The sequence below is a fragment of the Clavibacter davisi genome (assembly GCF_052751415.1).
This window is the reverse complement of sequence record NZ_CP199882.1, coordinates 611224-719810: the sequence shown is the minus strand read 5'-3', so window position 1 is coordinate 719810 and position 108587 is coordinate 611224. Positions and strand designations below refer to the sequence as shown.

Below are 108587 nucleotides of genomic sequence, written 5' to 3'. Positions count from 1 at the left end.
CTCCTGCTTCAGGATCTCGATGCCCTGCTGCGTCTTGAAGTGGTACTTCACCCAGAAGCGCTCGCCGGCCGCGTTGATCCACTGGTAGGTGTGGGAGCCGAAGCCGTCCATGTGGCGCCACGAGCTCGGCAGGCCGCGGTCGCCCATGAGCCAGGTGACCTGGTGGGCGGTCTCGGGCGAGAGCGTCCAGAAGTCCCACTGCATGTCGTGGTCGCGGAGGTGCGAGCCCGGCAGGCGCTTCTGCGAGCGGATGAAGTCGGGGAACTTGATCCCGTCGCGGATGAAGAAGACGGGCGTGTTGTTGCCGACGAGGTCGTAGTTGCCCTCGTCCGTGTAGAACTTCAGCGCGAAGCCGCGGGGGTCGCGCCACGTGTCGGGGCTGCCCTGCTCGCCGGCGACGGTGGAGAAGCGCGCGAGCATCTCGACCTCGGCGCCGGGCTGGAAGAGGGAGGCGCGGGTGTAGGCGCTGACGTCGCCCGTGGTGCGGAAGATGCCGAACGCGCCGCCGCCCTTGGCGTGCACGACGCGCTCCGGGATGCGCTCCCGGTTGAACTGCGCGAGCTTCTCGACGAGGTAGTGGTCGTGGAGGGGGATGGCGCCGTCGGGGCCGACGGACAGCGAGTGCTCGTCGCTGGCGACCGGGGCGCCGGAGTCGGTGGTCGTGTACTTCTGGTCGGTCATGGTGTTTCTCCTGTCAGCGGTGGAACGGGGCGGTGCTGGCTCGGGCAGTCGGCCGTGGGGCGGGCCGGTGGCGACCGCTAGGTCGCGACGGTGGCACCGGGATCCGCGGATGCGGTCCGGCAGGCGGGGCACAGGCCCCAGTAGGTGACCTCGGCGCTCGCCACGAGGAACCCCGCCGAGTCGGACGGCGCGAGGCAGGGGGACTCCCCCACCGCGCAGTCCACGTCGACGATCTTCCGGCATGACGTGCACACGAGGTGATGGTGATTGTCGCCCGTACGACGCTCGTAGCGCGCGGACGATCCCGCGGGCTCGATGCGGCGCACGAGACCCGCGGCCGCGAGCGCGCCGAGCACGCCGTAGACCGCCTGGATGCTCGTGCTCGGGAGATCGCCCTTGACCGCGCGGAGCACCTCGTCGGCGTCCGAGTGGGGCTGCGCGTCGACCGCCGTGAGGACGGCGACGCGCGGCCGGGTCACCCGGAGACCCGCCTCCCGGAGCGCGGCGCGCAGGGCGTCGGCGTCGAGGGGCGGCGCGTGGTGGTGCGCGAGGTCGGTGGGCATCGCCGCAGTCAAGCACACTTCCCTTGAGCCATTCAAAAGAAGCGGGACGACGGCGCGTCGCCGTCCCGGGACGTGCCTAGGCTCGACGGGCGGCCCATCCGGCCGCGGGAGATCGGAGCACCGCATGAAGCACATCCACACCGGCACGGGCCTCGACGTCGGCCGCATCGGCCTCGGCTGCATGGGCATGAGCGCCTTCTACGACGGCCACGGGCAGGACGAGGCGGAATCGATCCGCACCCTCCACCGCGCCGTCGACCAGGGCGTCACGCTGTTCGACACGGCCGAGGCGTACGGGCCGTTCACGAACGAGCGCCTGGTCGGATCCGCGCTGGCCGGCCGCCGCGACGACATCGTCATCGCCACCAAGTTCGGCCTGCTGAAGCACGCGCCGGGCAAGGACGCCGAGGACTACGAGCGCGGCATGGACAGCTCGCCCACGAGCATCCGCATCGCCGTCGAGGCCTCGCTGCAGCGCCTCGGCACCGACCGCATCGACGTCCTGTACCAGCACCGCGTCGACCCGGCCGTGCCGATCGAGGAGACCGTCGGCGCGATGAAGGAGCTCGTCGACGAGGGCAAGGTCCTGCACCTGGGGCTCTCGGAGGCCGGGCCCGACACGATCCGGCGCGCGCATGCCGTGCACCCCATCGCGGTGCTGCAGAGCGAGTACTCCATCTGGACGCGCGACCCCGAGGGTCCGGTGCTCGAGGTGCTGCGCGAGCTCGGCATCGGCCTGGTGGCGTACTCGCCGCTCGGCCGCGGCTTCCTCACCGGCGCGATCTCGAGCGCCGCCGACCTGTCCGAGGCCGACTACCGCTCCTCCTCGCCGCGCTTCGCGGAGGAGGCCTTCGCGCAGAACATGCGCATCGTCGACGCCGTGAAGGACGTCGCGGGCGAGCTCGACGCGACGCCGGCCCAGGTGGCGCTCGCGTGGATCCTCGCGCAGGGCGACGACATCGCCGTGATCCCCGGCACGAAGCGCGTCAGCCGCCTCGACGAGAACGTGGCGGCCGACGCCGTGACGCTCTCCGCCGACCAGCTCGCGCGCCTCTCGTCGCTGCCCACCCCGGTCGGCGACCGCTACGCGGACATGGGTCCCGTCGGGCGCTGATCCGCTCGCATGCCCGCGGGCCCGGTCGCCCAGGCGGCCGGGCCCGCGTCGTGTCGCCGGCGGGAGACGCGGAGTCAGGCGTCGCGCTCGAGCCCCCGCCGCCGGTTCGCGAGCACGGGCAGCGTGCCGCGCGCGGCCTCGACCGCCGACGGATCCACGTCCACGACGAGCAGCTCCTCCTCGCCGCCGAGGCGGTGCAGCACCTCGCCGAGCGGGGAGACGACAGCGCTCCGGCCGATGCCCGTGGGCGCGCCGGACGCGGGGTCATGGCCGCGGGATCCGGCCGGCAGCGTCGCGGGATCGCCCTGGCCGACCGCGACCACGAAGGTCGTGGAGTCGAGCGCGCGAGCCCGGAGCAGCAGGTCCCACTGGTCGGCCTTGCCGGGGCCGGCGCCCCAGCTCGCGCACACGATGCTGACGGCGGCGCCGCGTTCGGCGCCCGCGAGGAAGAGGGCCGGGAAGCGCACGTCGTAGCAGGTGGCGAGGGACGCGCGGGTGCCGCCGACCTCGATCACCGCGACCGCATCGCCCGGGTCGACGGCGTCGGACTCGCGGAACCCGAAGGCGTCGAAGAGGTGGATCTTGTCGTACGAGGAGGCGCCCTCGGCCTGCGCTCCCGTGGGCCGCGCGACCAGGAGCGTGTTCCGCACCCGGCCGTCGGCGCCCGGCGTGAACATGCCCGCGACGATCACGACCCCGAGCCGGTCGGCGATCGCCCGCACCCCGGACGCCCACGGCCCGTCGAGCGGCTCCGCGACCTCCGGCAGCGGGTTGCCGAACGCGCGCTGCGCCGCCTCGGGGAACACCATGAGCTCGGCGCCCTGCCGGGCCGCATCCTCCGCGAACCGCTCGATCCGTGCGAGGTTGTCCGCGGGATCCGGCGAGCTGATGATCTGTGCGAGCGCGATCTTCATGGTCCTCCTCGTGATGTATACATAGCGTATGCGAGAACGCGCGGGCGATCCAGGCACCTCGGCGAGCACCCTCTCCGGCCGCGCGCGGGCCTACGAGTTCCTGCACGCGCACGTCCTCACCGACCCCGACCAGCAGGGCGCGTTCCTCAACGAGCAGGAGCTCGCGGAGCGCATCGGCGTCTCGCGCACGCCCGTCCGCGAGGCCCTGCTGCTGCTCGCCGCCGACGACCTGGTGGAGATGATCCCCAAGCGCGGTGCCCGGATCCCCGTCATCACCGGCCGCGAGATCGCCGAGCTGATGGAGCTGCGTAGCGTGCTCGAGCGGCACGCCGCGACGAGCGCCGTCGAGCACGACCGCACCCCGCTCGACGCCATGCGCGAGGTGCTCGAGCAGCAGCGCGCCATGGTCCAGAGCCCGCCGCGCGAGAGCGGCCGGGAGTTCATCGAGCACGACCGGCGCTTCCACCAGCTGCTCGTCGACGCCGCGGGCAGCGAGCTGATGAGCCGCACCTACGCGAAGCTCCGCGCCCGGCAGATCCTCGTGGGCGTCGAGGCGCTCTACCGCGCGGTGGACCGGCAGGACCGGGTCTGCGAGGAGCACGCCGGCATCGTCGACGCGCTCGCGGCGGGCGACGCCGAGGCGGCCCGCGACGCGATCGACCGGCACCTCGCCGTCACGCTCGACGTGCTGCTGCGCGCCTGACGCGGCGGCCCGAACCGCACACGGCGACGCCCGGACCCCGACGGGATCCGGGCGTCGCCGCGTGCGGGGAGCGTCAGACGCGCGGCGCGGCCACGCCCTCGGCGCCGGTCCGCACGTACTCCTCGTCCTCGGCCACGTCGGAGTCGCGGCCCATCGCGAGGCCCACGAGCGTGAGCACGACCGCGGCGGTGAGGTACAGCGCGATGCCGACCCAGCTGCCGGTCTCCTCGTAGATGATCGTGAACATCAGCGGCGCGATGGCCCCGCCGATCACGCCGGCGATCGTGTACGCGAGCGAGGCGCCCGTGTAGCGGAGCCGGGGCGAGAACTGCTCGATGATGTACGCCGCCTGCGGCCCGTACATGAAGGAGTGGAAGAACAGGCCGAGGACGATGCCCACGCCGAGCACGAAGGTCGACGAGCCGTCCGTGATCGCGAAGAACACGTACGCCCACACGGCCGCTCCCACCGCCGCGGTCGCGTAGAGCGCCCGGCGGTTGATCCGGTCGCTCACGGCCCCCGCGAACGGGATCGTGAACAGCTGCACGGCGGATCCGACGAGCACCGCCACGAGCACCTGGCTGCGCTCGAAGCCGAGCGAGTTCACGCCGTAGGTGAGCGTGAAGACGGTGAAGAGCGCGTAGAGCACGTCGGGCCCGACGCGGCTGAGGATCGCGGCCACGAGCGGGCGGGCTTGCGTGCGGAAGATCTCCGAGATGGGCGCGCTCGGCCGGTCGCCGCGCTCCTGCAGCGCGCGGAACACAGGGGTGTCCTCGAGCTTCAGGCGGATCCAGAGGCCGAACGCCACGAGCAGCGCGGAGAGGAGGAAGGCCACGCGCCAGCCCCAGTCGAGGAAGTCGTCCTCGGTGAGCAGCACGGTGAGCAGCGCGAGCGCGCCGTTGGCGAGCAGGTTGCCGGCGGGCGGGCCGACCTGCGCGGCCGACGACCAGAAGCCGCGCCTCCGCGGATCCCCGAACTCGCTGGAGAGCAGCACCGCGCCGCCCCACTCGCCGCCGACGCCCACGCCCTGCGCGAAGCGGAGGAGCACGAGGATGATCGGCGCCGCGAGCCCGATGGTCGCGTACCCCGGGAGCACGCCGATGAGGAACGTCGCGATGCCGATGAGCAGCAGCGTGAGCACGAGGACGGGCTTCCGGCCGATCTTGTCGCCCAGCCGCCCGAACACGAACCCGCCGACGGGGCGCGACACGTAGCCGACCGCGTAGGTGGAGAAGGCGAGGATCGTCGCCGTGTACGGATCGGAGGCGGGGAAGAACACGATCGGGAACACGACGGCGCTGGCCGCCGAGTAGACGGCGAAGTCGTACCACTCGAGCGAGGTGCCGGTGAGGCTCGCGGTGAAGGCCTTCACGAGCTCGCGGCGCGACGGCTTCGAGGTGTCGTGGGGCGCGCCGGATGCGGGCGCGTAGGCGGCAGATGCGGTGGTCGCCGCAGCGGCGGTGGGGTCGTCGGCCATGGGTCTCCTCGGGTGCGGGACCGGGTGGGGAGCCGCCGCGGATCCGGCTGGCGGACCCCGCCGGGCGTCCGGTCGGTGTGCTGTATACAGTAGGCATACCGGACGCCGATGACCATGGCCGGGGCGACCGGATCCGCATCTCTTCACACGCTCGAAACACCACCGGAGGACCGATGACCACCCTGCGCTTCCAGCTGCCCGACGGATCCACCACGAGCGTCGAGGTCGTGAGTCTCCTCAACGCCGGCTACGCGGGCCGCGACCAGGCCGAGGTGCAGGCGCACATCGCGGAGCTCGCCGAGCTCGGCGTCCCCGGCCCCGAGGTCACGCCCGCGCTCTACCCGGTGGCGCCCTACCTCGCGTCGCAGGCGGACGCCGTCCCCGCGCAGCACGGCCGCACCTCCGGCGAGGCCGAGTGGGCGCTCGTGATCACCCACGACGACGTGCTCCTCACGGTCGCGTGCGACCACACCGACCGCGCGCTCGAGGTGCACGGCGTCGCGTGGAGCAAGAACGCCGGACCCGACGTGCTCGGCCGGAAGGCGTGGCGCCTCGCCGACGTGCGCGACCGGCTCGACGCGATCCGCCTGCGCGGCTGGGTCGGCGAGGAGGGCGCCGAGGAGCTCATCCAAGACGCCACGCTCGCCGCGCTCCTCACGCCCGACCACTGGCTCGACGTGCTCGCCGAGCGCGGCCTCCGGGTGCCCGGCACGGTGCTCATCTCGGGCACGGTCGCGATGGTCCCGGGCGTCGACCAGTTCGCGTCGCGCTGGCGCGTGCAGCTCGAGGACCCCGCCACGGGCGAGACCATCGACGCCGCCTACCGCGTGGAGCTGCTGCCCGAGGCGATCGGCTGACGCTGCCCGCGACCGCCCCGTCGGTCCAGCCCGGCGGGACGCGGCCGTCCGGTACGCTGAGCGCATCCACCCGCCTCCAGGAATCCGGAGTCCCATCGTGCCAACGATCGTCGTCGAAGTGATGCCCAAGGCCGAGCTGCTCGACCCCCAGGGGAAGGCCGTGGCCGGCGCCCTCGCCCGCCTCGGCAAGGACCGCTTCACCGGCGTCCGCATCGGCAAGCGCTTCGAGCTCACCGTCGAGGGCGAGGTGGACGACGCGCTGCTCGCCGACATCCAGTCGCTCGCCGCCGACATGCTCTCCAACTCCGTCATCGAGGACGTCATCAGCGTCCACGTCGCCGGGCTCGACGGGTTCGGCCTCACCGCCGAGGCGGACATGTCCACCGGCAACGTCACCGACGAGCACACGGTCGCCGACGGCGGCACGGCCGACACCGACGTCGCCGCGCACCCGCTCCCCCACGGCTCGGCCGCGGCGGAGCAGCGCTGATGCGCGTCGGGGTCATCACCTTCCCGGGATCCCTCGACGACCGCGACGCCCAGCGCGCCGTCCGCCTCGCGGGCGCCACGCCCGTCGCGCTCTGGCACGGCGACCACGACCTCCAGGGCGTCGACGCGGTCGTGCTCCCCGGCGGATTCAGCTACGGCGACTACATGCGCGCCGGCGCCATCGCGGCGTTCGCGCCGATCATGCGCGAGGTGGTGGACGCGGCCGAGCGCGGCGTCCCCGTCCTCGGCATCTGCAACGGCTTCCAGATGCTCACCGAGGCGCACCTGCTGCCCGGCGGGCTGATCCGCAACGAGGCCGGGAACTTCGTCTGCCGCGACCAGCGCCTCCGCGTCGAGGCCACCGGCACCGCGTGGACGAACGCGTTCACCGCGGGCGAGGAGATCACCATCCCGCTCAAGAACGGCGAGGGCGGCTTCATCGCCGACGCCGACACGCTCGACCGCCTCGAGGGCGAGGGCCTCGTGGCCTTCCGCTACCTCGGCGGCAACCCGAACGGATCCCTGCGCGACATCGCCGGGATCACCAACGCCCGCGGCAACGTCGTCGGCCTCATGCCCCACCCCGAGCACGCCGTCGAGGAGGGCTTCGGACCGGACACCCCGGCCGCCATGCGCTCCGGTGTCGACGGCCTCCGTCTCTTCACGTCCGTCCTCGAAGGAGTCCTCGCGCAGTGAGCGTCCACCCCGATCCCGCCTCCGTCCCCACCGACCCCGCGGGAGAGGGACGCAGCGCCCGCCGCCACGTCGCCGACACCGTCGAGATGGCTGAGAACACCCCCGAGAAGGAGCAGCCGTACGCGGCGCTCGGGCTCACCGAGGGCGAGTACCTGAGGATCCGCGAGATCCTCGGCCGCCGCCCCACGAGCGGCGAGCTCGCCATGTACTCGGTCATGTGGAGCGAGCACTGCTCCTACAAGTCCTCGAAGAAGTACCTGCGCCAGTTCGGGCAGAAGGTGTCCGAGTCCATGAAGAAGGACCTCATGGTCGGCATGGGCGAGAACGCCGGCGTCGTCGACGTGGGCGAGGGCTGGGCCGTCACCTTCAAGATCGAGAGCCACAACCACCCCTCCTACATCGAGCCGTTCCAGGGCGCGGCCACCGGCGTCGGCGGCATCGTCCGCGACATCATCTCGATGGGCGCCCGCCCGGTCGCCGTGATGGACGCGCTCCGCTTCGGCGACATCGACGACCCGGACACCGCGCGCGTCGTGCACGGCGTGGTCTCCGGCATCAGCTTCTACGGCAACTGCCTCGGCCTCCCGAACATCGGCGGCGAGACCTACTTCGACCGCGTGTACCAGGGCAACCCGCTCGTCAACGCGCTCGCGGTGGGCGTGCTCCGCCACGAGGACCTCCACCTCGCCAACGCGCGCGGCGTGGGCAACAAGGTCGTGCTGTTCGGCGCCCGCACGGGCGGCGACGGCATCGGCGGCGCATCCATCCTCGCGAGCGACACCTTCGCCGACGGCGGCCCGACCAAGCGCCCCGCGGTGCAGGTGGGCGACCCGTTCGCGGAGAAGGTGCTCATCGAGTGCTGCCTCGAGCTGTTCCGGGAGGATCTCGTCGAGGGCATCCAGGACCTCGGCGCCGCGGGCATCTCCTGCGCCACGAGCGAGCTCGCCTCCAACGGCGACGGCGGCATGCACATCCGGCTCGAGGAGGTGCTGCTGCGCGACCCGTCGCTCACCGCCGAGGAGATCCTCATGTCGGAGAGCCAGGAGCGCATGATGGCGGTCGTGAAGCCGGAGAAGCTCGACGGCTTCCTCGCGGTCGTCGCGAAGTGGGACGTCGAGACGAGCGTGCTCGGCGAGGTCACTGACACCGGCCGCCTCGTCATCGACCACCACGGCGAGCGCATCGTCGACGTCGAGCCGCGCACGGTCGCGGTCGACGGCCCCGTCTACGACCGGCCCGTCTCCTACCCCACGTGGATCGACGCCCTCCAGGCCGACTCCGCCTCGCGCCTCGCGCGCCCCACCGCGCCCGACGACATCCGCGACCAGTTCCTCCAGCTGCTCGGCAGCCCGAACCTGGCCGACGCGTCGTGGATCACCGACCAGTACGACCGCTACGTCATGGGCAACACCGCCCTGTCGTTCCCCGACGACGCGGGCATGGTCCGCGTCGACGAGCAGAGCGGCCTCGGCTTCTCGGTCGCGACCGACGCGAACGGGCGCTTCTGCCAGCTCGACCCGTACCGCGGCGCGCAGCTCGCCCTCGCGGAGGCGTACCGCAACGTCGCCGCATCCGGCGCCACGCCCGTCGCCGTGAGCGACTGCCTCAACTTCGGCAGCCCCGAGGACCCCGAGGTCATGTGGCAGTTCAGCCGCACGGTCGAGGGCCTCGCGGACGGCTGCCTCGAGCTCGAGATCCCCGTCACGGGCGGCAACGTCTCCCTCTACAACCAGACGGGCACGCAGGCCATCCACCCCACGCCCGTCGTGGGCGTGCTCGGCGTGATCGACGACGTCGCGCGCCGCATCCCGTCCGGCTGGCAGGACGAGGGCGACAACATCTACCTCCTCGGCGTCACGCGCGAGGAGCTCGACGGATCCGCGTGGGCCGGCACCGTGCACGACCACCTCGGCGGCGTCCCGCCCGTGGTCGACCTCACCGCGGAGAAGGAGCTCGCCTCCCTCATCGCCGCCGGCGCCACGCAGTCGCTCGTCGCGAGCGCGCACGACCTCTCGGACGGCGGCCTCGGCCAGGCGCTCGCGGAGTCCGTGATGCGCTTCGGCGTCGGCGCGCGCGTCTGGCTCGACGGCATCGTCCAGCGCGACGGCGTCGACCAGGCCACCGCCCTCTTCTCCGAGTCCACCGGCCGGATGCTCGTCACGGTCCCCCGCGAGGACGACGTCAAGTTCCAGGGCCTCTGCGAGGGGCGCGGCTACCCCGTGCTCCGCATCGGGGTGACGGACGCGCAGGCGCCCGGCCTCGAGCTGCAGGGCCTGTTCACCCTGTCGGTCGAGGAGCTGCGCGGGATCCACCGCGCCACGCTGCCCGCCCGCTTCGGCACGGCCGTGGAGGCCTGAGCATGACCGATCCCGCAGCGCCCCCCGTCTGGTCGCCGTCCCTCGCCGAGCTCACCGAGCGCGTGCCCCTGCCCGCGGGCGCCGACATCCAGATGGGCCCGGTGCTGTACGAGCACGAGGGCACCGAGCTCGAGGGCCTGCTCGCCCGCGACGCGTCGCAGGGTGGCCGCCGCCCGGCCGTGCTCGTGATCCACGACTGGTTCGGCGTGGGCGGGCACGTGGCCGCGCGCATCCAGATGCTCGCCCGCCTCGGCTACGTCGCGTTCGCCGCCGACGTGTACGGCCGCGACGTGCGGCCCGGCCCCGAGGAGGCGGCAGACGTGGCTGGCGCCTACTACGCCGACCTGCCGCTCATGCGCGCCCGCGTGCAGGCCGGCATCGACCGGCTCGCCGCCGAGCCCGACGTCGACCCGTCGCGCATCGCCGTCATGGGCTACTGCTTCGGCGGCAGCGCCTCCCTCGAGGTCGCCCGCGCGGGCGCCGAGATCAAGGCCGCCATCTCGCTGCACGGCAGCCTCGTGGTGCACGAGCCGGCCGACGTCGCGGACGTGAAGGCCGCGATCCTCGTCCTCACCGGCGCGGACGACCCGATGGTCCCGGACGAGAAGGTGGCCGCGTTCCAGGACGAGATGCGCACGCGTCCCGCGATCGACTGGCAGGTCGTCACCTACAGCGGCGCGATGCACGCGTTCTCCGTGCCCGGCGTCGACTCGCCCGAGCACGGCGCGCAGTACCAGGACCGCGCCGAGCGCCGCTCCTGGCGCGCGCTCACGGACTTCCTCGCGGAGCACGTGGGCTGACCCGCTCCCCGCACCGATCCGCGCGCCGCCGGAACTCGCCGGCGGCGCGCGCGTCTGTCCGGGGGCCTGGCATCGCCTGGCGGATCCCTCCGCGACGGGCCGACACGCCGCCCCCGGGTTGCCATCCCCGCACCCCTCGCGTAGACCTGTCCGTGCAGTTCACGCATCCGCCATGCGCCGTTGGTGCCCCGCAGGGGCACGCACGCGCAGGCTGATCATGCGAGACACGTGCGACCCGAGGAGATCTCCATGATGGCGAGCGGCGGATCCAGCCGACGCGACCTGTTCGACGGCGCCGGATCCTCGGATCCGGGCATCGGACGCCCCACCCGCGGTTCCGGCACGGCGCTCCTCGAGCGGCCGCGCGCGGACGAGACGACCACCACGACCGACGGCCCGGACGGCACCGCGGAGGCCGACCCCCCTCCGTCTCGCCCGGCGGCAGCGGCTCCCGTCGCTCCCGCCCCGCCCCAGCAGGCGACCATCGGCTCGGCCGAGGGCGACCTCGTGCACGTCATGACCTGCAACATCCGCCTGGCCCGCCCCTCCACCGAGCCCGGCGACCCCGACCACTGGGCCGACCGCGAGCCCGTGCTCGCCCGCTTCCTCCAGCTCGAGCAGCCCACCGTGCTCGGCGTGCAGGAGGCCCTCTCGGCCCAGCTGCCCGCCATCGCGCGCGCGCTCCCCCACCACCGCATGCTCGGCTACGGCCGTGACGGCGGGTCCGGCGGCGAGTACAGCGCGATCTTCTACGACGAGCGCCGCCTCGACGTCGTCGCGTGGGACCAGTTCTGGCTGTCCGACCTGCCCGAGCTCATCGGCTCGCGCTCGTGGGGCTGCAGCACCACCCGCATCGCGACGTGGGCGCGCTTCCGCGACCGCCGCAGCGGCGCCGAGTTCGTGCACCTCAACACGCACCTCGACCACGAGTCGGAGCTCGCCCGCGTGAAGAGCGCCGACCTCATCACCGAGCGCCTGCAGGAGGTCGCCTCGGGCGCCCCGGTCGTCGTCACGGGCGACTTCAACGCGCCGGCCGAGGAGTCGGCGGCGTACGACATCCTCACGCGCGACGCCGGCCTCGCCGACACCTGGACCACGGCCGCGCACCACGCGACGCCCGGCATCGGCACCTTCACCGCGTACGGCGACCCGGTGCCCGAGGGCGAGCGCATCGACTGGATCCTCGCGGGTCGCGGCGTCGAGGTGGTCGACTCGGCCATCAACCCGTACACGTGGCAGGGTCGCTCCCCCTCGGACCACGCCGCCGTGCAGGCGCTGGTCCGCCTCGCGCGCACCGCCTGACCCGCACGCCCCGGGCCCGCAGGCGGACGGCCAGGGCCACTACGGCTACAGTTGCGGGTACACCGAGGGCGAGGAAGGTCGGAAGACCGAGGCGCCCATCGAGAAGATCAAGGCACATCTCCCCTCCATGTCGGAACTCCCCCCCACGAGCCGCAGGGCCGCACGCGCAGCCCTCGGCGCCGCATCCACCGCGGGCGTCGACGACGGCCCGTTCCGCGTGCTGTTCGTCTGCTCCGGCAACATCTGCCGCTCGCCCCTCGCAGAGCAGGTGCTCCGAGCGAGGGTCCGCGCGATCTTCGGCGGCGACGCCTCCGAAGCCGACTCGGTCGTGCGCTTCTCCAGCGCCGGCACGATCGCGGCCGACGGGCAGCGCATGCCGGAGCAGGCGGCCGAGCTGTCCGTCCGCTACGGCGGCGACCCGAGCGAGCACCAGGCCCGGTTCCTCACGCCCGACATCATCCGGGGCACGGACCTCGTGCTCACGATGGCCCGCGAGCACCGCAGCGCCGTCGTGCGCCAGGTGCCGCGTGCCAACCGCTCCACCTTCACCCTCCGCGAGTTCGCGGCGCTCTCCGCGCACCTCGTCGAGGTGAGCGGGAAGGAGAAGCACATCACGTGCGACGGCGACGTCCCGGCGCAGCTGCGCGCGCTCATCCCGCTCATCGCGGCGCAGCGGGGCGTCACCCTGCCGCCCGCGCAGGAGGACGACTACGACGTGGTCGACCCGTACCGCCGCTCGCAGAGCACGTACGACGCCTCCGGGGAGCAGGCCGGACGTGCGATCGATTCAGTGCTCGAGTCGGTGCGGGCCGTGACCCGCACGGGCGCGTCCCGCCTCCGGGGCTGACCCGAGCGCCGTCGAGCCCTCTCGCATCGCGCGCACGCCGGTGGCGTCCGACCGCTGCTTCGACGACGACCCCGTGGTCGTCATCGCGCTCGGGTGCTCATCCGTTCGCCGCGCCGCGGCCCGGCGATCAGGCGGGCGGGGTTGAATGGTGGGCATGACCCCCGCGATCGGCCCGACGACCGGCGACGACATCCACCTGATCTCGCTCAACGTGCGGATGCCGTGGCACGGCACCCGCCCCGGCGAGGCCGACCACTGGCCCGAGCGCCAGGAGCCGCTGATCCGGTTCCTGCAGCAGGAGCGCCCCACGGTGCTCGGCGTGCAGGAGGCGGTGTGGCCGCAGATCCAGGTGATCGACAAGGCGCTGCCGCCGTCGTACCGCATGGTCGGGCAGGGCCGCGAGGGCGGCAGCCACGGCGAGCACGGCGCGATCTTCTACCAGGCGTCCCGCCTCACCCTCCTCGAGCACGACGTGATGTGGCTCTCGGACACCCCGGACGTGATCGGCAGCATGACGTGGGGCAACCCCATGCCGCGGATCCTCACCTGGGCCCGCTTCCAGGACGAGGCGACCGGCCTCCCGCTCGTGGTGCTCGACACGCACCTCGACCACGACGTCGCCGAGGCCCGCGACCGCGCGGCCGAGGCCATCGCGGAACTCGTCCGCACGCGCTTCGCCGGGCTCCCGCTCGTGCTCATGGGCGACTTCAACGCGCCCGTCGACTCCACGCCCTACGACGCGCTCACCCGCCGCGGCGGCCTCCGCGACTCCTGGCTCGACACCGCGCGCCAGGCCACCCCGGCGTTCGGCACGTTCCCCGACTACCGGCCGCCGGTGGTGGGGGCGCCGCGCATCGACTGGATCCTCGTGAGCGAGCGCGTGGACGTGCGCGCCGCCGCCGTCAACGACTTCGCCTGGCAGGGCCGCATGATGAGCGACCACCTGCCCGTGCAGGCGCTCGTGCGCCTGCGCTGACGTCGCGCGTCACGCCTCGCGCGTCACGCGTTGGGCGCGGCCTCCCCGGCCTCGTAGCCTGGGTGGATGACCACCGCACCGAAGGTATTCGCCATCCACGAGAACCCCGAGTGGTTCGGGCCGTTCGCCGCCGCCCTCGACGCGCGCGGCGTGCCGTACGAGGAGTGGCTCCTCACCGACGGCGTGCTGGAGATCGACGAGGCGCCGCCCGAGGGGATCTTCTGGTCGAGGATCAGCGCCTCCGCCCACACGCGCGACCACGCGCTGTCCAAGGACTACACGCGCTCGCTCATGAGCTGGCTGGAGTCGCACGGCCGCCGCACGGTCAACGGCCGCCGCACGATCGAGCTCGAGGTGAGCAAGGTCGACCAGCTCACGGCCCTCCGCGCCGCCGGGATCGAGGTGCCGCGGACGCGCGCCGTGATCGGCAGCCACCGGATCGTCGAGGCGGCGCGAGGACTCCCGACGCCGTTCATCACCAAGCACAACCAGGGCGGCAAGGGCCTCGGCGTCCGGAGGTTCGACAGCGTCGAGGAGCTGGCCGCGTACGTGGAGGGGCCCGACTTCGAGGAGCCGCAGGACGGGATCACGCTGCTGCAGGAGTTCCTGGAGGCGGCGACGCCGCGGGTGACGCGCGTGGAGATCGTGGGCGGGCGGTTCGTCTACGCGATCCAGGCGGACACGGCGCGCGGCGGGTACCAGCTGTGCCCGGCGGACGCCTGCGCGATCGACCCGGCGACGGGCGCGCTCGTGATGCCGCCCGGCGCGACCATCGCGCAGCAGCCGGGCGACACGATCTTCTCGCTGCGGGAGGACATCACCGCGGAGCACCCGCTCGTGCAGCGCTACGTCGCATTCCTCGCGGGGCTGGGGATCGAGGTGGCCGGGATCGAGTTCATCGAGACCGCCGACGGCCGGCTCGTGACCTACGACGTGAACACGAACACCAACTACAACGCGGGCGTCGAGGCGGTCGCTCCCGCCTCGGGCCCGGGCGCGGTAGCTGCGTTGCTGGAGCGCGTGCTGCGGGAGGAGTACCCGGAGGGCTGAGGCCTCGCGGCCGTACCCGCGGATCCCATCCGGCGCTTGACGAGGTGACGCGGCACGGGGATGCTGGGCACGTCGTCGGGATGCCCCCGGATGGGGGCACCTCGGCTCTGCGCACCGAGCGTCGGCGCGAGGACGCGGCGATGGGAGGAAAGCGACGGATGGATCACGCGGCGATCTTGAACGACCTCATCCGGAACTGGGTGTCACTGGGCCTCGAGTATGCGGACGGCGCCCCCGATCTGACGAAGATATTCGTATATGGTGCGTCTGAGCGAGACAGCGCTTACGCGAACATGTTCTTCGAGCCGAGGGGATCCGTCGTGTATGCGAACGAGCTCGAAGGCGTGGACGCCAGTCGGGATCGGGCCGTGACAGTGCAGCGATTCATGCTCCGCGACCTCAAGGCGGCCGAGACACAGCTTCAAGAACTGGGCGCACCAATTCCGACACAATATCGAGTGACGTATGACACCGTCATACGTCAGCTCGATATGCAGCTATCATACGAACCCGTGTACGCGAACCGCCCCACGAAGATCATGGAAGAAGGCGCCGAGGACTGGCTCGACGGGCGCTTGAGGAAGATATTCGGTGACGATGACGCCCCTGCGCCGAGCGGAGGCTGAGATCGGCCACGCCCACGCCTTCGAGGACTCCCGGTGAAGTACATCTACTGCGAAAGATGGGACGGCGAATTCAACGAGCCCATCAATCCATTGTCGGAGGCCGACGCACGGAACCGTTTCGACGGCCTGGTCCCCGAGCCCGACCATTGGTTCTCCGTCGCGGCACTCAAGGATGACGCCCGAGATCGCACGGTGCCTGAATTCCTGCTCGAAGTCATCCCTCATGCCGACTTCGTCAATGTCTCATTTCTCGACGAACTCGGCCGCCAGCGCTTTCGATACGGGTTCACGAACCTGCAGGGCCGGCTCTTCATGTCCAACGTGACGGAGCACCGCTATCCCGCCGATCGGTCCTTCCATCGGATCAACGAGGCCAACGCCGTAGAGGAGTTCGTCTTCAAGCCCGAAGGCTACGCCAAGCACGTCGTCATGGATGACGCAGATCCACTCACTCACGTCTCAGAGTACCGAGAGGTGAAGATGGATCGCCATTGGGAACGAGTGCCCCAGTTCGGCGACTGGGAGCATCTGGGCAAGTTCGATCGATGATCTCCGCTGCAATGGCGAGTGGATGATCATCGCTTCCCATTGAGAGAGAAAAGGCGACGGATGGATCAAGAGCAGGTCTTGGCGGAACTCATCGAGAGCTGGGTATCCCTGGCCCTCGAGTACTCCGACGGCGCTCCGGACCTGACCCGGATATTCGTCTACGCCGCCTCCGAGCGAGATAGGACGTACGCGAACGTCTTCTTCGAGCAGGATGGCTCCGTCATCTACGCCAGCGAGCTACGCGGCGTGGACGCCGACCCGGACCGGACCGTGGCCGTGCAGCGCTTCCTGCTCAAGGACCTCAAGGCGGCCGAGACGCGGCTCCGCGAGCTCGGCGCCCCCGTGCCGACGCAATACCGCGTGGCGTACGACACCGTCATACGACAGCTTGACATGCAGCTATCACACGAACCCATGTACGCCAACCACCCCGCGAAGATCATGGAAGAAGGCGCCGAGGACTGGCTCGACGGACGCTTGAGGAAGATATTCGGCGACGATGACGCCCCTGCGCCGAACGGAAACTGACCGAGGACAGCCATGGCGAGGACAGAATACGAAATCCTGCAAGAACTCACATCCAAGTGGGTGCCCCTGGCCCTCGAATACAGCGGGGGCGCCCCGGGCCTGACCAGGACATACATCTACGCGGGTTCTGAGATCGGGCACGTCTACGCCAACGTTTTCTTCGAGCAAGAAGGGGCCGTCCTCTACGCAAATCAGCTGCGCGGTGTGGACGCGAGCGACGAGCGCGTAGTCGCAGTACAGCGATTCTTGCGCAACGACCTCAGAACCGCAGAGGCCCAGTTCGACGAGGCCGGCGTCCCGCGCCCGACGCAATACCGCATCACCTACGACCTCGTCTCGCGCCAACTCGACATGCAGATGTCCCACGAACTCCTCTACTCCAATCACCCAACCAAGATATTGGAAGAGGGCTCGGAGGACTGGTTGGATGGGAGGCTTGAGAAGGTCTTTGGACGGACCCCCAGGGATTCCGCGGAGTAATCCGCACGCGTCCGGGTGAGGCCTTGATTCACGCAGACGAGCGCCGATTCGAGCTCCGAGGGGCAACGCGGCGGGTTCTGATGCAACGACTGGCGGAAGAGAAGACTCGGTGATCTGCTCGCATTCGGCCATAGCCGCGCGTGAGTCCGGATTGATCGAGAACGCGGCGCCGCAGGCGCCGCCTCAGGCCGCCGGCCCGCCGTCCTCGGGCGCGACCGCGGAGGTGGCGGCGCCCTGGTCCTCGGCGATCTGCGTGTGGTGGTGGATGACCTCGGCGACGATGAAGTTCAGGAACTTCTCCGCGAAGGCCGGGTCGAGCTTCGACTCCTCGGCCAGGGCGCGGAGGCGGAGGATCTGGCGGCGCTCGCGCTCGGGATCCGCCGCGGGCAGCCCGTGCGCGGCCTTCAACCGGCCGACCGACTGGGTGAACTTGAAGCGCTCGGCGAGCAGGTGCACGAGGGCGGCGTCGATGTTGTCGATGCTCCCGCGGATCTCCCCCAGCTCCTCGAGGGCGGCACGGGCGTCGTCGTCGAGGGGAGCCCCTGCGGGGCCGGTGTTCTCAGGCATGGCACGACCCTACCCATCCGCCCCTGGACGACGGAGGCGGGCGTCCCCATCGGGACGCCCGCCTCGCGGGTCGAGCGGTGACGGTCAGTCGACGATGGTGACCTTCACGTCGATGTTGCCGCGCGTGGCGTTGGAGTACGGGCAGACCTGGTGGGCCGCGTCCGCGATCTCCTGGCGGCGCTCGGCCGGCACGTTCGGGAGGTAGACGTCGAGCTCGACCGCGAGGCCGAATCCGCCCTGGCCGTTGTCGCCGATGGACACGCTGGCGGAGACGCCCGCGTCCTTCGTGTCGACGCCGGCGTTCTTGCCGACGAGGTGGGTGGCGCCCAGGAAGCAGGCGCTGTACCCGGCGGCGAAGAGCTGCTCCGGGTTCGTGCCCTCGCCCGAGCCGCCCATCTCCTTGGGGGGACGGGTGTCGAAGTCGATCTGGTCGTCCTCGCTGCGGACGTGTCCGTCGCGTCCTCCGCCGGAGGCGTGCGCGATAGCGGTGTAGATGGGTTCCATGGATCCATCAGACCACGACCGGGCTGGGAGCGTGCGCCGCTCTCCATGCACGTTCGCGGCACGGACGGTGGATCGCGGGCGAACGCGGAGGACGATCCGCGCGACCGCCAGCGGCGTCCCGGGCGCGTCGCGCCGAGCCGGATCCGGTCAGGGCAGGAGGCCCGAGCGGTAGCCCCAGACGACGGTCTGCAGGCGGTCGCGCGTGGCGAGCTTCGTCATGATCCGGGTGAGGTGCGACTTCACGGTGCTGGTCTCGATCACGAGCCGCGCGCCGATCTCGTCGTTCGAGAGGCCGTCGCCGAGGAGCCGCACGATGTCCTGCTCCCGGGGCGTGAGCACGTCGGCGCCCGGATGCACGGCCGAGGCGGCCCGGCGGCGCGTGAACTCGGCCATGACGCGGCGCGTGGTGACGCCGTCGAGCGCGGACTGCCCGACGGCGAGCGCGCGGACGGCCTGGATGAACTCCTCGGGCTCGGCGTCCTTGAGCACGAAGCCGCGGGCGCCGGCCTCGAGCGCGCCGAAGACGTACTCGTCGAGGTCGAAGGTGGTGGCGACCAAGACGGCGGGGGCGGGGTCGTCGGCGACGTCCGCGGCGTCGACGTCCGCCCCCGTGATCGCGCGGGTGGCCTCGATGCCGTCGCCGCCGGGCATCCGCACGTCCATCACGACGACGTCCGGCGCGAGCCGGCCGACGAGCGCGACGGCCTCACGGCCGCCGGACGCCTCGCCGACCACCTCGATCCCGCCGGCCGTCTCGAGCACGACGCGGAAGCCGGCGCGGACGATGGACTGGTCGTCGACCAGCACCACGCGGATCACGCGGCGCCCGCCCGGTCGGCGGCGACGGGCTCGACCGGCAGCTCGAGGCGCACGCGCCACGTGCCGGTCGCGGTGGGTCCGGCCTCGAGGCGTCCGCCGACGAGCGCGGCCCGCTCGCGCATCCCGACCAGGCCGTAGCCGGGCGCGGTCGCGGGGCGGGCGGCGGGCAGGGCGTTCTCGACCGTGAGCGCGATGCGCGTCGGCTCGGCCTGCACGGTCAGCGTCACCTCGGACCCCGGCGCGTGCCGGCGCGCGTTGGCGAGGGACTCCTGCACCGTCCGGTACGCGGTGACGTCGGCGAGCGGCCCGAGCGGCGGGGCGTCGCCCGTCACGCGCTCCTCGACCTCCGTGCCCGCCGCACGGGCCGCCGCCACGAGGCCGGGCAGGTCGGCGAGGCCGGGCACGGGGACGGTGCCGACCCCGTCGGCGCCCTCGGCATCGGAGGTCTGGCGGAGGATCCCGACGATGGAGCGCAGCGCGTCGAGGGTCTCCCTGCCCTGCAGGCGGATGCCGCGGAGGGAGTCTTTGGCGCGCTCCGGATCGAGGTCCACGAGCCGCTCGGCGGCGCCCGCCTGCACCACGAGCGCGGTGAGGTGGTGCGCGGCCACGTCGTGCAGCTCGCGCGCCATCCGGGTGCGCTCGGCGGCGACCGCGGCCCGGCCGAGCGCCGCCTGGTGCTCGAGGGTCTCGGCGGCCCGCGCGAGCACGTCGCCGTCGTGGCGGCGGCGGAGCGCGACCCAGGATCCGACGGCGGCGCTCGCGGCGGCGATGAGCAGCCCGCTGACGAGGATCGACGCGGCCGAGACGACCGTGTCGATGCCGTACCGCGCGTCCACCGCCGTGGGCACGAGCAGCGCGCGCACCTGCCCGGTGGCGGCGAGGGACGCGCCCACCGCCTCGATGGCGATGGCCGCGACCACGATGCGGACGGCGGACGCCGGCGGCAGGAGTGCCCCGACCGTGTAGGCCGCGACGACGGGCGCGGCGGCCCAGAACCCGAACTGCGGCGGGAGCACCGCGACGAGCGCCGCCTGGAGGAGCGAGACGGCCAGGAGGGTCGACCGCGGATGCCGGCGCCGCCACGCGAGGGGCGCGCACTGCACGACGGCGAGGACCGCGATGACCGCGCCCTGCGCCGGCGACATGCTGCGGGCGGTGCCGTCCGCCCAGACGAGCGCGCCGAGCACGCCGAGCAGCGGGATGGTGAGGAGCGCCCATGCGGCCGCGGCGGCCGCGTCGCGCCGGGCGGCGGTGCGGATGCCGACGCGGGCGAGCGCCTGGCGGATGCGGTCGGCGAGCGCGCCCCGCGGCCGGACGGGGGCGGGGGCGACCGCGGGAGCCGCGTCCGCGCGGGCCGCGTCCGCGCGGGCCGCGTCCGCGCGGTCGGGTGTCGGGTCGGTCACCTCCCGAGCATGCCAGGCGTCGCGCCCGTCCCCGCCGCGCATCAGTAGCTCACGCTCGGCGCGAGGAGCCGGAAGCCGATCGCGAAGGCCGCGATGCCGACCAGGGCGACGACCACGAGGATCCGGCCCGTCACGATCCCGACGCCGCGACGGGTGCGGATCGCCTGCCACGCGGCGAGCGCCGCGGGGATCACCGCGAGCGCCCCGACGACCTGCAGCACCTGGAGCGTGCGGAGCTGCCCGGCCGGGACGTCGACGAGGGAGAGCGCCTGCACGGCGGCCGCCGCCCAGCCGAGGAGCGCGACGAGCGTCACCGCCTGGCCGATGCGCGACAGCAGCAGCGCGCGGCTGCGGCGGGTTCGCGGCACGGCGACCGCGTCGGCACCGGAGGCGCGGGCCCGTCGGCGGCGCCCGATGCCGGCGATGGCCGCGGCCGGCCAGGCGACCACCGACACCGCGAGCACGGCGACCGCGGCGAGGAGGCCGGGGATCGCCACCGACGCGGCCTGCCACGGCTCGGCCCGGAGCATCGTGAAGGACGCGCCCCACGCGATCGCGTCGACCGGTCCGCCGTCGGCGGAAGCGCGGGTCGCGAGCAGGGCGTCGCCGCCGACCTCGCGCCACAGGTGGTCGCCGGCCTTCTCGTAGACGCCCGTGGTGATCCCGAGCGGCTTCGGCGTGACGGCGATGGTGCCGTCGGCGCGCGGCACGATCTCGGTCTGGCCGCTGAGGTTCAGCAGCGCGCCCGGGTTCGAGAACGGGGAGCGGGAGGAGAGCCACGTGCCGGCGAGCTCGGCGGCGGCCGCGGGGTCGCCCGTCGGCGCGACGGTCGCGGCGGCGGATCCGGCGGATCCGGCGGCGTCGTCCACGCGCAGGTAGCGGTCGGCGAAGCCCTGCAGCACGGCGGTGCGGAGCTCGAGCGTGTCGACGGCGTCGCGGCCGTTGCCGTTGAACGTGATGAAGACGCCGGCGTCGCTGTCCGGGAACATGCGCATGGCGGTGTGGAAGACGTTGGTGTCGCCGTCGTGGCCGAACGCGCGGATCCCCGGCGTGCTGTCGTCGAAGAAGCCGAGGTCCATGCGTTGGCCGGCCGCGAACGTGCCGAGCTGGTCGGCGCCGAGGGCGGGGCGGTGCATCTCGTCGAGGGTCGCGGGATCCAGCAGGGCCTGATCCTCGGGCAGGTCGCCCAGGTGGGCGAGCATGAAGCGGGCCATGTCGTCGGCGGTCGCGGAGAGCGCGCCGGCGGGCGCCGCGTTGACGACCTCCGTCGGGTACGCGGGCTGGGAGTCGTCGGGGTAGCCCTTCGCGAGGCGGGCGTCGAGGTCGGCCGGCAGCGGCTGCGCGAACGACGACGAGGTCATCCCGGCGCGGTCGAGCACCTCCTGCTGCACGAGGTCGACGAACGGCTTCCCGGCCACGCGCTCGGCGACGTAGCCGGCGAGGCTCGCGCCGTGGTTCGAGTAGGCGGGGGTGGTGCCGGGGACGAAGACCTGCTCGGGCGGATCCGTCCTCATCACGTCGCCGAGGGCGCGCTCCGAGCCGGGCACGCCGATGAGGCCCGTGATGACCTCCTCGAACCCGGCCGTGTGGGTGAGCAGGTGCCGGAGGGTCACGGTGCCCTTCGGGGTGTCGAGGTCGAAGTCGAGGTACTGCTGCACGTCGGCGTCGAGTTCGAGGCGGCCCTCCTCCACGAGCTGCATCACGGCCGTGGCGGAGACCACCTTGGAGACGGAGCCGACGCGGAAGAGGGTGTCGGCGGGATCCACCGGGCGGGCGGATCCGCTCTCGGTGCCGGTGTCGGCGAGGCCGTAGCCGCGGGAGGTGAGCACCTTCCCGTCGGCGACGACCGAGACGGCCGCGCCGGGGATGCCCGTGGTCGGCAGCGCGGCGCCGACCACGCCGTCGAGCCACGCGTCGACGTCGTCCTTCTGGAGGTCGTGCCCGCCCGGCTGGTGCTGCGGCGGGGCGGGCGGCGGCGGATCCGCGGGGCCGGCGGACGTGGCGGCGCCCATCGCGAGCGGCAGCGCCAGGACGAGGGCGACGGTGCCGACGACGGGCGCGAGGCGCCGGGATCGGACCCCGGAGGTGGATGGGTGCGGTGTCGTGTGCATGCCTCCACGCTCCCGGGTGCGCGGCGCGCGCACAGGGTGCCGGAGTCGTCATCCGGGTTGCGACTCGAGTCGCAGGATGCTCACTCCGGGTCGGGCGCGTGCGCGCGGAGGAGGGCAGGGAGCTCAGCCATGTCGGTGAACACGATCGCGCCCTCCTGCTCCAGCCACGCGGCCGGCGTGAGGCCGCCCGCGTAACCGAACGCGCGCATCCCCGCGGCGCGTGCGGCGCGGACCCCGTACTTGCTGTCCTCGATGACGACCGCGCGCTCGGGCGCCGCTCCCATCCGCGCGGCCGCGTGCAGGAAGATGTCGGGTGCGGGCTTGCCGTGGGCGACCTCCGACGAGCTGTGGATGCGCCCCTCGAACCGGCCGAGCAGGCCGGTGAGCCCGAGCGTCGTCCGGATCTTCTCGTGGCTCCCGCTCGATGCGACGCAGGTGGGGACCGTGATCGCGTCGAGCGCGTCCTCGATCCCCGGCACCGCCCGCAGCTCCGCCTCGAAGGCCTCGACGAACCAAGGCCGGTACCTCTCTTCCCAGTCGGGCGCCATCGTGATGCCCAGGTGCGCCTCCACCTGGGCCTGGAAGCTGCGCGCGGACGTGCCGAGGAAGCGGTCGACGATCTCCGCCGTGCTGAGGTGCCAGCCCAGCTCCGCGAGGATCCGCTTGTCCACCTCCACGGCGAGGACCTCGCTGTCCACCAGCACCCCGTCGCAGTCGAAGATGACGAGGTCGAGGTAGTCGTTCATGGGCGTCCTTCCTGAGGTGGGGCGTGGGTGGATGGCAGGATCATGCGGCGGTGCTCGCGACGACGGCGTCCGCGAGGTCCTCCAGCGAGGCGGTGACCGTGCCGGGCCAGGTCACCCGGGAGTGGACCTCGATGCGCACCGGATGCATCCCCGCCACGAGCGCCCCGACCAGCTCCGCGTCCGACCCATCGCCCACGAAGAGCGTCGCGTCCGGCTCCGCGTGGAGGGCCGCCATCGCGGCGCGGAACGCCCGGGGGTCGGGCTTCATCACCCCCGTCTCGGCGGACAGCGCGACCGCGTCGAACGCCGAGGTGAGACCGGATGCGTCGAGCATGTCCCGCACGTCGGAGCTGCAGTTCGACACGAGGCCGAGGCCCATGCCGCTGTCCCGGATGCGCCCGAGCTGCCGGACGATCCGGGGCGCGGCGAGCTCGAATTCGCGGCCGTGGATGGCGCGCCGCGCCGCGAGCGCCTCGCGTCGGCGGGTGGACGACCAGCTGCGGTCGAGGAGGCTCGCGAGCTCGTCGAGGTAGCTGCTGACGTCTCCCGTCTCGCGCGCGAACCGGGTCGCCTGCCACGGGGTGCGGAGCAGGCGCGGATCCTCCCCCAGGCTCTCGCACAGCGCGGCGAACGCGTGGTCCTTGGTGCTGCGCGGCAGGTCCACCAGCGTCTCCCAGAGATCGAACACGATCCACCGGATGTCGGACCGGGCGAGCACCGCGCGTGGATGGGGGGCGTGCGGCACGAGCAGGGGCCGCTCCCACAGCGTGTTGTCCACGATGACGTCGGCGTGCTCCCGGGGCGGGTGGGCGCGCAGGTGCTCCTGCTGGCCGGGTATGTACTTCTCGTGGTACTTCCGCATCACGTCGGGCCCCTGCTCGGGGACGTCGCGCCGGAAGCCGCGGTCGAGCATCTCCTGCGGATCCACGTGGAGGTGGACGACGCGGTCGAGGTGGGCTCGGAGCTCGTCCCGCAGCAGGAAGATCCCCTCCACGATCACGATGTCGCCGGGCCGCACGCGGTACTCGCGTTCGATCGAGTAGGTGTCCGTCGCGAGATCGAGATGGCGGAGGCGCGTCTCGAGCGATCCGGCCTGCCGCAACGGGGCGAGGACCTCGGCGACGAGCCGCCGGGTGTCGATGCTGCGCGTCAGGTACGCGTCGCGCTCCGACAGGCTGCTGTCGTACCGGACGCTGCGGGGGTTGTGGAAGTCGTCGACGTGCACCACGGTGCAGCGTCGGCCCGCCCGCACGACCTCGGCGCGGACGGCCTCTGCCAGGCGGCTCTTCCCCGATGTGTCCGGACCGGTGATCCCGAGGAGGAAGGGCCTGTCGGTGGCGGCGCGCGCCACCGCATCGGCGGCGATGGCCTCGGCGGACGCGGCCTCGGCGGACGCGCCCTCGGCGGTGGGGCGGGGCAGCGCGCTCACGACGTGCCCGCCCTGGCCGGGTCGAGCAGCCCGCGCAGGCGATCCGACAGGTGCGCGTAGAGGTCTTGGCCGTACTGGGCGTTGTCGCGGTGCCCGGGGGGCGTCGGATCCAGGCGCAGGGCGGTCACGTCATCACGCCGCCGCCCCTCCACCAGGAGTCGACCCCGGACGTCCGCGTCCACGCGTCGCCGGGAGTCGGCGGCCCGGAGGACCCCCTGCCCGCGCATGGTCAGCACGGGCGCGCGACCCACGTATCCGAGGGCCTGGACGATGAGCGCCGCCTCGCCGAGCCGGTCGGCCTCGTGCTCCACGTCGGTGTCCCGCACGAGCTGCACGTCGGGCACGGCGCCGTCCCACAGCCTCGTGTAGAGGAGCTTCGACTCGTGTCGGAGACCGGTGTCCCGGAACACCGCGCCCGTGACGCCGCAGACCGCCTCGGGCGTCGCGAGGATCTCCCGCTCGGGCACCTGGGACCGGCGCGCCTCCTCCAGGGACCCGTAGAACAGACGCGCGGGAGAGCGCTCGAGGACCTCGATGCGGTGCCCGGCGAACGTCCTCGGGTCGGCGGCGCGCATGTCGAGGAGCACGCGGAGCGCGGACATGGCGGAGTGGGAGGATCCCGCCACCACGATCGGCGCACCGGGTCGCGCGCGCACGAGCTCCAGGATCCGGGGCCTGGTCCGCGGATCGAGCACGCGACCGGAGAGCAGCGTGGTGTCGGGCCACGGCGCGAGCGCCGGATGCGGCGGCTCCCGCCGTCCGGTCGCCAGCACGACGTGCCGGGCGCGGAGCGTCTCGCCGGAGGTCAGGCTCACCGAGGGGTGCGATCCCCCGATCTCCACCTCCGACGCGTGCCGGCCGGACAGGACGGCACCGTCGGGCAGCGCGGACGTGACCGCCTGCCCGATCCGGTCGAGCGCGGCCGCGAGCTCGCGCAGGTCCACGGGTCCCTCCGCCGTGGCGACCTCGCGCACGACCGGGGAGCGCCACAGCTCCGGCCAGTCCCCCGCCAGGTCCACGTCCTTGAGGAAGCGCGCGCCGACGGACGTGCTGAGGATCCCGTAGTCGTGGTAGTCGCCGCCGCCGAGGCTCGGGCGGCGCTCGACGATGCCGAGGCGCGTGCCGAGCAGCCACGGCGCCGACGCGAGGAACGACGTCGTCCGGAAGCCGCCGCCGACGAACAGGATGTCGAGATCCGGCTCCTCAGCCCGCATGGGTGGCCAGCAGGGCGTCGAAGCGGTCGCAGATGAGGTCGGCCTGCTCCATGGTGAGGATGAGCGGGGGCCGGATCTTGAGCACGTTGCCCCGCCCGTAGCGCGACGTGCGCAGGATCAGGCCGAAGTCCATGGCCCGACGAGCGAGCTCGTTCGTGAGCGCGACGTTGGGGCTGCCGTCCGCATCCGCGATCTCCACGCCGATCATGAGACCGAGGCCGCGCACGTCGTCCATGAACGGGTACCTCTTCTTCATCTCGTGCAGGCGCGCCAGGATGCGCGCGCCCGTCGCCCGGACGTTCGCGAGGAACGCCTCGTCGTCGATGATGTCGAGCGTCGCGTTCGCCGCGGCGGCGGCCATGATGTTCGAGCCGTACGTGAAGGAGTGCTGGTCGCTGGGCAGGTCCGCGAGCTCGTCGCTGGCGAGGATCGCCGCGACCTGCGCTCCGGAGCCGCCGAGTCCCTTGGCGACGGTGATCGCATCGGGCTCGACACCGAAGTGCTCGGCGGCGAACATCCGCCCGGTGCGCCCGATGCCCGTCTGGATCTCGTCGAGGATGAGCTTGATGCCCATGTCGTCGCAGAACTGCCGGAGCTTCTGGAAATACCCCATCGGGGGGATGATGTTCCCTCCGTTACCCGATATCGGCTCGACCAGGAAAGCCGCGACGCTGCCGCTGCTCGCGTATTCCATGAAGTCGTAGAGGCGCTCCGTGCAGAGCGACCCGCATGATGCGGCGTCCTGCGCGTAGAAGCACCGGTGGCAGTAGGGGTCGGGCACCTGGAGGGAGTTGTGGAAGAGCGTCTGGAACGGTTCGCGTCGGAAGGCGTTGCCGGACATGCTCGTCATCATCATGGTCTGTCCGACATGCGCGCGGAAGAGCGTGATGACGTCGCGCTTGCCCGTGGCGCGCTGGGCCATCTTGATCGCGCCCTCGTTCGCCTCCGAGCCTCCGGAGACCTTCAGGTGGGCGCGGGTGATGGAGGACGGCGCCAGATCCACCAGGCGGCGGGAGAGATGGTTGATCTGATCGGTCTGGAAGCTGCTGGTCACGTGCACCAGCCGCTCCGCCTGATCCTTGATGGCGGACACCACGGCGGGGTGCGAGTACCCCAGGCTGAGGTTGAAGGTGGCGGATGCGCAGTCGAGGAAGGCGTTCCCCTCCTCGTCGAAGAGGTACACCCCCTCGCCGCGGACCATCTTCTGCTCGGAGACCGGGTAGTACACGGCGCCAGGATCCGTGCCATGCATTTCCTGAAGGGACACGTGCGCACCTGCAATCGATTCAGTGAGGACTCGGGAGCCGCAGCGGAAAGGCGCCACCCGACGGCCGGCGCGACGGGGACACGACTCGTCCCGCATTCGCGTCACCGTGGAAGCGCGCTGCGACCCATCGAGTAAAACATCATCCTCGAAGGGTGCGAACCCCCCAAGGAAGGGTATTCCCGGTATTTCGAAAACGCACCGCGGGCCGGCGCTCGCGGTATCGTGCGGGCCGCCGTGGAATGGATTCCCGGCTGGCGGCGGCGGCCGCCGGTGGAGGGAGCCGGGCAGCGGGATCGTCGGCGGCGACGAGCTCCACCTTGAAGCGCTCGGCGTCCTCGAGGAACGCGGCGCGGTGGTCCGGTCCGCCGGCGAACGGGTGACGGTCGGCGTAGAGGCGCGCCCAGCCGTGGTCGGGCGCCGCGTCCCAGAGCCGGTCGACGTCGGCCGCGGATCCGGCGTGGAAGGCGAGGTGGCTGAGGCCCGCGCCGCGGCGGTCGTGCGCGGCGTCGCGGGGTGCGCGGGCGATCACGACGTACGCGTCGCCGAGGCGGAGGCTCGCGCCGTCGGACCAGCGGGCGTCCTCCCGGTAGCCGAGCTCGCCGAGGATCCAGCCCCACGCCGCCAGCGCCCGGTCGAGGTCGCGCACCTGCAGCTCCACGTGGTGGAGCGATCCCCGGGCCGGACGTCGGGCCCCGACCCCGGAGTCGTGGTCGCGCGTCGGCTGCGTGCCTCCGTCGCCCATCACTCCCCCTGCCGTCCTCCCGAGGGTACGCGGCGGGCGCGTCCGCCCGCCGACCTCGACGCGCGGGCCCGCGACGCCCGCCGACGCCGTAGGGTGAGGCCGTCGCCCTGCATCACCGGGGCCGAACGACGTGCCGACCGGACACCCGAGTCCCGTGCGCGGTCCCGCCCCGATGCCCGCGCCGACCACCCACCGGCCGCGACGCTCCGCTGCTCCTCGCAGCATCGGGTGTCCGCATCCTCCGACCGGCGACGACGCCGGACGGATCGCGCGGACGTCCCCCCTATGCGCACCACGGAGGCATGGAATCGTCCACGTCCGCTGCTACCCCGCCGTCGACGCCGCCCGCGTCCACGCGAGCCCACCCCCGCCCGACGCCGCCGAACCCGGCAGCCGCAGCTACCTCGACTTCGCCGTCACGACCGAGGAGGCGGGGGTGCACTCCGTCACGGTGACCTACGACCACGCCGCCGAGGTCCCGCTCGCGCTCGGCTTCGCGCTGGACCGCGCGCAGACGCGCACCGTCCGCTACCCGCCGCTGGAGCCCGGGGCCGCGCGCCGCTCCACCACGCTCGACCTGCGCATGGAGCGGGGGCCCGCGGTGATCCGCGTGGCCGAGGGGACCGCGGGGACGCCGCTGCGGGTGCACTCCATCCGCATCACCGGGAGCGACGCCGGGCCCGGGCCTGCGCCCGCGGGCATGGCGCTCCTGACCGCCCACCGGGACGGCGCCGTCCGCGTCCCGACGGCGGCGCGGCGCCCCCGGACCGGACCGCATCCGCGCCCCCGTCCGGCCCCCGGCACGCCGCGCCGGCCTCCCGCGGGATAGCTCCGCCGGAGTCCCGAGCGTGCGCGCGCATGCAGGTCTCGGGCCGGATGCCCGGCGCATCCGGATCGCCGGACGCCATGCGGATCGCCGGACGGCGCCCGCCCGCCGACGTCGTCAGGCGCCGGACATGCCCGTGACGAGGATCCGGCTCATGCGGGCGGCGTGCGGAACAGCACCGGGCGGTCCTCGTGGGCGGCGATGCGCGCGTCGAGGCCGGCGCGGACGGTCGGCCACTCGTCGACGAGGATCGAGTGGACCGCGGCGTCTCGCCAGGTGCCGTCGGCGCGGCGCTGGTCGCGGCGGCGCACGCCCTCGAGCGTGGCGCCGAGCTTCCGGATCGCGGCGCGCGAGCGGTCGTTGCGCGCGTCGGCCTGGAGCTCGACGCGGCCGAACCCGGAGTCGAACGCGAGGCCGAGGAGGAGGCGCTTGGCCTCGGCGTTGACGACGGTGCCCCAGACGCGCGGGTCGTACGCGGTCCAGCCGAGGTGGATCCGCTCGCGCCGCACGTCGAGGTCGGTGAGGGTGCTCGTGCCGACGAGCGTCCCGTCGTGGGGGCCGCCCACGAGGATCACGGCGTACGGCAGGTCGTCCCAGCGGAAGTAGCCGCGGGCCCACTCGGCGAAGGCGTCGGGATCCGCGCGGAGGCCCGCCGCGCCGCCGCCGAAGCCGCCCGCGAAGACCGCGGGGTGCGCGATGGCGGCATGGAGGGCGGGCACGTGCTCGGGCGTGAGCGGATCGAGGCGGACGTGGGTGCCGACGAGCGGCACGGGCGCGGGGATGCTGGCGGTCACGCGGCCAGCCTGGCAGAGGTCCGGCCGGGACCCGCGGGTGTCGCGGGCCCCGGCCGGACGGTGGATCCGGTCAGCTGCCGGTCGTGGGCGCCGGCGTCGTGGCCGAGCCGCCGCCGGACTGCTGCGGGGCGGCCGGGGCGGCCGGCGCGGTGGCGCCGCCGGTCGTCCCCGGGGCCGCGGGAGCGGCGGGCGGGGTGGGTGCCGTGCCGTCCTTGCCGACCGGCGGGGCGGGCGGCGCGCAGCCGTCGGCGGGCGGGGCCGGCACGGTCGCCGTGGATCCGTCCGCGTTGGTCGGAGGCGTGGGCGGGGTGGGCGGCGTGGCCGGCGTGCCGTCCGCGTTCGTCGGCGGCGCGGGCACGGTGGCGGTGGATCCGTCGGCGTTCTTCGACGGCGTGGGCGGCGTCGGCGGGGCGGGCGGCGTCGCCGGCGTCCCGTCCGCGTTCGTCGGCGGCGCGGGCACGGTGGCGGTGGATCCGTCGGCGTTCTTCGACGGCGTCGGGAGCGCGGGCGGCGTGGATCCGTCCGGCAGCGCGGGCGGCGCCGGGCAGGTGGCGGTCGTGCCGCTCCCGGATCCGGTGGCGCCGCTGGTGTCGCCGCCGTTCCCGTCGGCGAACGCCGCCGAGGAGAGGAGCGCGACGAGGCCGAGGGAGGCGCCGGCGATGCCGACGGCCATGCCCGCGCGGCGCTTCCGCGGCGCTGGCTTCTGCGTGCCGCGGCCCTTCTCGAAGACCGTGATGGTGTCGTCCATGGTGTTCCTTCCGTGTCCGCCGCGGCGCGGGATGCGCCGGGTCGGTACTGCCAGGCTCGGCAGCGGATCTGAAGTCCTGCTTAAGTTCCGCGTCCCGGGCGGACATGCGGCCGGGATCGCCCATCCGGGCCTCCTAGGGTCGCCTCATGCTCCCTCCCGCACGCGTCCTCGTGGTGGAGGACGACGAGGCCATCCGCGCCGCCGTCGTCTCCACCCTCACCGCCGAGCGCTTCGTCGTCCGCGGCCTCGCCTCGGGCGTCGAGCTCGAGGAGGAGGTCAAGGGCTTCCTGCCCGACCTCGTGGTGCTCGACTGGATGCTCCCCGGGCCGAGCGGCATCCAGCTGGCCGAGCGGATCCGCCGCTGGAGCGACGCGAGCGTCATCATGCTCACCGCGCGCGACGCCGTCGAGGATCGCCTGCGCGGCTTCGGCCAGGGCGTCGACGACTACATCGTGAAGCCGTTCGCGCTCGCGGAGCTCGTGGCCCGCGTCGGCGCGGTGCTGCGGCGGCGCGGCCGGCTCGCGAGCGTGGTGGAGATCGGCGACCTGCTGGTGGATCCCGACTCCGGCCTCGCGCGCCGCGGCGGCGAGGTGCTCGACCTCACCTCCATCGAGTTCCAGCTGCTCGCCTACCTCGCCGCGCACCGCGGCCGCACGCTCTCCAAGACGCAGCTGCTCACGCAGGTGTGGGGGTACGACCACGCGGATCCGAACCTCGTCGAGGTCCACATCAGCGCGCTCCGCAAGAAGATGGAGGCGCGTGGGCCGCGGCTCCTGCACACCGTCCGCGGGCTCGGCTACCGGGTGGAGGCGTGAGCGCGGTCGCCCGCGCGCGGCGCCTGGCGCACCGCCGCGCTCCCGCGCGCACGCCGGACGCTCCGCTCCGCACGGGCTCGCTCCGCACCCGCACTGTCCTCGCCGTGCTCGCGCTCCTCGCGGTGCTGCTCGTGGCGCTCTCGCTCACGGTGCAGACGATCCTCGGGGCGCAGCTGCGGCAGCAGATCCAGGACCGGCTGGCCGACCGCGCGTCCGCGGCCGCGGCGCTCGTGGGCGTGCTCGACGACGACGCGCTCGCCGAGCGGCTGAGCGCGCAGGGCGTGGCCGTGCAGATCACGACCCCCGACGGCGGGGCCGTCTCCGTGCGGCCCGGCCGGGATCCGCTCGGGGCCACGCTGCCCGGGCCGGATCCGCTGGGCGACGCGCGCGGATCCGTCACCGCCCCGGCCACGCCGCGCGCCGACGCGGTCTCCGTCTCCGCGAGCTCGGTGCGCTCCACCGCCGACGGCATCACCCTCCGCTCCGACCTCAGCGACGGGACGGTGCTCGAGCTGTCGGCGGGCACCGGATCCGTGGACGACACGCTCGCCTCCCTCCGCGGGATCCTCGCCGTCACCTCGCTCGTATTCCTCGCGCTCGCGGCGGTGGCGCTCGTCGTCGTGGTCCGCGGCACGCTCCGCCCGCTCGAGGTCATGACGGGCGTCGCCCGCTCCATCGGCCGCGGCGACCGCGGCCGCCGCCTCCGCCCCACCCGCCCGACCACCGAGCTCGGCCGCACGGCCGTCGCCTTCGACGAGATGCTCGACGACATCGAGCACGCCGAGCGCCAGGCCCTCGCGGCCGAGGCCCGCATGCGCGCCTTCGTCGCCGACGCCGCCCACGAGCTGCGGACGCCCGTCGCCGGGATCCGCGCCTCCGCCGACGCCCTCGTGCGCACCGACCCGAGCGCCGAGGAGCGCGAGCGCCTGTCGGTGCACGTCGTGCGCGAGGCGATCCGCGCGGGCCGCCTGGTCGAGGACATGCTGATGATGGCGCGCCTCGACGAGGGCCTCTCCGTCGAGGGACGCCCGGTGCGCGTCCCGCCCGTGCTGGAGGCCGCGGTCGCGCAGCAGCGGGCGCGGACCCCGGGCATCCGGATCGACGCCGACGTGCGCGGCGCTCCCCCGGCCGTGCGGGCGGATCCCGACCGGCTCGCCCAGATCCTCGACAACCTCCTGCAGAACGCGGCCCGCTACGCCGCGGCCGAGGTGCGCGTGGCGGCGGAGGCGGCCGACGACGGATCCGTGCACGTCACGGTGTCCGACGACGGCCCCGGCGTCCCCGACGCCGACCGCGAGCGCGTCTTCGACCGCCTCGTCCGCCTCGACGACGGCCGCGACCGCCAGCACGGCGGCGCCGGCCTCGGCCTCTCCATCGCCCGCGCGCTCGCCCGTGCCCAGGGCGGCGACCTCGTCTGCCTGCCCGCCGTCCCGGGCGCGGGCGCCCGCTTCCGGCTGACGCTGCCGGTGGTGGATGCGGCCTGACGACCGCGCCGCCGCCGCACCCCCGGCCTACGCTGACGACATGAGCACCGACGCCCACGCCCCGCGCACCCTGTCCGAGCACCGGCCGAAGGACGCGGAGGACCTCGTGATCGAGGTCCCGGCGGCGCGGCTGTCGGCCGTGCGCGTGCCCGCCCGCACGGGGGATCCGGCGACCGCGCCCGTCGCGCTGCTCGTGCCGGGCTTCACCGGGTCGAAGGAGGACTTCTTCCCGCTGCTCGGCCCGCTCGCCGACCGCGGCTTCACGGTGGTGGCGTTCTCGCAGCGCGGGCAGTGGGGATCCACCGGCCCCGGCCAGGCCGAGCCGCCCGTGGACGCGTCGGGCTACGAGCTCGAGACCCTCGGCCAGGACGTGCACCACGTGGTCGACGCGCTCGCGGGCGTCGGTGGATCCGGCGGCCGTCACGTCGCGACCGATGCCGCCCCCGCCGCGCCGCTCGGCCCCGTGCACCTCCTCGGCCACAGCTTCGGCGGCGTCGTCGGCCTCCAGGCCGTGATCCGCGATCCCGGCCGCTTCGCCAGCTACACGCACTGGAACTCGGGCCCCCGCAGCCGCGGCGAGCGGTCCGAGCAGATCGCGGCGGTCCGCGCGTCGGGCAGCGCCGGCCTCTGGCCGCTGTGGTTCCTGCCCGAGCAGCTCGACGGCGCCGACCCCGAGGTGGAGTGGTTCCGCACCCGCCTGTTCGGCACCGCGTCGGCGCAGCTGCTTGGCGCGCTGGAGATCATGCAGGCGCAGAGCGACCGTGCCGACGAGCTCCGCGCCACCGGCCTCCCCGTGCTCGTGTCGCACGGCGACGCCGACGACGCGTGGCCCCAGGACTGGCAGCGCGACATGGCCGAGCGCACGGGCGCCCGCTACGAGGTGGTCGCCGACGCGGGCCACTCCGCCCAGGTCGACCAGCCGGAGGCGAGCGCGGAGCTCCTCGCGGGATTCTGGCGGGGCGCGACGCCCGCCAGCTGAGGAGAACGAGCCCGAGCCGGTGGGCGGCTGACTACCGTGACGCGGACGTCCGCGCGCGAAGACCGCCGGGCGGCGTCCGGCACGCGCTCCTCGTGGGTCGCGTCACCCCACCCCAGGAGGACCCGCATGTCCGAGATCCAGACCCTGGCCGTGCTGGGGATCGGCACGCTCGGCTCGCAGATCGCCTTCCACGCCGCGTTCCGCGGTCGGCGCGTCACGGCCTACGACATCAGCGAGACGGCGCTCGACGCCTCCCGACGGCGCCTGGCCGGGCTGCCCGCGGCGTACGTCGAGGATGCGGTGGTCGGCGCCACGCCGAGCAGCACGGCGGCCGCGCTCGCCTCCCTCCGCATCACGACGGACCTGGCCGAGGCCGTGCGGGACGCGGATCTCGTCATCGAGGCGGCGCCGGAAGTGCTCTCCGTGAAGAGGGAGCTCCATCACGCGGTCTCCCGTCTCGCGCGGGACGACGCGATCATCGCCACGAACTCGTCGTACATGGTGCCGAGCGATCTCGTCGACGTGGTGCACCTGCCCGGCCGGTTCCTGGCCCTGCACTTCGCGAACCGCATCTGGCGCTACGGCACCGCGGAGATCATGCCCTCCCCCTCGACCGATGCGGCCGCCGTGGAGGCCGTGCGTCGGTACGCAGCGGACACCGGGATGACGCCGGTCGTGATGACGAAGGAGAAGCCCGGGTACGTGCTCAACACCATGCTGGCGCCGTTCATGCGCGCCGCCGCCGAGCTCCTCGTGGGCGGGTACGCCGACGTCGAGACCATCGACGCGACCTGGCGCACCGCGACCGGCTCCCCGTACGGCCCGTTCCAGATCTACGACGTCATCGGCCTCCGCAACTCCTACGCCACCGCGCGCATGTCGGACGATCCGACGGTGCGGGCCTGGGCCGAGTACCTCCACGAGAACTACGTGCGGCACGGCAAGACGGGCGTCGAGACGGGCGAGGGGTTCTACCGGTACCCGGGCGGGTGAGGCCGGCGTCGGGCCCCGCCCCTCAGGACAGCCGGCCGGTGTCCTCCTGGAACCTGCGGATCAGCTCGCGGAGCGCGGGCCGGATGGCGTCGTCCGGGCGCTCGCCCTCGAGGTTGTCGAAGGTGTCGCGGTAGCCGGGGATCCGCTCGGCCACGCGGGCGTCGTACTTCGCCATGCCCATCGTCCAGTCGGGGAACTGACGCTCGGTGATCCGCTCCTCCATGAGCGTGGCGATCCGGCCGTGGCGGTCGTCGGCGAGGATCGCGGCCATGCGCTCGCGCACGTCGTCCTCCTCGCCCTCGATCAGCTGGAGGAAGCGCCCCTGGCGGTGGACGAGGAGGCCGGTGAGCCCGTGCGCCGCGTTGGTCGCGCGGCTCTGGGCCAGGAGCTGCGCGAGGTCGACGTCGTCGAAGGACCGCTCGGCGGTGCTGGAGTAGACGATCGAGAGCATGGGGTCCTTCCGCGTGCGCGGGGAAGCGCGTCGTGGGACGGGGCCGGATCCCGCCGCCCCTCCAGCCTGGTCCTCCGGCACGCCGGCGGCCAGGGCGGACCGGGATACGTCGCCGGACGGATGCCGTCGGCGCCACGCCGCCGATAGCCTCCGGCCATGATCATCTGGCTGAACGGCACCCACGGCGTGGGCAAGACGACGACCTCGCGGCTCGTGCAGGAGCGGATCCCCGACAGCCGCGTGCTCGACGCCGAGAAGGTCGGCGAGGTGCTCATGGACATCCGGCCGCCCCTCCCGCAGCTGGACGACTTCCAGCACTGGACGCCGTGGCGCCCGCTCGTGGTCGAGACGGCGCGGCGCGTGCTCGACTACGCGGGCGGCACGCTCGTCATGCCCATGACAGTGCTCGTCGAGGCCTACTGGCGCGAGATCAGCGCCGGCCTCGCCGCGCACGGCATCCCCATCCGCCACTTCGTGCTGCACGCGGACACGGCGACGCTCCGCGACCGGATCCAGCACGATGCGGACCTCGGCCCGTCGGCCTTCCGCTTCTCCCGCGTGGAGCCCTACGAGGAGGCGGCCCGCACCTGGCTGCACGCGGAGGCGGAGGTCGTCGACACGTCGCGGATCACCCCGGCCGAGGCGGCCGACCGGATCGCGGGCGCGGTCCTCGTCGGGGCGTCCGGCGCCTGATCCGCCGGCGGGCCCGCGCGTCAGCCCCGCGACCTCCGTCGCCACACCGTGCGCGGCTCGAGCCCGAGGCCCCGGGCCTCCAGAGACTGCGCGACGCGGGCCGACCGGCGGATGCACGACACCAGCAGCGCGAACGCCGCCGCCGCGAAGGGTCCCCGCCGCGGACGACCGCGCCGGTCGAGGGGCGCGCGCACGGCCTGCGCCGCGCGGATCGTCGCCCACTCCGCGGGGAGCCGCTGGAGCATCCGCTGACCGGCGAGCACCGCGAAGGTCACGCGCGCGGGCAGCCGCAGGTCGAGGTGCAGGCTGATCATGAGGTCGACCGGATCCACGGCCGCCAGGAACGCGACCGACAGCGTGCCGAGCGCGAGCGTCCGCAGGGCGAGCGCGGCGCCCATGTCGAGGCCCTCCTCGGTGATCCGGAACGCCCCCGCCCGCGCGAGCACCGCGCCCGGCCGGCTCATCGCGTTCACCAGCAGGATCCCGAGGGCGAAGCCGCCGAATGCGAGCTGCGCGCGGAGGACGGCGCCGACGCCGACGCGCGCGCCGACGAGCGCCAGCGCCACGGCGAGCACGAGCACGCCGAGGGCGACGGCCGGATCCCGCACGGCGATGAGCGCGGCCGACACCGCGAACAGCCCGGCGAGCACCGCCGACGGGTTGCGCCGGGCGAGCCAGCTCGCGCGCGGCCCGCTCACGCGTGGCCCGCTCGCGCCGAGGCCGCTGACGACCGGGCCGCTCACGCGATCCCGCCCGCGACGAGGAGGGCCGGCGACGCGACGAGCGCGTCCACCCCGCCGTCGTGGATCACCGTGCCGCGCCCGAGCACCACGGCCCGCGTGGCGTGACGCCCGATGAGCGCGAGGTCGTGGCTGGAGAACACGACCGCGCGCGTGCGCGACGCATCGGCGAGCGCCCCCATGGCCGCCTCGGCATCGCGGCGGTCGAGCCCGAAGGTGGGCTCGTCCGCGAGGAGCACCGGCCGGTCGTGCACGAGCATCGCGGCGAGGCTCAGCCGCCGCTTCTCCCCGCCCGACAGCCGGTGCGGCGACGCGTCCCGCACGTGCTCGAGGCGGTGGCGGCGGAGCGCGTCGTCGATGCGCGGGTCGTCGTCCGCGAGGCCGACGGCGATCTCGTCGCGCACGCTGGCGGCCACGAACTGGTGCGCCGGATCCTGGAACACCATGCCGGGCCGCGCCCCCGCGACACTCCCGGCGACCGGGGGAACGAGCCCGGCGAGGGTCCGCAGCAGGGTCGACTTGCCGGATCCGTTCGCCCCGATGAGCGCCACCAGCTCGCCCGGCCGGAGCGCCAGGTCGACGCCCGCGAGCACGGGCGGGAGCGGATCCGGCGCGCGGCGGAAGCGACGCGGCCGCACGGCCGCCGGGTGCACGGCGAGCCCGACGGCACGCAGCACCGGCTCCGCCGCGGGGGCCGCGAACGCGCGCGGGACCGGCGTGTGCGCGTCCGCCGCCCACCCCGGCACCCAGCAGCCGGACTCGGCGAGCGCCGCCGCGTGCTCCCGCAGCACCTCGTGGGTGGGGCCGTCGGCGAGGAGCCGGCCGGCGGGATCCAGCGCGATGGTCCGCGCCGGCAGCCCCTCCGGCCCGAGCGCGTCGAGCCGGTGCTCCACCATCAGCACGGCGACCTCCGCCGGCAGCCGCGCGATCGCGTCCCGCACGGCGCGCACGCCCGCGGCGTCGAGCATCGCGGTCGGCTCGTCGAGCACGAGGAGCGCGGGCCGGGCGGCGAGCGCGGCCGCGATGGCGACGCGCTGCGCTTCTCCCCCGCTCAGCCGGTCCGTCTCCCGGTGCCGGAGGTGGCCGGCGCCCACGGCCTCGAGCGCCTCGTCGATGCGGGCGTCGACCTCCGCCGGATCCACGCCGTGGTTCTCGAGCACGAGCGCCACGTCCTGCTCGACCGTGGGCAGCACGACGGCGGCCGACGGATCCTGCGCCACGAAGCCCACGTGCCGCACCCGGTCGAGCACGGGCGCGTCCACGAGCCCCGCGACGGTCGCGCTCCCCGTCATGGTCGCGTGCACGGAGTGCGGCACCACGCCGGTGACGACGTGCAGCAGGGTCGACTTGCCGGATCCGGACGGGCCGATCACGAGGATCCGCTCCCCCGCCCCGATCCGGCAGGTCACGTCCCGCAGCACCTCCCGCGAGCGGAACGCGACGCCCACCCCGTCGAGCGCGACGACGGGGCCTCGCGCGTCCGTCACCCCTACGTCCGGCCGACGGCGAAGTCGTCGACCGCGCCCGTGCGGACCAGCGCGTCGACGATCACCTTCGCCAGCAGGCCGCCGAGCACGACGCCGGAAGCCACCTGGATCACGAGCCGCACCCAGAACAGTTCGGTGCCGTACCAGTCGGAGCGGAACGCCGAGAAGAAGAAGACGAGCAGCGCGCCGAGACCGCCCGAGACCGCGTAGTGCAGCCAGCCGTAGCGGCGGTAGCGTCCGGCCGCGAACGGGATCTCGCTGCCCGCGCCCTGGATCGCCGCCGACACGAAGAGGATCGGCCCCACGGCCGACCCGAGGAACACGACCTCGATGACCGACGCGATCACCTCCGCCGCGACGCCCGCGAACGGCCGCCGGATGACGGCGATCGCGATGGGCGCGACGAGCAGCCAGCCGCCGAGCAGCACGTGCTGGGTCAGGTCGCCGAGCGGCCCGGCCGCGACCGACAGCGCGGTCCAGCCCTGCACGAGCACCCAGTAGAGGAAGCCGAAGACCACGCCCAGCGTGACGAGCAGCACGATGTCGCGGAGGTCCCAGCGCGCGCGGCGCGGGGCGGTGGGACGCGGATCCCGCGCCTCGACGGGCGCGCTCATGCGCCGGCCGTCCGGCTCGGGCTGTTCAACGAGACGGTGAGGTGGCTGGTGACGTGCGCCACCGAGCGGCCCACGAGCACCCAGCCGGCGGCGGCCGTGGTGATCACGTCGGCGAGGTCGCCGCGGAGCGCCGTCACGAAGTGCTGCGACCCGGCGAAGGTGCCGACCGTGCGGGCGTGGTCGATGGCCGCGTGGATGTCCTTCATGTGATCCGCCGAGGCCGCGTCGGACAGCGGGTACAGCGCCCACTGCGCGGACGCGGCGATCCCGGTGGCGTCCGCCGCCGGCACCTCGCCGACGCGCACGACGCCCGTGCCGCACGCGACCTCGCCCGGGCAGCCCCGCGAGAACGCGATGGTCGCCTGCACGTGCGCGCCGGATCCGGCGGCGTGCGCGAGCAGGGCGACGAGCCAGCGGACGATGTCCTGCTCGGACCCGCCGACGAACGTGCTCACGTCGTCGGTCTCGACGACGAGGCCGTCGGCGGGCGTCGCGGCGAGCGCGCCGAGGATCACGTCGACGAAGTCGTCGCGCATGACGGCGAGGCTGAGCCGGGCGCCGACGCCGAACTCCTCGGGGGTGGGCGCCGCCTCGAGGCGGGTGGTGGGGGATGCGGTGCTGGTCACGCGCGTGCCTTCCGTGGTCGCGGATGCACGGGTGGGACGCGCGCGGATGCGCGGTCCCTCAAGAGATGCCTCCCTGCGCTGGCATGATCCAGATCAGGTTCTTACGGTCGAAGACTGGTGGTCTTCCTCTCAGCCCGGCCTACCGGACTCCCGTGTTCGGGATGACCATACCGCCGCCGCGACGGAGTCGGCGCGACGCCGGGCCTGGCCGTGGAGGACGGTGGGACCTACGCCTCCGCCGCCGCCGCGACCGCGCGCCGATAGAGGATCCCCTGCCGCACCGCCGTCACGAGCATCACGACGCACCCGACCACGAGGAGCAGCGGCAGTCCCACCCGCATCGCCACGAACACCGACTCGAACAGGAACGCGCCGGCGAACCGCCACCCCTCCATCTCCCAGAGGCCGGGCGTCAGGTACCACTCGTCCGGGCGCAGGATCGCGCGGACGCCGGATCCCTCCGTCGCGGCGAGGACGAACACCACCACCAGCAGCGGCAGGAGCACCGCCGCGTTCACGTCGAGCGCGCGCTTGTACCGCTCGGCCCGCGACCGGGCGTCGGAGAAGATCTCGGCGTCCGCATCCGCCGTCGTGGACGCGAAGTGCTGCGTGCCGCTCCTGCGGCTGCCGCTGATGTGCCTCCAGCCCGCGTCGGCGAAGAGCTGCACGTAGTCGGCGAAGTCGGCCGCCGTCATGCTCGGCCGGTAGTCGATCCGCACGACGGCGGATCCGGGCTCGATGTCCGTCGACGTGTAGACGAACCCGCGCCTCCGCATCAGCCGCCCCTCGGCCGCCATCCGGTCGAGCCAGCGCTCCTCCTCGTCGAAGTCGACGAAGAACCTGATCACCATGGTCATCCCTCCCTGCTCCCCCGGCCGCGGTCGTGCAGCCGCACGAGGTGGGCCATGCGCTCGGCGTCCTGCGCGAGCACCTCGGATCCCCGGTCGGTGATGAGGTACACCTTGCGCCGCGGATCCTCGCTCGCCACCCGGGTGATGAGCCGCTGCTTCACGAGCGTGTCGAGGGCGCCGTAGAGCGTCCCCGGCGCGAGGCGCACCGCGCCCTCGCTCATCTCCTCGACGCGCGCCATGATCGCGTACCCGTGCGCCGGCTCGCGCAGGGCGAGCAGGATGCAGGCCACCGTCTCGGTGAGCGGCAGCAGCGGGTCCCTCGTCATCGCGCCCTCCTCATATCGTCCGACTGTACAGTCGGACGATATACAGCGCAACGGAATAGCCCGATCGGGGGCGTCCTACCGCTCGACGACCAGCCGCCGTGACACCACCTGCTGCGCGAGCCGCGAGCCGCGAGTCGTGCAGCGCTATCCAGCCACCACCGCGGACGCGATCTCCAGCAGCGCCTCGTGTGCGCGACGCGCCCTGGCCACGTCGTCCGAGGAGACGGGGCGATGCGCGTAGCCCGCCTTGGTCTTCAGAGCGAGCAGCCTCTCGAGGTGCTTGGCCGCATCCGGGTCCGCCCGGCGGAGCATCGCCACCGACTCCTGGTGGTTGCCCGTCGGGGAGTACTCACCGCTCGCGACGATCGAGATGACGTCCCCGGAGGCGATGCCGGAATGCACCGCGAGGGTGACGTAGGCGTCGCCGAACTCGTCGGCGTCGTCGGAGGCCGCGTCCGCGAACAGCTCCGCGGCGTCCGCGAACTGCCTCGCCTTGCGGAATCGACCGTCCGCTTCGGTCCGCCCTGCTTCGCGAGCCGGTGTCATGCCGCTCCGACCTCCTTGCGGAAGCCCGCCGCGCTTCCCGTCAACACGATCCCCTCGTCGGCGATCGACCTGAGCAGCGGCTCCTCCGCGGCCGCCCCGCGGATGTCGTCGCGACCGTACTCGATGATCCGTGGATCGTTTCCCGTCCACCGATGGATCCGGCGTGCGAGCTCCGAGACGTCGTCGGACCATTCGTCGGAGGCGGGCCGATCCCGGACGAGCAGCAGGTCGAGGTCGCTGTCGAGCCGCATGGAGAGCCGCGCCCCCGAGCCGAAGAGGACGGCGAACAGGGGTGCGACGCGGAAGGCCGCGAGGGAGGCCCGGATGCGGTCGTGGAGCTCCCGATCGAGACGCGCGAGCTCCAGGATCGCCGGAGCTGCGAGATGGTCCCGGTTCAGCTTGTGCAGCACGGCCTTCCCGGCCGACTGGGTGTCGACCACGCCTTGCTCCGCCAGCCGGCGCAGGACCCGGCGGATGCCCTCGGGCGATCCCGAGCCCGCGAGGCTGCGGATCCGCGCGACCGTGAACCACGAGTCCGACCGGGCGAGCACGCGGAGGACGTCTCCATCGATCGTGGGAGTGATCGTGCGGAACGGATGCTGCAGTTGCATGCCCAGGATCGTAGTCGATCGCCAACTATCCTGGTCGATCGATCGGGTCTGACCTGATGCGCGCGCGAGCCTCGGGGCGTCCTACCGCTCGACGACCAGCCGCCGCAGCTCCGCCGACGACACGTAGCCGAAGCGGTGCAGCTCGCGCCACGCCGCCACGTACTGCTCCTGGCCCATGTCGAGATCCGCCTGGAGTCGCTCGCGGTTCATGGTGCGCGCGTCGGCCCGGCTGAGGAAGCGCGCGAGGTCGGCGGCGTCCGTGCCGAGGCGGGCGTCGTCGGCCCAGCCGTCGTGGATCAGGGTCAGGCCTCGAGGAGGTCGTGCAGCACGACGACCTGCTCGCGCTCCGGGCCCACGCCGACGGCCGAGATGCGGGCGCCGCTCATGCGCTCGATGGCCATCACGTAGTCCTGCGCGTTCTTCGGCAGGTCGGCGAAGGTGCGGCAGCCCGTGATGTCCTCCTGCCAGCCCGGCAGCTCCTCGTAGACGGGCGTGGCGTGGTGGAAGTCGGACTGCGAGACGGGCACCTCGTCGTGGCGCACGCCGTCGACGTCGTAGGCGACGCAGACCGGGATGGTCGCGAGGCCCGAGAGCACGTCGAGCTTGGTGAGCACGAAGTCGGTGACGCCGTTGATGCGCGCCGTGTAGCGCGCGATGGGCGCGTCGTACCAGCCGCAGCGGCGCGGGCGGCCGGTGGTGGTGCCGAACTCGAAGCCCTTGGCGCGCAGGTACTCGCCCGACGCGTCGTGCAGCTCGGTGGGGAACGGGCCGGCGCCGACGCGGGTCGTGTACGCCTTGACGACCGCGATGATCCGCTCGAGCCGATTCGGCGCGACCCCCGAGCCCGTGGCCGCGCCGCCGGACGTGGCGCTGGAGGACGTGACGAACGGGTACGTGCCGTGGTCGATGTCGAGCATGGTGGCCTGGCCGGCCTCGAAGAGCACGGTCTTGCCCTCGTCCAGCGCGGCGTTCAGCTCGAGCGACGCGTCGCCGACCATGGGCCGCAGGCGCTCGACGTAGGAGAGCAGGCTCTCCACGATCTCGTCGGCCGAGATGGCGCGGCGGTTGTAGATCTTGACGAGCATGTGGTTCTTGGCGTCGAGGGCCGCCTCCACCTTCTGGCGCAGGATGTTCTCGTCGAAGAGGTCCTGGATCCGGATGCCGACGCGGTTGATCTTGTCGGCGTACGTAGGCCCGATGCCGCGGCCGGTGGTGCCGATCTGGCGCTTGCCGAGGAAGCGCTCCGTGACCTTGTCGATGGTGCGGTGGTAGTGCGTGATGACGTGCGCGTTCGCGCTGACGCGGAGGCGCGAGACGTCCACGCCGCGGGCGGCGAGTGCGTCGAGCTCGTGGAACAGCACCTCGATGTCGACGACGACGCCGTTGCCGATGACGGGCACGACGCCCGGCGTGAGGATGCCCGACGGCAGCAGGTGCAGCGCGTACTTCTCGTCGCCGACGACGACCGTGTGGCCGGCGTTGTTGCCGCCGTTGAACTTCACGACGTAGTCGACGCGGCTGCCGAGGAGGTCGGTCGCGCGTCCCTTGCCCTCGTCCCCCCACTGGGCTCCGATGATCACTACTGCGGGCATGGCTCACTCCTCGTCGGGGCGGGTCGGTCGGGGTGGATCGGGTGGCGTGCGGTGGTGCGGGCGGAGCTGCGGTGCGGGGTGCTGCGCGGAGCGGGCGGGTCAGTCCTGGCCGCGGATGACGATGGCCTCCGTGGGCGGGAGCGCCCCGGCGGTCGCGGCCTCGATGTGGCCGGCGGCCGTGGGATCCGCGTCGCGCAGGAAGGCGCTGAGGCGCGAGACCTCGTCCTCCTCGCCGATGGCGGCGGCCGCGCGACGCAGCGCGTAGAGGGAGCGGAGGACGCCGCGGTTCGGCTCGTGGCTCCACGGCACGGGGCCCTGGCCCTTCCAGCCGGACTTGCGCAGCGAGTCGAGCCCGCGGTGGTAGCCGACGCGCGCGAACGCGTAGGAGGCGATGCGGTCGCCCTGCACGTACGCGGAGTCGGCGAGCAGCGCCCAGACGAGCGACGACTGCGGGTGGTCGGCCGCGATGGCGCCGAGCGTGTCGTGATCGCCGTCGGCGTTCGCGATGCGGGCGGCGACCTCGGGCTCGTCGGCCAGGCGCGTCTCGGGGACGCCGAGCAGGTTCTCTCCAGTCACACTCGATCCTACCAAGGCGGTCCGGCCGGTCCTCCTGCGGCAGCCGCCCGGGCGGCCCGGCCGTGTCGGCGCCCTCCGGTAGCGTGACGGGCACCGCCGGCAGCCCCACGGAAGGACCCGCGTGCGCATCCTCCACACGAGCGACTGGCACCTCGGGCGCACCCTCCACGGCGAGGACCTGCACGCGCATCACGCCGCGTTCCTCGACCACCTGGTCTCACTCGTGGAGGAGCGGCCGGTGGACGTGGTGCTCGTCGCCGGCGACGTCTACGACCGCGCGGTGCCGGGCGTGCCGAGCGTCACGCTGCTCGGCGACGCGCTCGCGCGGCTGAGCGCGCACGCCACCGTCATCGTCACGCCCGGCAACCACGACTCGGCCGCGCGCCTCGGGTTCGCGTCGGGGCTGCTGCGCGACGGCCTGCACATCCTGGCCTCGGTCGAGACGCTGGATCGGCCCGTCGTGGTGGAGGACGCCGACGGGCCGGTGGCGTTCTACGGGGTGCCGTACCTGGATCCGGATGCCGTGCGCGCGTCGCTCGCCGCCGCCGGCGCCCCTCCCCTGCCGCGCTCGCACGAGGCCGTGCTGGGCGCGGCGATGGACCGGGTGCGCGCCGACGCCGCCGGACGACCGGAGGCGCGCGTGGTCGTGGTCGCGCACGCCTTCGTCACGGGCGCGGCGCCCAGCGAGAGCGAGCGGGACATCCGCGTGGCCGGGTTCGACCAGGTGCCGGCGTCGGTGTTCCGGGGCGCGGACTACGTGGCGCTCGGGCACCTGCACGGGGCGCAGGAGGTGCGGGCGGCGGGATCGGCACGGCCCGTCATCCGATACTCCGGCTCGCCGCTCGCCTTCTCCTTCGGGGAGCGGATGCAGCGCAAGTCGAGCGCGCTCGTCGAGCTGCGGGCCGACGGGTCCACGACGGTCGAGCTGATCGACGCCCCCGTGCCGCGGCGGCTCGACGAGGTCACGGGCACGCTCGCGGAGATCACGGACGGCAGGCACGCCGACCTCGCCGACGCGTGGCTGCGGGTGCACGTGACGGATCCGGTGCATCCGGCCCACCTCGTGGCGCGTGTGCGGGAGGCGCTGCCGCACGCGCTCGTGGTGCTGCACGAGCCGGAGGGGCGCGTCGAGGGCGTGCGGTCGCGGGTGGTGGACGCCACGACGGATCCGCTCGAGGTCGCCGCCGACTTCGTGGAGCACGCGACGGGCGCGCCGCCCACCGACGCCGAGGCGCTCGTCCTCCGCCAAGCGTACGAGCAGGCCCTCGCCGCGGACCGGAGCGCCTGATGGACCTGCACCGCCTCACCCTGCGCGCCATCGGTCCGTTCGCCGGCGAGCACGTCATCGACGTGGCCGAGCTCGGGAGGTCGGGGCTGTTCCTCCTGGAGGGGCCCACCGGATCCGGCAAGTCGACGCTCATCGACGCGATCGTGTTCGCGCTCTACGGGTCGCTCGCGAGCGAGGGGTCGAGCCGCGACCGCCTGCACAGCCACCACGCGGCGCCGGGCGTGGAGCCGTACGTGGAGCTCGTGTTCGAGACGGCCGCGGGCATCCACCGGGTGCGCCGGAGCCCGCAGCACCAGCGCCCGAAGGCGCGCGGCACGGGGACCACGAACCAGAACGCGACCGCGAAGCTGTTCCGGCTGTCGTCGCCCGAGGCCGACGCGGGCGAGGTGCTCGGCACCAGCACGCAGGAGGTGGGCACGGAGATCGCGCGCATCGTGGGGCTCACGCGCGCGCAGTTCGTGCAGACCGTCGTGCTGCCGCAGGGCGAGTTCGCGGAGTTCCTGCGCTCGACGGGCGAGCAGCGGCGGCTGGTGCTGCAGTCGCTGTTCGGCACGGCCGTCTACGACGTCACCGCGAAGCAGCTCGCCGAGATGCGGACGGCCGCGAAGGCGCGCACCGACGCGGCGGACGCGAAGGTGGCGGAGGCGCTCACGGGCCTCCGCGAGGCGACGCGCGTGGAGGCGCTCGCGGTCGACGACGCGGCCGACACCGTGCGGCTCCTGGCCGAGCTGGCAGATGCGGCGGACGCGGCGCGCGAGGAGGACGAGGCCGCGCGGCGCCGGACGGCGGCGGCGCTCGCGGAGGCGGAGCGGATCACCCGGGCGCTCGAGCGGCGCCGCTCGCTCATGGCGCGCGCGGAGGCGCTGCGCACCGAGGCCGACGAGGTCGCGCGGCTCGCGGCGCGGCTGGAGGAGGCGCGGCGGGCGGAGGCGGTCGTCGGGCCGCTGGCCGCGCGCGACCGCGCCGAGGCGGCCGGGGAGCGGGCGCGCACCGCCGAGGACGCGGCGCGGACGGCGTGCCGGGAGGCGCGGCCGACGCTCGCGGACGCTCCCGCGACCGACCTCTCCGCGCGACGTGACGCCCTGGTCGCGGAGCTCGCGACCCTCGCCGACGCCGAGGCGCGCGAGCGCGGCCTGCCCGGTCGACGGTCCGAGGTGCGCGCCGCCGAGGCCGCCGTCGCCGCGCGCGAGGCGGAGGCCGCCGCGGCCGAGGAGACGCTCGAGGAGCGGCCGGCCGCGCGGATCCCGCTGGTCGAGGCGCGCGATGCCGCGGCCGGAGCGGCGGGCGGCATCGAGGCGGCGCGCGCTGCGGTCGCCGACGCGGAGGCCACCCGACGGAAGGCCGCGGCGCTCGTCGCGCAGGACGCGCGGATCACGGCGGCCCGGGCCGCGCTGGACACGAGCTCGGCCGCCGCGGGCGATGCCGTGCGGCACGAGGCGGAGCTGCGCCAGCGCAAGGTCCGCGGGCTCGCGGGCGAGCTGGCGCGCGAGCTGGTGGCGGGCGCGCCGTGCCCGGTGTGCGGATCCACGGAGCACCCGCTCCCCGCCCCGAGCGCCCCCGGGCACCCGGACGACGACGAGATCGACGCCGCCGCCGACGCGCGCGAGCGGGCCGGGCGCGCGCAGGCCGAGGCCGCGGCGGCGCTGGCCGCGGAGACGGCGCGGCGCGAGGCCATGGCCGCCGAGCTGGACGGCGTCACGCGCGAGGAGGCGGAGCACGAGGTCGCCGACCGCACCGCGCGCCTCGCCGAGGCGGAGGCCGCGGGCGGCGCGCTGCGGGAGGCCGAGGCGCGGCTCGCGGCCCACGACGCCGACACGGAGCGGATCCGCGTCCGCCGAGAGGACGCGCGCGCCGCGCTCTCGGGTCTCCGCGAGCGCGTGAGCCGGGCGCGCGAGCGGCTCGCGGAGGACACGGAGGCGGTGCGCGCGGCGCTGCGCGCGGCCGGCGTCGACCCCGGGATCGCACCCGCCGACGCCGCCCGCACCGCCGACGCCGACGGGCCCGGCGACGGCGACGCCGACGCCGACGCCTCCGCCACCCCGCGCGTCGCCGCCCTCGTCGCCGACCGCGCCGACGAGCGCGCCCTCGTCGAACGGCTCCTCGCGCTCGCGGCCGACCGCGCGCGCACGGCCGCCGACGCGGAGGCACGCGCCGCGGAGCTCGCCGACGCCCTCGCCGCCCGGTCGTTCGCGTCGGAGGACGACGCCCGCGCCGCCGCCCTGCCGCCGGCCGAGCTCCCGGCGCTCGCGCAGCGGGTCGCCGCGCACGAGCGGGAGCAGGCGGTGGTCGCGGCGGGCCTGGTGGATCCGGAGGTCGCGACGCTCACGGGCGCCGAGGACGCGGATCCGGCCGCCGCCCGCACCGCCGCGGACGCCGCCGAGGCCGCCGCCCGCGCCACCGCCGAGCGCGCCGCCCGCGCCCGCGATCGCGCCGACCGGAGCGCCGCCGCCCTCGCCCGGCACGACGTCGCGCGCCGCGCGAGCGCGCAGGCGGGCGAGGAGGCGCGCGCCGCCATCCGCATGTCCGAGGTCGCGAACGCCACCACACCCGAGAACACCCGCGGCCTCACGCTCGGCACGTACGTGCTGCTCCGCCGCTTCGAGGACGTGGTGCAGGCGGCGAACGCGCGCCTGCGGATCATGTCGAGCGGCCGCTACGAGCTGGAGGTGAGCGAGGAGCGGGAGGCGACGAGCAGATCGCGGAAGACGGGCCTGGCACTGCAGATCCGCGACCACGTCACCGACCGCGTGCGCGAGCCCGCGAGCTTCTCCGGCGGCGAGACCTTCTACGCGTCGCTCAGCCTCGCGCTCGGCCTCGCCGACGTCGTGCAGGCCGAGGCGGGCGGGCTCCAGCTCGGGACGCTGTTCGTCGACGAGGGATTCGGCACGCTGGATCCGGAGACGCTCGACGCCGTCATGTCCGAGCTCGGGCGCCTCTCCTCCGACGGCCGCACGGTCGGCATCGTCAGCCACGTGGAGGAGCTCAAGCAGCGCGTCGCCGACCGGATCGAGGTGCGACGCCTCCCGGACGGCTCCTCGACGCTCACGTCCACGGTCAGCTGAACGGGTCGCGCCGCTTCGCCGCGAGGTGCCGCCGCCAGTAGAAGGTCGCCCCGCCGCCGAGGCCCGCGGCCAGCACGAAGGCCACGACGCCCACCACCCCGAGGCCGCCGCCGGTCTGCACGGTGACGACGCCGAGCGCCACCATCACGAGGCACGAGCGCAGCAGGATGAAGGCCAGGGACCGGTCGCTCGTCATGCGGCGCCTCTCGGGAGTCGGGGCGCAGGGGTCGCGCGCGGGACGAGCCTACGGGCCGGCGCCGTGCGGATCCCGCGCACGCGGGTCCACGGCATGACCACCGTCCGGGGGACACGCGTTCGCTCAGCGGATAGCCGCGGAGCGCGCACCCGCTCTCCCATGGGCCCGTGCCGAACCACAGGACGCCTCCCGAGCCGCGGAGGCCCCTCCCCGCAGGAGCGCCATGCAAGATGAGCGGGAGGGTGGAGACGAACGACACCCAGAGACATCGGGGACCATGACGACCACGCTGACACCCACCGGAACGAGGGATCCCTCGCGCCGCCCGCGCACGCCGCAGACCGCTACGGTCGATGACGCCCTCGCGACGCCGGTGGCGACGGACGCCGTCGACGCCGCTGCGGTCGTCGCCGCGGCCACCGCGATGATCGACTCCGCAGCCGACGACGCCGCCGCAGCCGCCCCCGTCGACCTCCGCGAGGCCCCCGACCGCTCCCCCGCCGACGCCGAGCCGGACCCGTTCGTCCGCGCCGTCATGGCGGGCGCCGACATCGACGAGGCCACCGCGAGCTTCGGGCCCGTTCTCGAGGGGATCCGGTTCGCCCGCGACCGCCGCACGAACTCCTTCTCCTACCGCTACGCCGTCCTCGGCAGCGAGCGCGTGACCCTCCGCACCTCGCGCATCGCGGGCACGCAGTGGGCCGAGAGCCCGCAGCGGCCCGAACACGTGGTCACCTGGTTCCTCGAGGGGCAGATCACCGTCGACCGCGGATCCCGCGCCGTCTCCTCCCAGGGCCAGCTCCCGTTCCTCTTCCCCACCGGCCGCCCGTTCCAGTACCAGGCGAGCTCGACCCGCCAGAACTGCGTGCACCTGGACGCGGCGTTCCTCGAGGAGACCGCGACCGAGTTCCACCACGGCCCCGCCCGTCCGCTCCTCTTCGAGCACCGCAGCGTGCCGACCGCCGAGACGGCCGCCGTCTGGCGCCGTGCCGTGGCCGCCGCCGCCCCCGTCATCACGGATCCCGACGCGTCCCCGCTGATGCGCCTCGAGGCCGACCTGGCGATGGCGCGCGCGACCCTCCGCCTCTTCCCGTGGGACGACGTGGAGCTCCCGTCCGAGCTGCGCGCACCGCGCATGGCGCACATCCGCGTCGCCGTGGAGTACCTGCACCACAACGCGCACCTGCCGATCACGCCCGCCGAGGCCGCGGCCGCTGCCGGCATCTCGACGCGCGTCCTCCAGCTCGCGCTCCGCCGCCACCACGGCCAGACGCCCACGGAGTACCTGCGCGGGATCCGCCTCCGCCGGGTGCGCGCCGAGCTCCTGGACGCGACGCCCGCCACCACGACCGTCCGCAGCGTCGCCGAGCAGTGGGGCTTCGCGCACCTCGGCAGGTTCGCGGCGTCGTACGCCTCGGCCTTCGGCGAGCTCCCCAGCGAGACCCTCCGGAGCTGACGCCGGCACGGGAGGCGCGGGCGTCGACTCCCGAGACCGTGAGTGCGCTCAGCAACTTGCACACGACTGTGCAAGATAGCTAGCCTGGTCGCATGACCTCCCTCGCCTCCGCCCGCGCGCCCCGCAAGGACGCCGCGACGAACCGCCAGGCCCTCGTGGACGCGGCCGTCGTCGCGCTCGACCGCGACCCGGACGCCTCCCTCGAGACCATCGCCACCACCGCCGGTCTGAGCCGCCGCGCCGTCTACGGGCACTTCGCCACCCGCGACGACCTCGTCCGAGAGGTGGTGCAGCGCGGCGCCCGGCGCATCGTCGAGGCGCTGGCCGGCATCACGCACGACGACAGCCGGATCCACGTCGCCCTCATCGGCGCGCGCCTCTGGGCCGAGGTCGAGCAGGTGCGCGTGATGGCGCGGGTCGCCGTGCGCGGGCCGCTCGCCCGCGAGGTGGGCGGCGAGCTGGCGCCGCTGCGCGCCGAGCTGCTGCGGGTCGTCGAGCGCGGCATCGCCGCGGACGAGCTGCGCGGCGACATCCCCGCGCCGACGCTCGCGCGCCTGATCGAGGGCGGCGCGCTCGCGGTGCTCGACGAGGCGACGCGCAGCGACATCGGCCGCGCGGAGGGCCACACCCTCGTGATCCTCACCTCGCTCGCGCTGTGCGGACTCGACTGGCGGGCGGCGGGCGAGCTGATCGCCGCGACGCCCGAGCTGCGCGAGGTCGCGCCGCGCGCCGCCGAGGCGCCCGCGCCCATCGCCCCCGCAGCAGCCGCCCCCGTGCCCGTCGCCCCCGCGCCCACCGCGGGAGCCGCCTCGTGATCGTCACCCTGACCGACGCGCGCGTCGGAGACGGCCCCGCACCCGCCCTGCCCGCGATCTCCCTCTCCTACGGCGGCCCGGAGCCCGTGGTCGCCGTCGCCGAGACCGAGCTGCGGCCCACCGTGCTGTCGCTCGTCGCGTCCGGCCGGATGCGGATCGACGGCGGCGCGCTCGCGCTGGACGGCGACGGCACCGCCGGCACCGACGCCGGCGCCGACGCCAAGGACGTGGCCGCGCGGATCGCCGAGCGGGTCGCGCTCGTCGACACCCCGCGGATCAACGAGCCCGCCGACGACGTGTCGCTCCGCGCGGTCGTCGCCGAGGAGCTCGCCCTCGCCGGGCACCGCTCCGGCCGGCACGAGGTGGGCGTCATCCTCGACGATCAAGGCCTCGCCGACCTCGCCCGCGCCCCCTTCTCCGCGGTCCCCGCGGTCGCCCGCATCCGCCTCCTCACGACGCTCGCCGCCAGCCGCGCGGGCGTCGAGGCCGTCGTCGTCACCTCGCCCGAGCGGCACGGCGGCGCGGTCGGCGAGTGGATGCGCGTCCTCCGCGACCTCGCCCGCTCCGGCACCGGCGTCCTCGTCGTCACGAGCGAGGCCGCCGCCGAGGCGATCGCCGCGCTCCCCGCCGACGACGCGAGCGCCGCGCCCGCCACCCCCGAACCCACCCCCTCGATCGACGGAACGCAGACCCGATGAGACTCCTCCCCCTGGTGCGCGCCGAGCTGACGCGCCTCACCGCCACCACCATGTCCAAGATCGCGCTCGTCGCGCTCGTGCTGGTGCCCGTGCTCTACGGCGGCCTGTACCTCTGGGCGAACCAGGATCCGTACAGCAGCCTCGACAGGGTCCCCGCCGCGCTCGTCGTGGCCGACCAGGGCGCCACGGTCGACGGGAAGCCGGTCGACTACGGATCCGACGTCGCGAAGGACGTGCTCGACGACGCGTCCTTCGACTGGCACGAGGTCTCCTCCGCCGAGGCGCGCACCGGGCTCGAGGACGGCACGTACGACTTCACGCTGACGATCCCGTCCGGCTTCTCCGCCGCGCTGAGCTCGGCGTCGGGCACGGACCCGCAGCAGGCCCGCGTGGTCATGGCCACCGACGACGCCAACAGCTACCTCGCCACCACGATCGCGCAGCAGGCCGGCGCGCGGATCACGAAGTCGGTCGCCTCGCGCGTCGGCACCGAGGCCGCGGGCAAGCTCCTCCTCGGTCTCGCGGACGTGCGCTCCAGCCTCGGAGACGCGGCGTCCGGCGCGCAGCAGCTCGTCGACGGATCCGCGTCCGCGCGCTCCGGCGCCGATTCGCTGGCGGACGGCAACGCGAAGCTCGCGACCGGTGCCGACACGCTCTCCTCCGGCCTCGGCCAGCTCCGCACGGGGACGGCGCAGCTCCCCGCGCAGACCCAGAAGCTCGCGACGGGTGCCGACCAGGTCGCGTCGGGTGCGGCCACGCTCTCCTCCGGCGCGACCGAGCTGTCGACCGGCGCGGCGGCGCTCACGCCGGGCGCGCAGCAGACGGCGGCGGGCGCGCGCCAGGTGGCCGACGGCAACGCGCAGATCGCGACCCTCGGATCCACCGCCACCACGAGCGTGGACCAGCTCGCCGGAAGGGTGCCGGCGCTCCGGACGGCCATCCAGGACCGCATGGCCAAGGCGGGCATCCCGCAGGCCGACATCGACGCGGCCCTGGCGAAGCTCGACGTGCTGGGCACCGACATCACGGGCGCCGCCGCGAAGGCCGACGGCCTCAACACCCGGCTCCAGACCCTCGCCGCCGGCAGCGAGCAGGTCGCCCAGGGCAGCGCCCAGGTGGCCGATGGCGCGGCCAAGCTGCAGACCGGATCCGCCTCCCTCGCGACCGGCGCCGGCACGCTCGCGTCCGGCAGCTCGCAGGTCGCGACGGGCGCGGATGCGCTCGCGAAGGCCTCCCCCGCGCTCGCGTCGGGCATCGCGAAGGCCGCCGACGGCAGCGCGACCCTCGCGACCGGCGCGCACTCCGCGTCCGACGGCGCGACCTCGCTCGCGTCCGGGCTCGGCACGCTGCAGGACGGCACCGTGAAGCTGCGCGACGGCCTCGACTCCGGGCTCGACCAGATCCCCGCCTCCACCGAGGCCCAGCGCGACGCGCAGGCCGACACGATCGGCGACCCGGTCGCCCTCCGCCAGGACGCCGTGACCCAGGCCGGCGAGTACGGCGCCGGGCTCGCGCCGTTCTTCATCAGCCTCGCCGCGTGGATCGGCATCTACGCCCTGTTCCTCATCGTGAAGCCGCTGTCGCGCCGGGCGATCACGGCCCGCAAGGCGCCGCTGCGGATCACGCTCGCCGGCTGGCTGACGCCCGCGCTCCTCGGCGTCGTGCAGATGGCCGGCCTCTACGCGATCGTCGCCGGGGCGCTCGGCTTCCACATCGCCCACCCCCTCGCCATGTACGGGACGATGGTGCTCGCCTCCATCACGTTCGCGGCGATCATCCTCGCGCTCAACGTGCTGCTCGGCAGCGTCGGCCAGTTCCTCGGCCTCGTGCTCATGGTCGTGCAGCTCGTCACCGCGGGCGGCACGTTCCCCTGGCAGACCCTGCCCGGCCCGCTCGCCGCGCTGCACCACGTGCTGCCCATGAGCTTCGCGGTGGATGCCCTCCGCCAGCTCATGTACGGCGGCGACCTCGGGCACGCCGCCCAGGACGCCGGCGTGCTCGCGCTCTGGCTGGTCGCGGGACTCGCGGTGGCGCTGGCCGGCGCGATCCGCATCACGTCGCACCGCACGCTGCGCGACCTGCGGCCGTCGCTGATCGGGTGATCCGTCCGGCGCGCGCGGGGACGGTCCCCGCGCGCGCCGCGCCGCCGCCCTACCATCGGCGGGTGCCACTCGATACGCGCCCACTGACCGAGCGGGTCGATCGTCGCGCGGTGCGGGAGTACCGGCGCACCCTGCCGGAGGGCGCCATCCCGCTCCTCAGCGACACCGTGCTCGACTTCCTCCGGCTCGCCGGGTGGCCCCTCTTGTTGGTCGTGACGATGCTCCTGGGGATCGACGCCGGCAATTGGACGCGGGCGCTCCCGATCGTCGGCATCCCGCTCCTCCCCGTCCTCATCGGAGCGACGATCGCGGCGCGTGCGCTGCGCAAGCGCTCCGGGGTGCGGCAGTACCGGTTGCACCGCTTCGCGGAGGCGAACGGGCTCACCTACTGGCCCGTGTCGCGGCCACCGCGCTACCCGGGGATGGTGCTGGCGCGACCCTTCCCCTACGAGCACCGCGTCCACGACCGGTTCCTCCGTCGGGACGGACGCCCGTTCGACCTCGGCGACTACTCCTGGAAGAGGAGCAACCAGCGCATCGAGCCGACGCACCGCTGGGGATACGTGATGATCCCCCTGCCCACGCGACTCCCCCACATCGTGCTCGACTCGCGCAGCAACGACTCGCTCTGGCACCCCGGGCTGCCCGACGCTCTGGACCGTGACCAGCGCGTCTCCCTCGAGGGTGACTTCGATCGCCACTTCACCCTCTACTGCCCGCGCGGCTACGAGCGGGACGCGCTGTACCTCTTCACGCCGGACGTCATGGCGCGCTTCATCGACACCGCGTCCGGGCTCGACGTGGAGATCATCGACGAGTACCTGCTGATGTACTCCCCCGGCGGCCTCGTCACCACGGATCCCGCCGCATGGGAGGCGCTCATGGTCACCGTGGACGCGGTGCAGGAGAAAGTGGCGCGATGGAGCCGTTGGCGCGATGCGACCCCGGCCGAGGAGACGGCCGCCGCGGGCGTCGCGAGCGGTGCGCGTCACTCACCTCGCCATGTGGCGACGCGGGGGCGCCTCACGACGCACCTGCACTGGTGGCAGATCGCGATCATCGCGATCGCCATCATCGTCGTCGTCCTGCGCCTCACGTAGGGCTCGCCTCCCCCATGGGCGCGATCCTGAGATGCCGGGTGCGGGGCGCGTGCAGCCGGGACACCTCGATCGGCGACAGGCCCCACCGCCCTACCATCATCGGATGCGACTCGACACGCGGCCCCTGACCGCCCGCGTCGACAGGCAGGCTCGCGAGCAGCTCCGGCGGCGGTACCCCGAGAGGAAGCGCCTGCCCGACCTGCGCAGCCTCTACTACGCCGTGCTCCCGGTGCTGTGGATCGCGTCGGTCATGTCGATCACCGCAAGCGAGGGGTCCCACGCGAAGGCCCCGCCGGCGTGGATCCTCGGGTCGCTCTTCATCGGCCTGCACCTGAAGCGCGTGCTGCCCTTCTTCCGCACCTCGGACCGGCGCCGCTGCCGGCTCAAGGGCTTCGCCGACGCGAACGGCTTCTGGTACGACATCACCCGGCACAGCCCGGACTACCCGGGCATGATCTTCGCGCGCTCGTCCTGGGGCGAGTCGGAGATCCGCGACCGGTTCGAGCGGCGCTCGGGCCCGACCCTCGACATCGGCGACCACCAGCGGCGGAAGCTGCCGTTCCTCGCCGCCCGCGTGCACCGCTGGGGGTACGTGATGATGCGCCTCCCGGTGCCGCTGCCCCACATCGTGCTCGACTCCCGCCGCAACAACTCGCTGTTCCACTCCGATCTGCCGGAGGCGGTGGGCCGGCATCAGCGGGTCTCCCTGGAGGGCGACTTCGACCGCCACTTCACGCTCTACTGCCCGGTCGGCGCGGAACGGGACGCGCTCTACCTCTTCACCCCCGACGTGATGGCCCGCTTCATCGACACGGCCGCGGGGCTCGATGTCGAGATCGTCGACGACCACCTCTTCCTGTACTCCCCCGGCGGGATCATCACGACCGACCCGGCGGCCTGGGAGCGCCTGATGGAGACGGTCGAGGCCGTGGAGGAGAAGGTCGCCCGCTGGGGACGCTGGCGCGGGTCGCCGATGCGCGAGACCGCGGACGCCGAGGACGGGGTCGGGAGCCCTCGCGCGGCGATCACCGCCCCGCGCCTGCGGACGCATCCGCACGTCTGGTACCAGGCCACGTGGCTCGTGGTCATCGTCACGTGCGTGGTCTGGTTCCTGTCCGCGCCGAGGTGATGCGCGCGAGCGGTCGCCGCTCGGCCGTCGCGGATCGGGGAGAGGGCGCACGGCGGGTCGCGTGGCGCCCCTACTCTTCCCGCGACCCGCACATCCGGGAGGACGCACGCCGTGCGCCGAGCGGGTCTGCCCTCGAGAGGAACCACGTGCCATCACGCACCGCTGCCCGCACACTCACCCTCACCGCCGTCGTGGCCGGCACGCTCGCGGCGGTGACGCTCGCCGGGCCCGCCGCCCTGGCCGCCCATCCGAAGGCCGCCCATCCGCCCGCTGCCGCGACCTCGCGGGCCGCGGCCGTCGGCGGGACGGGCGACCGCCGCACCGTCACCGAGCCCGTCGACCCGGCCACCACGTGCGCCACCGTCAGCGCGCAGCTCGACATGCCGGACCGCTCCGCATCCGCCGCCGACGAGGCGCAGGCGCCCGACACCGCCCGCATCCAGGCCGCGCTCGACTCCTGCGCCCAGTCCGGCACCGCCGTCGTGGCCGTGCGGCTGGCCTCCTCGAGCCGGGGCGCGAGCTTCCTCAGCGGGCCGCTGCAGCTCCGGCAGGGCGAGACGCTGGTGCTGGATCCCGCGGTCACGCTCTTCGGATCGCGGAACCCGGCCGACTACCAGATCCCCAAGGGACCGACCTGCGGCACCATCGGCGGATCCGGCAAGGGCTGCGCCGCGCTCATCACCGCCACCGACCCGCACTCGGGCGTCGCGTCCCGCGGCGGCCTCGACGCCCGGCGCGGCCGCATCGACGGCCGCGGGGACCACGCGATCCTCGGCGGCACGACGACCTGGTGGCAGCTCTCCGACCAGGCTCGCGCGGGCGGCTCGCAGAACGAGCCGCGGCTGATCCAGGCCACCGGCGCCGACGACTTCACGCTCCACGACATCGACCTCGTCGACGCCGCCATGTTCCACGTGTCCTTCCACGACGCCACCGGCTTCACGGCCTGGGGCGTGCGCATCCAGACGCCCGCCACCGCGCGCAACACGGACGGCATCGACCCGGCGGGCGCGACGGACGTGACCATCGCCCACTCGTACGTCTCGGACGGCGACGACGGCATCGCCATCAAGGGCGGCACGCACGCGTCGAGCCACATCAGCATCATCGACAGCCACTTCTACGGCACGCACGGCATCTCCATCGGCAGCGAGGTGACCTCCGGTGTGAGCGACGTGCTCGTCACCGGATCCACGGTCTCCGGCGCGGACGCCTACGGCACTGCGAGCCCGTCCAGCGCCGGGGTGCGCATCAAGAGCAACCCGCAGGTGGGCGGCCCGGTCACGGGCGTGACCTACCGCGACGTCTGCCTCAGCCGCACCCTGGCTCCCGTGCTGTTCGACACGCACTACGCGGGCGGCAGCGGCAGCGCGATCCCGTCGTTCAGCGGCATCGTGGTCGACGGCCTCCGCGCCGTCGACTCCCCGGCCAAGGCCGTGTCGACGCTCGCCGGGTACGACGACGCCCACCGGCTCGGCGTCTCGCTCTCCCGCGTCGCCGTGGATGCGCCCGCCGTCACGGCCGCCTTCGCGGACATCGCCACGGCCGGCGCGACCTTCGGCGGTTCCGCGCTCACCTCAAAGCGGGCGGACGTGCACGTCACCGCCTCGGCGAGCGCGGGCGCCGCGCCCACGTGCGCGTTCCCGGCGTTCCCGCTCCTGTCGGGCCTCGCTCCCACCGCGCCCTGACCCCGCCGGCTGGAGCGCCGGACGCGAGCCGCAGCCATCGGGTCAGCTCACGCGAGGCGCTCCAACGGGTTCTCCGCGAGCTTCCGCACGAGCCCGCCGTCCACGAGGCGGCGGGCGGCCGTGTCGGGCTTGCGCTCGGCCTGGTCGACGACGCAGGCGCCGAACTCCGCGGCGAGCGCTCCCCGCGGGTGCGCCGCGAGCACCTCGCCGAGGAACCCCTCGGGCAGCGCGTCGGGCCGGGCGCCGGAGATGTCGAGGCCGGTCGCGACCTCCAGGAGGTGCCCCTCGACGTCGAGCGCCGGATCCACCTGCGGCCAGTTGTGCCGCACGATCGCGTCGAGCACGCGCTGCCGGCGCGGGGCGGGCCAGCCGGCGCCCGTGGTGAGCGCGACGGCGACGTGGCCGCCCGCGTGCTCGTAGGAGACGGTGTGGTTGTCGAACTCGGTGACCGTGCCGATGTCATGCAGCACCGCGGACACGTACAGGATCTCGTGGTCGACGCCCGTCAGCCCCTCGACCACCGCGAACGCCTCCGCGAAGAGCCACGAGCGGATCCCGTGGGCCGTGATCGCGGCGGACTGGTACGAGGTCGCGAGCTCGAGGGCACCGCGGGCGGCGCCCGTGTCGGGCACGGGGAAGTCGGCGATGCGCATGGCCCATGCTGGCATGCGGCTGGATGCGGTTCTCGCATGATCCGGCTGCAGAACGTCACCTACCTCGTCCGCGACCACGACGAGGCGCTCGCGTTCCTCGTCGACGCGCTGGGCTTCGTCGTGCGCCAGGACGAGACGGCGCCGGACGGCTGGCGCCGGGTGGTCGTGGGCCCCGAGGGACCGGGCGCGGGCCTCATCCTGGCGCTCGCCGGCGACGCCGCGCCGGTGGGGCGGCAGGCGTGCGACGACGTCGCGTCCTTCCTCGAGACCGACGACTTCGCCGCCCGGCATGCCCGGATGCTCGCCCACGGCGTCGTGTTCCGCGAGGATCCGCGCCACGAGCCGTACGGCACCGTCGCGATCTTCGAGGACCCGCACGGCGCTCCGTGGGACCTCATCCAGCCGCCGGTCGGCTGACGCGCCGCCGCACGTCCACCGCGGTGTCGCACCGCATTCACCCGTCGGCCCTACCGTCGTCCCCCGTGACCCAGGACCCGACGACGCCTCCCCGTTCCGCGCTCTCCCGACGCGGCTTCCTCCTCACGACCGGTGCCGCCGGCGCGCTCGGCGTGGCCGGGCTCGGCGGTGCGCTGCCCGCCGTGGCCGCGACCGCGTCCGACGACGCGCTCGGCGCCAGCGCCGCGAAGGCGCCCGCTCCGCAGCAGGGATCCGGCGCCCGCTGGAAGCCCGACACCGCATCGCCCCGCTTCACCATCGCCGTGCTGCCGGACACGCAGTACCTCTTCGACGGCGCATCGATCCACCCCGAGCCGCTCGAGGCGTCGCTCCGCTACGTGCTCGCCGAGCGCGACCGGCACAACATCGTCTTCCTCGCGCACCTCGGCGACGTGACGCAGAACGGCGCCGAGAAGGAGATCACGGCCGCGAGCGCGCAGTTCACGCTGCTCGACAAGGCGGGCGCCGCGTGGAGCGTGCTCGCCGGCAACCACGACGTCGTCTCCTCCACCGACGACCAGCGCGGCCGCACGCCCTACCTCGACGCGTTCGGCCCGAAGCGCTTCCGGAAGTCGCCGAGCTACCGCGGATCCAGCCCCGACGGCTACAACTCGTTCCACACCTTCACGGCGGGCGGCCGCGACTGGCTCGTCCTCGCGCTCGACTGGCGCACGAGCGCCCGCGGCGTCGAGTGGGCGCGCGGCGTGCTGGCGGCGCACCCGACGCTGCCGGTGATCCTCACGGCGCACGACATCGTCGACTCGAAGCCCGACGGATCCGCCGTGCTCGACGCCTACGGCCAGGGCCTCTGGGACTCGTTCATCTCGCAGCACGACCAGATCTTCCTCACGCTGAACGGCCACTACTGGAAGCCCGGCCGCACCACGCTGAAGAACCGCGCGGGCCACGACGTGCACCTGCACCTCGTGAACTACCAGGACCGCTACTACGGCGGCGCCGCGATGATCCGCCTGTACCACGTGGACCTCGAGCGGGACGCGATCGACGTCGAGACCCTCTCGCCTTTCCTCCTGGGCGGCGGGCTCGGCACCGGCAACGAGCTCGCGGACGAGGAGGCGCAGCTCTCCGGCGACGTCGACCGGTTCACCGTGTCGGTGGACTTCGAGCAGCGCTTCGCCGGATTCGCGCCCGCCCCCGCGCGCGCCGCCCGGCCCGCCGCGCAGATGCTCGTGCCGGGCACGGTCGCGTACTGGCGCTTCGACGGGCACACCGACGGATCCGCGCTCGGTACCACCACCCGCATCGCGGACGCGTCCGGCCACGGCAACGACCTCGTGGTCGCGAACCGCGCGGGCGCGGCGCCCGGATCCCTCCGCTTCTCGTCCGCGCACCACGACGACCAGCCCGGCTTCGGCAGCCTCACGCTCACGGGCGGCAAGAAGACGGGCGACTTCCTGCGCACCGTGCCGGGCGCCCCGCTGGATGCCGCGACCCTCTGCCAGGGCTACACGGTCGAGGCGTTCGTGCGCATCCCCGCGGACTTCGACGGCGACGCGGACGGCTTCAGCGCGATCCTCTCCCGCGCCGCCTCCGCGAAGGACGCGGGCAGGACGCCGGGCGACGCCGGCGACCCGGACGAGCCCGCCGCGACCCTCAGCGTCTCGGGCAGCCGCGAGATCCAGTGGTGCGTCTACCCGACGACCCAGCAGGGCTCGCTCACCAACTGGTCGCACGAGCTGCCCGCCGCGACGTGGTGGCACGTGGCGGTCGTGAACGACGGCCAGCACACGACCATGTACGTCGACGGATGCCCGGTGGTGCGGAACCCGTCCACGTCGAACCGCGGGCTGGCAGCGGCGTCGCCCGCGACCTCGTGGCTCCTCGGCGCGAACCTCTACGGCGGGAAGCTCGACCACGTGCTCCCGGCGTCGATCGGCGACGTGCGCATCGTGGAGCGCGCGCTGAAGCCGTCGGAGTTCATGATCGCGTGAGGACGGGCCGCCTGATGCCGCGGGCGGCCGCCCGAGGCCACAGCTCCGGGTGGTCGTCCTCGAGATCGGCGACGGGGTCAGACGGGCTGGCGATCGATGAACGCAGACATCCACGGCACGGTGAAGGCGATCCGCCCATGCTCGGGTGCGTAGATGATGCCCTTGTCGGTCAGGTTCTGGCGGATCTTGCTGAGGCGTTGCGTGGTCCGGTCGAGTCGGCGTGCGACGTCGGCGGTCCTGGATCCGGTGTCGCCGTCGGCGGCCATGGCGCGGAGGTATTCCTTCTCCAGGGGTGTGGCCCGGTCCCAGCGGGTGCGATAGAAGCCGTCGTCGAGGTGGCGGAGGGCGACTCCGGCGCCGTTCTGTGCGTCGTCCCGGGAGATCGGCGATGACGCGGACTCGAGCCAGGCTTCCGAGCCGTATTCCTGGAGGAAGTAGGGATACCCGCCAGTGAGCGTGACCACGAGGTCGATGGCGTCGTCGGCCCACGTGACACCTTCGTCGGCAGCGGGCACCGTGAGGGCAGCGGCGGCGGCTTCGGGTCCGAGTTCGCGGATGTGCCGGTACTGGAAGAGGCGCTCGGAGTAGGACTTGGCTTCGGCGAGCCGCGTGGGGAGGCTGGGCAGTCCGGCGAGGACGAACAGGACCGGCCACTGCCGCTGGGACGCACGGTGGGCGACGGTGCAGATGGCGACGAGCTCGTCCGCGGTGAGGTCTTGGGCCTCGTCGATCAGGATCGCGAGGCCGAGCCCCTCGTCGTGGACAGCGTCGAGGATCCCGTCGACGACGGTGGTGAGGTCGAGTTCGAGGTTGCCGGAGTCCGCGAGCTCGGCTTCGATGTCGTCGAGGGTGAGGCCGAAGGTGGTGGTGCCGTCCGTGTCCACGCGGGCGGAGAAGGAGAGGGCGGTCTTGAGCGCGCGGAGGAAGGGGCGCTTGCGGTTGCGTCGGGCGATGCGGGCGACGTGGCTCTGGAGAGCGGAGGAGAGCGCCGCGCGCATGGACGTTCCCGCGGCCGCTTCGATCTGCGCGACGACCCATCCGGTCGTCTCGGCTTCGGCAGACATCCGGCTCAGCAGGACGGTCTTGCCGACGCCGCGGAGTCCATAGAGGACGAGCGAGCGCGGCGCACGTCCGGCAGCGGCCCGTGCGACCGAGACGCGCCAGGTCTCGAGCTCGGCATCGCGGCCTACGAGTGCTGGGGGTCGGGCGCCGGCGCCGGGCGCGTAGGGGTTCGACGTGCCGTCCATGGTCGATCTCCCCTTGTCTCTCTACGTCTGTCAGATCTTGACAGACATGGGGATACATCGAGAGACCATCGCGCGCCTGTCGTCGGTCGGACACGACCGGCGGGGATCCGCTCCGCGATGCCTGCCCGAGAGACAGAGAGGCCGGGAGGCCAGCGAGGCCCGGTTCGAGGATGAGGTCGCCAGGGGCGGCCTCCGAGGGCCTAGAGCTCCGGGTGGTCGTCCTCGAGCAGGTGGAAGCGGCGGTCGCGGTAGACGAGCGGCGGGGCGGGCTCGCCGAGGATCACGTCGAGGACCTCGGCGACGACCAGCACGGATCCGCCCACAGGCACGGTCTGCAACGTGCGGCAGCGGAGGGCGGCGCGCGCGTCGGCGAGCAGCGGCTCGCCGGTCGGCAGCTCCTGGAAGCCCTGCTCCTCGGTGAACCGCGGGGATCCGGAGACGGCGAAGGAGCGCGCGAGCGCGGCGTGCTGCCCGGCGAGCAGGTGCACGACGTAGCTGTCGGCGGAGAGGATGGCGCCGGCGGATCCCGTCGCGCGCGTCACCGAGAACGAGAGCGCGGGCGGATCCACCGACAGCGACGCGACGCTCGACGCCGTGAGTCCGGACGGCCCGTCGGCGGTGCGCGCCGTGATGAGCGCGACGCCCGCCGGGTGCCCGCGGAACGCGGCCTTGAAGAGGTCGGTGTCGGCGCTCACGCCTGCTCGCCCTGGGGAGGGAGCGCGGCGATGACGGGGTGGTCCTTCGGCACGACGCCGATCTTCGTGGCGCCACCGGGCGAGCCCAGGTCGGCGAAGAACTCGACGTTCGCGGTGTAGTAGTCCGACCACTTCTCGGGCAGGTCGTCCTCGTAGTAGATGGCTTCGACGGGGCAGACGGGCTCGCAGGCGCCGCAGTCCACGCACTCGTCGGGGTGGATGTAGAGCGACCGCTCGCCCTCGTAGATGCAGTCGACGGGGCACTCGTCGATGCAGGCGCGGTCCTTCACGTCCACGCACGGGAGGGCGATCACGTAGGTCACAGGGCGTCCTCACGGGCAGGGGCCGTCGGGACGGCGGGGGTGGTGGTGCGCATGGTGTCCACGTTAGAACCTCACGTACCCTTGAGGTCAATCGGGAGGGGACGTCGTGGCGGATGCGCAGGAGCCGACGGCCGCGTCCGCGACGCCCGGCCACGCTCCCCGTCACGCCCCCGACGAGCTGCTCACGGTCGGCGAGATGAGCCGCCGCACGGGCGTCGCCGCGTCCGCCCTCCGCTTCTACGAGGACCTCGGCCTCATCGCCGCCGAGCGCACCGCGGGCAACCAGCGCCGGTACGCGCGGCACATGCTGCGGCGGGTGTCGCTGATCACGGTGGCCAAGCGCCTCGGGATCCCGCTCGCCGACGTGCAGGCCACCTTCGACGACGTGCCGCTCGACCGCCCGCCGAGCCATGCCGACTGGCAGCGCGCGTCGCGCCGCTGGAAGCGCCTGCTCGAGGAGCGCCGTCGCAGCATCGAGCGCCTGGAGCGCGAGCTCACGGGCTGCATCGGCTGCGGCTGCCTCTCGATGCGCGCCTGCGGCCTCCTCAACCCGGACGACGCGCTGGGCGACCGGGGCGCGGGGCCCGTGCGGGTGCAGGGCGGCTGAGCCGCCGCCTCAGCGCCGCTTCCGCCGCACCGCGAACAGCAGCGCGACCGCCGCGATGGGCCAGGCGCCCACGATCAGCGGGTCCATCCACGCGTGTTTCATGTCCGCCCGCCCGCGCCCGACGCGCGACGCGACCGGGTGGTGCCGGCCCTCGGTGAGGATCCCCGTCTCGGTGAGCGGGTCGTCCGGCCGACCGCTCACGAGGGATCCGAGGTGCGCACCCGCGGCGTCCACCCGGTCGCCGAGCATCAGCAGCAGCCAGTGCACGGACCGCCCCTCGCTGAAGGTCGCGTAGGCGTAGCGCTTGATCGCGCCCGAGACGCCGTGCAGAGGGGCGACCGTGCCGAAGACGGGCGGCAGCTCCGTGTGCTCGAGGGAGCGCTCGCGCGGCCGCAGCTCCTGCTGACGCTCGGGCATGTCCCAGTGCGCGCCGGAGACGAGGTCGGTGCGCTCCCGCGGGAAGGCGGGACGGTCGGCGGGGTCGAGGTCGGCGCCCCAGCCCGGGATCCGGGCCCGGAGCGCGTCGGCGTCTACGGGTCGGTGGTGGTCGCTCGCGCGGTACGGCATGGCTGGCTCCTACTCCTCGTCGAACGTGATGACGGTCTTGACGCAGTCGTCGAGCTTCGCGGAGAACGTGTGGTATCCCTCCGCAATGTGCTCGAGCGGGATCCGGTGCGTGATGATGTCGCGCGGCGAGAAGTGCCCCGCCCGGATGTGCTCGATGAGCCTGGGCCACTGCCGCTTCACGGGCGCCTGGTTCATCCGCATCGTGATGCCCTTGTTCACGGCGTCGCCGAACTTGATCGCCGCGGGCACCGGCCCATAGGCGCCCATCACGCTCACGGTGCCGCCCTTGCGCACGCCGTCGATCGCCCAGTTGAGCGCCACCGGGGAACCGCCCTGCACCTTGATCTTCGTGCCCGTGATCTGGTGCAGCGCGTGCCCGTCCGCCTCCGCGCCCACCGCGTCGATGACGACGTCGGCGCCGAGCCCGTCGGTCATCCGCTTGAGCGCGAGCACGGTGTCCTTCACCGCCGAGAAGTCGAGCGTCTCCGCGTGCGCGAAGGTCTCGGCCATGCGCAACCGATAGTCGAGCTGGTCGACCACGATCACGCGGCCGGCGCCCATGAACCAGGCCGAGCGCGCGGCGTAGAGGCCGACGGGTCCGGCGCCGAGCACCGCGACCGTGTCGCCCTCCGCGATGTCGCCGAGCTGCGCGCCGAAGTAGCCGGTGCTCAGGGCGTCGGTCATCACGAGGGCGTCCTCCTCGTGGATGTCGTCGGGGATCACCATGGGGCCGACGTCCGCGAACGGAACGCGCACGTACTCCGCCTGGCCGCCGTCGTATCCGCCGGTGGTGTGCGAGTAGCCGTAGATGCCGCCGACCGCCGTGGCGTTCGGGTTCACGTTGTGGCAGTTCGAGTACAGGCCGCGGGCGCAGAAGAAGCAGGATCCGCAGTAGATGTTGAACGGCACCATCACCCGGTCGCCCACGGACAGGCTCTCGACCGACGAGCCGACCTCGTGCACGACGCCGATGAACTCGTGGCCGAACGTGGTGCCGACCCGCGTGTCCGGCAGGAGGCCGTGGTACAGGTGCAGGTCGGATCCGCAGATCGCCGCCCGGGTCACCCGCACGATCGCGTCGTTCGGATGCTCGATGCGGGGGATGTCCTTCTCCTCCACGCGGATCCGGTAGGGCCCTCGGTAGACCATCGCTCGCATGTCGCTCCCTCCGTCGGTGCGTCGAGCCGACTCCGCGTCGATGCCGTCGCCTACCCCCTTGACATGGGGGGGCGGGAGGCGATCCGCGCGGCGGCGCCCGTCGTCGCGTCCGGCGATCAGCCCCGGTCGAACCGCATCCCGCAGTCGCGCGCGTCCGCATCCGCCGCCACTTCGCCCGTGCGCGCGAAGTCGCCCCAGACCTGCCGCACGGCGCGGCCGCGGGCGGCGACCTCCGGCCACGCCTCCGGGGGCACGAGCCGCATCCGGGTCCACGCGTCGCGGGTGCCGAGGATCAACGGGAGGTCGGACGTGTGGCCTGCGCCGATGGGGCTCGACGCCGGGGCCGCGCGGAGCACGTAGCGGACGGCCCGGCCGCCGGCGCGCCGGTGCCGCGCGACGAACTCGGCGACGGGCCGCGCGTAGACGCGGCGCGTGGTGGGCCGGACGACGACGCGCATCAGCACGCGACGGAGGGCCGGCCCGACCACCGGCACGGCGAGCAGCGGGCCGACCACCGGCAGCGCGGGCAGGTACATCGCGGTCTCGTCGCGGGTCGTGCCGATGAGGAGGTCGATGTGGGGCGCCGCCTCCCGCCACGCGGCGTCGCGGTCGGCCTCGGCGGGCAGCGGCGCGTGGCCGTAGCGCGGACCCCATGGGAGGCCCGCGCGGATCCCCGACGCCCACGACGCGCGCTCCGCCCGGGCCTGGCGCCGCATCACGTCGGCGAGCGGCGCGTCGGGACGGAGCCCGCGCGTGACGCGCGCCATCGTGCGGAACATGCGCTCGCGCCCGCCCGTGATCCCCACCGGCGGGCTCTGCACGATCGCCCGCCGGAAGAGGCCGCGCGCGCCGTCGCTCACCATGAGGTGCAGGATCGCGTCGCCGCCGGCCGACTGGCCCATCGCAGTGACGGATCCCGGGTCGCCGCCGAACGCGGCGATGGAGTCGCGGATCCAGCGCAGCGCCTCGATCTGGTCGAGGAGGCCCAGGTTCGCGGGCGGGGCGTCGGACGAGCCACGACCGGAACCGCCGCGACCGCCGCCGCCGCCGCCGAACCCGAGCAGCCCGAGCCGCGCGGTCACCGCGACCACGATCACGCGCTGCTCCACCACGAGCGCCCGCGGGTCGTGGATCGCGAGGTCGCCCGCGCCCGTCGTGTACCCGCCGCCGTGGAACCACGCGATCACGGGCAGCACCTCGCCGGGAGCGATGTCCGCGGGCAGCGTGACCGAGAGCCGCTGGCAGTCCTCCGAGCGCTCGATCCCGTCGAGGGCGCCCTGCATGAGCGTGTCGAGGATCCGCGACGACGGCTGCGGGCACGCGGGCGCCGGGTGCACGGCCGCGAGCACGACCGGTCGCCCGTCGGGTCCGCGCGCGGGCACCGCCGACACGGGCGGGACGCCGCGGGCCGCCGTCGCGTAAGGAATCCCGAGGTAGCGGATCACGTCGCCGTCCCGGAGCCCCGTCACCGGGCCGGATCGCGTCGATGTCGGGCCGGGGAGGGTGGGAGCGGGCATCCGGCCACGCTATCCGGCGCCCGAGGAAAAACCGCGTGGTTTCGGGGAGCCCCTCCCGCGGGCGTAGCGTCGAGGGGTACCGCATCCGAAGAGGGCGCGGCCGGATCGACCTGATCCCTCCCCTCCCCCACCGGACAGCATTAGGAGAACCATGCGCACCGTCAACGCCTACGCGGCCCCGTCCGCCACCGACCCCATCGTCAAGACCACCATCGAGCGCCGCGACGTCGGCCCGAAGGACGTCTCCATCGACATCGCCTACTCGGGCGTCTGCCACTCCGACATCCACACCGTCCGCGGCGAGTGGGGCCCCATCCAGTACCCGCAGGTCGTCGGCCACGAGATCGTCGGCCGCGTCACCGAGGTCGGCTCCGAGGTGTCCAAGCACAAGGTCGGCGACCTCGTCGGCGTCGGCTGCATGGTCAACTCCTGCAAGGAGTGCGAGCAGTGCACGGCCGGCCAGGAGCAGTACTGCCTGAAGGGCAACATCCAGACCTACGGCGGGGTGGACCCGGCCGACGGCACCATCACGCAGGGCGGCTACTCCGAGGCCGTCGTCGTCGACGAGGACTTCGTGCTCCGCGTCCCCGAGTCCCTCGACATCGAGAAGGTCGCGCCGCTGCTCTGCGCCGGCATCACCACCTACTCGCCGCTGCGCCACTGGAACGCGGGCCCCGGCACGCGCGTCGCGGTGGTCGGCATGGGCGGCCTCGGCCACATGGCCGTGAAGATCGCGCACGCCATGGGCGCCGAGGTCACCGTGCTCTCGCAGACGCTCTCCAAGAAGGAGGACGGCCTCCGCCTCGGCGCCGACCGCTACTTCGCGACGAGCGACGACTCCACGTTCACCGAGCTCGCGAGCTCGTTCGACCTGATCATCAACACGGTCTCGGCGAAGCTCGACATGAGCAAGTACATCGGCCTGCTCGCGATCGACGGCACGCTCGTCAACGTCGGCGCCCCCTCGGAGCCCCTCGAGATCCCCGCGTTCGCGCTCATCCCCGCGCGCCGCAGCTGGGCCGGATCCATGATCGGCGGCATCGCCGAGACGCAGGAGATGCTGGACTTCTGCGCCGAGCACGGCATCGTGCCCGAGACCGAGCTCATCTCGGCCGAGCAGATCAACGAGGCCTACGAGCGCGTCCTCAAGTCGGACGTGCGCTACCGCTTCGTCATCGACGCGAAGACGTTCGCGTAGTCCACGCGACACCGGAAGGCCCCGCGGATCCTCGTGATCCGCGGGGCCTTCCCGCGTCCGGGCCGATCGGGCGTCCGGTCGCGACGGTCTCGGTCCCCGCGGAGCAGCGCGTGCAGCGCGTGCAGCGCGTGCAGCGCGTGCAGCGCGTGCAGCGGGCGGATGCCGCGGCCTCGCCGCCGCGCGCCGGCGATGGAGCCGCTCACTAGGATCGGGCCGTGACCGACGCTCCCGAGGACCCGCGCACCCGCTGGCGGTCACCCTGGCTGCTCGCCGCCTTCGTGACGTGCGCCGCGATCGGGGTGCCGATCATGACGGCCGCGTGGACCGCGATCCCGTTCGCCAACGAGGAGGACTCCGAGTCCGCACGGCACGGCTTCGCCCCCTCGGGCCCCGGCCTCCTCATCGTCACGCTCGTCTTCATCGCGATGGCGCACCTAGTGGGATGGGGGCTGCTGCGGGGGATCGCGAGCGGCGCCCCGGGTGGTTCACGGCGGCACACCATGCTGGCCCTGTGGACGGCCGCCGCCGTGTCGGCCGCGGGGCTCGTCGGCGCGCTCGCGCTGACGGGCGGGCAGCTCTTCGCCCCGTACCCGCGCCCGTTCATCCCCTGACGCGCGCCTGCGCGACGGGCGGAGGGGCGGCGGATCCTCGGCGCGCGCCGCCCATCGGAGCGCGCCCCTAGGCTCGCCGGATGGACAGAGACCGGATCAGCGACCTCGCCCACGCCGACCACCCCATCGCCTCGCCGCTGGGCGACGACAGCGTCGATCGGCTCCTCGACGCCGCGGTCGCCGGGCGGAGCAGCGTCCTCGACCTGGGCTGCGGCGACGGCACGTGGCTCCTGCGGGCCCTGCGCCGGGATCCGACGCTGACGGCGGTCGGGGTCGATCACTCCGACGCGGGCTTCGGCCGGGTGCGCGCGCAGGCCGAGCGCGAGGGCCTCGCCGACCGCCTCACGCTCGTCTGCGCCGACGCGAGCATGTGGAGCTCCCCCGACCGGTTCGACGTCGTGCTCAGCGTGGGCGCGACGCACGCCTTCGGCGGCCTCGAGCCGACCCTCGCCGCGATGGACGGGCATCTGCGTCCGGGCGGCCGCGCGCTCGTCGGCGAGTGCTTCTGGGAGCGGGAGCCGACCCCGCGGGTGCTGGAGCTGCTCGGCTCCGAGCCCGAGGACTACGACGACCTCGCCGCCACCGTGGAGCGCGTCGCCGCGGACGGGTGGATCCCGCTGCAGGGCCACGTCAGCACCCTGCGGGAGTGGGACGACTACGAGTGGTCGTGGACGGGAGCGCTCGCCCGGTGGGCGCTCGAGCACCCCGACGACCCCGACCGCGAGCAGGTGCTGACCGCGTCGGTCGAGCACCGACGCGCGTGGCTGGACGGGTACCGCGGCACGCTCGGCTTCCTCACCCTGGTGCTGGGCCGGCCGCTCGCGCGCTGATCCTCAGCGCGGCAGGTCGGCGTGGACCACACGCGCCCCGCCGAGGCGCTGATCGCCGAGGCGCACGCCCTCGGGATGCGGGTGCTGCTCGACATCGTGCCCGACCACACGTCCGACGCGCACCCCTGGTTCCGGGCGGCGCTCGCCGGCGACCCGGCGGCCCGCGCCCGCTACCTGTTCCGCGACGGGACGGACGCCGACGGCCGCCCCGGCCCTGGTACCTGCACATGTTCGCTCCCGAGCAGCCGGGCCTCGACTGGTCGAACCCCGAGGTGCACGCGGAGTTCGTCGACGTGCTGCGCTTCTGGTTCGACCGCGGCGTGGACGGCTTCCGGGTCGGTGTCGCCCACGGCTCGCGAAGGCGGAGGGCCTGCCCGACGCCCGCGATAGCGTCGGGGCATGCGCCTGATCCTGATCCGACACGGCCAGACCCCCTCCAACGTGCGGGGCGTCCTCGACACCCGCATCCCCGGCCCCGGCCTCACCGACCTCGGGCGCGAGCAGGCCGCGCGTCTCCCGGAGACCCTGCGGGACGCGCGGATCGGGGCGCTGTACGTCTCGACCATGCGCCGCACCCACGAGACGGCCGCGCCCCTCGCGCAGGCGCTCGGCCTCACGCCGGTCGAGCGGGCGGGCATCCGCGAGATCGCCGCGGGCGGGCTCGAGATGCGCGGCGACCGCGCGTCGGTCGCGGAGTACCTGGAGACGATGATCCGCTGGGTGGGCGGCGAGGACGACCTGCGCCTGGCGGACGGCGAGACCGGCCGCGAGTTCGCCGCGCGGTACGACGCCGTGGTCGCCGAGGCGGAGGCGACCGGGCACGGCACGGTGGCGCTCGTCAGCCACGGCGCCGCCATCCGCTGCTGGTCGGGCATGCGGGCGCGCGGCCTCGACGCGGCCTTCGTGGCCGACCACGAGCTGGAGAACACGGGCGTCGTGGTGCTCGAGGGATCCGGCGCGGACTGGACCCTGGAGTCGTGGGAGGGCGAGCCCACCGGCGGCGTCGGCGGCGACGCCCCGTCCGGGCCGGCCGGCGAGCCGCGGCCCTAGGCGGCCCGACCGGCGAGCCGCACGGCGCGCGTGGTCGGCCCGGTAGATCCGCGCGCCCTCACGAGAACCGGAACACCGGCCCCTTCGGGCGGAACGGCAGCGAGGCGCCCGCCGGGATCAGGAAGGCATGGTCGCGCCGGATCCGCACGACGTCGATGGCCCCGTCGGTGATCACCAGGATCGGCCCGTCCTCGGGGAAGTCGGCCGCCCGCTCGAGCAGGTGGATGCCCGGCTGCAGCACCGTGCCGCCGCGCCCCCGCACGCGCACGCGTCCCGCGATGTCGTCCACGTCGAGGTACCCGGCGTCGTAGGCCGCGGCGTCGCAGAACACCACGCGCGCGGCGGGCACGTCGTGGGCGCGCGCGTACGACGCGATGGCGCCGAGGGCCTTCCCGAGCAGGCGGACGTCCATGGATCCGGAGGTGTCGAGGACGACCCCGAACGTGCGCTGGGCGGTCGGCACCTCGGGCGTCAGCCAGCCGGGTCGCGGGATGTCCGGCGTCGCCGCCTGCCGTCGCGACGGCCGGGCGTAGGTCTGCACCGGCTCCAGCGCGGGGAACATCTCCTCGAACCACCGGGCGAGCTCGACGTCCCAGCGGAGGGGCGGCTGCGCGAGCGCGCGGATCTCCGCCACCAGCGCCGAGGGGAGGTGCCCGCGCCCCTCGGCCAGGTGCAGGTCGAGCCCCGAGCCGAGCGACCGGCGGAGCAGCTCGTCGAGGTCGACCGCGGACCCGGCGCTCGCGACCCGTCCGCCGGAGTCGAGGACGTCGGGCTGGGCGCGGCCGCGCAGGGTCGCCATCCTGCGGTACCGGCGCGCGTCCGTCGCGATGCGGTCGTAGACCTCCTCGCTCGACAGCCCGGCGAACTGCGGATCGTGGAGGAGGCCGGCCGGCATCTCCCCCACGCCTATCTCGAGCAGCCAGCCGTTGATCACGAAGTCGGTCGCGAGGTTGAAGAGGAAGGGGTCGCGCCCGCCCACGCGCGCGTGGTGGGACAGCGCGGCGTGCAGCGTCTCGTGCGCCAGGATGAAGCGCCACTCCTGCTCGGAGTGCACGGCGAGCGGGTTCACGTACAGCTCGCCGGCGACCGGATCCACCGCCGCGATGGGGATGTCCCACCCGCGCGCGAGCTCGGCGTCGGCGACGAGGGTCAGGGTGGACGTGGTCGCGCCGAGCAGCGGGTACGCCGACAGGAACCAGCGCCGCGCGCGCTCCCAGGGCGGCAGCGGCGCGGAGGGGTCGTGGAGGGAGCGCCGGGCCCCGCCGGCGACGTCCATGGCGGCCGTCACCGCGTCGGTGAGCCCGTAGGCGAAGAGCTGCGGCCAGTCGGGCGGGCTGCCATACGCGCGTCGGCCCCGCGTGACGCACGATGCCGCGCCCGCGGTGCCGCACGTCTCGAGCCCCGACGGGACGCCCGACAGCCGCCACTCCGCGACGAGGCGCTCGGGCGCGCCGACGGGCCAGAGGACGGGGAGCGCGAACGGGCTGCGCCCGAACTTGAGGGAGGCGAGGAAGCGGTCCACCTCGACGTCGGCCGCGGTCGCCTCCACCCGGGAGGAGGACGGCGGGCGCGGATCGAGGTGGCCGAACCCCAGGTGCAGCACCAGGTGCGCGAACACCCACGCCCACTCCTCCGCGCTCGCCCGGCGCACGGGGTCGACCACGATGTCGCACGTCTCGGAGTCGATCTGCGCCCACCCGTCGTCCGGGCGCACGTTCGCGTGCCGGACCAGCGACAGCTCCTCCGCGATGTGGGCGAACATGGGGTGCCGGCGCACGCTGCTCCAGCCGAGCATCACCGCCGCGAGACCCGGGTCCTTCGGTCCCGTCGAGTTCCTCCGGGGCGTCACGCCGAGCGCTTCTCCGCCAGCCGGGGCACGTCCCGCACGAGCTCGACGAGGAACCAGGCGGGCAGGGTCGGCGCGCCCGTGTCGTCCGGCGCGACCACGATCTGCGCGATCTCGAGCGAGAGGTCGGCCAGCTCGATCAGCAGGCCCTTGGCGCGGATCGCGAACTGCCGCCCGGCCGGCGACGCGTGGCTCATGTCGGCGGGGAGGTCCTTCGCCAGCCGGGCCCGGAACGAGAGGGCGTGGAAGTGCAGGAGGTCGCGGTCGGCGACCTCCGCCGGCCAGCGCAGGTCGCCGCGGAGGATGGCCTCGAGGTCGTACGCCCGCGCGCGCATCTTCCACCAGGCAGCGAACGACGCCGCGTGCGACGCCGAGACGCAGCCGGCGGCGAGCATCGCGACGACGTCCGGGTCGGGATCCTCGCCCCACGACGTGAGCGCGTCGGCCAGCGCGTGCCACGACCTGGGCGTGGAGAACGCCTCCTCGGTCTTCGGCGGCTCGACGTGCAGGTGGTCGGGCCGCTGGGTGACGTACTCCACCACCGCCGGATGGATCTGCGCGTCCACGGCCCACGCGAGCCAGTCGTCCACCGACGAGCGCAGGTGCACGTGCACGAACCGGTTGACGAGCGGCGCGGGCATCGGCTTGATCGCGGCCTGGTCGGTCGCGCGGTTGCCCGCCGCGATGACGACGCTGCCGGTCGGCAGGCGGTGGTCGCCGACCCGGCCCGTGAGGACCAGCGAGTACAACGACTTCTGCACCTCGGGCCGGGCCCCGTTGAGCTCGTCGAGGAACAGCACGAACGGCTCGGTGCGCACGAGCAGCTCGGGAGGGGCGAACCGGGAGAAGGTCACGCCGTCCTCGCGCGTGACGAGCTGCGGCACGCCCGCGACGTCCTCCGGCGCCAGCTGGGTCGCCATCAGGGTGACGCAGTCCATGCCCAGTTCGCGCGCGAAGGCCTCGACCATGGTCGACTTCCCGATGCCCGGAGCGCCCCACAGGTGCACGGGACGCGCCAGCGAGACGCGGAGGAGGACGTCCGGCAGCTGGGCCGGGGTGATCGGGTGGAGGGCGCGCACGGGACATCCTCCCGTGTCGGGTGCGGGCGCCTCCGTGGCGTTCCACACGCGCGGTCGGCGGGCCTCCGCGGGCGCGAGCCGTCAGCCCGGTCGAGCCGTCAGCCGTCAGCCCGGTCGAGCCGTCAGCCGAGGTACGCCAGCACCGCGAGCACCCGCCGGTGGTCCTCGCCCGTGTCCTCCAGGCCGAGCTTCGCGAAGATGCTCGTCACGTGCTTCTCGACCGCGCCCGTGCCGATGACGAGCGCCCGCCCGATCGCCGGGTTGGTGCGGCCCTCGGCCATCAGCCCGAGCACCTCGAGCTCGCGCGGCGTGAGGGCGCTGAGGGGATCGCGTCGTCGGGCCATCAGCTGGGTCACCACCTCGGGGTCGAGCACGGTGCCGCCGGACGCGACGCGGCGCACGGCGTCGTCGATCTCCTCCAGGCGCGTCACCCGGTCCTTGAGCAGGTAGCCGATCCCGGCGGTGCCGCTGCGGAACACCTCCTCGGCGTACGCGGCCTCCACGTACTGGGAGAGCAGCAGCACGCCGATCCCCGGCACGCGGCGGCGGGCCTCGACCGTCGCGCGGATGCCCTCGTCGGTGTACGACGGCGGCATGCGGACGTCCATCACCACCACGTCGGGGGCGTCGTCGGCGAGCGCGGCGAGGAAGGCATCCGCGTCCTTGTACTGGGCGACCACGTCGATCCCGGCCTCCACGAGCACCCGCGCGAGCCCCTCCCGGAGCAGCACCGCGTCGTCGACCACGATGGCCCGGATGCGCGCTGCATCCGGGCCGTCGTCCATGGCCCCGATCGTATCGAGCGGGCGGGTCACGCGGCGGGCGGGGCGGCGATCGCGCCGTCGGATCCCGTGCCGTCGGCGGCCGACCCGGCCGCGGCGGTGCGCGGGTCGGTCGGCACGCCGTTCAGCGCGACGAGCGGCACGCGCGCGGTGATGCGCGTCGGTCCGCCGGCGGGGCTGGAGATGCTGACGTCGCCGTCGAGGGCGCCGAGCCGACCGAGGAGCCCCTCGAGCCCGTGGCCCTCCTGGACGGACGCGCCGCCCTGCCCGTCATCCGTCACGCGGGCGGCCAGCACCCGGTCGCCGTCGAGGTCGCTCACGAGCGCCAGCGTCACGTCGGCCCGGGTCGCGCCCGAGTGCTTCGCGACGTTGGTGAGCAGCTCGCTGACGGTGAAGTACAGGTTCCGCTCGACCTCGGTCGGCAGCGCCAGGCTCTCGGGGAGCTGCACGTCGAGCGCCACGGGGACCGTCGAGCGGGACGCGAGCGCCTCGAGGGCGGCCACCAGCCCGCGGTCGAGGAGGATCGGCGGGGCGAACCCGCGGGACAGCGCGCGCAGCTCCTCGAGCGTGTCGTGGGCGTGGGCGGACGCCTCGGCGATGAGCGTGCGGGCGCGCTCGGGATCCGCGTCCAGCGCGCGCTCGGCGGCCGCGAGGTCCATGCGGAGGCGCACGAGCCGCTGCTGCGGACCGTCGTGCAGGTCGCGCTCGATCTGGCGGAGCGTCTGCCCCTCGGCCGTGACGGCGCCGGCGCGGGACCGCTCGAGGCCCTGCACCCGGCGCTCGAGGGCGTCGGACCGGAAGCCGCCGAGGAGGGCGTGGTCGGTCCAGTAGTGGGCGAGCGTGGCGCCGCGGGTCCAGAGGGGCAGGAGCACGACGGACAGGATCATCGTCACGCCCGAGAGCACGAACGCCAGCGTCCAGGTGCGCGCGGGGTCGTAGCCGAAGCGCTCGAGGAGCAGGTTGATCTGCCAGCCCTGCGCCAGCACCGCGATCCCGCCGAGGGCCGGCGCGATGAACCCGAGCGCCAGGAGGACGCCCGCGCCGAGCGTGACGATGGCCACGACCGGGTACACGACGACCGCGTGCAGCAGGTACAGCCAGTAGTGCGGATTCGCGACCGCCGAGAGGAGGCGCATGGCGCGGTTCTGCGTCCAGCGCGGGGTCCAGTCGACCGGCCGGATCGGCCGCGGCTCGGCCCACCCGATGCGGACCCGCTCCACCGCCCCCAGCCCGCGCGCCGCGAACAGCGACCCGAAGAGCACGACGGAGAGCGCCAGGGCAGCGAACAGGCCGGACGCCGACCACAGGAGCTCGCTGATCAGGCTGAAGACGATGTTGGGGAGCGCGAGGTAGACCGTGGCGCACAGGATCCCGGTCAGGAGCATGTAGCCGATGTCGCGGGGGAAGCGCCGCCAGGCGGAGGAGTAGAGGGAGCGGCGGCGCGCGACGGGCGGGGCCGCGTCGTCCGGGTCCACGTCGTCGCTCCCGCCCGCGGCGTCGGACGGGGGACCGCCGGCGTCGGACGCGTCGGCGGCGTCGGGCAGGAGCTCTTCGGATGGCACGGGCGTCGATTCGGCCTCGGTGGTGGGCGGTGTCGTGTTCATGATCCCAGCCTCGCGAGCGACGGGCACGTGGCCCATCCTGCTCGCTCCCGGATCGAGGTGGGGTATGCCCCCGTGCGGCGGGCGCGGGCGCGGGCCGCGGAGCCGACGTCGCCCATCGTCTCCCCGGAAGCCGCACCTAGGCTGTTCTGCAAATGAGGGAACCGAGGACGCCGGCGATGGCCGGGCGGGGCACGCGCGTCGCACGCGGCGCCGTCACGGCCGCCTTCGCGATCCTCGTGTCGATGCTGTCGCACCTCGCCGGCGGCGGCCCCGTCCCGGGAGCGGTCGGCCTCGTCGTCGCGGCGGCGCTCGCGCTGCCGACGTGCGTGCTGCTCGCCGGCCGCACCGTGTCGACCGGGCGGCTCGCGGTCGCCGTCGCGTGCAGCCAGGCGGTCCTGCACCTCCTCTTCACCGTCGGCGCCCCGACCACGACGACCCTGCAGGTCGTCGGCGGGCGCCACGGCATGGGCGGGCACGTCGTGAGCGCCGGCGGGGCCGCGGCCGGCGCCGGCGACATGGGCGGCATGCACCACGGATCCGCGATGTGGGTCGCGCACCTGCTCGCCGCCGTCCTCACGATCGTGGCGCTCCGCTCCGGCGAGCGCGCCTTCTGGGACCTCGTCGCGCTCGCGCGCACGAGCCTCCGCGCGCTGATCCTCGTGGCCGCGCTCGACGTCGTGCCGCGCGCCGAGGTGCGCCACCGCGTCGCGCGCGCGATGCGCCCGGAGATCCGCGACCTCGGCGTCTGCGTCGCCGCGTCGCCCCACCGCGGGCCACCCGCCGCGGCCTGAACCGGCCCCGGTCCGGCGCGCTCCCGCGCGCCCCGACGACGCACGACGCCTCCCGGCGCCGTGCCCTCGCGCGTCCTCGGACGCGCACCCCGACGCGCCCGCGCCCTCCGCGACCCGGCAGATCCGACCCGCTCGGATCGCCCACCCGGAGAGCCGCCGTCCCGCCGCGCCCGATCCCGGCGCCCACCCAGGACACCCCATGCCCCCACGCTCCGCCCTGCCCTCCCCAGATCCGGTCACCGACCACGACCGCCCCGATCCCGACGACCCCGTCTTCGTGCCCCGCACGCTGACCGTCCCGCGCATCCGCGCCCGCCCCGCGCTGCTCTGGGCGTGCCTCCCGCTCGCCGTCGCCGTGACGCTGGCCGCCGCCGCCTTCACGGGCGCCACCACGCGGACGCTGCTGGTGGATCCCGGCGACGTCGTCACCTACGGCCTGCCCGTCGCGCGCGTCATCCACGACGCCGCCGCCGCCGTGACCATCGGCCTGCTCGTGGTCGCCGCGTTCGCGCTGCCCGGGCAGCGGAAGCACCCCGGGATGGCGAGCTTCGCGCAGTGGCGGGCGACCCGCTGGGCGACCCGCGCCGCCGCCGTGTGGCTCGCCGCCAGCATCGCCGTGCTCGCCCTCTCGGGCGCGAACGTGATCGGCGTCCCGCTCACCTCCCCGACCTTCCGGGGCCAGCTCGGCTACTTCGCGTTCCAGCTCGAGCTCGGCCAGACCCTGCTCGCGTCGCTGGTGTGCGTGGCCGTCGCGTTCGGCATCAGCGCGTGGACGCGGAGCGTCTCCGGCATCGGCGTGGCCGCGGCCGTCGCCCTCGCCTCGCTGCTCCCGCTCTCGCTGTCGGGCCACGCCGCGGGCACGTACGAGCACGCGAACGCGGTGGACAGCCTCGGGATCCACCTCGTCGGCGTCACCGTGTGGGCCGGCGGGCTGGTCGCGGTGATCCTCTGCCAGAAGCTCACGAAGGGCGCGCTGCCCGCGGTCGTCGCCCGCTACTCGACGCTCGCCGGATGGGCGTTCGTCGCGGTCGCGCTGTCGGGGATCGTCAACGCGTCGCTCCGCATCGGCACGCCGCTCGACCTCATCACGACGCCGTACGGGCTCCTGCTCCTCGTGAAGACGGCGATCCTCGTGGCGCTCGGCGTCGCCGGGTTCGCGCACCGCCGGATCCTCATCCCGGGGCTCGTCCGCGACGCGACCCGGCGGACGGCGTTCCTCCGCCTCGCGGTCGGCGAGGTCGTCGTGATGTCCGTGGCGATGGGCGTCTCGGTGGCGCTCTCGCGCAGCGCCCCGCCCGTGCCGCAGACGACCATCGCCGACGTCGACCCGCTCGCGTCGCTCATCGGCTTCACCTTCCCCGACCCCGTGACGCCGCTCCGGATGCTGACCGCCGTCCACCCGGACTTCCTGTTCCTCGGGGTCGCCGCGGTCATGGCCGGGCTCTACCTCGTCGCGGTGCGGCGCCTCCGCCGGCGCGGCGACGCCTGGTCGGGCACGCGCACGGTGCCGTGGCTGCTCGGCTGCGCGATGCTCGTCTACGCCACGAGCGGCGGGCCCGCCGTGTACGGGGCGGTGCACTTCAGCACCCACATGATCCAGCACATGATGCTGATGATGTACGTGCCGCCGCTGCTCGTGCTCGGCGCCCCCGTGCTCCTGCTGCTGCGCGCGCTGCCGGCCCGGAAGGACGCCAGCCGCGGCGTGCGCGAGTGGGTGCTCGCCGCGACGCACTCCCGGTACTCGCGCCTGGTGACGAACCCGATCGTCGCCGCGGTCGTCTTCGCCGGCAGCCTCGTGGCCTTCTACTACACGCCGTGGTTCGAGTGGTCGCTCGCCACCCACCAGGGCCACATGCTGATGACCGTCCACTTCCTGATCAGCGGGTACCTCTTCTTCTTCGTGCTCATCGGGGTGGATCCGGGCCCCACGCGCCCGCCGTACCCGATCCGGCTGATGCTCCTGCTCGCCACCATGGCGTTCCACGCGTTCTTCGGCCTCGCGATCATGTCGGGCACGCAGATCCTCGCGATCGACTGGTGGCACCAGCTCGGCCTCGCGACCGACGCGCAGCTGCTCGCCGACCAGGCTGCGGGCGGCGGCATCGCGTGGGGCGCGGGCGAGCTGCCCGTCGTGCTCGTGGCGCTCATGGTCGTGCGGCAGTGGTCCGGATCCGAGCAGCGCGCCGCCACCCGCTACGACCGGGCGGCCGCCCGCGACGGCGACGCCGAGCTCCGCGCCTACAACGCGCGGCTGTCCGCGCTCGACGAGCGCGCCGACGAGCGGCGGCCGACGCCGTGATCCGCCGCGCGCGCGACCGCGTCCCCGACCTCCCCCTCCTCCACGACACCGACACCGACCCCGACCCCGTCCGACCCACCGACAGGAGCACCGCATCATGAGCAAGAAGTCCAGCGCCGACCGCGACCGCACCCGCGAGATCCGGGAGAAGGCGAACGCGCAGCGCCGCCTCGAGGAGGCGAAGCGGAAGCGCCGCCGCCTCCTCACCCAGCTCGGCGTCGCCGGCGCCGTCGTGATCCTCGTCGCCGGCATCTGGGGCGGCGCGAGCCTCCTCCGCCAGCAGGCGTCGGCCGGCAGCGTGGCGCCCATCGCGGACGCCACCGTGCAGCTGGCGAGCGCCGGCGAGGCGCACGTCGCGACCGAGCCGGATGCCGTGTCGGTCGGCGCCGCGGATGCACCCGTGACGCTCGACATCTACGAGGACTACTCCTGCCCGCACTGCCAGGAGTACGAGGCCGCCACCGGCCCGCTCCTCGACCGGGTCGCCGCATCCGGGCAGGTGCGCGTCGTGTACCACCCCATCCGGATCGTCACGAACTACGGCCGCGTCGCCGGCAGCACGGCCGCGTGCGTCCTCCAGCACGACCCGTCCGCCTGGCCCGGCGTGCACTCCGCCCTCTTCGCGAACCACTCGGCCGCGACCGACTCGTGGACGGGGAAGGACTTCTCCTCCTGGCTCGGCTCGCAGGGGGTCACGGACGCCGAAGCCCTCACCTGCACGGAGAAGGGCGCGTACGCCGGCTGGATCACGGCCAACACCGACATGGCGACCGCCGCGGGCGTCACCGGCACCCCGACGCTGATGATCGGCGGGCAGAAGACCACCACGGTGAGCGGGCAGCAGCTCGTCGACGCGCTCACCGCGGCGGGGGCGACGCTGTCCGCGGGCATCGCGGAGGGGTGACGATCGCGGCCCGCCCGGCACCGGGCGGGCCGCGGCGGCGTCAGCCCGCGGGAGCCTCCGCCGGCCGCCGCCCGATGGACGACTGGAACCGCACCAGGTAGCCGTCGGGATCCTGCACGAGGAACTGGCGGACGCCCGTCTCCTCGTCGCCGATCCGGTACCAGGTCGTCTCCGGCTCGAGGAAGAGCGCGACGCCGGCCGCGGCGAGCGCCTCCGCCACCGCGTCGGCGTCCTCGACGGCGATCTGGAAGTTGATCCCCCGCCCGAACGGCCGCTCCAGCGGCCCCGTCACCCAGTTCCGGATGATGCCGGCCTGCTCGAGCATGAGGTGCGCCCCGCCGCGCGCGATGTACGCGAAGCCCTCGTCCGGGCGGTCGTACCGCACCTGGAAGCCGCACAGGTCGCGCCAGAACGCGAGGCTCGCGGCGAGGTCGGTGACCAGCAGCTCGGGGACCAGGTCGGGCTCGTCGTCGGGATCCATGCGGCCATGCTCGCAGACGGGTCGCGGGCCGGACCGACACCGGCTGGCGTCACGCGACCAGGTGCTCGGCGATCGGCCATCCGTTCATGACGACGTGCGCGGCGATGATGGCGGGCAGGTTCCGGTGCCGCCACCACAGGATCCCGAGCAGGAGCCCGAACGACCCCTGCGCGACGACGACGCGGGCCACGTCGAGCACCGGGGCGCCGGTGCCGTGGGAGGCCAGGTGCATGAGCGCGAAGACCAGCGACGCGAGGGCGATGCCGGGCGCGGGGCCGAGCGACGCTTCGAGCCGCGTCTGCAGCCACCGCCGGTAGAAGAGCTCCTCGCCGATCCCGGCCGTCAGCGCCGTCGCCACCGCGGTGACGAGCAGCGTCGCGGGGTCGACGCCGTCGAGGTCCGGCCGCGGGTTCCACGGCGCGACCTGCGCCAGGAGCGCCCACACCACCACGACCACGATCGGCGCCCACCATCGCTGCGCATCGCGGACGCGGTCGATGCGGACGCCGCGCAGCACGCCGACCACGGCGGCGGGGAGGGCGATCAGCAGGAGGGCCTTCAGGAGCACGTAGCCCTCGCTCCGCGCCAGCCCGAGCGCTCCCACCGCGAGCGGGAAGGCCGCGGCGAGCGCCAGCAGGATCCACGTCGCCGCCCGGTGCCGCGCCGGCTCGGACACGATCGCGGGCTGCTCCAGCACCCGGCGCGGCAGCGTCAGCGTGAGGGCGATGCCCACGGCTGCGGGGAGGAGCACCGCCCACCACGGGACCGAGGGCGCACCCGCATCTGACGACGTCGGCGCTCCGTCGGGCACGGCGACCAGGACGATCCCGAGAGCCAGGACGCCTAGGGCCGCGCAGAGCACGAGGACCGTCCGGCCGAGGATCCGGTGAGGCACGCGCGCGCTCATCCGCGCCCCGGCGCTGGCTGCCCGTCCGACCCCTCGCCGCGGAAGCGGGCCGGGACGAAGCCCGCGAAGTCCTCGCCGATGCCGCCGGGTTCGGAGAAGCCCTCCACGAACGCGGTCGCCTCCGCGATCAGCTGCTCGCGCGTCAGCCGTCCTCCGCCGACCGTGAGCCCGTAGGTTCCGACCGCCGGGCCGCTCAGCCAGTCGAGGTCGTAGGCCGGGGTCGCGCCCCGCGGCTCCCGCTCGGCGATGCGCCACCGCTCGCCGAGCACCGCGACCTCGGACGCCTCCATCCCCCGAGCCTACGGACGCCGGACGCCCCGTCCTCGCCCGGAGCCGGCTCCGGCTCCGGCTCCCGCCCGGCGGGCACCCGGCCGCCGCCCGTTACCGTCGACGGATGATCTCCACGCTCCCGCCCACCGCCGAGCTGCACCTGCACGTGGAGGGCACCCTCGAACCGGAGCTGGTGTTCGAGCTGGCCGAGCGCAACGGCGTCGAGCTGCCGTACGCCGGCATCGAGGACCTCCGCTCGCGCTACGCCTTCACCGACCTGCAGTCGTTCCTCGACCTCTACTACGCGTGCACGGCGGTCCTCCGCACGCGCCGCGACTTCCACGACCTCGCCGCCGCGTACCTGGAGCGGGCCGCGGCCGACGGGATCCGGCACGTCGAGATGTCGTTCGACCCGCAGGCGCACACGTCCCGTGGCGTGCCCGTCGACGACGTGGTCGACGGCCTCCTCGACGCCCTCCGCGACGCGCGCGTGCGCCACGGCATCTCCGGCGGCCTGATCCTCAGCTTCCTGCGCGACCGCCCGGTGGAGGAGGCGATGGCGACGCTGGAGTCGGTCGCCGGCCGGGCCCACGAGATCCTCGCCGTCGGGCTCGACTCGGCCGAGGTCGGCTACCCGCCGTCGCTCTTCGTCGACGTCTTCGCGCGCGCCCGCGAGCTCGGCCTGCACGCCGTCGCGCACGCCGGCGAGGAGGGCCCGCCCGCGTACGTCTGGGAGGCGCTCGACCTGCTGCACGTCGAGCGGGTGGACCACGGCGTGCGCTGCCTCGAGGATCCCGCGCTCGTCGACCGGCTCGTCGCCGACCGGATCCCGCTCACCGTCTGCCCGCTCTCGAACGTGCGCCTCGGCGTGAACGAGACCCTCGACGAGCACGCCCTGCCGGAGCTCCTCGCGCGCGGCGTGCTCGCCATGGTCAACAGCGACGACCCGGCCTACTTCGGCGGCTACCTCGGCGAGAACCTCCGACAGCTGCGTGTGGCGCACGCCTTCGACGACGACGCGGTCGCGCTCCTCGCCCGCAACTCGTTCCACGCGGCGTTCCTGTCGGACGAGCGCCGCGCCGAGCTCCTCGCGGCGGTCGACGCCTGGCGCGCCTCCGCGCTCTGAGCCCGACCTGATCTCGGCGGCCGGGTCGGCAGGTCGGTCGGTCGGGGACGGCGGCGACCGCCCTCAGTCGACGACGGCCGCGACCGCCTCGACCTCCACGAGCTGGTCGTCGTACCCGAGCACGGTGACGCCGAGGAGCGTGCTCGGCGGATCGTGCGGGGCCAGTGCGTCGCGGACGACCTCCCACGCGGTCACGAGGTCGGCCTGCCTGCTGGAGGCCACGAGCACGCGCGTGCTCACGAGGTCGGCGGTCGTCGCGCCCGCCGCCTCCAGCGCGATGCGCAGGTTCGCGACGCACCGCGCCGCCTGCGCGGCGTGGTCGCCGACGCCGACGGTGCGGCCGTCCGCGTCGAGCGGGCACGATCCCGCGAGGAACACGAGCCGCGCGTCGGCGGGCGCGGTGGCGGCGTAGGCGTACTCGGCGGCGTCCGCGAGGGAGGCGGAGCGGATCAGGGTCACGGCGGTCATGGGGCTCCTCGTCTCGGGCGGGCGGATCCGCGGCGCGTCCCAGCCTGCCAGCGCGTAGCCGCCCGCACGTCCGCGCGCGTGTCCGCCCGGCGCGTCCCGCATGTCCGCCCGGCGCCACCGCTATCCGCTCCGCCCCCGCGCAGCCGGATCCGCAGGCCGCGTCCCTAGCATCACCGCGTGACCGTCTACGTCCGCTTCCAGAGCGCCGTCCCCAACCGCCGCGGGACCTTCCCGGGGGTGTTCGCCCTCGCCGACGGGCTGCGCCAGAGCGGCCGGCCCTCGGCCGAGGAGGGCGAGTGGATGGACGCGGTGAACGCACGCGCGGCCGAGTCCTACGCGGATCCGCGCTCGGTCGACCCCGACTGCTACGACCGGGTGCGCAACCCCGGCGCCCGCGCCTGGTTCCTCGCCAGCGCCACGGACCTCCTCGGGTTCACGGCCGACTACCTCGCCCTGCTCGACCGGCACGACGTGCCCTGGCAGGAGCTCCGCACGCGGACGCCCGGCCGCATCGTCTACGCCGACGACGTGCAGGTCATCGCGACCCCGCACACGATCGACGACTGGCCGTTCCGCTAGGAGGTCCGATGCTCCCTTGGCCAGACGGCCGTCTGCCCTTCATCTGCGCGACTGGGGACTGTCCGCACGGAGGCGCCCCGGCTCCTAGCTTCTCAGTGCGGTGACCGACACCGCACCCAAGGAGGCACATCACCCATGTCCATCCGTTCGAGGGCCACCCGGCCCCTCATCCCGCGCAGGATGTTCGCGACCATCGCGCTCACCGCCGTCGCGACCCTCGGCTTCGTCATCGCCGCCCCCAGCAGCGGCGCATTCGCCATCGACCACGACTCTCCCCAGGCCCGCGTCGCCTTCTCCCTCGAGCACGGCCACTACCTCGACGACATCAGCGCCGGCCGGATCACGGACGCCGACATCGACGCCGTCGGCAAGACGGGCCTGACCTTCTCCGGGCGCCACATCGACAAGTGGCTGGACCTCTCGCCCGAGGAGGAGGCCGCACGGCAGAAGGCCGCCACGGCACTGCGCTCGGCGGCCGCGGGCGACCCGGACGTGGCGGTGATGGCGCAGAAGATGCGATCCCTGCAGTCGCAGGTCTCCGCTGCCAAGGCCAGCAACTCCGCCGCCGCGGCCGACGCCTCCGCCGCCGCGGTCGAAGACTCCGCCACCGCGGCCAAGGACTCCGCCACCAGCTCCTACCGGCCGGCCCCCCTGTCCCCCAACGCGCCGGTGACGGAGAGCAAGTGGTGGAACCCCTTCCACATCCACATCCCGCCGATCCACATCCACATCCCGCCGATCCACATCCCCATCCCCCACTGGAGCTTCTTCATCGGCAACGCCATCATCCGAGGGATCATCTCCGCCCTCGGCGGCTCGATCGCCGGCGTGATCTGCGTGCTGATCCCCGACCTCACCAAGCTCACCTGCGTCTTGCTGGCCGCGGTGGCGGCCGGCTTCATCGAGTTCATCAAGACCAACGGGATCTGCGGCGGTCACGGCCTCACCTTCCGGCTCCCCATATTCTCGATCCACTGCGGGCGCGACTGACGGCACGCCCGACGGTGCGCTTCCGGCGCACGCACGACGACGGCCCGGGGCCGAGCGGGGATCCTCTCCGCTCGGCCCTCGGTCGTCCCCCGCTCGGTGCGTGGACGCCGCCGGCCCCCTCCGCGCCCGCCGGGCTACCCTCGCCGGATGCCCGACTTCGTGCGCTTCCAGAGCGCCGCCCCGAATCGCCGCGGCACCTTCCCCGGCGTCTTCGCCCTGGCGAACGGCCTCCGGGACGAAGGCCGTCTGTCCGCGGAGGAGATGGCGTGGATCGGGGCGTCCAACGCGCACATGAACGCGACGTACGCGGATCCGTCCACGGTCGTCCCGGGCTGCTACGACCGCACGCTCAACCCCCGGGCGCGCGCCTGGTTCCGCGTCGGATCCGTCGACCTGCTCCGCGTCACGCGCGAGTACCTCGACCTGCTCGACCGGCATGACGTGCCCTGGCACGAGCTGCGCACCCGCACGCCCGGGCGCATCACCTACGAGGACGACGTGCAGGTGGTCGCGGTGCCGCACACGCACGACGAGTGGCCGTTCGGCTAGGTCCGCGGGCTCAGGCCGGGCGGGATGCGCGGGCCGCCCGCGCCGCCCGCGCTGCCCGCGCTCGGGCGAGGATCCCCTGGATCACCGCGGTCTTCGCGTCCGCGTAGGCGTCCATCGGCTCCCACCGCCGGGTCATCAGCTCCCGCTTCGTGCGCGCGTAGAGGTCGCGGTCGGCCCGGTCGGCGCGCAGCCGGTCGCGGTGCAGCAGGTACGCCTCCACCGCGGGATCGCCCTCCTCGTAGACGTGCACATGCGCGTCCCGCGCGGGCGTGCGCACCAGGCGGTGCCCGGGCTCCCGGACGCGCAGCTCGTACCCCGCGGCGACGAGCCGGGCGACGTGGTCCTCCTCGGCCGTGATGTCCGCCACCACGAGCACGACGTCCACGATGGGCTTCGCGGCGAGACCCGGGACGAGCGAGACGGCGTCGTCCGGAGCGCGACCGCCACGGCGACGGACGCCAGCACCAGACCCATCCCGAGGACCTGGACGGCGGACAGCCTCTCGCCCGACCATCCGATCCCGATGCCGACGGCGACGAGGGGGCTGAGCAGCCCGAGGAAGGCGGGCACCCGGGCCGGGAGCGCACGCAGGCCGCGGAACCAGAGCGCGTACGCGAGCGCGGTGCCGACGAACGCCAGGTAGGCGTATCCCGCCACGTTGACGGCCGTGAGCGGCGCCACGGGCAGGGGCTCGGACACCGCGGTGGCCACGGCGAGGAGGATCCCGCCCGCGAGCAGCTGCCACGACGTGGTGAGGAGCGGCGGGTGATCCGTGCCCCACCGCTTGGCGAGCACCACACCCACCGCCATGCAGGTCGCGCCGGCGAGCGCGGCGGCGACACCGACGGCATCGAGCCGGGCATCGGCCCGGAGGACGATGAGCGCCACGCCAGCCAGCCCGACCGTCCCGGCGACGATCACCCGTAGCGCCATCCGCTCGCCCAGGATCCGGGCGGCGAGCGCCGAGACGAGCAGCGGCTGGATCCCGCCGATGACGGCCGCCACCCCGCCCGGCAGACGGTCGGCCGCGACGAAGAGGAAGGCGAAGAACGCCCCGATGTTGAGCGCCCCGAGCACGGCGGACCGCCACCACCACGAGCCGCGTGGGAGGCGACGTCCGATCGCGAGCAGCACCAGTCCGGCCGGCAGGGCGCGGAGCGTGGCCGTGAGCAGCGGATGCCCCGGCACCAGGAAGGCGGTCGAGGTCGCGTAGGTCGTCCCCCAGAGCGCGGGAGCGATGGCGGTCAGGAGGATGAGGCGGAGGCGGTAGCTAAGCACTGAGTCAATCTAGCTCACCGCTTAGCGGGTATGGTCGAGAGCATGGACCACGTCGACCGCATCCTCGAGCAGTGGCGCGCCGAGCGGCCCGACCTCGATCCCTCGCCCATGGCCGTCGTCGGCCGGCTCGCGCGGGCGTCGGCTGCCCTCGCGGCGGGGACAGACGCCACCTTCGCCCGGCACGGGATCGACGCATCGACCTTCGACGTGCTCGCCACGCTGCGGCGCCAGGGCGCGCCCCACCGACTGGCGCCGGCAGAGCTCGCGCGGGAGTCGATGATCACCACGAGCGCGGTCGCCCAGCGCCTCAACCGCCTGGAGGCGCTCGGCCTCGTGACGCGGCTCCCCCGCCCCGAGGACGGCCGGGGGAAGCTCGTCGAGCTCACCGCCGAGGGCCGGCAGCTCGTCGACCGCGTGCTCCCCGACCACCTCGCGACCGAGGAGGAGCTGCTCTCCCCGCTCGATGCCCGGGAGCGGCGCACGCTCGCGGAGCTGCTCGGACGCCTCGACCCGACGAGCCGCTAGCCCGGCGCGCTACTCCGGGAACGCCACGTGCTGCATCACCCACGCGTGCATCACGACCGCGGCCGCCGCCGACGCGTTGATGGAGCGGGTGGATCCGAACTGCGAGATCGCGACCGTCATGTCGGCCGCGGCCACCGCCTCGTCGCTGAGGCCCGGGCCCTCCTGGCCGAAGACGAGCACGCAGCGCTCGGGGAGGCGCGTGGTCTCCAGCAGCACGGATCCGTCGACGTTGTCGATCGCGACGACCGGCAGGCCCTCGCCGCGCGCCCACTCCACGAGGTCGGCGATGGTCGCGTGGTGCACGACGTGCTGGTACCGGTCGGTGACCATCGCGCCGCGCTTGTTCCAGCGGCGCCGGCCGACGATGTGCACCGTGTCAGCCGCGAACGCGTTGGCGCTCCGCACGATCGATCCGATGTTCATGTCGTGCTGCCAGTTCTCGATGGCCACGTGGAACGGGTGCCGGTGCTGGTCGAGGTCGGCGACGATCGCCTCCATGCGCCAGTAGCGGTAGCGGTCGATCACGTTGCGGGTGTCGCCGCGCTCCAGCAGCTCCGGATCCAGGTGCGACTCATCCGGCCACGCCTCGGGGCCGCCGGGCCAGGGGCCGACGCCGTGCGTGCTGTGCTCGTGGGTGGGCGCTGGCTCGACGCTCGATGCCGGCTCGCCGCTCGATGCCGCCTCCACGCGGGGCGCCGCATCGATGCTCGGCTCCACCTCGACGGCGGGCGTCGGCTCCTGGCCGTGGGGCTCGGGCATCAGATGTAGATCGCCGGGTCGACGAAGAACGCCGGGTCGACGTGGGCGTCGGGCCCGCGCCCGGCGCGCTTCCCCGTCTCGACCGCCGGGATGCCGGTGAGCACGGATCCCGCGGGCGCGTCTTTCACGACCACGGCGTTCGCGCCGATGACGCTGCCCGCGCCGATGACGATCGGCCCGAGCAGCTTCGCGCCGGCGCCGATGGTGACGCCGTCGCCCACGGTCGGGTGCCGCTTGCCGCGCACGAGGCTCTTCCCACCGAGCGTGACGCCGTGGTACATCAGCACGTCGTCACCGATCTCGGCCGTCGCGCCGATCACCACGCCCATGCCGTGGTCGATGAACAGCCGCCGCCCGATGCGCGCCCCCGGGTGGATCTCCACCCCCGTCAGCGCCCGCCCGACCTGCGCGAGCAGCCGGGCGGCGAGCCGGATGCGCCGGCGCCAGAGCGCGTGCGACACCCGGTGCAGCCACACGGCGTGCAGCCCCGGGTAGCCGAGCATCATCTCCAGGTACCCGCGCGCGGCCGGATCGTGGGCGCGCGCCGAACGGAGGTCCTCGACGACGCGGGCGACGACTCCCACGCCTAGTCGCGCAGGTCGTCGAACAGCACGGTCGAGAGGTACCGCTCGCCGTAGTCGCAGACGATGGCGACGATGGTCTTCCCCGCGCTCTCGGGCCGCCTTGCGATCTCGAGCGCGGCCCACACGATGGATCCGGACGAGATGCCGCAGAGGATCCCCTCGTCGGTCGCGAGCGCGCGCGAGACGCGGATGGAATCCTCCAGCGAGACGTCGACGACCTCGTCGTAGACCTCCCGGTCGAGGATCTCGGGCACGAAGTTCGCCCCGATGCCCTGGATCTTGTGCGGGCCGGGCTTCCCGCCGTTGAGGATGGGCGAGTCGAGCGGCTCGACCGCGACGATCCGCACGTCGGGCTTCCGCTCCTTGAGCACCTGGCCGACGCCCGTGATGGTGCCGCCCGTGCCGACGCCCGCGATGAACACATCGACGGCGCCGTCGGTGTCCGCCCAGACCTCCTCGGCCGTGGTCTCGCGGTGCTTCTGCGGGTTGGCCGCGTTCGCGAACTGCTGCGCCCAGATGGCGTTGGGCGTCTCCGCGACGATCTGCTGCGCGCGCTCGACGGCGCCGCGCATGCCCTCGGGCCCGGGCGTCAGCACGATCTGGGCGCCGTACGCGCGCAGCACCAGCCGGCGCTCGATGCTCATGGTCTCGGGCATCGTGAGGATGACCGTGTAGCCGCGCGCCGCGCCCACCATCGCGAGCGCGATGCCGGTGTTGCCGCTCGTGCCCTCGACGATCGTGCCGCCCGGCTCGAGCTGGCCCGACGCCTCGGCCGCGTCGATGATCGCGACGCCGATGCGGTCCTTCACGCTGGACGCCGGGTTGTGCGACTCGAGCTTCACGAGCACGGTCGCGTCGAGCCCCTCCGTGAGCCGGTTGAGGCGCACGAGCGGCGTGCCGCCGACCAGCTGGGTGATGTCGTCGTAGACGCGACCTGCCATGGGTTCCACCTTCGTCGTGATCGTGATCGGTGCGGGGCCGAGCCGCGCGCACCTGCTCGTCGTCGAGCCTATGCGAGCGCAACCGCGCGGGTGGCGACGGCATTCCGGGCCGGGCGGACCGTCTGTCGGGAGGAGCTGTGGAGGGGGCCGTCGCCGCCTGCACCGAGCGGGTGAGGATGCGGCCGACCACCCCGAGGCGATCCCGCTGCCGACGCGGTCCGCACCCGAACCGGGATCCCTCCTGCTCACGAAGGAGAGACATGCCCGTCCACCGCACCGCTCCGCATGCGTGACGCACCCCGGCCGGAGCAGGGAGATGAGGTCCGGCGGAACCCTCCCGACTGGACGCCGCCCGGCTTGTGGGCGCCGCTGTCCGGGCACCTCACGGTGGCTCTGCTCAAGGCGCCTCTGGTGGTGCTGGCATGCCAGGCCCTCCTGCTCGTCCCCGCCTGGGGCCCCGGTTCCCTCGACCGGACGATCGGAGGGGTGACCGCCATGACCCTGGTCTTCTGCACCGTCGAGGTCGTGGTCGAGCGTCCCTTCGTCGTCCGCGGTCGGCTGGTGTCCCCGGGCGGATGGGGCTTCGCGGTCCTCCCGTGGCTCGCCGGGTCCACGGCCGCCGCCGCGGTGGTCATCGTGTGGCTCGGCATCCCGACCGGTGCCGTGCTCGCCTCGGTGATGGCCGGCGTCGAAGGACTCGAGACGCTGTGGAGACGAGCCTGGCGACCCGGCCAGACCGACGCCGAGTTCCACGAGAAGTGGATCGCGTTCCGGGAGCTGACGAAGGAGACCTTCGCGCCGGACGTCGCCGAGATCCGTCACCGGCTGGACGAGCGGGCGATGGACGGGTACCGCCGGAGGATCGCCGAGCGCGACGCGGAGCGGGCGCGGGACGAGGATCAGGAGCGAGAGGCGCAGCGGGCGCGGGACGAGGAGCGGCAGCGCGACGACGGGGACCGACCGCCGCGCGACGCGTGACCGCGACCCGCGGACACGGCAGGGTGGACCCATGAGCGCGCGCATCGAGGTGGAGGGGCCGGGCGGCCCCGAGGTCATGACCCTGACGGACGGCCCGGTGCCGGATCCCGGGCCCGGCGAGGTGCGGATCCGCGTGCACGCCGCGGGCGTCAACTTCATCGACACCTACCGCCGCAGCGGCGTCTACCCGATGGCGCACCCGTACGTCCCCGGATCCGAGGCCGCCGGCGTGATCGAGGCGCTCGGCGACGGCGTGGCCGGCGTGCACGTGGGCGACCGCGTCGCGACCGCCGAGGCCGAGGGCACGTACGCGCAGCACGCGCTCATCCGCGCGGAGACGCTGCTGCCCGTGCCCGACGGCGTGGGCATGGAGGTCGCCGCGGCGCTCCCGCTCCAGGGCCTCACCGCGCACTACCTCGCGACGAGCTCGTACCCGGCCGGTCCCGGCGATCGCGCGCTCGTGCACGCGGGCGCCGGCGGCGTGGGCCTCCTCCTCACCCAGCTGCTCGCGGATCGCGGGGTCGAGGTGATCACGACCGTCTCCACCGAGGAGAAGGCGGCGCTCTCGCGCGCAGCCGGCGCCACGCACGTGCTCGGCTACGACGACGTGCCCGTGCGCGTCCGCGAGCTCACCGACGGGCGCGGCGTCGACGTGGTCTACGACGGCGTGGGCCGCGACACGTTCGACGGGTCGCTCGCGTCCCTGCGGATCCGCGGGACGCTCGTGCTCTTCGGCGGCGCGAGCGGGCAGGTGCCGCCGTTCGACCTGCAGCGGCTCAACTCGGGCGGATCCCTCTCGGTCACCCGCCCCACGCTCGCGCACTTCCTGCTCGACGCGGAGGAGCGGCGGTGGCGCGCGGGCGAGCTGTTCGCGGCGGTGCTCGACGGATCCCTCGACGTGCGGGTCGGCGCGACGTACGCGCTCGCCGACGCGGCCCGTGCGCACGAGGACCTCGAGGCCCGGCGCACGACGGGGTCGATCGTCCTGATCCCCTGAGGCCGGATCGGCGGGCTCGCACCGGCACCGCCTAGCCTCGTCGCATGCCCGCATCCGGATCCGCGCCGACGCGCCTCGGCTTCCTCACCACCGGCCCGTTCGACCCGGCCGACCCCGCGACCGGCCTCGAGGAGGCGCTCCGGCTCGTGGAGCTCGGCGACGCGCTCGGCCTCGACACCGCCTGGCTCCGCCCCGACCACCTCCGGCACGCCATCTCCTCCCCCGTCGCGATGCTCGCCGCCGCCTCGCAGCGCGCCCGCCGCATCGGCCTCGGCACCGCGTCCATCCCCGTGCGCGCCGAGAACCCGCTCCGCCTCGCCGAGGACCTCGCGACCGTCGACCTCCTCTCCGGCGGCCGCCTCCGCCCCGGCCTCTCGGTCGGCAGCCCGAAGCGCGTCGCCGCGGTCGACCGGGCCGTGCACCCGACGACGGGCGAGCACGAGGAGCCGGGACGCGAGCGCCTCCTGCGCTTCCGCGACCTGCTGCGCGGCGGCCGGGTGCCGGGCGCGGACGACCGGCCCGACGGATCGCACGACGCGCACGACGCGCACGACGAGGAGGACCTCACCCCCACGGTGCAGCCGACGTCCCCCGACCTCGCCGACCGCTTGGGGTACGGCGCCGCGACCCTCCGCACGGCGGCGTGGGCCGGATCCAACGGCTTCCGCCTGCTCTCCTCGGACGTGACCGAGCGCGGGTCGGGCGCCGCCGGCTTCGCGGCCGACCAGCGCGGCCTCATCGACGCCTACCGGGCGGCGCACCCGGATCCGGCCGCCGCGCACGTCACGCTCGCACTCGTGGTGGTGCCCACCGACGGCGCGACGGCCGAGCAGATCGCCCGGTACCGAGCCGACGCCGCGTCGCGCGCCGAGCGGGCCCGGCGCGCCGACCAGTCGGAGGATCCCGGTGCCGCCTCGAGCATGGTCCGCGCGCCGGACCTCGTGGGCCCGTCCGACGAGCTCGCCGCCGCGCTCCTGGCGCACCCGGCCGTGCAGGCCGCCGACGAGCTCGCGATCGCGCTGCCCGCCGGACTGCCCGCGGCCGATCTCGCGCGGATCCTCACCGACGTCGCCGAGCGCCTCGGCCCCGCGCTCGGCTGGTCGCCCGCGGCCTGACCCGCTGCACGCACGACGACGCCCCTCCCGCGCACGGCGGGAGGGGCGTCGTCGATCCGGGCGGGGATCAGTGCATGCTCACGGCCTCGGTCGAGGCGCCCTCGCGGAAGCGCTCGATCGGGACGCGCACCATCGACCAGGAGATGACCGAGGCGCAGGCCACGCCGATCGCCGCCGCCAGGAACACCACGTGGTACCCGTCGACCTGCTGCTGGAGCCGGTCCTGGACGCCGTCGGTCGTCGCCGCCGTGACCGCGGACGCGAACAGCGCCGTGAAGACGGCCGTGCCGATGGATCCGCCGATCTGCTGCGTGCCCGTGAGCGCCGCGCCCGCGACGCCCGCGTCCCGCGGCTCGATGCCGGAGAGCGCCACGTTCTGCATCGGCACGAACACGCACGCGAGCCCGATGCCGAGGAGGATCTGGCCGGGCAGCACCTGCACGACGTACGCGCCGTCGACCGTGATCCGGCTGAACCAGAGGAGCCCGGCGGCAGCGATCAGCGGCCCGACCGTCATGAGGATCCGCGGGCCCACCCTCGGCAGGAGCCGCGCGACCTGCGGCGCCGTGAGCATGATGGTCGCGGCCATCGGCAGCGACGCGAGGCCGGAGATCAGCGGCGACATGCCGAGCACGATCTGGAAGTGCAGCGTGAGGTAGAGCAGCCCGCCGAGGAGCGCCGCGCCCACCATCACCGAGGTGAGGTACGCGCCGCCGCGGGTGCGGTCGGCCACGACGCGGAGCGGCAGCAGCGGGTTGCGCGCCTTCGACTCCCACCAGACGAACGCGACCATGATGCCCACGCCGAGCGCGAGGAAGCCGATGGTGTCGAGCTGGCCCCAGCCGTTCTCGGCGCGGGAGAAGCCGTAGACGATGGAGGCGAGGCCGACCGTGACGAGCAGCGCGCCGGGCACGTCGTAGCTGCGGTCGCCGTCGGCGCGGCTCTCCTTCACGAGCGGGATGCCCGCGACGATCGCCACGATCGCGATGGGCACGTTGACGAGCAGGCACCAGTGCCAGCTGAGGTACTCCGTGAGCACCCCGCCGAGCAGCAGGCCGACGGCCGCGCCGGATCCGGCGATCGTGCCGTAGACCGCGAACGCCTTGACGCGGTCGGGCCCGGACGGGAACGTCACCGACAGCAGCGCGAGCGCGGCGGGCGCGAGGAGCGCCGCGAAGACGCCCTGCAGTCCGCGGGCGATGAGGAGCATCTCGCTCGAGACGGCGAATCCGCCGAGCGCGCTGGCCGCGGCGAAGCCCACCATGCCGAGGAGGAAGGAGCGCTTGCGACCCCAGTAGTCGGCGACGCGGCCGCCGAGCAGGAGGAGCGAGCCGAACGCGAGCGCGTAGACGGTGACGACCCAGGTGCGGTCGGCGTCGGTCATGCCGAGGTCGCGCTGCGCGGCGGGCAGGGCGATGTTCACGATGGTGCCGTCGAGCACGACCATGAGCTGGGCGAGCGCGACGACGGCGAGGAGGATCCACTTGCTGCGGGCGGAGGTCGCGTCCGGGGCGGCGGGGGCGGCGGCCTCGGCGGAGGCGGCCGGACCGGCGGGAGAGGTGGAGGGCGGTGCGTGCTCAGGGGTGCGTGCGTGCGAGATCTGATGCTCCTGGATGGTCGTGCGGCGCCCGGGCGGGCGAGGACGGTCCAATCTAGGGCGGGTCCGTGCACAGAGTCAAACGAACCGGTTCGTTTGACATACGCTGTTCACATGGCAGCGACGACGGGGTCCGCCCGATCCACCACCGACGAGAAGCAGGACGACGTCCGGCACCGCATCCTCCTGGCCGCACGCGAGGAGTTCGCCGCGCACGGGCTGGCGGGGGCGCGGGTCGACCGCATCGCCCGCTCGGGCCGCGCGAGCAAGGAGCGGCTCTACGCGCACTTCACCGACAAGGAGTCGCTGTTCCACGCGGTGCTGAAGCTCAACGGCGTCGAGTTCTTCTCCGCCGTGACGCTGGATCCCGCCGACCTCCCCGGCTTCGTCGGCCAGCTCTTCGACCACGCGTACGAGCACCCGCAGCACCGCCGCATGCTCGCGTGGGCCCGGCTCGACGGCCTGGAGCTCGACGTGCCGCACAGCGCGACGTCGCCGTCGGCCAAGGTGCAGGCGGTCCGTCGCGGGCAGGAGGAGGGGCACATCGACCCGTCGTGGGATCCGCAGCGCCTCCTCACGATGCTGTTCGCGCTCGCGCAGGCGTGGGTGCAGTCGCCGTACCCGGCCATGCACGCGGACGGCCCGAAGGCGCGCGCCGCCGACCGGGCGGCCGTCGTGGAGGCCGCCCGACGGATCATCACGGCGCCACCCGCGCGGTAGGCGTCCGGCCGGCGGCGCATCCGTCACGGCACCCTGCGGATTCGCCGGATGAGGGAGACGCCTCCCAGGACCCGCCCGTAGCGTTGGGGCATGTCCGACACCCTGACCCGCGAGTTCGAGGCGGGGTCCAGCCACTCCCACCCCCTCCGCCGGTTCCTGCGTCGCTGCCGGGCCTGGATCGAGCTGCACCCGAAGGCGCGCTGGCTCTACCGGATCCTGGTCGGCCTGCTCGGCGTGGGCATCGTGCTCGTCGGCATCGTGCTCATCCCGCTGCCCGGTCCCGGCTGGCTCATCGTCTTCCTCGGCATCGCGGTGCTCGGCACCGAGTTCCCCGCCGCGCACCGCGTGAACGTCTTCCTCAAGCGCCAGCTCCACCGCTTCTGGGACGCGTGGCGCCGCTGGCGCGCTTCCCGCGCCGCCCGCAAGGCGGAGCGCGTCCGCCGCTGACCACCGCACGACGAGAGCGGCCGCCCCTCGGGACGGCCGCTCTCGTCGTGCGAGGCGTCGCGGTGGATCAGCTCGCGAGCGCCGGGTAGTCGGTGTAGCCCTCGGCGCCGGGGCCGTAGAACGTGGCCGGGTTCGGCTCGTTCGTGGGGGCGCCGGACTCCCAGCGCTCGACGAGGTCGGGGTTCGCGATGACCATGCGGCCCACGGCCACGACGTCGGCCGTGCCCTCGTCGACGAGCTGGACAGCCTCGTCGTACTCGGTCTGCACGCCGAAGCCGCTGTTGATCATGAGCGGTCCGCCGAACGTCTTCCGCAGGCCCTGCACGAGCTCGCCCGCGGGCTCCGCGTGCAGGATGCTCACGTACGCCATGCCGAGGGGCGCGATGCCGGACAGCAGCGCCTCGTAGGTGGCGCGCGTCTCGTCGGCGTCCTCCTCGAGCACGTCCTGGATGTTGTGCGACGGCGAGATGCGGATGCCGACGCGGTCCGCGCCGATCTCGCGCGCGACCGCGTGGGCCACGTCGATGCCGAGCTTGGCGCGGGCCGCGGGCGATCCGCCGTACGCGTCCGTGCGCACGTTCGACACGGGCGACAGGAACTCGTGCAGCAGGTAGCCGTTGGCGGAGTGGATCTCGACGCCGTCGAACCCGGCGTCGACCGCGTTGCGCGCGGCGACCGTGAGCTCGTCGACGATGAGCGGGACCTCGTCGGTCTCCGGCTCGCTCGGCACGGGGTAGGGCTTCTTGCCGGTGGGCACGTGCACCTCGCCCTGGATCGCGATGGCGCTCGGAGCGAGCAGCGGGAGGCCGCCCGTGATGTCCTCGTGCGAGACGCGGCCGCCGTGCATGAGCTGCATGACGAGGCGGCCGCCCGCGGCGTGCACCGCTTCGGTGACCCGGCGCCAGCCGGCGATCTGCTCGTCCGTCACGATGCCGGGCTGTCCCGGGTACGCCTTGCTGCGCTCGCTGGTGAACACGCCCTCGGTGACGATGAGGCCGGTGGATGCGCGCTGGCGGTAGTGCTCGACGATCAGGTCGCCGGGGACGCCGTGCTCGTCGGCCCGCATGCGGGTCAGGGGCGCCATGGCGACGCGGTTGGGGAGCTCGAGGGCGCCCAGGGTGACGGGGGAGAAGAGCTTCACGTGGTGGATCCTTCGTCTCGCGGGTGGCCCGGCGCGCACGGCGACGGATCACGTCGGGATGCGGGCGGGGACCAGCGGCCCGGGCGGACCGCCTTCCGGGAACACGGACGGGCACGGACGCCATTCCTCGCCCGCTGCTTCTCCCAGGCGCTCGTCAGGGTCGACGGCGGCCGGGCGCGTCGGCGCGGCGGGGCGACGTCCACGAGCGGTGCACGAGCACGATGTCGTCCGCGGCCAGATCGTGCCAGCCGCGCAGGAGGCGACGGGAGTCCCAGGCCACGGAGGCGTAGGGCAGCCACTCGAGGAAGACCGGGCCGAAGGCGAAGCCGTTCTTCACGACGCCGCGGAGGAGGGCGCGCCGGAACCCCAGCGTGCCGGGCTCGGAGAAGCGCTGCACGCGGATCCCGACCATGGCCTTGCCCGGCGTGGCACCCGTGCGGCCGAGCCACCACGCGGAGATGAGCAGGTAGGCGACCACGCTGATGGCGGCAGCCACCAGGGCCCCGCTGAAGTACGTGCGGAACACGTCCCGGGCGGCGGTGCTGCCGAGCCCCTCTGCATCGATGCGCTGGAGCGCCAGGGCGCGGAGCGAGAGGATCCACGCGAGCAGGCAGACGAAGACGACGACCAGGGCCACCGCGCGGTCCAGCATCACCCCCACCGCGCGTCGGCCGACACCGGCCAGGCGCCACTCCGGAGCGATGTGCGGGGGCAACGGCCGCTGGTGGTACGGGAGGAGGCCGATGTCGAAGCCGGGCTGCGGGCCGACCGCACCCGCCGCCGTGCGGTCGTGTCGTGCGTGCTCCTGGTCGTGCGCGTCGCTCATCGTGTCCCCTCGCGTCGGTGGCGCGCCCCTCCGACGCGGCGCAAGGGTACCGATTCCGAGCACGCCGGCAACCCCGCGGCCCGCAAGGGTGACGTGCGCGCCGGGACGTGCTATGCGAGGGGCTCCTCCGCCTCTGCGCGCGCCGCGGCGCGGCCTGCAGCACGCAGCGAGGGCCCGGCACCCTCGCGGATGCCGGGCCCTCCCGGTCGTGCTGGACGTGCGGTGACGCTCGCGTCAGCCCTGGATCTCGCCGCGGGACACGGCCTCGGCGTACTTGCGGAGGTCCGGTCCGGCCTCGAAGTCGATGAACCGGCCCTTGAGCTGCTCGAAGAGGCGCTGGTACACGGTCTCCCAGTCCTTCCCCTCGAGCTCCTTCGCCGCCTGCTGCACGGCCTCCTGGAGCACGCGGTCGCTGTCGTCGAGGATCTTGTCGCGCGCCTCCTGGTTCCAGCGGATCTCGTCGGTCTGCACGATCAGGCCTGGACGTCCCCGCGCCAGGCGCCCTCTTCGGAGCCGCGCTTCTCGATGAACTCCTTGAAGTTCTTGAGGTCGCCCTTGATGACGTGGTCGTCGACGCCGATGACGGCGCCGACCTTCTCCACGAGGCCCTTCGCGGCCCAGTCCAGCTGGACGGTGACGCGGGTCTCGGTGTCGCTCAGCTTGTGGAAGGTGACGACGCCGGCGTGGTCCTCGTCGCCGCCCGTGGAGTTCCAGGCGACGCGCTCGTCGGGGTGCTGCTCCGTGATGTTCGCCTCGAACGTGCGCTCGACGCCGCCGATCTTGACCTTCCACTCGGTGAGCGTGTCGGTGACCTGCGTGATCGACTCCACGTAGCTGAGGAAGTTCGGGAACGACTCGAACTGGGTCCACTGGTTGTAGGCGGTGCTGACGGGGACGTTGACGTCGACGGTCTCGATTACCTGGGGCATTGCTTCTCCTCGTTCGATCTCGGTGCGTGGGGTCGGGTCGCGATGCGACCCGGGAGCCCGGGCTCCGGTGAGGACACCGGGGTGGGCACGCGTCCGACGCTACGCCCGGCCCGCGACGGGAATCCTGCACCCGGGGAATGCACAGGCAACGATCACGCGGCGGTCACGCCTCGCGCGGGGACGGGGTCGCCGGGCCCAGCATCCGGGTGAGGAAGGCGCGCGCCCACGTCGCGTAGACGCGCGACGCCTGGGCGGAGTCCGGGTCGCCGAGGTCGATGACGCTCTCGCTGGGGAACGGGACGGATGCGACCGCGGGCCGCGACGCGATCACCTCGGCCGTGACCCGGTTGAGCAGGCGACCGTGCCGGGCGGCGATGGTGCGCCAGGGGCCGGGGAGGCCCGCGCTGTCGTTCAGCGGCGGCACCTCGGAGACGAACACGTGCGCCCCCGCGGGGAGGCCTCGGATGAGATCGTCGATGGTGGCGCACAGGAGCCGTCGCCAGGTGCGCTGCGGCGTGAGCCGGATGCTGTCGCCGACGCCCAGCATGAGCAGCACCACGTCGACGCCCTCCAGGAGCTCGGGATCGCGGACGGTGCCGGCCGCCGTGTGGATCGTGAGGTCGGAGAAGGGGCGCGTCGACCACTCGACACCGCGGGCGGTGCGCCGGGACAGCTGGCGAGCGAAGTGGCCGGCCATGCCGAGCTCGTGCGAGAGGACGCCGAAGCCGACGGCGGTGGCCTCGCCCATGACGAGGATGCGCTGCGGGGCGTCGCCCGGGACGGTGCCGGAGCCGGCGTCACGCGGGAAGACGTTGCTCTGCAGACCGGCGCGGAGGGCCAGGTACTGCACGAAGATCACGGGTCGGACGACGCCCTGCACGACACGCCTCAGCCGACCTGCCACGCGCCGCACCCCCCGGTGATCGTCGGATCCAGGCTACTCCCCCGGGTCAGACGCCGCGCCCGCGCAGGAAGGGCATGGGGGACGTGGCCACTCCGCCCTGGCGGATCTCGAAGTGGAGGTGGCATCCGGTGCTGTAGCCGTCGTTCCCGACCGCGCCGATCTGCTGGCCCGCCTGCACGGTCTGGCCCGTGCGCACCATGACGCCGTAGGAGTACATGTGGCCGTAGACGCTGGTGACGCCGCCGCCGTGGTTCAGGGTGATCGCGTTGCCGAACCCGCTGGATCCGCCCGCGAACTGCACCGTGCCGGCCGCCGTCGCGTAGATGGGCGTGCCGCAACCCGCGCCGAAGTCGTCGCCCGCGTGCAGGCGCCAGACCTTGGCGATGGGATGCAGGCGCATCCCGAAGGACTGGTAGGAGCCGTAGCTGCGGATGGGCATGGTCCAGCCGGAGGCCGAGGGCGCGCCGCCGGCCGACGGCGGACGGGGTGCGTTGGCCGGCGGTCGCGCGGCGGCGTTCGCCGCGGCGGCAGCGGCTGCGGCCGCGGCACGGGCCTCGGCCTGGCGGCGCGCCTCGGCGGCGGCCTCCTCCTGGCGCTTCCGCTCGCCGATCGCGAAGCCCTCCTCGACCGAGATGCGCGAGTCGCGGAGCGTCGTGAGCTGGGCCTGGAGCTCGGAGCTGCGGGCCTCCTGCTCGGCGAGCGCCTGATCCGCCCGGGCCTGGGCCGCGGACGCCTCCTGCAGCTTCGCCTCCGCGTCGGCGGCGAGCGCCGCGAGGGCGTCCTTCGCGACGGCGGCCTGCTTGCCGAGCGACTCGGCGGTGCGCGCCGCGGTGACCGCGTTCGTGAACGCGGTGTCCTGCCGGTCGGCGAGCTTCGTGGCGGTGCCCATGCGGGCGAGGAGCGCGTCGGCGTCCTCGCCGCTCGCGAAGAGGCGGAGGGAGACGTCGCCGCCGCCGCGCCGCGCGAGCTGCGCGACGAGCTGGCCGACCTGGCGCTTGGCGTCGTCGGCCTCCGTCCGGGCCTTGTCGGCCTTGGTCTCGAGCGCCTGCGCCTTCCCGGTCGCCTCGTCGAGCGCGTCGACCGCGGCCGCGTGCTCGTCGGCGCGCTGCAGGGCGAGGGCGGTGGCGGCCTCGACCTCGCCGGCGAGGCCGGAGATGAGGGAGGTGATGCGCGTGACCTGGTCGGCGGTGGCCTGCTCGCTCGAGCGCGCGGCCTGCACCTCGGACCAGGTGGGGTACTCCTCCGCCGCCTGCGCCGACGGCACGCCGAGGCCGATCAGCAGGCCGCTCGCGGCGAGCACGGCGGCCGTCCGGATGCGCGGCGCGGTGCGGGCCCGCGGGCGCGATGCGGCGCGGCGGGAGGGGCGGGCGATGCGGGAGATGGCGGGCCTCGTCGGTGTCGGTGGAGCGCGGTTCTTTCGACGGTAACCGAAATACGCAGGAACACCATCATCCACTTTCGTTTCCGCAGTTGAGGAAATCCACTTCGCGGCACGGGAGGGGACGCGGTCCGGCGAGGCGGGTGCACCTCCGCGCTCCGGACACCGGCGACCCCGCGTGGCAGACTCGATCGACACGAGGAGCGCGACGCCGCATGAGCCACGACACCACCCCCGCATCGCCCGGAGCCGGAGCCGGAGCGGACCCCGACGTCACCGCGCCGCGCGACACCGAGCTGCAGAGCACGACCTGGACCCTGGTCCTCGCGCTCAGCGCCGAGCAGGTCTCGGGCGACGGCACCCGGTCCGCCCGCCTGGCCGAGGCGCAGGCCGCGTTCGAGCGCCTGCTGCCCGCCGACCACGTCGTCGTCCGCTGGACCCGCGCGGTCGGCCGCATGATGACCGAGGAGGCGCGCCTCTGGACCCGGTGGGAGCTGTTCACGCCCACCGTCGCGACCCCGCTGAAGCTGTGGTCGGAGGGCTACGTCGACGAGGCCTGGTTCGCCGAGCGGCTCGAGGACGACCCGTTCGTGCCCGTCGTGATGAAGGCGCCCGAGGGCCAGGCGGGGGTCGGCGCGTGAAGGTCCTCGTCACCGGATCCCGCGGCAAGGTCGGCCGCGCCGCCGTCGAGGCGCTCGTCGCCGCCGGGCACGACGTGACGGGCGTCGACCTCGTGCGGCCCGTCTTCGACGCGGGCGTCGTGGTCCCCGGCCGCTACGTGATGGCCGACCTCACCGACCAGGGATCCGCGTTCGCGCTCGTCGCCGGCATGGACGCCGTCGTGCACGTCGCCGCGATCCCGCAGCCCACCGGGCACCCCGCCCACGTGGTGCTGCAGACGAACCTCATGTCGACGTTCCACCTCATCGAGGCCGCCGTGCGCTTCGGGGTGCCGCGCTTCGTCAACATCTCGAGCGAGAGCATCGTGGGCAACTTCTTCCCCGAGCGGCCGTTCCTGCCGGACTACGCGCCCGTCGACGAGGACCACCCGCTGCACCCGCAGGATCCGTACGCGCTCTCGAAGGCGTTCGGCGAGCAGCTGATGGACGCGGCCGTGCGCCGGTCCGACATCCGCGTGATCTCGCTCCGCCCGAGCACCGTGCACAACGAGGACAACTACGCGTCGAACCTCGGGAAGCAGGTGCGCGACGCGTCCGTGCTCACGGCGAACCTGTGGAGCTACATCGACGCGGACGACCTGGCGGACGCGATCGTGCTGTCCGTCGCGTCCGACCTGCCGGGCCACGAGGTGTTCTACATCGCGGCGGCCGACAACGCGGGCGGTCACGACTTCGCCGCGGAGCTGCGCCGCCACTACGGCGACGCCATCGAGCTGCGGTCGCTCGAGCGCGTGGACTCCTCGGGCATCTCGACCGCGAAGGCCCGCCGCCTGCTCGGCTGGGAGCCGAAGCGGAGCTGGCGCGACCACCTCGACGCCGACGGGGACGCGCTGCCCCGCTAGGCGGATCCGCCGGCGGGCGCCGGTCCCGTCGAGGCGCGGGCGACGAGCGACGTCGACACGACCGTGGTGCCGGCATCGCCGCCGTCGAGCCGCTCGATGAGCCGGCGCGCGGCCGCGGCGCCGAGCGCGGCCCGGTCGACGGCGATCGTGGTGAGCGCCGGCGCGAGGAAGCGGCTGGTGCCGAGGTCGTCGTGGCCGACGACGCTGACATCGACCCCGATGCGGAGGCCGGCCGTCTCGGCGGCCGAGTAGACGGCGGTCGCGAGGTAGTCGCTGCTCGTCACGATCGCCGTGGGGCGCGTGGCGGCGGGCTCGGCGAGCGTGCGGGTGAGCGCTTGCACGGCGGCGTCGTGCTGCATGGCCGTCTCGATGACGCGCGGAGCGAGACCGCGCTCGGCGCAGATCCGGTGGAAGGCCGCCACGCGCTCGTCGTCGGCGCTGCGGTCGCGGGGCGCCGCGACGATGGCGATGCGCCGGTGCCCGAGGCCGGCCAGGTGCGCCATGGCCTGCGCGACCGCCGCCTCGCCGTCGACGTGCACGCGGCTCGCGTCGATCCCGGTCGCGTGGCGCGCGCCGTTGATGAGCACGACGGGCTTGCCGGTGGATCCGTCCCAGTCGGCCGCCGCGCTCCCCCCGCCGATGGGCGCGAGCGCGAGCCCGTCCACCCCGCGCGCCGCGAAGGTCGCGACGAGCTCGGCCTCGCGCGCGGGCGAGTAGTCGGCGGATCCGATGACGACGCCGAGACCGGCCGCCGCGCATGTGGCGTCGAAGCCGTCGATCACGTCGAGGAAGAAGGGGTTCCGCATGTTGCGGATGAGGAGGCCGACCGCGCCCGAGCGGCCGGTGCGCAGCGCGACCGCGGAGGTGGACGGAACGTAGCCGAGGCGCGCGGCGGCCTCCTTGACGCGCGCCCGCACGACCTCGCCGACGCCCGACCGGCCGTTGAGCGCGAAGCTCGCCGCGGTCGCCGAGACGCCGGCCTCGCGGGCCACGTCGGTGAGCGAGACCCGGCGGCGCGGGGCGGGGTCTCGGGTCATCCGTCATTCCTAGCGCCTGGGGGCCCGCGCGCCGGCCGGGGCCGGGCCGAGGACCGGTTCGACCGCCGGCGTTAAGGCGGCGTTCACGTGGCGGACCGGAGCGGGCCGCTCCTCGACTTTAACGTTTTAGTCATCCCCGACGAAAGGCCCACCCGCATGTCCCTGCTCCGCACCCGCGTCGCCGCCACGGCCATCGCCGCCGTCGCCGCGCTCACCCTGGCCGGCTGCACCTCGGCCAGCACCGGCACCGGATCCACCGCCGCGGCGGGCTCCGGCGACACCTCGGCCGGCACGCTCATCACCTACAACTCCCCCACCTCCTTCGCGAACTTCGGCGCGCTGCTCACGCAGTTCGGCTCCGAGCAGTCGGTCGCCGCGCCCAGCGACACCAAGAACTCCGGCCAGGCGCTCGCCGCGCTCGTCGCCGAGCAGGCCGCACCCCAGGCCGACGCCGTCTACCTCGGCATAGCCTTCGGGCCGAAGGCCGTCGCGGCCGGCGCCACCGAGCCCTACGAGCCGGCCGGCTTCGACGCGATCCCCGACGGCCTCAAGGACCCCGAGGGCCGCTGGTTCGCCGTGCACACGGGCGCCATCGCCTTCATCTGCAACAACGAGGCGCTCCACGGCCTCCCCTGCCCCACCAGCTGGGCGGATCTGCTGAAGCCCGAGTACAAGGGGATGACCGGCTACCTCGATCCGTCGCAGGCCGCCGTCGGCTACTCGGTCGCCGCCGCCGTGAACCTCGCGATGGGCGGGACGATCGACGACTTCGGCCCCGGCATCGACTACCTGAAGCAGCTCAAGGCGAACGGCGCGGTCACGCCCGCGCAGACCGCCACGGCCAAGGTCGTGCAGGGCGAGATCCCGATCCTCATCGACGCCGACTTCAACGGCTACGCGGCGAAGTACAACGACGGCGCCCCGCTCGACGTCGTGATCCCCGCCGAGGGCTCCCTCCAGGTGCCCTACGTCGCGGCGCTCGTGAAGGACGCCCCGCACCCGGAGCTCGGGAAGGAGTGGCTCGACTACCTGCTCTCCGCGGAGGGCCAGTCGACGCTCGCGGGCGGCTACGTGCGCCCGATCTCGGGCGAGGTTCCCGCGGAGATCGCCGACAAGGTCGAGAGCGCGGAGGACTTCGCGCGCGCCCAGGTCGTCGACTACGCCGCCCTCGCCGACGCGCAGGCGGCCTTCGTCACGCGCTACCAGGCCGAGGTCCGCTAGACCGTGCCCACGCGCCCCCTCCGGGTCGGCTGGGGCGGCCTCGTCGTCGCCCTCCCCGCCCTCGCGCTCCTCGTCTGGTTCCTGCTGCGGCCCCTCGCGGGTCTCGTGATCGACTCGCTGCACCGCACGGTCCTCGGCGTGCGCGAGGGCGGGCTCACGCTCGACAACTACGCGGCGCTCGTGGCCGACGACCGGCTCCGCGCCTCCCTCGTCACCACGGTGCTGCTGTCCGCGGGCGTCACGCTCGTGACGCTCGCCATCTGCACGCCCGCCGCCATCACGCTCGCCCGCTCCGGGCCGCGCACGTCCGCGCTGGTGGACGCCGTGCTCGTCTTCCCGCTCGCGTTCCCGGGCATCGTCATCGGCTTCTTCGTGATCGTCATGCTCGGCCGCAACGGGCTGCTCTCGCAGGCGATCGAGGCCGTCACGGGCGATCCCGGCGGGCGCTGGGCCTACACGGCCGGCGGGCTCGCGGCGGCGTACGTCTACTTCTGCATCCCGCGCGTGATCGGCACGCTGCGCGGCGCCGCGTCCGGGCTCGACCCCGAGCTCACCGCCGTCGCCGCGTCGCTCGGCGCGTTCCCCGCCCGCGTCGCGTGGTCGGTGACAATGCCGCTGCTGCGCGGCCCGCTGCTCGCGGCGGCCGGCGTCTGCATGGCGACCTCGCTCGGGGCGTACGGGACGGCCGCGACGCTGTCCGAGGGGATCCGCGTGCTGCCGCTGGATGTGGCCGACGCCCTCTACAACCAGGGCGACCAGGGCCTCGCGGCCGCGCTCTCCGTGGTGCTCGCGCTGCTCGCGGTGCTGTCGCTCGTGCTGTGCGCGGTCGGGGCGCGGATCGTCGACGGGCGGGGGGCCCGCTCGGGCGGGGCGTCGGATGCGCTGGTCGCATCGGTCGCGCCGGTCGCCGTGCCGCCCGCGCACGCCGCACCCGCGGCCGCTGCTGCCCCGGACCCCGCCGCGGCGCCCCTCGCCGCCGGCCGGGGCATCCGATGAGCCGCCGGCCCGGGCACCGCGATCGCGTCGGCCCCGCCGCCCTCGCGCTGTGCGTCGCGTTCGTGCTCGTCCCGATCCTCGGCACCCTCGCCGTCTCCATCTCACCCGACGCCTCCCGCGGGCCGCTCGTCGGCGGGATCACCGCGGACTGGTACGCGATGGCGTGGGAGCTGCTGCGCCCGCGCGTCGGCCCGACGCTCGCCGTGACCGCGGTCGTGCTGGTGCTCGCGCTCGTCGTCGTGCTGCCGCTCTGCCACGCGCTCGCCCGCCGGCTGGTGCCGGGCGGGTCGGCCGTGCGGCAGATCACGATGCTCCCGCTCGCGGTGCCGGGCGTCGCGCTCGGCCTCGCCCTCGCGGCGTCGGATCCCGCGCTCCGCTCCAGCGGCACCCTCCTCGTGGTGGGCCAGCTCCTCATCGCGCTGCCGTTCCTGGTGGCCGGGCTCGTGCCGTCGCTCGCGGCGGTGGAGCTCGTCGAGGCGGAGCGCGTGGCCGCGACCCTCGGCGCGGGACCCGTGCGGCGGCTCGTCACGATCACGCTGCCGGCGATCCGCCTCCCGCTCGCGGCCGCGCTGCTCATGGCCGCGGCGCTGTCCATCGGCGAGTTCAACCTCAGCTTCTTCGTGGTGCCGCCCGCCAACCAGACCGCGCCGTTCGCGCTCTACTCCGCCTTCACCACCCAGCGGCTCGAGCTCGGCGCCGCGGGATCCCTGCTCTTCGGCGTGGCCCTCGTGCCCGCCGCCGTCGCCGCCGCCCTGCTGGCGCGCAACGCCCTCTCCCGGAAGGAGAACGCATGACCGTCATCGACGCCCCAGCCGTCCCCGCGACCGCCGCCGTCCCCGCGCTGCGGCTGGAGGGGATCGGGCACCGCTACGGATCCACCCAGGCGGTCGCCGACGTGAGCCTCGAGGTCGCGCCGGGCCGCGTGCTCGCGCTCGTCGGCCCCAGCGGCTGCGGGAAGTCCACGCTGCTGCGCCTCATCGCGGGCCTCCTCACCCCGTCGAGCGGATCCCTCCACCTCGACGGCGAGGACGCCACCCGCCTCCGCGCCGAGCGGCGCCGCATCGGCTACGTGCCGCAGTCGTACGCGCTGTTCCCGCACCTGAGCGTGCGCGACAACGTGGCGTACGGCCTCCGCGCCCAGAGGGTGCCGCGCGCCGAGCGCGACGAGCGGGTGGACCACGCGCTCGAGCTCACCCGCATGACCGCGTACGCCGACCGCTCCCCCGCCCAGCTCTCCGGCGGGCAGCGCCAGCGGGTCGCGCTCGCCCGCGCCCTCGCGATCCGTCCCCGCGTGCTCCTGCTCGACGAGCCGCTCTCCGCGCTCGACCCGCAGCTGCGCGACGGCATGCGCCGCGACCTCCGGCGCCTGCTCGCCGAGGCGGACTGCTGCACCATCATCGTCACGCACGACCAGGCCGAGGCGCTCGCGCTGGCCGACGAGGTCGCGGTGATGCGCGACGGGCGCCTCGTCCAGCGCGACACCGTCGACGGGGTGTGGAGCAGGCCCCTGGATCCGTTCGTGGCGGAGTTCGTCGCGGGCGCCGCGGCCCTGCCCGCCATGGCGGCCGACGGCGAGCTCGTCGTCGCCGAGGGCTGGCGCATGCCGCTCGCGCCGTTCCTCGCGGACGGCGCGGCCCCGGTCGACGGCGCGTGCTTCGCGGTGGTCCGGCCGGTCGACGGCGCGAGCCTGCACGAGCGGCCGGTCGACGGATCCCGCGCCGCCGTGATCGTCGACGTCGAGCCGCGCGGATCCAGCTGGTCGCTCCGGCTGCGGCTCGTGGGCGACGGATCCAGCGCGGTCGACGGCACCGAGCTCACGGTCTCGAGCGCCACCCCGCGCCTGCCGGGCCACGCCGTGCACCTGCGCCTCGACGCACCGGGCACGACCGTGCACGCCTCCCCCGCCGCCTCCCCGGACGCGGCACCCCCGACCCCCGGCCCGGACGCGCGACGCCGCGACCGCGCCCGCACGAGAGGACGACGCGCATGACCTGGACCCTCGACATCCTGGGCGTCGCGGCCACCGCGCCCGTCGCCGGATCCGCCGCCAGCGGCTACCTGCTCCGCGGCCCGCACGGCTCGGTGCTCGTGGACTGCGGCCCCGGCATCGTGCGCGAGCTGGCCGAGCGCGGCGCCCTCGACGACCTGGTCGCCGTGGTCGTCACGCACCGGCACGCCGACCACGCGCTGGACCTCGGCGCCCTCGCGTTCCGCCTGCAGTTCCCGCGGCCGCGCGAGAGCCGCGTGCCCCTCCACCTGCCCGCCGAGAGCCTCGACTACGTGGAGTCCTTCGACGAGCTCATCGGGATCCCGACCGTGCCGACGCTGCAGGCCCCCCTCGCGCAGGCCTTCGACGTGCGCGGGCTCGACCTCGCGACGCCGACCCCGTTCGAGGTCGCGCCGGGCCTCCGCCTCACCGCCTTCGCCGCGCACCACGCGGTGCCGAGCGCGGCGCTGCGCTTCGAGGACGCGGATACCGGCGCGACGATCGCCTTCTCGAGCGACACGTCCGACTGCCCCGGCCTCCGCGCCGCCGCGCACGAGGCGGACCTGTTCGTCTGCGAGGCGACCTACCTCTCGGCCACGCCGCAGGAGCTCGAGGGCCACGGGCACCTCACCGGGCAGGGCGCGGGCCGCGTCGCCGCGGGATCCCGGGTCGGCACGCTGCTCGTCAGCCACATCGCGGACCAGACCCTCGCCCCGCGGATCCTCGCGGACGCCGCGGGAGCGGCCGGCACCCCGGTGTCCACGCTGCTCGCCCGCCCGGGCGCGCGGTTCCCGCTCGAGCGGCGGACCCCGGCGCGGGAGCGGGCCGCTGACCGCTGACCGGCGGGGCGGGAGACGGACCCGAGTAGCGCGACCGCCCGTCCCCGCATCGGTACGCTCGCGAGGTGACCAGCACCGGGGACGCCGCCGACGCCGCGGGCGCGCACCCGGGATCCGCGCCCGGCACCACCCCGGCCGGCGTCGAGGCCGCGGTCGCCGACGTGGCGGACGCGACGGACGCGACGGACGCGGCGAGCGCAGGGCACGCCCCGAGCCCCCGGGACACCGCCGCGGGCGCCGCGCTCCAGGTCGGCACCATCGTGAGCGTCAGCCTCGGGTCGTCGCTCGCCGGCCTCGCGATCCCCGCGGTCGGCCCCGTGCTCGTCGTCGCCGCCCGGCAGGTGATGATGGCGGCGCTCGTGCTGCCGGTCGCGCGGCCGCGGATCCACCGCATGACGCGCGCGCAGCTCGTGCCGGCCGTGCTGCTCGGCCTCTCGCTCTCGCTGATGAACCTGTCGTACTACGCCGCCGTCGACCGCCTGGGCCTCGGCATCGCGGCGACCATCGAGTTCCTCGGGCCGCTGTCCATCGCGCTGCTCGCCTCGCGCCGCCTGCTCGACGCGGCGTGCGCGCTCGTCGCGGCCGCGGGCGTCGTCGTGCTCACCGGGCTCGAGGGGCGGATCGACGCGTTCGGCCTGGTCTGCGGCGCGACGGCGGCCGTGACCTGGGCCGCCTACATCGTCTTCACACGGCGGGTGGCGGAGCGGCTGCCGGGCTTCCAGGGGATCGCGGTCGCCAGCGTCGTGAGCCTCGTCGTGCTGGTGCCGTGGGCGCTCCTCACGCTCGACGTCGCGGCGCTCGACGGGCGGATCCTCGGCCTGCTCGTGGCGATCGGCCTGCTCTCGTCCGCGGTGCCCTACTCGCTCGACACCGTGATCCTCCGCCGCATCACCCCGCGCCTGTTCGCCGTGCTCACGAGCCTCAGCCCGGTGGTCGCGGCGATCCTCGGCGTGATCGTGCTGCACGAGACGCTCACGCCGGTGCAGCTCGGCGCGATCGTGGTGGTGTGCGGCGCGGCGGGCGTCGCCATCGCGACGCGCCCGCCGGCCGCTCGGCCGCCCTCCTGAGGGCGGGGCCGACCTCGACTCCTAGCTGTGCCCGAAGGGGGTGCACTGCCCGGCCGGGCCACCACGGTAGGTGACGCAGCGCGGGGAGTCGTTCGTGACGTGCCAGTGCTCGCCCGGTCGGACGTTGACCCGGTAGGTGTTCAGTCCGCCGATGTCGCTGCAG

The 108587-nt window shown here is 74.1% G+C and carries 114 protein-coding genes, 3 pseudogenes and 1 riboswitch (2 of these 118 only partly in view); of the genes and pseudogenes, 59 read left to right on the top strand and 58 right to left on the bottom strand.

What is annotated here, in order from left to right; translation table 11 throughout:
• Positions 1 to 681, bottom strand: the 5' portion of a protein-coding gene (locus tag ACU4ZT_RS03600) for a catalase (RefSeq protein ID WP_445337932.1). The gene continues 849 nt to the left of window position 1, outside the view; 681 of the gene's 1530 nt are visible here — the first part of the coding sequence; its start codon is at positions 679 to 681; its stop codon lies off the left edge, out of view.
• 77 nt (positions 682 to 758) lie between these two features.
• Positions 759 to 1244, bottom strand: coding sequence for a Fur family transcriptional regulator (locus ACU4ZT_RS03595; RefSeq protein WP_270980027.1), 486 nt, complete (start codon positions 1242 to 1244; stop codon positions 759 to 761).
• Between the two features lie 124 nt (positions 1245 to 1368).
• Between ACU4ZT_RS03595 and ACU4ZT_RS03590 the strand changes: the two genes are divergently transcribed.
• Positions 1369 to 2358, top strand: a complete 990-nt coding sequence (locus ACU4ZT_RS03590; protein WP_063070160.1) for an aldo/keto reductase — start codon at positions 1369 to 1371, stop codon at positions 2356 to 2358.
• A 74-nt stretch (positions 2359 to 2432) separates the two neighbouring features.
• Here ACU4ZT_RS03590 and ACU4ZT_RS03585 read toward each other — a convergent pair whose 3' ends face one another.
• Positions 2433 to 3272, bottom strand: a complete 840-nt coding sequence (locus ACU4ZT_RS03585) for a carbon-nitrogen hydrolase family protein (protein WP_270980030.1) — start codon at positions 3270 to 3272, stop codon at positions 2433 to 2435.
• A 28-nt stretch (positions 3273 to 3300) separates the two neighbouring features.
• Here ACU4ZT_RS03585 and ACU4ZT_RS03580 point away from each other — a divergent pair, with 28 nt between their 5' ends.
• Complete coding sequence (locus ACU4ZT_RS03580; protein ID WP_270980031.1) at positions 3301 to 3975, top strand: GntR family transcriptional regulator; 675 nt, start codon at positions 3301 to 3303, stop codon at positions 3973 to 3975.
• Between the two features lie 73 nt (positions 3976 to 4048).
• On the opposite strand, the gene ACU4ZT_RS03575 is transcribed toward ACU4ZT_RS03580, so the two are convergent.
• Positions 4049 to 5452 (bottom strand): MFS transporter, encoded by a 1404-nt coding sequence (locus tag ACU4ZT_RS03575; RefSeq protein ID WP_414763777.1) that lies wholly within the window; start codon positions 5450 to 5452, stop codon positions 4049 to 4051.
• 173 nt (positions 5453 to 5625) lie between these two features.
• Here ACU4ZT_RS03575 and ACU4ZT_RS03570 point away from each other — a divergent pair, with 173 nt between their 5' ends.
• From ACU4ZT_RS03570 to ACU4ZT_RS03510, 13 genes and pseudogenes are all read left to right on the top strand, one after another.
• Positions 5626 to 6309, top strand: coding sequence for a DUF2848 domain-containing protein (locus tag ACU4ZT_RS03570; RefSeq protein ID WP_445337928.1), 684 nt, complete (start codon positions 5626 to 5628; stop codon positions 6307 to 6309).
• A gap of 97 nt (positions 6310 to 6406) precedes the next feature.
• Positions 6407 to 6646: pseudogene (gene purS, locus ACU4ZT_RS03565) on the top strand (phosphoribosylformylglycinamidine synthase subunit PurS); the annotation flags it as partial.
• Between the two features lie 152 nt (positions 6647 to 6798).
• Positions 6799 to 7494, top strand: coding sequence for a phosphoribosylformylglycinamidine synthase subunit PurQ (gene purQ / locus ACU4ZT_RS03560; RefSeq protein WP_086516966.1), 696 nt, complete (start codon positions 6799 to 6801; stop codon positions 7492 to 7494).
• Entirely contained in the window at positions 7491 to 9851 is a 2361-nt protein-coding gene (gene purL / locus ACU4ZT_RS03555) for a phosphoribosylformylglycinamidine synthase subunit PurL (RefSeq protein WP_445337926.1), read from the top strand. The genes purQ and purL overlap by 4 nt, the downstream gene beginning before the upstream one ends.
• Before the next feature lie 2 nt (positions 9852 to 9853).
• Positions 9854 to 10651, top strand: a complete 798-nt coding sequence (locus ACU4ZT_RS03550; RefSeq protein ID WP_445337924.1) for a dienelactone hydrolase family protein — start codon at positions 9854 to 9856, stop codon at positions 10649 to 10651.
• Positions 10652 to 10900: 249 nt separating this feature from the next.
• On the top strand, positions 10901 to 11953 hold the full coding sequence (locus ACU4ZT_RS03545; RefSeq protein WP_063070151.1) for an endonuclease/exonuclease/phosphatase family protein: 1053 nt from the start codon (positions 10901 to 10903) through the stop codon (positions 11951 to 11953).
• Between the two features lie 127 nt (positions 11954 to 12080).
• Positions 12081 to 12800, top strand: a complete 720-nt coding sequence (locus ACU4ZT_RS03540) for an arsenate reductase/protein-tyrosine-phosphatase family protein (RefSeq protein WP_414748341.1) — start codon at positions 12081 to 12083, stop codon at positions 12798 to 12800.
• A 154-nt stretch (positions 12801 to 12954) separates the two neighbouring features.
• The gene (locus tag ACU4ZT_RS03535) at positions 12955 to 13776 is read left to right on the top strand and encodes an endonuclease/exonuclease/phosphatase family protein (RefSeq protein ID WP_270980041.1); all 822 of its coding nucleotides are present in this window, start codon (positions 12955 to 12957) and stop codon (positions 13774 to 13776) included.
• A 66-nt stretch (positions 13777 to 13842) separates the two neighbouring features.
• Positions 13843 to 14826 (top strand): ATP-grasp domain-containing protein, encoded by a 984-nt coding sequence (locus ACU4ZT_RS03530; protein ID WP_270980043.1) that lies wholly within the window; start codon positions 13843 to 13845, stop codon positions 14824 to 14826.
• Between the two features lie 158 nt (positions 14827 to 14984).
• A complete protein-coding gene (locus tag ACU4ZT_RS03525) occupies positions 14985 to 15452 on the top strand; it encodes a hypothetical protein (protein WP_270980045.1) in 468 nt (155 codons plus the stop codon).
• Positions 15453 to 15485: 33 nt separating this feature from the next.
• On the top strand, positions 15486 to 16001 hold the full coding sequence (locus ACU4ZT_RS03520) for a hypothetical protein (protein WP_063070146.1): 516 nt from the start codon (positions 15486 to 15488) through the stop codon (positions 15999 to 16001).
• Positions 16002 to 16061: 60 nt separating this feature from the next.
• A complete protein-coding gene (locus tag ACU4ZT_RS03515) occupies positions 16062 to 16529 on the top strand; it encodes a hypothetical protein (protein ID WP_063070145.1) in 468 nt (155 codons plus the stop codon).
• Positions 16530 to 16541: 12 nt separating this feature from the next.
• A complete protein-coding gene (locus ACU4ZT_RS03510) occupies positions 16542 to 17009 on the top strand; it encodes a hypothetical protein (RefSeq protein WP_063070144.1) in 468 nt (155 codons plus the stop codon).
• 183 nt (positions 17010 to 17192) lie between these two features.
• Here ACU4ZT_RS03510 and ACU4ZT_RS03505 read toward each other — a convergent pair whose 3' ends face one another.
• From ACU4ZT_RS03505 to ACU4ZT_RS03460, 10 genes are all read right to left on the bottom strand, one after another.
• Entirely contained in the window at positions 17193 to 17576 is a 384-nt protein-coding gene (locus ACU4ZT_RS03505) for a chorismate mutase (protein WP_063070143.1), read from the bottom strand.
• A gap of 84 nt (positions 17577 to 17660) precedes the next feature.
• On the bottom strand, positions 17661 to 18080 hold the full coding sequence (locus ACU4ZT_RS03500; protein WP_063070142.1) for an organic hydroperoxide resistance protein: 420 nt from the start codon (positions 18078 to 18080) through the stop codon (positions 17661 to 17663).
• A gap of 147 nt (positions 18081 to 18227) precedes the next feature.
• A complete protein-coding gene (locus ACU4ZT_RS03495) occupies positions 18228 to 18899 on the bottom strand; it encodes a response regulator (protein WP_063070141.1) in 672 nt (223 codons plus the stop codon).
• On the bottom strand, positions 18896 to 20302 hold the full coding sequence (locus ACU4ZT_RS03490; protein WP_445337919.1) for a sensor histidine kinase: 1407 nt from the start codon (positions 20300 to 20302) through the stop codon (positions 18896 to 18898). The genes ACU4ZT_RS03495 and ACU4ZT_RS03490 overlap by 4 nt, the downstream gene beginning before the upstream one ends.
• A gap of 41 nt (positions 20303 to 20343) precedes the next feature.
• A complete protein-coding gene (locus tag ACU4ZT_RS03485) occupies positions 20344 to 22413 on the bottom strand; it encodes a serine hydrolase domain-containing protein (protein WP_445337917.1) in 2070 nt (689 codons plus the stop codon).
• An 80-nt stretch (positions 22414 to 22493) separates the two neighbouring features.
• Positions 22494 to 23159, bottom strand: a complete 666-nt coding sequence (locus ACU4ZT_RS03480) for an HAD family hydrolase (protein ID WP_063070139.1) — start codon at positions 23157 to 23159, stop codon at positions 22494 to 22496.
• A 40-nt stretch (positions 23160 to 23199) separates the two neighbouring features.
• Positions 23200 to 24588, bottom strand: a complete 1389-nt coding sequence (locus tag ACU4ZT_RS03475) for an HAD-IA family hydrolase (protein ID WP_063070138.1) — start codon at positions 24586 to 24588, stop codon at positions 23200 to 23202.
• Positions 24585 to 25802, bottom strand: coding sequence for an FAD/NAD(P)-binding protein (locus ACU4ZT_RS03470; RefSeq protein WP_063070137.1), 1218 nt, complete (start codon positions 25800 to 25802; stop codon positions 24585 to 24587). The genes ACU4ZT_RS03475 and ACU4ZT_RS03470 overlap by 4 nt, the downstream gene beginning before the upstream one ends.
• Positions 25792 to 27054, bottom strand: a complete 1263-nt coding sequence (locus ACU4ZT_RS03465; protein ID WP_063070136.1) for an aspartate aminotransferase family protein — start codon at positions 27052 to 27054, stop codon at positions 25792 to 25794. Before ACU4ZT_RS03465 ends, ACU4ZT_RS03470 begins: the two co-directional genes overlap by 11 nt.
• A gap of 154 nt (positions 27055 to 27208) precedes the next feature.
• Complete coding sequence (locus ACU4ZT_RS03460) at positions 27209 to 27811, bottom strand: VOC family protein (RefSeq protein ID WP_414748347.1); 603 nt, start codon at positions 27809 to 27811, stop codon at positions 27209 to 27211.
• Positions 27812 to 28247: 436 nt separating this feature from the next.
• Here ACU4ZT_RS03460 and ACU4ZT_RS03455 point away from each other — a divergent pair, with 436 nt between their 5' ends.
• Positions 28248 to 28640 (top strand): hypothetical protein, encoded by a 393-nt coding sequence (locus ACU4ZT_RS03455; protein WP_175345437.1) that lies wholly within the window; start codon positions 28248 to 28250, stop codon positions 28638 to 28640.
• A gap of 149 nt (positions 28641 to 28789) precedes the next feature.
• On the opposite strand, the gene ACU4ZT_RS03450 is transcribed toward ACU4ZT_RS03455, so the two are convergent.
• Entirely contained in the window at positions 28790 to 29431 is a 642-nt protein-coding gene (locus ACU4ZT_RS03450; RefSeq protein WP_063070135.1) for a GNAT family N-acetyltransferase, read from the bottom strand.
• A 70-nt stretch (positions 29432 to 29501) separates the two neighbouring features.
• Positions 29502 to 30179 (bottom strand): hypothetical protein, encoded by a 678-nt coding sequence (locus tag ACU4ZT_RS03445; RefSeq protein ID WP_445337913.1) that lies wholly within the window; start codon positions 30177 to 30179, stop codon positions 29502 to 29504.
• Positions 30180 to 30325: 146 nt separating this feature from the next.
• On the opposite strand from ACU4ZT_RS03445, the gene ACU4ZT_RS03440 reads away from it, so the two are divergent.
• From ACU4ZT_RS03440 to ACU4ZT_RS03425, 4 genes are all read left to right on the top strand, one after another.
• A complete protein-coding gene (locus tag ACU4ZT_RS03440) occupies positions 30326 to 30994 on the top strand; it encodes a response regulator transcription factor (protein ID WP_063070133.1) in 669 nt (222 codons plus the stop codon).
• Positions 30991 to 32478, top strand: a complete 1488-nt coding sequence (locus ACU4ZT_RS03435) for a sensor histidine kinase (protein ID WP_445337911.1) — start codon at positions 30991 to 30993, stop codon at positions 32476 to 32478. The genes ACU4ZT_RS03440 and ACU4ZT_RS03435 overlap by 4 nt, the downstream gene beginning before the upstream one ends.
• A 40-nt stretch (positions 32479 to 32518) precedes the next feature.
• Positions 32519 to 33457, top strand: a complete 939-nt coding sequence (locus tag ACU4ZT_RS03430; RefSeq protein WP_063070131.1) for an alpha/beta fold hydrolase — start codon at positions 32519 to 32521, stop codon at positions 33455 to 33457.
• Positions 33458 to 33583: 126 nt separating this feature from the next.
• Positions 33584 to 34450, top strand: coding sequence for a 3-hydroxyacyl-CoA dehydrogenase (locus tag ACU4ZT_RS03425; RefSeq protein WP_445337908.1), 867 nt, complete (start codon positions 33584 to 33586; stop codon positions 34448 to 34450).
• Positions 34451 to 34472: 22 nt separating this feature from the next.
• On the opposite strand, the gene ACU4ZT_RS03420 is transcribed toward ACU4ZT_RS03425, so the two are convergent.
• Positions 34473 to 34901, bottom strand: coding sequence for a BLUF domain-containing protein (locus ACU4ZT_RS03420; RefSeq protein ID WP_445337906.1), 429 nt, complete (start codon positions 34899 to 34901; stop codon positions 34473 to 34475).
• A gap of 156 nt (positions 34902 to 35057) precedes the next feature.
• On the opposite strand from ACU4ZT_RS03420, the gene ACU4ZT_RS03415 reads away from it, so the two are divergent.
• Entirely contained in the window at positions 35058 to 35594 is a 537-nt protein-coding gene (locus ACU4ZT_RS03415) for a P-loop nucleotide/nucleoside kinase family protein (RefSeq protein ID WP_414748353.1), read from the top strand.
• A gap of 20 nt (positions 35595 to 35614) precedes the next feature.
• On the opposite strand, the gene ACU4ZT_RS03410 is transcribed toward ACU4ZT_RS03415, so the two are convergent.
• The 11 genes from ACU4ZT_RS03410 to ACU4ZT_RS03360 form a co-directional block, all read right to left on the bottom strand.
• Positions 35615 to 36292 (bottom strand): energy-coupling factor transporter transmembrane component T family protein, encoded by a 678-nt coding sequence (locus ACU4ZT_RS03410; protein WP_445971905.1) that lies wholly within the window; start codon positions 36290 to 36292, stop codon positions 35615 to 35617.
• A gap of 41 nt (positions 36293 to 36333) precedes the next feature.
• Entirely contained in the window at positions 36334 to 37821 is a 1488-nt protein-coding gene (locus ACU4ZT_RS03405; protein ID WP_414748355.1) for an ABC transporter ATP-binding protein, read from the bottom strand.
• Positions 37822 to 37823: 2 nt separating this feature from the next.
• Positions 37824 to 38435 (bottom strand): ECF transporter S component, encoded by a 612-nt coding sequence (locus tag ACU4ZT_RS03400; RefSeq protein WP_270980076.1) that lies wholly within the window; start codon positions 38433 to 38435, stop codon positions 37824 to 37826.
• Positions 38432 to 39061 carry a YkoF family thiamine/hydroxymethylpyrimidine-binding protein gene (locus ACU4ZT_RS03395; protein ID WP_063070124.1) on the bottom strand — a complete coding sequence of 210 codons (630 nt, stop codon included), beginning with the start codon at positions 39059 to 39061 and terminating at the stop codon, positions 38432 to 38434. Before ACU4ZT_RS03395 ends, ACU4ZT_RS03400 begins: the two co-directional genes overlap by 4 nt.
• Before the next feature lie 56 nt (positions 39062 to 39117).
• Positions 39118 to 39226: riboswitch (TPP riboswitch) on the bottom strand.
• Positions 39227 to 39288: 62 nt separating this feature from the next.
• Entirely contained in the window at positions 39289 to 39918 is a 630-nt protein-coding gene (locus tag ACU4ZT_RS03390; RefSeq protein WP_270980080.1) for a DUF2812 domain-containing protein, read from the bottom strand.
• Positions 39915 to 40238 (bottom strand): PadR family transcriptional regulator, encoded by a 324-nt coding sequence (locus ACU4ZT_RS03385; protein ID WP_063070122.1) that lies wholly within the window; start codon positions 40236 to 40238, stop codon positions 39915 to 39917. Before ACU4ZT_RS03385 ends, ACU4ZT_RS03390 begins: the two co-directional genes overlap by 4 nt.
• A 144-nt stretch (positions 40239 to 40382) precedes the next feature.
• Positions 40383 to 40784 carry a hypothetical protein gene (locus ACU4ZT_RS03380; protein WP_270980082.1) on the bottom strand — a complete coding sequence of 134 codons (402 nt, stop codon included), beginning with the start codon at positions 40782 to 40784 and terminating at the stop codon, positions 40383 to 40385.
• Positions 40781 to 41395 carry a hypothetical protein gene (locus tag ACU4ZT_RS03375; protein ID WP_270980083.1) on the bottom strand — a complete coding sequence of 205 codons (615 nt, stop codon included), beginning with the start codon at positions 41393 to 41395 and terminating at the stop codon, positions 40781 to 40783. The genes ACU4ZT_RS03380 and ACU4ZT_RS03375 overlap by 4 nt, the downstream gene beginning before the upstream one ends.
• Before the next feature lie 81 nt (positions 41396 to 41476).
• Positions 41477 to 41605: a hypothetical protein gene (locus ACU4ZT_RS03370; RefSeq protein ID WP_011931910.1), complete on the bottom strand. Its 129-nt coding sequence runs from the start codon at positions 41603 to 41605 to the stop codon at positions 41477 to 41479.
• A gap of 92 nt (positions 41606 to 41697) precedes the next feature.
• Positions 41698 to 42987 (bottom strand): adenylosuccinate synthase, encoded by a 1290-nt coding sequence (locus tag ACU4ZT_RS03365; RefSeq protein WP_063070119.1) that lies wholly within the window; start codon positions 42985 to 42987, stop codon positions 41698 to 41700.
• A gap of 99 nt (positions 42988 to 43086) precedes the next feature.
• On the bottom strand, positions 43087 to 43563 hold the full coding sequence (locus ACU4ZT_RS03360; protein ID WP_063070118.1) for a DUF3151 domain-containing protein: 477 nt from the start codon (positions 43561 to 43563) through the stop codon (positions 43087 to 43089).
• Positions 43564 to 43684: 121 nt separating this feature from the next.
• Between ACU4ZT_RS03360 and ACU4ZT_RS03355 the strand changes: the two genes are divergently transcribed.
• Both ACU4ZT_RS03355 and ACU4ZT_RS03350 read left to right on the top strand, forming a co-directional pair.
• Positions 43685 to 44851: an exonuclease SbcCD subunit D gene (locus ACU4ZT_RS03355; RefSeq protein ID WP_445337901.1), complete on the top strand. Its 1167-nt coding sequence runs from the start codon at positions 43685 to 43687 to the stop codon at positions 44849 to 44851.
• Positions 44851 to 47913 (top strand): AAA family ATPase, encoded by a 3063-nt coding sequence (locus ACU4ZT_RS03350; RefSeq protein WP_445337899.1) that lies wholly within the window; start codon positions 44851 to 44853, stop codon positions 47911 to 47913. The genes ACU4ZT_RS03355 and ACU4ZT_RS03350 overlap by 1 nt, the downstream gene beginning before the upstream one ends.
• On the opposite strand, the gene ACU4ZT_RS03345 is transcribed toward ACU4ZT_RS03350, so the two are convergent.
• A complete protein-coding gene (locus tag ACU4ZT_RS03345; RefSeq protein ID WP_011931895.1) occupies positions 47906 to 48109 on the bottom strand; it encodes a hypothetical protein in 204 nt (67 codons plus the stop codon). The genes ACU4ZT_RS03350 and ACU4ZT_RS03345 overlap by 8 nt on opposite strands.
• A gap of 277 nt (positions 48110 to 48386) precedes the next feature.
• Here ACU4ZT_RS03345 and ACU4ZT_RS03340 point away from each other — a divergent pair, with 277 nt between their 5' ends.
• The 7 genes from ACU4ZT_RS03340 to ACU4ZT_RS03310 all read left to right on the top strand — a co-directional run bounded on the left by ACU4ZT_RS03340 (position 48387) and on the right by ACU4ZT_RS03310 (position 57097).
• A complete protein-coding gene (locus tag ACU4ZT_RS03340) occupies positions 48387 to 49565 on the top strand; it encodes an AraC family transcriptional regulator (protein WP_063072323.1) in 1179 nt (392 codons plus the stop codon).
• A gap of 92 nt (positions 49566 to 49657) precedes the next feature.
• The gene (locus tag ACU4ZT_RS03335) at positions 49658 to 50380 is read left to right on the top strand and encodes a TetR/AcrR family transcriptional regulator (RefSeq protein WP_445337897.1); all 723 of its coding nucleotides are present in this window, start codon (positions 49658 to 49660) and stop codon (positions 50378 to 50380) included.
• Positions 50377 to 51078, top strand: coding sequence for a hypothetical protein (locus tag ACU4ZT_RS03330; RefSeq protein WP_445337895.1), 702 nt, complete (start codon positions 50377 to 50379; stop codon positions 51076 to 51078). Before ACU4ZT_RS03335 ends, ACU4ZT_RS03330 begins: the two co-directional genes overlap by 4 nt.
• Complete coding sequence (locus tag ACU4ZT_RS03325; RefSeq protein ID WP_445337893.1) at positions 51075 to 53180, top strand: YhgE/Pip family protein; 2106 nt, start codon at positions 51075 to 51077, stop codon at positions 53178 to 53180. The genes ACU4ZT_RS03330 and ACU4ZT_RS03325 overlap by 4 nt, the downstream gene beginning before the upstream one ends.
• 62 nt (positions 53181 to 53242) lie before the next feature.
• Positions 53243 to 54280, top strand: coding sequence for a hypothetical protein (locus ACU4ZT_RS03320; protein ID WP_445337892.1), 1038 nt, complete (start codon positions 53243 to 53245; stop codon positions 54278 to 54280).
• Between the two features lie 103 nt (positions 54281 to 54383).
• Positions 54384 to 55409 carry a hypothetical protein gene (locus ACU4ZT_RS03315; RefSeq protein ID WP_414748365.1) on the top strand — a complete coding sequence of 342 codons (1026 nt, stop codon included), beginning with the start codon at positions 54384 to 54386 and terminating at the stop codon, positions 55407 to 55409.
• A gap of 146 nt (positions 55410 to 55555) precedes the next feature.
• Positions 55556 to 57097 (top strand): glycoside hydrolase family 28 protein, encoded by a 1542-nt coding sequence (locus tag ACU4ZT_RS03310; RefSeq protein ID WP_270980102.1) that lies wholly within the window; start codon positions 55556 to 55558, stop codon positions 57095 to 57097.
• Positions 57098 to 57144: 47 nt separating this feature from the next.
• Here ACU4ZT_RS03310 and ACU4ZT_RS03305 read toward each other — a convergent pair whose 3' ends face one another.
• On the bottom strand, positions 57145 to 57765 hold the full coding sequence (locus tag ACU4ZT_RS03305; protein ID WP_414748367.1) for an HD domain-containing protein: 621 nt from the start codon (positions 57763 to 57765) through the stop codon (positions 57145 to 57147).
• A 21-nt stretch (positions 57766 to 57786) separates the two neighbouring features.
• Between ACU4ZT_RS03305 and ACU4ZT_RS03300 the strand changes: the two genes are divergently transcribed.
• Positions 57787 to 58167, top strand: a complete 381-nt coding sequence (locus tag ACU4ZT_RS03300; RefSeq protein ID WP_445337889.1) for a VOC family protein — start codon at positions 57787 to 57789, stop codon at positions 58165 to 58167.
• Between the two features lie 65 nt (positions 58168 to 58232).
• On the top strand, positions 58233 to 60158 hold the full coding sequence (locus ACU4ZT_RS03295; protein ID WP_445337887.1) for a LamG-like jellyroll fold domain-containing protein: 1926 nt from the start codon (positions 58233 to 58235) through the stop codon (positions 60156 to 60158).
• A gap of 77 nt (positions 60159 to 60235) precedes the next feature.
• Here the strand turns inward: ACU4ZT_RS03295 and ACU4ZT_RS03290 are convergent, their stop codons facing one another.
• From ACU4ZT_RS03290 to fdxA, 3 genes are all read right to left on the bottom strand, one after another.
• Positions 60236 to 61405 carry an ATP-binding protein gene (locus ACU4ZT_RS03290; RefSeq protein WP_445337885.1) on the bottom strand — a complete coding sequence of 390 codons (1170 nt, stop codon included), beginning with the start codon at positions 61403 to 61405 and terminating at the stop codon, positions 60236 to 60238.
• Positions 61406 to 61605: 200 nt separating this feature from the next.
• On the bottom strand, positions 61606 to 62100 hold the full coding sequence (locus ACU4ZT_RS03285; RefSeq protein WP_445337883.1) for a flavin reductase family protein: 495 nt from the start codon (positions 62098 to 62100) through the stop codon (positions 61606 to 61608).
• Positions 62097 to 62423 carry a ferredoxin gene (gene fdxA / locus ACU4ZT_RS03280; RefSeq protein ID WP_063072334.1) on the bottom strand — a complete coding sequence of 109 codons (327 nt, stop codon included), beginning with the start codon at positions 62421 to 62423 and terminating at the stop codon, positions 62097 to 62099. Before fdxA ends, ACU4ZT_RS03285 begins: the two co-directional genes overlap by 4 nt.
• 106 nt (positions 62424 to 62529) lie before the next feature.
• Here fdxA and soxR point away from each other — a divergent pair, with 106 nt between their 5' ends.
• Positions 62530 to 63030, top strand: a complete 501-nt coding sequence (gene soxR / locus ACU4ZT_RS03275; RefSeq protein WP_414748372.1) for a redox-sensitive transcriptional activator SoxR — start codon at positions 62530 to 62532, stop codon at positions 63028 to 63030.
• Between the two features lie 9 nt (positions 63031 to 63039).
• Here soxR and ACU4ZT_RS03270 read toward each other — a convergent pair whose 3' ends face one another.
• From ACU4ZT_RS03270 to ACU4ZT_RS03260, 3 genes are all read right to left on the bottom strand, one after another.
• Positions 63040 to 63597, bottom strand: a complete 558-nt coding sequence (locus ACU4ZT_RS03270; protein WP_414748373.1) for a hypothetical protein — start codon at positions 63595 to 63597, stop codon at positions 63040 to 63042.
• Positions 63598 to 63606: 9 nt separating this feature from the next.
• The gene (locus tag ACU4ZT_RS03265) at positions 63607 to 64755 is read right to left on the bottom strand and encodes a zinc-dependent alcohol dehydrogenase (RefSeq protein WP_063072336.1); all 1149 of its coding nucleotides are present in this window, start codon (positions 64753 to 64755) and stop codon (positions 63607 to 63609) included.
• 116 nt (positions 64756 to 64871) lie between these two features.
• Entirely contained in the window at positions 64872 to 66272 is a 1401-nt protein-coding gene (locus ACU4ZT_RS03260) for a carboxylesterase family protein (RefSeq protein WP_445337881.1), read from the bottom strand.
• 151 nt (positions 66273 to 66423) lie between these two features.
• Here ACU4ZT_RS03260 and ACU4ZT_RS03255 point away from each other — a divergent pair, with 151 nt between their 5' ends.
• The 5 genes and pseudogenes from ACU4ZT_RS03255 (at position 66424) to ACU4ZT_RS03235 (ending at position 69961) form a co-directional block, all read left to right on the top strand.
• Positions 66424 to 67470 (top strand): NAD(P)-dependent alcohol dehydrogenase, encoded by a 1047-nt coding sequence (locus ACU4ZT_RS03255; RefSeq protein WP_063072338.1) that lies wholly within the window; start codon positions 66424 to 66426, stop codon positions 67468 to 67470.
• 215 nt (positions 67471 to 67685) lie between these two features.
• Positions 67686 to 68081 carry a hypothetical protein gene (locus ACU4ZT_RS03250; RefSeq protein ID WP_270980121.1) on the top strand — a complete coding sequence of 132 codons (396 nt, stop codon included), beginning with the start codon at positions 67686 to 67688 and terminating at the stop codon, positions 68079 to 68081.
• 80 nt (positions 68082 to 68161) lie between these two features.
• Positions 68162 to 68911, top strand: a complete 750-nt coding sequence (locus ACU4ZT_RS03245; protein ID WP_063072340.1) for an SAM-dependent methyltransferase — start codon at positions 68162 to 68164, stop codon at positions 68909 to 68911.
• A gap of 39 nt (positions 68912 to 68950) precedes the next feature.
• Positions 68951 to 69290: pseudogene (locus tag ACU4ZT_RS03240) on the top strand (alpha-amylase family glycosyl hydrolase); the annotation flags it as partial.
• 20 nt (positions 69291 to 69310) lie between these two features.
• Positions 69311 to 69961: a histidine phosphatase family protein gene (locus ACU4ZT_RS03235; protein ID WP_445337878.1), complete on the top strand. Its 651-nt coding sequence runs from the start codon at positions 69311 to 69313 to the stop codon at positions 69959 to 69961.
• A gap of 58 nt (positions 69962 to 70019) precedes the next feature.
• Here ACU4ZT_RS03235 and ACU4ZT_RS03230 read toward each other — a convergent pair whose 3' ends face one another.
• The 4 genes from ACU4ZT_RS03230 to ACU4ZT_RS03215 all read right to left on the bottom strand — a co-directional run bounded on the left by ACU4ZT_RS03230 (position 70020) and on the right by ACU4ZT_RS03215 (position 75272).
• A complete protein-coding gene (locus tag ACU4ZT_RS03230; RefSeq protein ID WP_445337877.1) occupies positions 70020 to 71810 on the bottom strand; it encodes a vWA domain-containing protein in 1791 nt (596 codons plus the stop codon).
• Entirely contained in the window at positions 71807 to 72886 is a 1080-nt protein-coding gene (locus tag ACU4ZT_RS03225; protein ID WP_445337875.1) for an ATP-binding protein, read from the bottom strand. The genes ACU4ZT_RS03230 and ACU4ZT_RS03225 overlap by 4 nt, the downstream gene beginning before the upstream one ends.
• Before the next feature lie 122 nt (positions 72887 to 73008).
• A complete protein-coding gene (locus tag ACU4ZT_RS03220) occupies positions 73009 to 73671 on the bottom strand; it encodes a response regulator transcription factor (RefSeq protein ID WP_445337873.1) in 663 nt (220 codons plus the stop codon).
• A gap of 26 nt (positions 73672 to 73697) precedes the next feature.
• Positions 73698 to 75272, bottom strand: a complete 1575-nt coding sequence (locus ACU4ZT_RS03215; RefSeq protein WP_445337871.1) for a sensor histidine kinase — start codon at positions 75270 to 75272, stop codon at positions 73698 to 73700.
• Between the two features lie 152 nt (positions 75273 to 75424).
• Between ACU4ZT_RS03215 and ACU4ZT_RS03210 the strand changes: the two genes are divergently transcribed.
• The 3 genes from ACU4ZT_RS03210 (at position 75425) to ACU4ZT_RS03200 (ending at position 79266) form a co-directional block, all read left to right on the top strand.
• Positions 75425 to 76063: a hypothetical protein gene (locus ACU4ZT_RS03210; protein ID WP_445337869.1), complete on the top strand. Its 639-nt coding sequence runs from the start codon at positions 75425 to 75427 to the stop codon at positions 76061 to 76063.
• 199 nt (positions 76064 to 76262) lie between these two features.
• The gene (locus ACU4ZT_RS03205; protein ID WP_445337867.1) at positions 76263 to 78362 is read left to right on the top strand and encodes a bifunctional copper resistance protein CopD/cytochrome c oxidase assembly protein; all 2100 of its coding nucleotides are present in this window, start codon (positions 76263 to 76265) and stop codon (positions 78360 to 78362) included.
• A 97-nt stretch (positions 78363 to 78459) separates the two neighbouring features.
• On the top strand, positions 78460 to 79266 hold the full coding sequence (locus tag ACU4ZT_RS03200) for a DsbA family protein (RefSeq protein WP_445337866.1): 807 nt from the start codon (positions 78460 to 78462) through the stop codon (positions 79264 to 79266).
• Between the two features lie 40 nt (positions 79267 to 79306).
• On the opposite strand, the gene ACU4ZT_RS03195 is transcribed toward ACU4ZT_RS03200, so the two are convergent.
• The 3 genes from ACU4ZT_RS03195 to ACU4ZT_RS03185 are packed head-to-tail and all read right to left on the bottom strand — an operon-like array spanning position 79307 to position 80944.
• Entirely contained in the window at positions 79307 to 79747 is a 441-nt protein-coding gene (locus ACU4ZT_RS03195; protein ID WP_414748382.1) for a bleomycin resistance protein, read from the bottom strand.
• A 49-nt stretch (positions 79748 to 79796) separates the two neighbouring features.
• Positions 79797 to 80642, bottom strand: a complete 846-nt coding sequence (locus ACU4ZT_RS03190; RefSeq protein WP_254654570.1) for a CPBP family intramembrane glutamic endopeptidase — start codon at positions 80640 to 80642, stop codon at positions 79797 to 79799.
• Between the two features lie 8 nt (positions 80643 to 80650).
• Positions 80651 to 80944, bottom strand: coding sequence for a hypothetical protein (locus ACU4ZT_RS03185; protein ID WP_414748384.1), 294 nt, complete (start codon positions 80942 to 80944; stop codon positions 80651 to 80653).
• Positions 80945 to 81048: 104 nt separating this feature from the next.
• On the opposite strand from ACU4ZT_RS03185, the gene ACU4ZT_RS03180 reads away from it, so the two are divergent.
• Complete coding sequence (locus ACU4ZT_RS03180; protein ID WP_445337863.1) at positions 81049 to 82050, top strand: adenosine deaminase; 1002 nt, start codon at positions 81049 to 81051, stop codon at positions 82048 to 82050.
• A gap of 63 nt (positions 82051 to 82113) precedes the next feature.
• Here the strand turns inward: ACU4ZT_RS03180 and ACU4ZT_RS03175 are convergent, their stop codons facing one another.
• On the bottom strand, positions 82114 to 82518 hold the full coding sequence (locus tag ACU4ZT_RS03175) for a RidA family protein (RefSeq protein ID WP_063072353.1): 405 nt from the start codon (positions 82516 to 82518) through the stop codon (positions 82114 to 82116).
• 177 nt (positions 82519 to 82695) lie between these two features.
• On the opposite strand from ACU4ZT_RS03175, the gene ACU4ZT_RS03170 reads away from it, so the two are divergent.
• The 3 genes from ACU4ZT_RS03170 to ACU4ZT_RS03160 all read left to right on the top strand — a co-directional run bounded on the left by ACU4ZT_RS03170 (position 82696) and on the right by ACU4ZT_RS03160 (position 84636).
• Positions 82696 to 83097 carry a hypothetical protein gene (locus ACU4ZT_RS03170; RefSeq protein ID WP_445337862.1) on the top strand — a complete coding sequence of 134 codons (402 nt, stop codon included), beginning with the start codon at positions 82696 to 82698 and terminating at the stop codon, positions 83095 to 83097.
• A 135-nt stretch (positions 83098 to 83232) separates the two neighbouring features.
• Positions 83233 to 84087: a hypothetical protein gene (locus ACU4ZT_RS03165; RefSeq protein WP_131798138.1), complete on the top strand. Its 855-nt coding sequence runs from the start codon at positions 83233 to 83235 to the stop codon at positions 84085 to 84087.
• A 147-nt stretch (positions 84088 to 84234) separates the two neighbouring features.
• Complete coding sequence (locus ACU4ZT_RS03160) at positions 84235 to 84636, top strand: hypothetical protein (RefSeq protein ID WP_063072356.1); 402 nt, start codon at positions 84235 to 84237, stop codon at positions 84634 to 84636.
• A 10-nt stretch (positions 84637 to 84646) separates the two neighbouring features.
• On the opposite strand, the gene ACU4ZT_RS03155 is transcribed toward ACU4ZT_RS03160, so the two are convergent.
• Positions 84647 to 85150 (bottom strand): GrpB family protein, encoded by a 504-nt coding sequence (locus tag ACU4ZT_RS03155; protein ID WP_445338689.1) that lies wholly within the window; start codon positions 85148 to 85150, stop codon positions 84647 to 84649.
• Positions 85090 to 85914, bottom strand: a pseudogene (locus ACU4ZT_RS03150) (EamA family transporter); the annotation flags it as partial. The pseudogene ACU4ZT_RS03150 and the gene ACU4ZT_RS03155, both read right to left, overlap by 61 nt.
• Positions 85915 to 85956: 42 nt before the next feature.
• Here ACU4ZT_RS03150 and ACU4ZT_RS03145 point away from each other — a divergent pair.
• Positions 85957 to 86439 (top strand): MarR family winged helix-turn-helix transcriptional regulator, encoded by a 483-nt coding sequence (locus ACU4ZT_RS03145; protein WP_063072357.1) that lies wholly within the window; start codon positions 85957 to 85959, stop codon positions 86437 to 86439.
• Positions 86440 to 86448: 9 nt separating this feature from the next.
• On the opposite strand, the gene ACU4ZT_RS03140 is transcribed toward ACU4ZT_RS03145, so the two are convergent.
• From ACU4ZT_RS03140 to cysK, 3 genes are read right to left on the bottom strand one after another with little or no spacing between them, the layout of a single operon-like run.
• A complete protein-coding gene (locus ACU4ZT_RS03140; RefSeq protein WP_445337860.1) occupies positions 86449 to 87198 on the bottom strand; it encodes a TrmH family RNA methyltransferase in 750 nt (249 codons plus the stop codon).
• The gene (gene epsC, locus ACU4ZT_RS03135) at positions 87198 to 87782 is read right to left on the bottom strand and encodes a serine O-acetyltransferase EpsC (protein ID WP_063072358.1); all 585 of its coding nucleotides are present in this window, start codon (positions 87780 to 87782) and stop codon (positions 87198 to 87200) included. The genes ACU4ZT_RS03140 and epsC overlap by 1 nt, the downstream gene beginning before the upstream one ends.
• A gap of 2 nt (positions 87783 to 87784) precedes the next feature.
• Positions 87785 to 88723, bottom strand: a complete 939-nt coding sequence (gene cysK / locus ACU4ZT_RS03130) for a cysteine synthase A (protein ID WP_445337859.1) — start codon at positions 88721 to 88723, stop codon at positions 87785 to 87787.
• Between the two features lie 486 nt (positions 88724 to 89209).
• On the opposite strand from cysK, the gene ACU4ZT_RS03125 reads away from it, so the two are divergent.
• Genes ACU4ZT_RS03125 through ACU4ZT_RS03115 form a run of 3 tightly spaced genes read left to right on the top strand, consistent with a single transcriptional unit; the run spans position 89210 to position 91813 of the window.
• Positions 89210 to 89701 carry a hypothetical protein gene (locus tag ACU4ZT_RS03125; RefSeq protein WP_414763734.1) on the top strand — a complete coding sequence of 164 codons (492 nt, stop codon included), beginning with the start codon at positions 89210 to 89212 and terminating at the stop codon, positions 89699 to 89701.
• 31 nt (positions 89702 to 89732) lie between these two features.
• Positions 89733 to 90698 carry a quinone oxidoreductase family protein gene (locus ACU4ZT_RS03120; protein WP_414763733.1) on the top strand — a complete coding sequence of 322 codons (966 nt, stop codon included), beginning with the start codon at positions 89733 to 89735 and terminating at the stop codon, positions 90696 to 90698.
• Positions 90699 to 90742: 44 nt separating this feature from the next.
• Positions 90743 to 91813 carry an LLM class flavin-dependent oxidoreductase gene (locus ACU4ZT_RS03115; RefSeq protein ID WP_445337856.1) on the top strand — a complete coding sequence of 357 codons (1071 nt, stop codon included), beginning with the start codon at positions 90743 to 90745 and terminating at the stop codon, positions 91811 to 91813.
• 67 nt (positions 91814 to 91880) lie between these two features.
• Here the strand turns inward: ACU4ZT_RS03115 and ACU4ZT_RS03110 are convergent, their stop codons facing one another.
• Entirely contained in the window at positions 91881 to 93464 is a 1584-nt protein-coding gene (locus tag ACU4ZT_RS03110) for an MFS transporter (RefSeq protein WP_414763731.1), read from the bottom strand.
• 60 nt (positions 93465 to 93524) lie between these two features.
• On the opposite strand from ACU4ZT_RS03110, the gene ACU4ZT_RS03105 reads away from it, so the two are divergent.
• Entirely contained in the window at positions 93525 to 94130 is a 606-nt protein-coding gene (locus tag ACU4ZT_RS03105) for a TetR/AcrR family transcriptional regulator (RefSeq protein WP_063072363.1), read from the top strand.
• A 90-nt stretch (positions 94131 to 94220) separates the two neighbouring features.
• Positions 94221 to 94577, top strand: coding sequence for a TIGR02611 family protein (locus tag ACU4ZT_RS03100; protein WP_063072364.1), 357 nt, complete (start codon positions 94221 to 94223; stop codon positions 94575 to 94577).
• A gap of 67 nt (positions 94578 to 94644) precedes the next feature.
• Here ACU4ZT_RS03100 and ACU4ZT_RS03095 read toward each other — a convergent pair whose 3' ends face one another.
• From ACU4ZT_RS03095 to ACU4ZT_RS03070, 6 genes are all read right to left on the bottom strand, one after another.
• Positions 94645 to 95718, bottom strand: a complete 1074-nt coding sequence (locus tag ACU4ZT_RS03095; RefSeq protein ID WP_063072365.1) for an alkene reductase — start codon at positions 95716 to 95718, stop codon at positions 94645 to 94647.
• Positions 95719 to 95872: 154 nt separating this feature from the next.
• Positions 95873 to 96544 carry an RDD family protein gene (locus tag ACU4ZT_RS03090; RefSeq protein ID WP_270980157.1) on the bottom strand — a complete coding sequence of 224 codons (672 nt, stop codon included), beginning with the start codon at positions 96542 to 96544 and terminating at the stop codon, positions 95873 to 95875.
• Positions 96545 to 96778: 234 nt separating this feature from the next.
• On the bottom strand, positions 96779 to 97015 hold the full coding sequence (locus ACU4ZT_RS03085) for a hypothetical protein (protein ID WP_445337854.1): 237 nt from the start codon (positions 97013 to 97015) through the stop codon (positions 96779 to 96781).
• A 2-nt stretch (positions 97016 to 97017) separates the two neighbouring features.
• On the bottom strand, positions 97018 to 97473 hold the full coding sequence (locus ACU4ZT_RS03080) for an SRPBCC family protein (protein ID WP_063072368.1): 456 nt from the start codon (positions 97471 to 97473) through the stop codon (positions 97018 to 97020).
• A gap of 163 nt (positions 97474 to 97636) precedes the next feature.
• On the bottom strand, positions 97637 to 98353 hold the full coding sequence (locus ACU4ZT_RS03075; RefSeq protein WP_414748391.1) for an SGNH/GDSL hydrolase family protein: 717 nt from the start codon (positions 98351 to 98353) through the stop codon (positions 97637 to 97639).
• Positions 98354 to 98423: 70 nt separating this feature from the next.
• Complete coding sequence (locus tag ACU4ZT_RS03070) at positions 98424 to 99677, bottom strand: M23 family metallopeptidase (protein WP_270980164.1); 1254 nt, start codon at positions 99675 to 99677, stop codon at positions 98424 to 98426.
• A gap of 293 nt (positions 99678 to 99970) precedes the next feature.
• Between ACU4ZT_RS03070 and ACU4ZT_RS03065 the strand changes: the two genes are divergently transcribed.
• Together ACU4ZT_RS03065 and ACU4ZT_RS03060 are read left to right on the top strand one after the other, a co-directional pair.
• Complete coding sequence (locus tag ACU4ZT_RS03065; RefSeq protein WP_063072371.1) at positions 99971 to 100396, top strand: hypothetical protein; 426 nt, start codon at positions 99971 to 99973, stop codon at positions 100394 to 100396.
• Positions 100393 to 101277: an NAD-dependent epimerase/dehydratase family protein gene (locus ACU4ZT_RS03060; RefSeq protein ID WP_063072372.1), complete on the top strand. Its 885-nt coding sequence runs from the start codon at positions 100393 to 100395 to the stop codon at positions 101275 to 101277. The genes ACU4ZT_RS03065 and ACU4ZT_RS03060 overlap by 4 nt, the downstream gene beginning before the upstream one ends.
• On the opposite strand, the gene ACU4ZT_RS03055 is transcribed toward ACU4ZT_RS03060, so the two are convergent.
• Positions 101274 to 102314 (bottom strand): LacI family DNA-binding transcriptional regulator, encoded by a 1041-nt coding sequence (locus ACU4ZT_RS03055; protein WP_063072373.1) that lies wholly within the window; start codon positions 102312 to 102314, stop codon positions 101274 to 101276. The two genes, ACU4ZT_RS03060 and ACU4ZT_RS03055, sit on opposite strands and share 4 nt — an antisense overlap.
• Before the next feature lie 156 nt (positions 102315 to 102470).
• On the opposite strand from ACU4ZT_RS03055, the gene ACU4ZT_RS03050 reads away from it, so the two are divergent.
• The 6 genes from ACU4ZT_RS03050 (at position 102471) to ACU4ZT_RS03025 (ending at position 108424) form a co-directional block, all read left to right on the top strand.
• A complete protein-coding gene (locus ACU4ZT_RS03050; RefSeq protein WP_445337851.1) occupies positions 102471 to 103535 on the top strand; it encodes an extracellular solute-binding protein in 1065 nt (354 codons plus the stop codon).
• 3 nt (positions 103536 to 103538) lie between these two features.
• Positions 103539 to 104531, top strand: a complete 993-nt coding sequence (locus ACU4ZT_RS03045) for an ABC transporter permease (protein ID WP_063072375.1) — start codon at positions 103539 to 103541, stop codon at positions 104529 to 104531.
• Complete coding sequence (locus ACU4ZT_RS03040; RefSeq protein WP_414748397.1) at positions 104528 to 105325, top strand: ABC transporter permease; 798 nt, start codon at positions 104528 to 104530, stop codon at positions 105323 to 105325. Before ACU4ZT_RS03045 ends, ACU4ZT_RS03040 begins: the two co-directional genes overlap by 4 nt.
• A complete protein-coding gene (locus ACU4ZT_RS03035; RefSeq protein ID WP_445337849.1) occupies positions 105322 to 106521 on the top strand; it encodes an ABC transporter ATP-binding protein in 1200 nt (399 codons plus the stop codon). The genes ACU4ZT_RS03040 and ACU4ZT_RS03035 overlap by 4 nt, the downstream gene beginning before the upstream one ends.
• Positions 106518 to 107357: an MBL fold metallo-hydrolase gene (locus ACU4ZT_RS03030; protein WP_445337847.1), complete on the top strand. Its 840-nt coding sequence runs from the start codon at positions 106518 to 106520 to the stop codon at positions 107355 to 107357. The genes ACU4ZT_RS03035 and ACU4ZT_RS03030 overlap by 4 nt, the downstream gene beginning before the upstream one ends.
• Before the next feature lie 65 nt (positions 107358 to 107422).
• Positions 107423 to 108424, top strand: a complete 1002-nt coding sequence (locus tag ACU4ZT_RS03025; RefSeq protein WP_445337846.1) for an EamA family transporter — start codon at positions 107423 to 107425, stop codon at positions 108422 to 108424.
• A 21-nt stretch (positions 108425 to 108445) separates the two neighbouring features.
• Here ACU4ZT_RS03025 and ACU4ZT_RS03020 read toward each other — a convergent pair whose 3' ends face one another.
• Positions 108446 to 108587, bottom strand: the final stretch of a protein-coding gene (locus tag ACU4ZT_RS03020) for a hypothetical protein (RefSeq protein WP_445337844.1). 278 nt of this gene lie beyond the right edge of the window; only the last 142 of its 420 coding nucleotides appear in the window; its start codon lies off the right edge, out of view — the gene reads right to left on this strand; the stop codon is at positions 108446 to 108448.

What these genes read in the sequence shown, in the direction of transcription:
- ACU4ZT_RS03595 (WP_270980027.1), bottom strand. Translation starts at nt 1,244, where the DNA reads ATGCCCACCGACCTCGCGCACCACCACGCGCCGCCCCTCGACGCCGAC.
- ACU4ZT_RS03590 (WP_063070160.1), top strand. Translation starts at nt 1,369, where the DNA reads ATGAAGCACATCCACACCGGCACGGGCCTCGACGTCGGCCGCATCGGC.
- ACU4ZT_RS03585 (WP_270980030.1), bottom strand. Translation starts at nt 3,272, where the DNA reads ATGAAGATCGCGCTCGCACAGATCATCAGCTCGCCGGATCCCGCGGAC.
- ACU4ZT_RS03580 (WP_270980031.1), top strand. Translation starts at nt 3,301, where the DNA reads ATGCGAGAACGCGCGGGCGATCCAGGCACCTCGGCGAGCACCCTCTCC.
- ACU4ZT_RS03575 (WP_414763777.1), bottom strand. Translation starts at nt 5,452, where the DNA reads ATGGCCGACGACCCCACCGCCGCTGCGGCGACCACCGCATCTGCCGCC.
- ACU4ZT_RS03570 (WP_445337928.1), top strand. Translation starts at nt 5,626, where the DNA reads ATGACCACCCTGCGCTTCCAGCTGCCCGACGGATCCACCACGAGCGTC.
- purQ (WP_086516966.1), top strand. Translation starts at nt 6,799, where the DNA reads ATGCGCGTCGGGGTCATCACCTTCCCGGGATCCCTCGACGACCGCGAC.
- ACU4ZT_RS03550 (WP_445337924.1), top strand. Translation starts at nt 9,854, where the DNA reads ATGACCGATCCCGCAGCGCCCCCCGTCTGGTCGCCGTCCCTCGCCGAG.
- ACU4ZT_RS03545 (WP_063070151.1), top strand. Translation starts at nt 10,901, where the DNA reads ATGATGGCGAGCGGCGGATCCAGCCGACGCGACCTGTTCGACGGCGCC.
- ACU4ZT_RS03540 (WP_414748341.1), top strand. Translation starts at nt 12,081, where the DNA reads ATGTCGGAACTCCCCCCCACGAGCCGCAGGGCCGCACGCGCAGCCCTC.
- ACU4ZT_RS03535 (WP_270980041.1), top strand. Translation starts at nt 12,955, where the DNA reads ATGACCCCCGCGATCGGCCCGACGACCGGCGACGACATCCACCTGATC.
- ACU4ZT_RS03530 (WP_270980043.1), top strand. Translation starts at nt 13,843, where the DNA reads ATGACCACCGCACCGAAGGTATTCGCCATCCACGAGAACCCCGAGTGG.
- ACU4ZT_RS03525 (WP_270980045.1), top strand. Translation starts at nt 14,985, where the DNA reads ATGGATCACGCGGCGATCTTGAACGACCTCATCCGGAACTGGGTGTCA.
- ACU4ZT_RS03515 (WP_063070145.1), top strand. Translation starts at nt 16,062, where the DNA reads ATGGATCAAGAGCAGGTCTTGGCGGAACTCATCGAGAGCTGGGTATCC.
- ACU4ZT_RS03510 (WP_063070144.1), top strand. Translation starts at nt 16,542, where the DNA reads ATGGCGAGGACAGAATACGAAATCCTGCAAGAACTCACATCCAAGTGG.
- ACU4ZT_RS03505 (WP_063070143.1), bottom strand. Translation starts at nt 17,576, where the DNA reads ATGCCTGAGAACACCGGCCCCGCAGGGGCTCCCCTCGACGACGACGCC.
- ACU4ZT_RS03500 (WP_063070142.1), bottom strand. Translation starts at nt 18,080, where the DNA reads ATGGAACCCATCTACACCGCTATCGCGCACGCCTCCGGCGGAGGACGC.
- ACU4ZT_RS03485 (WP_445337917.1), bottom strand. Translation starts at nt 22,413, where the DNA reads ATGCACACGACACCGCACCCATCCACCTCCGGGGTCCGATCCCGGCGC.
- ACU4ZT_RS03480 (WP_063070139.1), bottom strand. Translation starts at nt 23,159, where the DNA reads ATGAACGACTACCTCGACCTCGTCATCTTCGACTGCGACGGGGTGCTG.
- ACU4ZT_RS03470 (WP_063070137.1), bottom strand. Translation starts at nt 25,802, where the DNA reads ATGCGGGCTGAGGAGCCGGATCTCGACATCCTGTTCGTCGGCGGCGGC.
- ACU4ZT_RS03465 (WP_063070136.1), bottom strand. Translation starts at nt 27,054, where the DNA reads ATGCATGGCACGGATCCTGGCGCCGTGTACTACCCGGTCTCCGAGCAG.
- ACU4ZT_RS03460 (WP_414748347.1), bottom strand. Translation starts at nt 27,811, where the DNA reads ATGGGCGACGGAGGCACGCAGCCGACGCGCGACCACGACTCCGGGGTC.
- ACU4ZT_RS03445 (WP_445337913.1), bottom strand. Translation starts at nt 30,179, where the DNA reads ATGGACGACACCATCACGGTCTTCGAGAAGGGCCGCGGCACGCAGAAG.
- ACU4ZT_RS03440 (WP_063070133.1), top strand. Translation starts at nt 30,326, where the DNA reads ATGCTCCCTCCCGCACGCGTCCTCGTGGTGGAGGACGACGAGGCCATC.
- ACU4ZT_RS03430 (WP_063070131.1), top strand. Translation starts at nt 32,519, where the DNA reads ATGAGCACCGACGCCCACGCCCCGCGCACCCTGTCCGAGCACCGGCCG.
- ACU4ZT_RS03425 (WP_445337908.1), top strand. Translation starts at nt 33,584, where the DNA reads ATGTCCGAGATCCAGACCCTGGCCGTGCTGGGGATCGGCACGCTCGGC.
- ACU4ZT_RS03420 (WP_445337906.1), bottom strand. Translation starts at nt 34,901, where the DNA reads ATGCTCTCGATCGTCTACTCCAGCACCGCCGAGCGGTCCTTCGACGAC.
- ACU4ZT_RS03415 (WP_414748353.1), top strand. Translation starts at nt 35,058, where the DNA reads ATGATCATCTGGCTGAACGGCACCCACGGCGTGGGCAAGACGACGACC.
- ACU4ZT_RS03400 (WP_270980076.1), bottom strand. Translation starts at nt 38,435, where the DNA reads ATGAGCGCGCCCGTCGAGGCGCGGGATCCGCGTCCCACCGCCCCGCGC.
- ACU4ZT_RS03390 (WP_270980080.1), bottom strand. Translation starts at nt 39,918, where the DNA reads ATGACCATGGTGATCAGGTTCTTCGTCGACTTCGACGAGGAGGAGCGC.
- ACU4ZT_RS03385 (WP_063070122.1), bottom strand. Translation starts at nt 40,238, where the DNA reads ATGACGAGGGACCCGCTGCTGCCGCTCACCGAGACGGTGGCCTGCATC.
- ACU4ZT_RS03380 (WP_270980082.1), bottom strand. Translation starts at nt 40,784, where the DNA reads ATGACACCGGCTCGCGAAGCAGGGCGGACCGAAGCGGACGGTCGATTC.
- ACU4ZT_RS03375 (WP_270980083.1), bottom strand. Translation starts at nt 41,395, where the DNA reads ATGCAACTGCAGCATCCGTTCCGCACGATCACTCCCACGATCGATGGA.
- ACU4ZT_RS03370 (WP_011931910.1), bottom strand. Translation starts at nt 41,605, where the DNA reads ATGAACCGCGAGCGACTCCAGGCGGATCTCGACATGGGCCAGGAGCAG.
- ACU4ZT_RS03365 (WP_063070119.1), bottom strand. Translation starts at nt 42,987, where the DNA reads ATGCCCGCAGTAGTGATCATCGGAGCCCAGTGGGGGGACGAGGGCAAG.
- ACU4ZT_RS03350 (WP_445337899.1), top strand. Translation starts at nt 44,851, where the DNA reads ATGGACCTGCACCGCCTCACCCTGCGCGCCATCGGTCCGTTCGCCGGC.
- ACU4ZT_RS03345 (WP_011931895.1), bottom strand. Translation starts at nt 48,109, where the DNA reads ATGACGAGCGACCGGTCCCTGGCCTTCATCCTGCTGCGCTCGTGCCTC.
- ACU4ZT_RS03340 (WP_063072323.1), top strand. Translation starts at nt 48,387, where the DNA reads ATGACGACCACGCTGACACCCACCGGAACGAGGGATCCCTCGCGCCGC.
- ACU4ZT_RS03335 (WP_445337897.1), top strand. Translation starts at nt 49,658, where the DNA reads ATGACCTCCCTCGCCTCCGCCCGCGCGCCCCGCAAGGACGCCGCGACG.
- ACU4ZT_RS03325 (WP_445337893.1), top strand. Translation starts at nt 51,075, where the DNA reads ATGAGACTCCTCCCCCTGGTGCGCGCCGAGCTGACGCGCCTCACCGCC.
- ACU4ZT_RS03315 (WP_414748365.1), top strand. Translation starts at nt 54,384, where the DNA reads ATGCGACTCGACACGCGGCCCCTGACCGCCCGCGTCGACAGGCAGGCT.
- ACU4ZT_RS03305 (WP_414748367.1), bottom strand. Translation starts at nt 57,765, where the DNA reads ATGCCAGCATGGGCCATGCGCATCGCCGACTTCCCCGTGCCCGACACG.
- ACU4ZT_RS03300 (WP_445337889.1), top strand. Translation starts at nt 57,787, where the DNA reads ATGATCCGGCTGCAGAACGTCACCTACCTCGTCCGCGACCACGACGAG.
- ACU4ZT_RS03290 (WP_445337885.1), bottom strand. Translation starts at nt 61,405, where the DNA reads ATGGACGGCACGTCGAACCCCTACGCGCCCGGCGCCGGCGCCCGACCC.
- ACU4ZT_RS03270 (WP_414748373.1), bottom strand. Translation starts at nt 63,597, where the DNA reads ATGCCGTACCGCGCGAGCGACCACCACCGACCCGTAGACGCCGACGCG.
- ACU4ZT_RS03265 (WP_063072336.1), bottom strand. Translation starts at nt 64,755, where the DNA reads ATGCGAGCGATGGTCTACCGAGGGCCCTACCGGATCCGCGTGGAGGAG.
- ACU4ZT_RS03260 (WP_445337881.1), bottom strand. Translation starts at nt 66,272, where the DNA reads ATGCCCGCTCCCACCCTCCCCGGCCCGACATCGACGCGATCCGGCCCG.
- ACU4ZT_RS03255 (WP_063072338.1), top strand. Translation starts at nt 66,424, where the DNA reads ATGCGCACCGTCAACGCCTACGCGGCCCCGTCCGCCACCGACCCCATC.
- ACU4ZT_RS03245 (WP_063072340.1), top strand. Translation starts at nt 68,162, where the DNA reads ATGGACAGAGACCGGATCAGCGACCTCGCCCACGCCGACCACCCCATC.
- ACU4ZT_RS03235 (WP_445337878.1), top strand. Translation starts at nt 69,311, where the DNA reads ATGCGCCTGATCCTGATCCGACACGGCCAGACCCCCTCCAACGTGCGG.
- ACU4ZT_RS03220 (WP_445337873.1), bottom strand. Translation starts at nt 73,671, where the DNA reads ATGGACGACGGCCCGGATGCAGCGCGCATCCGGGCCATCGTGGTCGAC.
- ACU4ZT_RS03215 (WP_445337871.1), bottom strand. Translation starts at nt 75,272, where the DNA reads ATGAACACGACACCGCCCACCACCGAGGCCGAATCGACGCCCGTGCCA.
- ACU4ZT_RS03210 (WP_445337869.1), top strand. Translation starts at nt 75,425, where the DNA reads ATGAGGGAACCGAGGACGCCGGCGATGGCCGGGCGGGGCACGCGCGTC.
- ACU4ZT_RS03205 (WP_445337867.1), top strand. Translation starts at nt 76,263, where the DNA reads ATGCCCCCACGCTCCGCCCTGCCCTCCCCAGATCCGGTCACCGACCAC.
- ACU4ZT_RS03200 (WP_445337866.1), top strand. Translation starts at nt 78,460, where the DNA reads ATGAGCAAGAAGTCCAGCGCCGACCGCGACCGCACCCGCGAGATCCGG.
- ACU4ZT_RS03195 (WP_414748382.1), bottom strand. Translation starts at nt 79,747, where the DNA reads ATGGATCCCGACGACGAGCCCGACCTGGTCCCCGAGCTGCTGGTCACC.
- ACU4ZT_RS03185 (WP_414748384.1), bottom strand. Translation starts at nt 80,944, where the DNA reads ATGGAGGCGTCCGAGGTCGCGGTGCTCGGCGAGCGGTGGCGCATCGCC.
- ACU4ZT_RS03180 (WP_445337863.1), top strand. Translation starts at nt 81,049, where the DNA reads ATGATCTCCACGCTCCCGCCCACCGCCGAGCTGCACCTGCACGTGGAG.
- ACU4ZT_RS03175 (WP_063072353.1), bottom strand. Translation starts at nt 82,518, where the DNA reads ATGACCGCCGTGACCCTGATCCGCTCCGCCTCCCTCGCGGACGCCGCC.
- ACU4ZT_RS03165 (WP_131798138.1), top strand. Translation starts at nt 83,233, where the DNA reads ATGTCCATCCGTTCGAGGGCCACCCGGCCCCTCATCCCGCGCAGGATG.
- ACU4ZT_RS03160 (WP_063072356.1), top strand. Translation starts at nt 84,235, where the DNA reads ATGCCCGACTTCGTGCGCTTCCAGAGCGCCGCCCCGAATCGCCGCGGC.
- ACU4ZT_RS03155 (WP_445338689.1), bottom strand. Translation starts at nt 85,150, where the DNA reads ATGGTCGGGCGAGAGGCTGTCCGCCGTCCAGGTCCTCGGGATGGGTCT.
- ACU4ZT_RS03145 (WP_063072357.1), top strand. Translation starts at nt 85,957, where the DNA reads ATGGACCACGTCGACCGCATCCTCGAGCAGTGGCGCGCCGAGCGGCCC.
- ACU4ZT_RS03140 (WP_445337860.1), bottom strand. Translation starts at nt 87,198, where the DNA reads ATGCCCGAGCCCCACGGCCAGGAGCCGACGCCCGCCGTCGAGGTGGAG.
- cysK (WP_445337859.1), bottom strand. Translation starts at nt 88,723, where the DNA reads ATGGCAGGTCGCGTCTACGACGACATCACCCAGCTGGTCGGCGGCACG.
- ACU4ZT_RS03120 (WP_414763733.1), top strand. Translation starts at nt 89,733, where the DNA reads ATGAGCGCGCGCATCGAGGTGGAGGGGCCGGGCGGCCCCGAGGTCATG.
- ACU4ZT_RS03115 (WP_445337856.1), top strand. Translation starts at nt 90,743, where the DNA reads ATGCCCGCATCCGGATCCGCGCCGACGCGCCTCGGCTTCCTCACCACC.
- ACU4ZT_RS03105 (WP_063072363.1), top strand. Translation starts at nt 93,525, where the DNA reads ATGGCAGCGACGACGGGGTCCGCCCGATCCACCACCGACGAGAAGCAG.
- ACU4ZT_RS03100 (WP_063072364.1), top strand. Translation starts at nt 94,221, where the DNA reads ATGTCCGACACCCTGACCCGCGAGTTCGAGGCGGGGTCCAGCCACTCC.
- ACU4ZT_RS03090 (WP_270980157.1), bottom strand. Translation starts at nt 96,544, where the DNA reads ATGAGCGACGCGCACGACCAGGAGCACGCACGACACGACCGCACGGCG.
- ACU4ZT_RS03080 (WP_063072368.1), bottom strand. Translation starts at nt 97,473, where the DNA reads ATGCCCCAGGTAATCGAGACCGTCGACGTCAACGTCCCCGTCAGCACC.
- ACU4ZT_RS03065 (WP_063072371.1), top strand. Translation starts at nt 99,971, where the DNA reads ATGAGCCACGACACCACCCCCGCATCGCCCGGAGCCGGAGCCGGAGCG.
- ACU4ZT_RS03055 (WP_063072373.1), bottom strand. Translation starts at nt 102,314, where the DNA reads ATGACCCGAGACCCCGCCCCGCGCCGCCGGGTCTCGCTCACCGACGTG.
- ACU4ZT_RS03050 (WP_445337851.1), top strand. Translation starts at nt 102,471, where the DNA reads ATGTCCCTGCTCCGCACCCGCGTCGCCGCCACGGCCATCGCCGCCGTC.
- ACU4ZT_RS03040 (WP_414748397.1), top strand. Translation starts at nt 104,528, where the DNA reads ATGAGCCGCCGGCCCGGGCACCGCGATCGCGTCGGCCCCGCCGCCCTC.
- ACU4ZT_RS03035 (WP_445337849.1), top strand. Translation starts at nt 105,322, where the DNA reads ATGACCGTCATCGACGCCCCAGCCGTCCCCGCGACCGCCGCCGTCCCC.
- ACU4ZT_RS03030 (WP_445337847.1), top strand. Translation starts at nt 106,518, where the DNA reads ATGACCTGGACCCTCGACATCCTGGGCGTCGCGGCCACCGCGCCCGTC.